The 115,343-nt window shown below is 38.5% G+C and carries 98 protein-coding genes, 2 pseudogenes and 1 riboswitch (1 of these 101 running past the window's edge); of the genes and pseudogenes, 17 read left to right on the forward strand and 83 right to left on the reverse strand.

The window, feature by feature from the left end:
• Positions 1-129: 129 nt before the first annotated feature.
• The 14 genes from JOC49_RS01635 to JOC49_RS01700 form a co-directional block, all read right to left on the reverse strand.
• Positions 130-1,137: a hypothetical protein gene (locus JOC49_RS01635; RefSeq protein WP_204661539.1), complete on the reverse strand. Its 1,008-nt coding sequence runs from the start codon at positions 1,135-1,137 to the stop codon at positions 130-132.
• Between the two features lie 77 nt (positions 1,138-1,214).
• Complete coding sequence (locus JOC49_RS01640; RefSeq protein WP_204661541.1) at positions 1,215-2,963, reverse strand: sigma 54-interacting transcriptional regulator; 1,749 nt, start codon at positions 2,961-2,963, stop codon at positions 1,215-1,217.
• A gap of 73 nt (positions 2,964-3,036) precedes the next feature.
• Positions 3,037-3,591 (reverse strand): hemerythrin domain-containing protein, encoded by a 555-nt coding sequence (locus tag JOC49_RS01645; protein ID WP_204661543.1) that lies wholly within the window; start codon positions 3,589-3,591, stop codon positions 3,037-3,039.
• A complete protein-coding gene (locus tag JOC49_RS01650) occupies positions 3,588-4,211 on the reverse strand; it encodes a hypothetical protein (RefSeq protein WP_204661545.1) in 624 nt (207 codons plus the stop codon). The genes JOC49_RS01645 and JOC49_RS01650 overlap by 4 nt, the downstream gene beginning before the upstream one ends.
• A gap of 9 nt (positions 4,212-4,220) precedes the next feature.
• Complete coding sequence (locus JOC49_RS01655) at positions 4,221-4,415, reverse strand: DUF1858 domain-containing protein (protein WP_204661547.1); 195 nt, start codon at positions 4,413-4,415, stop codon at positions 4,221-4,223.
• 75 nt (positions 4,416-4,490) lie between these two features.
• Positions 4,491-7,064, reverse strand: coding sequence for an HD domain-containing phosphohydrolase (locus JOC49_RS01660; protein ID WP_204661549.1), 2,574 nt, complete (start codon positions 7,062-7,064; stop codon positions 4,491-4,493).
• 121 nt (positions 7,065-7,185) lie between these two features.
• Complete coding sequence (gene lpdA / locus JOC49_RS01665) at positions 7,186-8,574, reverse strand: dihydrolipoyl dehydrogenase (RefSeq protein ID WP_204661551.1); 1,389 nt, start codon at positions 8,572-8,574, stop codon at positions 7,186-7,188.
• A 17-nt stretch (positions 8,575-8,591) separates the two neighbouring features.
• On the reverse strand, positions 8,592-9,860 hold the full coding sequence (locus JOC49_RS01670) for a dihydrolipoamide acetyltransferase family protein (protein ID WP_204661553.1): 1,269 nt from the start codon (positions 9,858-9,860) through the stop codon (positions 8,592-8,594).
• Positions 9,861-9,870: 10 nt separating this feature from the next.
• Complete coding sequence (locus JOC49_RS01675; protein WP_204661555.1) at positions 9,871-10,848, reverse strand: alpha-ketoacid dehydrogenase subunit beta; 978 nt, start codon at positions 10,846-10,848, stop codon at positions 9,871-9,873.
• Positions 10,849-11,934: a pyruvate dehydrogenase (acetyl-transferring) E1 component subunit alpha gene (pdhA, locus tag JOC49_RS01680; protein WP_204661557.1), complete on the reverse strand. Its 1,086-nt coding sequence runs from the start codon at positions 11,932-11,934 to the stop codon at positions 10,849-10,851. It lies immediately after the preceding gene.
• Entirely contained in the window at positions 11,915-12,700 is a 786-nt protein-coding gene (locus JOC49_RS01685; RefSeq protein ID WP_204661559.1) for a lipoate--protein ligase family protein, read from the reverse strand. Before JOC49_RS01685 ends, pdhA begins: the two co-directional genes overlap by 20 nt.
• Before the next feature lie 114 nt (positions 12,701-12,814).
• The gene (locus JOC49_RS01690; RefSeq protein WP_204661561.1) at positions 12,815-15,631 is read right to left on the reverse strand and encodes an S-layer homology domain-containing protein; all 2,817 of its coding nucleotides are present in this window, start codon (positions 15,629-15,631) and stop codon (positions 12,815-12,817) included.
• A 133-nt stretch (positions 15,632-15,764) separates the two neighbouring features.
• Positions 15,765-17,732: a diguanylate cyclase domain-containing protein gene (locus tag JOC49_RS01695; protein ID WP_204661563.1), complete on the reverse strand. Its 1,968-nt coding sequence runs from the start codon at positions 17,730-17,732 to the stop codon at positions 15,765-15,767.
• 63 nt (positions 17,733-17,795) lie between these two features.
• On the reverse strand, positions 17,796-18,089 hold the full coding sequence (locus JOC49_RS01700) for a hypothetical protein (protein WP_204661565.1): 294 nt from the start codon (positions 18,087-18,089) through the stop codon (positions 17,796-17,798).
• Between the two features lie 72 nt (positions 18,090-18,161).
• Between JOC49_RS01700 and JOC49_RS01705 the strand changes: the two genes are divergently transcribed.
• Entirely contained in the window at positions 18,162-18,599 is a 438-nt protein-coding gene (locus JOC49_RS01705) for an XRE family transcriptional regulator (protein ID WP_204661567.1), read from the forward strand.
• Positions 18,600-18,722: 123 nt separating this feature from the next.
• Here JOC49_RS01705 and JOC49_RS01710 read toward each other — a convergent pair whose 3' ends face one another.
• The 11 genes from JOC49_RS01710 to JOC49_RS01760 form a co-directional block, all read right to left on the reverse strand.
• Complete coding sequence (locus JOC49_RS01710) at positions 18,723-20,696, reverse strand: tetratricopeptide repeat-containing diguanylate cyclase (RefSeq protein WP_204661569.1); 1,974 nt, start codon at positions 20,694-20,696, stop codon at positions 18,723-18,725.
• A 31-nt stretch (positions 20,697-20,727) separates the two neighbouring features.
• Positions 20,728-21,828 carry an AI-2E family transporter gene (locus tag JOC49_RS01715; RefSeq protein ID WP_204661571.1) on the reverse strand — a complete coding sequence of 367 codons (1,101 nt, stop codon included), beginning with the start codon at positions 21,826-21,828 and terminating at the stop codon, positions 20,728-20,730.
• A 15-nt stretch (positions 21,829-21,843) separates the two neighbouring features.
• A complete protein-coding gene (gene hisS / locus JOC49_RS01720; protein ID WP_204661573.1) occupies positions 21,844-23,085 on the reverse strand; it encodes a histidine--tRNA ligase in 1,242 nt (413 codons plus the stop codon).
• An 86-nt stretch (positions 23,086-23,171) separates the two neighbouring features.
• Positions 23,172-24,317 carry a glycosyltransferase family 4 protein gene (locus JOC49_RS01725; protein ID WP_204661575.1) on the reverse strand — a complete coding sequence of 382 codons (1,146 nt, stop codon included), beginning with the start codon at positions 24,315-24,317 and terminating at the stop codon, positions 23,172-23,174.
• Positions 24,307-24,801 (reverse strand): VanZ family protein, encoded by a 495-nt coding sequence (locus JOC49_RS01730; protein ID WP_204661577.1) that lies wholly within the window; start codon positions 24,799-24,801, stop codon positions 24,307-24,309. Before JOC49_RS01730 ends, JOC49_RS01725 begins: the two co-directional genes overlap by 11 nt.
• The gene (locus JOC49_RS01735; RefSeq protein ID WP_204661579.1) at positions 24,802-26,685 is read right to left on the reverse strand and encodes a polysaccharide biosynthesis protein; all 1,884 of its coding nucleotides are present in this window, start codon (positions 26,683-26,685) and stop codon (positions 24,802-24,804) included.
• A 68-nt stretch (positions 26,686-26,753) separates the two neighbouring features.
• Complete coding sequence (locus tag JOC49_RS01740; protein ID WP_204661581.1) at positions 26,754-28,955, reverse strand: O-antigen ligase family protein; 2,202 nt, start codon at positions 28,953-28,955, stop codon at positions 26,754-26,756.
• A 25-nt stretch (positions 28,956-28,980) separates the two neighbouring features.
• A complete protein-coding gene (locus tag JOC49_RS01745; protein ID WP_204661582.1) occupies positions 28,981-31,320 on the reverse strand; it encodes an EAL domain-containing protein in 2,340 nt (779 codons plus the stop codon).
• Positions 31,321-31,330: 10 nt separating this feature from the next.
• Entirely contained in the window at positions 31,331-31,816 is a 486-nt protein-coding gene (locus tag JOC49_RS01750) for a COG2426 family protein (protein ID WP_204661584.1), read from the reverse strand.
• Between the two features lie 3 nt (positions 31,817-31,819).
• Complete coding sequence (galU, locus tag JOC49_RS01755; protein ID WP_204661586.1) at positions 31,820-32,704, reverse strand: UTP--glucose-1-phosphate uridylyltransferase GalU; 885 nt, start codon at positions 32,702-32,704, stop codon at positions 31,820-31,822.
• Positions 32,705-32,754: 50 nt separating this feature from the next.
• Positions 32,755-33,846, reverse strand: coding sequence for an alanine racemase (locus JOC49_RS01760; RefSeq protein WP_204661588.1), 1,092 nt, complete (start codon positions 33,844-33,846; stop codon positions 32,755-32,757).
• 129 nt (positions 33,847-33,975) lie between these two features.
• Here JOC49_RS01760 and JOC49_RS01765 point away from each other — a divergent pair, with 129 nt between their 5' ends.
• Positions 33,976-35,319, forward strand: coding sequence for a serine/threonine protein kinase (locus JOC49_RS01765; protein ID WP_204661590.1), 1,344 nt, complete (start codon positions 33,976-33,978; stop codon positions 35,317-35,319).
• A 191-nt stretch (positions 35,320-35,510) separates the two neighbouring features.
• Here the strand turns inward: JOC49_RS01765 and JOC49_RS01770 are convergent, their stop codons facing one another.
• From JOC49_RS01770 to JOC49_RS01825, 12 genes are all read right to left on the reverse strand, one after another.
• On the reverse strand, positions 35,511-36,590 hold the full coding sequence (locus JOC49_RS01770; protein WP_341534640.1) for an Ldh family oxidoreductase: 1,080 nt from the start codon (positions 36,588-36,590) through the stop codon (positions 35,511-35,513).
• 340 nt (positions 36,591-36,930) lie between these two features.
• Positions 36,931-37,539, reverse strand: a complete 609-nt coding sequence (locus tag JOC49_RS01775) for a hypothetical protein (protein WP_204661592.1) — start codon at positions 37,537-37,539, stop codon at positions 36,931-36,933.
• A 31-nt stretch (positions 37,540-37,570) separates the two neighbouring features.
• Entirely contained in the window at positions 37,571-38,050 is a 480-nt protein-coding gene (locus tag JOC49_RS01780) for an ECF transporter S component (protein ID WP_204661594.1), read from the reverse strand.
• Entirely contained in the window at positions 38,047-39,048 is a 1,002-nt protein-coding gene (locus tag JOC49_RS01785; protein ID WP_204661596.1) for a pyridoxal phosphate-dependent aminotransferase, read from the reverse strand. Before JOC49_RS01785 ends, JOC49_RS01780 begins: the two co-directional genes overlap by 4 nt.
• Complete coding sequence (gene cbiB, locus JOC49_RS01790) at positions 39,033-39,962, reverse strand: adenosylcobinamide-phosphate synthase CbiB (protein ID WP_204661598.1); 930 nt, start codon at positions 39,960-39,962, stop codon at positions 39,033-39,035. The genes JOC49_RS01785 and cbiB overlap by 16 nt, the downstream gene beginning before the upstream one ends.
• Positions 39,959-40,315 (reverse strand): bifunctional adenosylcobinamide kinase/adenosylcobinamide-phosphate guanylyltransferase, encoded by a 357-nt coding sequence (locus JOC49_RS01795; RefSeq protein ID WP_204661600.1) that lies wholly within the window; start codon positions 40,313-40,315, stop codon positions 39,959-39,961. Before JOC49_RS01795 ends, cbiB begins: the two co-directional genes overlap by 4 nt.
• Positions 40,312-41,076 carry an adenosylcobinamide-GDP ribazoletransferase gene (gene cobS / locus JOC49_RS01800; protein ID WP_204661602.1) on the reverse strand — a complete coding sequence of 255 codons (765 nt, stop codon included), beginning with the start codon at positions 41,074-41,076 and terminating at the stop codon, positions 40,312-40,314. Before cobS ends, JOC49_RS01795 begins: the two co-directional genes overlap by 4 nt.
• Positions 41,073-42,551 (reverse strand): cobyric acid synthase, encoded by a 1,479-nt coding sequence (locus JOC49_RS01805; RefSeq protein WP_204661604.1) that lies wholly within the window; start codon positions 42,549-42,551, stop codon positions 41,073-41,075. Before JOC49_RS01805 ends, cobS begins: the two co-directional genes overlap by 4 nt.
• Positions 42,548-43,093 (reverse strand): bifunctional adenosylcobinamide kinase/adenosylcobinamide-phosphate guanylyltransferase, encoded by a 546-nt coding sequence (locus JOC49_RS01810; RefSeq protein WP_204661606.1) that lies wholly within the window; start codon positions 43,091-43,093, stop codon positions 42,548-42,550. Before JOC49_RS01810 ends, JOC49_RS01805 begins: the two co-directional genes overlap by 4 nt.
• Positions 43,087-43,839 carry an ABC transporter ATP-binding protein gene (locus JOC49_RS01815; protein WP_204661608.1) on the reverse strand — a complete coding sequence of 251 codons (753 nt, stop codon included), beginning with the start codon at positions 43,837-43,839 and terminating at the stop codon, positions 43,087-43,089. Before JOC49_RS01815 ends, JOC49_RS01810 begins: the two co-directional genes overlap by 7 nt.
• A gap of 1 nt (position 43,840) precedes the next feature.
• Positions 43,841-44,827, reverse strand: a complete 987-nt coding sequence (locus tag JOC49_RS01820; protein WP_243423548.1) for a FecCD family ABC transporter permease — start codon at positions 44,825-44,827, stop codon at positions 43,841-43,843.
• On the reverse strand, positions 44,811-45,698 hold the full coding sequence (locus JOC49_RS01825; RefSeq protein ID WP_204661610.1) for an ABC transporter substrate-binding protein: 888 nt from the start codon (positions 45,696-45,698) through the stop codon (positions 44,811-44,813). The genes JOC49_RS01820 and JOC49_RS01825 overlap by 17 nt, the downstream gene beginning before the upstream one ends.
• Positions 45,699-45,804: 106 nt before the next feature.
• Positions 45,805-45,985: riboswitch (cobalamin riboswitch) on the reverse strand.
• A gap of 259 nt (positions 45,986-46,244) precedes the next feature.
• On the opposite strand from JOC49_RS01825, the gene JOC49_RS01830 reads away from it, so the two are divergent.
• Entirely contained in the window at positions 46,245-47,717 is a 1,473-nt protein-coding gene (locus JOC49_RS01830) for a methyl-accepting chemotaxis protein (RefSeq protein WP_204661612.1), read from the forward strand.
• A 59-nt stretch (positions 47,718-47,776) separates the two neighbouring features.
• On the opposite strand, the gene JOC49_RS01835 is transcribed toward JOC49_RS01830, so the two are convergent.
• Complete coding sequence (locus tag JOC49_RS01835) at positions 47,777-48,598, reverse strand: methyl-accepting chemotaxis protein (protein WP_341534641.1); 822 nt, start codon at positions 48,596-48,598, stop codon at positions 47,777-47,779.
• 395 nt (positions 48,599-48,993) lie between these two features.
• On the opposite strand from JOC49_RS01835, the gene JOC49_RS01840 reads away from it, so the two are divergent.
• Positions 48,994-50,143 (forward strand): IS3 family transposase gene (locus JOC49_RS01840; RefSeq protein ID WP_204661615.1). Its coding sequence is split into 2 segments (ribosomal slippage): positions 48,994-49,265 and positions 49,264-50,143, totalling 1,152 coding nucleotides; the frame shifts between segments, so codons are not numbered across the junction.
• Between the two features lie 98 nt (positions 50,144-50,241).
• Here the strand turns inward: JOC49_RS01840 and JOC49_RS01845 are convergent.
• From JOC49_RS01845 to JOC49_RS01865, 5 genes are all read right to left on the reverse strand, one after another.
• Positions 50,242-50,763 (reverse strand): HAD family hydrolase, encoded by a 522-nt coding sequence (locus JOC49_RS01845; protein ID WP_204661617.1) that lies wholly within the window; start codon positions 50,761-50,763, stop codon positions 50,242-50,244.
• Positions 50,760-51,704, reverse strand: coding sequence for a DNA-processing protein DprA (locus JOC49_RS01850; protein ID WP_204661619.1), 945 nt, complete (start codon positions 51,702-51,704; stop codon positions 50,760-50,762). Before JOC49_RS01850 ends, JOC49_RS01845 begins: the two co-directional genes overlap by 4 nt.
• A complete protein-coding gene (locus tag JOC49_RS01855; protein WP_204661620.1) occupies positions 51,704-52,324 on the reverse strand; it encodes a hypothetical protein in 621 nt (206 codons plus the stop codon). Before JOC49_RS01855 ends, JOC49_RS01850 begins: the two co-directional genes overlap by 1 nt.
• A 157-nt stretch (positions 52,325-52,481) precedes the next feature.
• Positions 52,482-55,541 carry a UvrD-helicase domain-containing protein gene (locus tag JOC49_RS13175; protein ID WP_204661622.1) on the reverse strand — a complete coding sequence of 1,020 codons (3,060 nt, stop codon included), beginning with the start codon at positions 55,539-55,541 and terminating at the stop codon, positions 52,482-52,484.
• A 65-nt stretch (positions 55,542-55,606) separates the two neighbouring features.
• Positions 55,607-55,840 carry a single-stranded DNA-binding protein gene (locus tag JOC49_RS01865; protein ID WP_204661624.1) on the reverse strand — a complete coding sequence of 78 codons (234 nt, stop codon included), beginning with the start codon at positions 55,838-55,840 and terminating at the stop codon, positions 55,607-55,609.
• Between the two features lie 706 nt (positions 55,841-56,546).
• Between JOC49_RS01865 and JOC49_RS01870 the strand changes: the two genes are divergently transcribed.
• The 4 genes from JOC49_RS01870 to JOC49_RS01885 all read left to right on the forward strand — a co-directional run bounded on the left by JOC49_RS01870 (position 56,547) and on the right by JOC49_RS01885 (position 60,536).
• Entirely contained in the window at positions 56,547-57,602 is a 1,056-nt protein-coding gene (locus tag JOC49_RS01870; RefSeq protein ID WP_204661626.1) for an AAA family ATPase, read from the forward strand.
• 438 nt (positions 57,603-58,040) lie between these two features.
• Positions 58,041-58,481 (forward strand): hypothetical protein, encoded by a 441-nt coding sequence (locus JOC49_RS01875; protein WP_204661628.1) that lies wholly within the window; start codon positions 58,041-58,043, stop codon positions 58,479-58,481.
• Positions 58,474-58,764, forward strand: coding sequence for a hypothetical protein (locus JOC49_RS01880; protein WP_204661630.1), 291 nt, complete (start codon positions 58,474-58,476; stop codon positions 58,762-58,764). Before JOC49_RS01875 ends, JOC49_RS01880 begins: the two co-directional genes overlap by 8 nt.
• An 83-nt stretch (positions 58,765-58,847) precedes the next feature.
• The gene (locus JOC49_RS01885; protein WP_204661632.1) at positions 58,848-60,536 is read left to right on the forward strand and encodes a recombinase family protein; all 1,689 of its coding nucleotides are present in this window, start codon (positions 58,848-58,850) and stop codon (positions 60,534-60,536) included.
• A gap of 262 nt (positions 60,537-60,798) precedes the next feature.
• On the opposite strand, the gene JOC49_RS01890 is transcribed toward JOC49_RS01885, so the two are convergent.
• The 6 genes from JOC49_RS01890 to JOC49_RS01915 form a co-directional block, all read right to left on the reverse strand.
• Positions 60,799-65,394, reverse strand: coding sequence for a CehA/McbA family metallohydrolase (locus JOC49_RS01890; RefSeq protein WP_204661634.1), 4,596 nt, complete (start codon positions 65,392-65,394; stop codon positions 60,799-60,801).
• Between the two features lie 25 nt (positions 65,395-65,419).
• On the reverse strand, positions 65,420-66,553 hold the full coding sequence (locus JOC49_RS01895) for a YibE/F family protein (protein WP_204661636.1): 1,134 nt from the start codon (positions 66,551-66,553) through the stop codon (positions 65,420-65,422).
• 473 nt (positions 66,554-67,026) lie between these two features.
• A complete protein-coding gene (locus JOC49_RS01900; RefSeq protein WP_204661638.1) occupies positions 67,027-67,893 on the reverse strand; it encodes a M15 family metallopeptidase in 867 nt (288 codons plus the stop codon).
• Between the two features lie 8 nt (positions 67,894-67,901).
• Complete coding sequence (locus JOC49_RS01905) at positions 67,902-69,083, reverse strand: hypothetical protein (protein WP_204661640.1); 1,182 nt, start codon at positions 69,081-69,083, stop codon at positions 67,902-67,904.
• A gap of 31 nt (positions 69,084-69,114) precedes the next feature.
• Positions 69,115-69,975, reverse strand: a complete 861-nt coding sequence (locus JOC49_RS01910; protein ID WP_204661642.1) for a polysaccharide deacetylase family protein — start codon at positions 69,973-69,975, stop codon at positions 69,115-69,117.
• Positions 69,965-71,527, reverse strand: a complete 1,563-nt coding sequence (locus tag JOC49_RS01915; RefSeq protein ID WP_204661644.1) for a serine/threonine protein kinase — start codon at positions 71,525-71,527, stop codon at positions 69,965-69,967. Before JOC49_RS01915 ends, JOC49_RS01910 begins: the two co-directional genes overlap by 11 nt.
• An 81-nt stretch (positions 71,528-71,608) precedes the next feature.
• Here JOC49_RS01915 and JOC49_RS01920 point away from each other — a divergent pair, with 81 nt between their 5' ends.
• The 6 genes from JOC49_RS01920 to JOC49_RS01945 all read left to right on the forward strand — a co-directional run bounded on the left by JOC49_RS01920 (position 71,609) and on the right by JOC49_RS01945 (position 77,420).
• Positions 71,609-72,034: an XRE family transcriptional regulator gene (locus tag JOC49_RS01920; RefSeq protein WP_204661646.1), complete on the forward strand. Its 426-nt coding sequence runs from the start codon at positions 71,609-71,611 to the stop codon at positions 72,032-72,034.
• 66 nt (positions 72,035-72,100) lie between these two features.
• Positions 72,101-73,000 (forward strand): HD-GYP domain-containing protein, encoded by a 900-nt coding sequence (locus JOC49_RS01925; protein WP_204661648.1) that lies wholly within the window; start codon positions 72,101-72,103, stop codon positions 72,998-73,000.
• An 88-nt stretch (positions 73,001-73,088) separates the two neighbouring features.
• A complete protein-coding gene (locus tag JOC49_RS01930) occupies positions 73,089-73,331 on the forward strand; it encodes an AbrB/MazE/SpoVT family DNA-binding domain-containing protein (protein ID WP_204661650.1) in 243 nt (80 codons plus the stop codon).
• Positions 73,325-73,660 carry a type II toxin-antitoxin system PemK/MazF family toxin gene (locus JOC49_RS01935; protein WP_204661652.1) on the forward strand — a complete coding sequence of 112 codons (336 nt, stop codon included), beginning with the start codon at positions 73,325-73,327 and terminating at the stop codon, positions 73,658-73,660. Before JOC49_RS01930 ends, JOC49_RS01935 begins: the two co-directional genes overlap by 7 nt.
• A gap of 111 nt (positions 73,661-73,771) precedes the next feature.
• Positions 73,772-75,652 carry a hypothetical protein gene (locus JOC49_RS01940; RefSeq protein ID WP_204661654.1) on the forward strand — a complete coding sequence of 627 codons (1,881 nt, stop codon included), beginning with the start codon at positions 73,772-73,774 and terminating at the stop codon, positions 75,650-75,652.
• Positions 75,653-75,800: 148 nt separating this feature from the next.
• Complete coding sequence (locus tag JOC49_RS01945) at positions 75,801-77,420, forward strand: stalk domain-containing protein (protein ID WP_204661656.1); 1,620 nt, start codon at positions 75,801-75,803, stop codon at positions 77,418-77,420.
• 49 nt (positions 77,421-77,469) lie between these two features.
• Here the strand turns inward: JOC49_RS01945 and JOC49_RS01950 are convergent, their stop codons facing one another.
• Positions 77,470-80,892 (reverse strand): 5'-nucleotidase C-terminal domain-containing protein, encoded by a 3,423-nt coding sequence (locus JOC49_RS01950; RefSeq protein WP_204661658.1) that lies wholly within the window; start codon positions 80,890-80,892, stop codon positions 77,470-77,472.
• Between the two features lie 243 nt (positions 80,893-81,135).
• On the reverse strand, positions 81,136-82,053 hold the full coding sequence (locus JOC49_RS01955) for a Fic family protein (RefSeq protein WP_204661660.1): 918 nt from the start codon (positions 82,051-82,053) through the stop codon (positions 81,136-81,138).
• 187 nt (positions 82,054-82,240) lie between these two features.
• On the opposite strand from JOC49_RS01955, the gene JOC49_RS01960 reads away from it, so the two are divergent.
• Entirely contained in the window at positions 82,241-83,443 is a 1,203-nt protein-coding gene (locus tag JOC49_RS01960) for an ATP-binding protein (protein ID WP_204661661.1), read from the forward strand.
• A 126-nt stretch (positions 83,444-83,569) separates the two neighbouring features.
• Here the strand turns inward: JOC49_RS01960 and JOC49_RS01965 are convergent, their stop codons facing one another.
• The 5 genes from JOC49_RS01965 to JOC49_RS01985 form a co-directional block, all read right to left on the reverse strand.
• A complete protein-coding gene (locus JOC49_RS01965) occupies positions 83,570-84,196 on the reverse strand; it encodes an RloB domain-containing protein (protein WP_204661663.1) in 627 nt (208 codons plus the stop codon).
• The gene (locus JOC49_RS01970; protein ID WP_204661665.1) at positions 84,183-85,502 is read right to left on the reverse strand and encodes an AAA family ATPase; all 1,320 of its coding nucleotides are present in this window, start codon (positions 85,500-85,502) and stop codon (positions 84,183-84,185) included. Before JOC49_RS01970 ends, JOC49_RS01965 begins: the two co-directional genes overlap by 14 nt.
• Positions 85,503-85,668: 166 nt before the next feature.
• The gene (locus JOC49_RS13480; protein WP_204661666.1) at positions 85,669-85,914 is read right to left on the reverse strand and encodes an SEC-C metal-binding domain-containing protein; all 246 of its coding nucleotides are present in this window, start codon (positions 85,912-85,914) and stop codon (positions 85,669-85,671) included.
• Positions 85,915-85,964: 50 nt separating this feature from the next.
• Complete coding sequence (locus JOC49_RS01980; protein WP_204661668.1) at positions 85,965-86,390, reverse strand: hypothetical protein; 426 nt, start codon at positions 86,388-86,390, stop codon at positions 85,965-85,967.
• 13 nt (positions 86,391-86,403) lie between these two features.
• Entirely contained in the window at positions 86,404-87,168 is a 765-nt protein-coding gene (locus JOC49_RS01985; RefSeq protein WP_204661670.1) for a hypothetical protein, read from the reverse strand.
• 81 nt (positions 87,169-87,249) lie between these two features.
• Between JOC49_RS01985 and JOC49_RS01990 the strand changes: the two genes are divergently transcribed.
• Positions 87,250-88,674 carry a DDE-type integrase/transposase/recombinase gene (locus tag JOC49_RS01990; protein ID WP_204661672.1) on the forward strand — a complete coding sequence of 475 codons (1,425 nt, stop codon included), beginning with the start codon at positions 87,250-87,252 and terminating at the stop codon, positions 88,672-88,674.
• An 85-nt stretch (positions 88,675-88,759) separates the two neighbouring features.
• Here the strand turns inward: JOC49_RS01990 and murJ are convergent, their stop codons facing one another.
• The 27 genes and pseudogenes from murJ to JOC49_RS02120 all read right to left on the reverse strand — a co-directional run bounded on the left by murJ (position 88,760) and on the right by JOC49_RS02120 (position 114,566).
• Positions 88,760-90,283: a murein biosynthesis integral membrane protein MurJ gene (gene murJ, locus JOC49_RS01995; protein WP_204661674.1), complete on the reverse strand. Its 1,524-nt coding sequence runs from the start codon at positions 90,281-90,283 to the stop codon at positions 88,760-88,762.
• A 57-nt stretch (positions 90,284-90,340) separates the two neighbouring features.
• Entirely contained in the window at positions 90,341-92,287 is a 1,947-nt protein-coding gene (gene asnB, locus JOC49_RS02000; RefSeq protein WP_204661675.1) for an asparagine synthase (glutamine-hydrolyzing), read from the reverse strand.
• 70 nt (positions 92,288-92,357) lie between these two features.
• Complete coding sequence (locus JOC49_RS02005) at positions 92,358-93,617, reverse strand: O-antigen polymerase (protein ID WP_204661677.1); 1,260 nt, start codon at positions 93,615-93,617, stop codon at positions 92,358-92,360.
• A gap of 17 nt (positions 93,618-93,634) precedes the next feature.
• Positions 93,635-94,738, reverse strand: coding sequence for a glycosyltransferase (locus JOC49_RS02010; protein WP_204661679.1), 1,104 nt, complete (start codon positions 94,736-94,738; stop codon positions 93,635-93,637).
• 40 nt (positions 94,739-94,778) lie between these two features.
• Positions 94,779-95,906 (reverse strand): DegT/DnrJ/EryC1/StrS family aminotransferase, encoded by a 1,128-nt coding sequence (locus JOC49_RS02015; protein ID WP_204661681.1) that lies wholly within the window; start codon positions 95,904-95,906, stop codon positions 94,779-94,781.
• A 25-nt stretch (positions 95,907-95,931) separates the two neighbouring features.
• Complete coding sequence (locus JOC49_RS02020; protein WP_204661683.1) at positions 95,932-96,831, reverse strand: UDP-3-O-(3-hydroxymyristoyl)glucosamine N-acyltransferase; 900 nt, start codon at positions 96,829-96,831, stop codon at positions 95,932-95,934.
• A gap of 3 nt (positions 96,832-96,834) precedes the next feature.
• Positions 96,835-97,260 carry a MaoC family dehydratase gene (locus JOC49_RS02025; protein WP_204661685.1) on the reverse strand — a complete coding sequence of 142 codons (426 nt, stop codon included), beginning with the start codon at positions 97,258-97,260 and terminating at the stop codon, positions 96,835-96,837.
• A gap of 16 nt (positions 97,261-97,276) precedes the next feature.
• Entirely contained in the window at positions 97,277-98,368 is a 1,092-nt protein-coding gene (locus JOC49_RS02030) for a Gfo/Idh/MocA family protein (protein WP_204661687.1), read from the reverse strand.
• Positions 98,369-98,379: 11 nt separating this feature from the next.
• Complete coding sequence (locus tag JOC49_RS02035) at positions 98,380-99,687, reverse strand: nucleotide sugar dehydrogenase (protein WP_204661689.1); 1,308 nt, start codon at positions 99,685-99,687, stop codon at positions 98,380-98,382.
• Between the two features lies 1 nt (position 99,688).
• Complete coding sequence (locus JOC49_RS02040; protein ID WP_204661691.1) at positions 99,689-100,954, reverse strand: glycosyltransferase family 4 protein; 1,266 nt, start codon at positions 100,952-100,954, stop codon at positions 99,689-99,691.
• 93 nt (positions 100,955-101,047) lie between these two features.
• Entirely contained in the window at positions 101,048-101,686 is a 639-nt protein-coding gene (locus JOC49_RS02045) for an acetyltransferase (RefSeq protein WP_204661693.1), read from the reverse strand.
• A 14-nt stretch (positions 101,687-101,700) separates the two neighbouring features.
• Positions 101,701-102,366, reverse strand: coding sequence for a PIG-L deacetylase family protein (locus JOC49_RS02050; RefSeq protein WP_204661695.1), 666 nt, complete (start codon positions 102,364-102,366; stop codon positions 101,701-101,703).
• 14 nt (positions 102,367-102,380) lie between these two features.
• Positions 102,381-103,280, reverse strand: coding sequence for a methionyl-tRNA formyltransferase (locus tag JOC49_RS02055; protein ID WP_204661697.1), 900 nt, complete (start codon positions 103,278-103,280; stop codon positions 102,381-102,383).
• Positions 103,277-103,924, reverse strand: a complete 648-nt coding sequence (locus JOC49_RS02060) for a sugar transferase (protein ID WP_204661699.1) — start codon at positions 103,922-103,924, stop codon at positions 103,277-103,279. The genes JOC49_RS02055 and JOC49_RS02060 overlap by 4 nt, the downstream gene beginning before the upstream one ends.
• Positions 103,925-105,052, reverse strand: a complete 1,128-nt coding sequence (locus JOC49_RS02065) for a DegT/DnrJ/EryC1/StrS family aminotransferase (protein ID WP_204661701.1) — start codon at positions 105,050-105,052, stop codon at positions 103,925-103,927.
• A 19-nt stretch (positions 105,053-105,071) separates the two neighbouring features.
• Positions 105,072-105,911, reverse strand: coding sequence for a 3-hydroxyacyl-CoA dehydrogenase NAD-binding domain-containing protein (locus JOC49_RS02070; protein WP_204661703.1), 840 nt, complete (start codon positions 105,909-105,911; stop codon positions 105,072-105,074).
• Positions 105,912-106,599: 688 nt separating this feature from the next.
• Positions 106,600-107,055 (reverse strand): annotated as a pseudogene (locus JOC49_RS13180) (transposase); the annotation flags it as partial.
• Positions 107,056-107,067: 12 nt separating this feature from the next.
• Positions 107,068-107,268 (reverse strand): annotated as a pseudogene (gene rhuM / locus JOC49_RS02075) (RhuM family protein); the annotation flags it as partial.
• A 309-nt stretch (positions 107,269-107,577) separates the two neighbouring features.
• Complete coding sequence (locus JOC49_RS02080; RefSeq protein WP_204661705.1) at positions 107,578-108,174, reverse strand: hypothetical protein; 597 nt, start codon at positions 108,172-108,174, stop codon at positions 107,578-107,580.
• Positions 108,175-108,481: 307 nt separating this feature from the next.
• A complete protein-coding gene (locus tag JOC49_RS13325; protein ID WP_204661707.1) occupies positions 108,482-108,835 on the reverse strand; it encodes a type II secretion system protein in 354 nt (117 codons plus the stop codon).
• Positions 108,836-109,132: 297 nt separating this feature from the next.
• Positions 109,133-109,447 (reverse strand): nucleotidyltransferase domain-containing protein, encoded by a 315-nt coding sequence (locus JOC49_RS02090; protein ID WP_204661709.1) that lies wholly within the window; start codon positions 109,445-109,447, stop codon positions 109,133-109,135.
• Between the two features lie 2 nt (positions 109,448-109,449).
• A complete protein-coding gene (locus JOC49_RS02095; protein WP_204661711.1) occupies positions 109,450-109,851 on the reverse strand; it encodes a nucleotidyltransferase substrate binding protein in 402 nt (133 codons plus the stop codon).
• A gap of 219 nt (positions 109,852-110,070) precedes the next feature.
• Positions 110,071-110,448 (reverse strand): type II secretion system protein, encoded by a 378-nt coding sequence (locus tag JOC49_RS02100; protein ID WP_204661713.1) that lies wholly within the window; start codon positions 110,446-110,448, stop codon positions 110,071-110,073.
• 268 nt (positions 110,449-110,716) lie between these two features.
• Positions 110,717-111,700 (reverse strand): PDDEXK nuclease domain-containing protein, encoded by a 984-nt coding sequence (locus JOC49_RS02105; protein ID WP_204661957.1) that lies wholly within the window; start codon positions 111,698-111,700, stop codon positions 110,717-110,719.
• A 99-nt stretch (positions 111,701-111,799) separates the two neighbouring features.
• Positions 111,800-112,279 carry a winged helix-turn-helix transcriptional regulator gene (locus JOC49_RS02110; protein ID WP_204661715.1) on the reverse strand — a complete coding sequence of 160 codons (480 nt, stop codon included), beginning with the start codon at positions 112,277-112,279 and terminating at the stop codon, positions 111,800-111,802.
• 368 nt (positions 112,280-112,647) lie between these two features.
• Positions 112,648-113,331: an RloB family protein gene (locus JOC49_RS02115; protein WP_204661717.1), complete on the reverse strand. Its 684-nt coding sequence runs from the start codon at positions 113,329-113,331 to the stop codon at positions 112,648-112,650.
• On the reverse strand, positions 113,331-114,566 hold the full coding sequence (locus JOC49_RS02120; protein WP_204661719.1) for an AAA family ATPase: 1,236 nt from the start codon (positions 114,564-114,566) through the stop codon (positions 113,331-113,333). The genes JOC49_RS02115 and JOC49_RS02120 overlap by 1 nt, the downstream gene beginning before the upstream one ends.
• Positions 114,567-114,832: 266 nt before the next feature.
• Between JOC49_RS02120 and JOC49_RS02125 the strand changes: the two genes are divergently transcribed.
• Positions 114,833-115,343, forward strand: the 5' portion of a protein-coding gene (locus tag JOC49_RS02125; RefSeq protein WP_204661721.1) for an O-antigen ligase family protein. It continues 1,271 nt past the right edge of the window; the window shows 511 of its 1,782 coding nt (coding positions 1-511); it begins with the start codon at positions 114,833-114,835; its stop codon lies beyond the right edge, outside the window.

Raw genomic sequence — 115,343 nt, forward strand, 5'->3', positions numbered from 1 at the left:
GGGTCAAAAACAAGCCGATTCATCCCCCACCTGCACTCTCACTCCGTGAGCAAGGTGGCTTAGAGGCGGGGGACTTCTCGGCTATTTTAGTTAAATTAGCAACGCAGTATTTGGGCATTCTCCCCAGTCTCACACTTTGAGATCAATCTCATGGATAACCCCTGCCACACCATTCTCTTTTAAATACGTTCCCGTTTCTCTAATTTTCGCAAGGAGCTCTGAACCCTCTTTAATCTGATATTGAGAGGACACATGGCCAATAAATATTGCACCAACACCAGCTTCTTTAAGCCCAATTAGAGTTTTCACCCCTTGGGGATTCACTTGCCAAATTTTCAGTTCTTTAAAAATTTCATCGGTTTCATCAATCCAATTGTTGCCATCTTCATCATAGGTTGCAAGCTCAGAAAACCCATGTCCTGTTGATGGTCCAAAAAGTTCAGAGCCATCATCAATTGTTCCGTTTCCGTTTGTATCACGTGCCAAAAACCCACTGCCTGACGCCAACGACCTAAAAATCTCTGGGTTACCATCCAGTGTCAAATCCAGCGACAGTGTATCTTCACCAAAGGCAACCCCCTTGCCATCAAGGTTTATAACGAGAGGATCCTGCATCTGCCCACCAATTTGGAGCACCGAATCTCGTTTTTCATAAAATGAACGCTTCATGTTTAAATTTAAATCAAAGGCAATGGTTCTACCATCTTCAGTTTTTACAACACCTTTTGATGTGTACTGCATTTTTTCTTTTTCATGAATTTCATGTGAAGTTGTTATCCTAAGCCCAAACTGGCGCTGATTCGTGTTCTCAGCAGACCCGTTTACAGAAGGGGCTTGATGGTGCTGCTTCCTTTGTTGAAGTTTCACAACTTGGTTGAACTTAAATTCTTTCCCCGTAAGGGCTGAAATCAATTGTTCAAGCAATCTTATTTTTTCAAGATCCTCCTCTGACAGATGGAAGAGTTCTTCCGGTCCCTCAACCCCACCTGCAGCCGCATTCTCCGAAAGAGATAAGGCAACTGGTGGCATTTGATTCTGTGGATTTACCTTAAACACTTCAATTTGCACACGTTTGCTTTCATTTTTTACAAAATGTGATTCTGCTTGATGTACCAATTCATAATTTGAAATCTTCATGTCTTCACCTCCATGTGATTGAAAATTTCACCCGTCTCCATACTATATGAATTTATCGGCACAAGTTGTCAGAAAATTTAGTTTTCTTTGTATTCTTTTAATTTCCGATACAATTTTGCCTTAGAAATACCAAGGGCCTCAGCAGCCCTTATTGCAGCTGCCTTTCCATTTCCAAAATAATTTAAAGCTTCAAGAATAGCCCGTTTTTCTAATGTTTCCAAAGGTTCAATTTCTCTTTTTACATGTGCATGTGTCTTTTCAAAATTTTGGACCATGCGCTTTGGCAAATGGAAGCTCTCAATTACAGGACCTTCTGCCATATTCACCGCATATTCCAAGGTGTTTTCCAGTTCACGCACATTGCCCGGCCATGTATAAGCCATTAACTCTTCCATACAGTCAGAACTCACAGAATTAACGGATTTATAAAGTTTGTCATTACATTTGTTAAGAATATGTTCCGTCAACAGAGGCAGGTCAGCAACCCGCTCTCTTAAGGCAGGAATTTGAATTGGAATCACATTTAACCTATAATACAAATCTTGTCTGAATGCCCCCTCGAGAACCATTTCTTCAAGATTTCGATGGGTTGCTGCAATCAACCTCACATCCACCTCAATCATGCTCTCGCCACCAACAGGCATAACTTTGCTTTCCTGCAAAACCCTAAGAAGTTTGGTCTGAAGGTGCAAAGGCATATCCCCAATTTCATCCAAAAAAAGCGTCCCTTTATGAGCCAACTGAAAACGCCCGGGTTTACCACCTCTTTTAGCACCCGTAAAGGCGCCCTCCTCATATCCAAAAAGTTCACTTTCCAGCAAAGCATCTGGAATGGCCGCACAATTAATGGCTATAAAAGGAGCGTGTGCTCTTGTGCTGGCATTGTGGATTGCCCGTGAAAACAACTCTTTCCCCGTTCCACTTTCTCCCAGAAGCAGTACAGTCGATTTAGATTCAGCCACTTTTTGTGCCGTCTCTTTTGCCTGCCACATTACATCAGTGGTCCCCAGTATATCGGAAAACTGGGTCCTAACAACATCCTGAGTCATCTCATTCAAAACATTAATCACTTCTTGGATTGGTTTCACAGTAATTACATGTCCCTTGACCCGCCCACCAATTAAAATCGGCGCGCTGTCAAAAATCCCGCGATGGCCACGCACATCTACATAATATTCATTTTTAAGCGTCGTCTTTTCAGTTAAAATTCGCACACACTCTTTTTCAGACAATAAATCAGATAAATCTTCTGTTTTATAGCCCTTGAAAATGGTCTTGGCTTTTGCATTCATTCTGCTCACTTTACCGTCTGCATCAAGTGCCACAAAACCTGTGTTCATACTGTCAACCACGACCTCAAGTTCTTTTGCGAGCATTTCAACCGCTTCAGTCCGTTCCTGTTCTTTTAGTTTAGCCGAAATCATCTCTGCCATCCGATTCAAAAAAGACATTAAATTGGTTTGATTTGAAATCAGGGCACTGCGTTGAACTTCTGTAAATGCAATAAGGCCAATAACACCTACAACTTTACCATCCGCAAGAATGGGGCAACACATCTCTGCATGTTCACTGCATTTCTCCCGACACGTACAGCTCAGGCAAGCCTGGTGGGTTCCAGGATTCTCAATCACAAAAGCGACACCTTCAGTTATTGCGTAATGAAAAGCAGATTGCAAGCCAACATGAACACCAATCGAGTCCTTATAACGACCAGTCCCACCAATCCGAACCAAATTTTGGTCTACAATGGTTACATCTATGTTCACAACACTTGCGATGGCTTCACAGATCATTTGAACATTTGAAGCGATTTTCTGTAAATTCACTCTTGGCCTCCTTTTATTTTTATTTCATCTTAACAATAAAAAAACCGAAGGACAAGTCCTCCGGTTAATCGGTTTACAAATATTTCGCTTCTAATCTTTCAAGATCTCTCAAATACTTATCTTGAACACCATTTTCATGTTGCTCAGATTCAAAAACAGCACAAGCTTTATCAATTTCAATTAACGCTGTCTCTGAAAATGATCTTTTTGCAAACGGGTACACAACACCATCTTCTTTATCAATATGCCTGTGTAGCAAGTGTGTATAGCCAACAGCATGTGCAACAACGTCTAACTTCGCCTCTAAATTTCCTTCTTTAACTGCTTCAAGTGCACGCTCTAAATCAGCCATGTAAAGTCTGCCCAAATCGTGTTCAACAAGCATACCGTGCGTCACAAGTTTTTGTGCAGCAGGCCCTAAAGAAGCCACCATCTGATTGAAAAGCATCTTTTCTTCCTTACCATGATGGTGCGCATCGGCATACCCTCTGACAAAAGCAATCATTGTCTTAAAATCTTCATAATCGATTTCAGAACCTTTCATTACGGCATAACATGCCTTTCGCATAACCGCAAGCATCCTTTTAATGGCTTTGTGCTCTTCTACCATAATTTCTATAGCTCTCATGCTGCTCTCCTTGATAATACAAACGTGTTCTCGTCCACAGACTCAAACCTATACGCATCTTCAACAAAGGCATCAATCCATTCCAATCTAAGTGTATTATAAATTTCAATATCCCCGCCAACGGCATTCCAAAAATCCGTGTGAATACACAAACGCTTCACCCATGAAAAAGAATTTTCATCACTAGAAATAGGTTGGTTTACCCGGTCACACGGCATGCCTTCAAGCAAATAATCATAAATCGCCTTAAAAACTTGATCCGGTTGATCCAACGTCTCTGACAAAGCATTTTTTGCCAAACGACCATTTTCTCTATACAAAGTTTTTAAATCTTCAAGCGATAGATAAGCCTGTTTTAACCCTGTTGTAATCGCATAAGCCATCCGATGTTCTAAACTGTGAATCCGATCTTGCAACCACCCATGAATATTAGCAGTGTCAATAACGTCTTCCAAAGCCCCTGTCTCAGGTATACCATACTGAGTTTGAGCATAGTGCCGTAAAGCATCTGGATCATGTCCATTTTTTTGCATCTCTGAATAAATAGCCTCCAAAAGCCCTTCATGCCACAATACTTTTCGATATAGCCAGTGATGTATCGGTCCTAAAAATGCACTCATTTCTACCCCCTACGCCACTTTGTCGTTTAGAGCTTTCATAAGCGCATCAAGACTTAACCCATGTACCATGCAAGCTTCTTCAAGTGTTTCCGCTTGAGCAGATGGGCAACCAACACATCCCATACCAAACACAAACAGTACATCTACAGTTTCCGGATAAGTTCTAACCACATCCCCAATTGTCATATCTTTTGTAATTTTCATTTCAATGCCTCCTATAAAACAGTAAGTTTAATCTCTATGCCCATATGGTATCAAGAATTAAACACCAATTCCGTTTCATAGGTTACCAAATGATTCCTCATTTCCACTTTCAATCATATTCACAAAAACACCAACAATCTGAGGGTCAAACTGTTTTGACGCATTCTGTTTAAGTTCCTCAAGCGCCGCATCAAATGACATGGCCTTTCTATACGTCCGATCGCTGGTCATTGCATCAAAAGCATCTGTTATGCAAATGATTCTGGCCAAATACGGAATTGCTTCTCCCCTTAGCCCTCTTGGATAACCAGTTCCATCCCATCTCTCATGGTGGGCAAAAACATGTTCAGCCATTTCGCCCATTTCATTTACGGCACTAAGGATCCTATATCCAATTTCAGGATGTTTTTTTATTTCAGCATACTCCAAGGCATCAAGCGGACCTTCTTTATTTAAAATCTCTTCTCGAATGGCAATTTTCCCAATATCATGCAAAAGTCCCATGGTCTTAAGGTCATTAATTTCTCTACTGCTGAGTCCTAAAGCTATGCCCAATTTTTCACTAAGGGCACTCACCCGGACACTATGCTGTTCTTCACGGCGGTTTTTTTCATGCAAGGTTCGAATCATGGCATAAATTGCCTTACCCCTGACACTTGGACTCTCCGTTAATTTGTGTTTGTTCATATAATTTTCAGCGGTTTTTACCACCTCTGTCATTTCTTCAAAAGCATGTTCCTTATGGGCCCATCCCACAGAGACACTAACTGGAACGTCGTCAATGGCAATATCTTTAAGACTTGCTTTTAAATCAGAAGTAAAGTCTTCCACCACATTTGGACTCGTTGAGGGCATCAGAACTGCAAACTCATCGCCACCAATTCGCGCAACCACATCATTTGGTCTGAGTTTTCCACGAATTGTATGGGCAATTTTCCGCAACAGGGCATCTCCAGCAGCATTTCCAAACGCATCATTTATCAACTTTAAGCCATTTACATCAAGAATCATAACACCTATTGGTAAAAACTCAGGGGCATCTAATTGGGTCAATTGCTTCTCAAAATAAAAACGATTGTAAAGCTCTGTAAGGTCATCATGAGTACTCACATATTCCAAGTACCGTTCACGATTTTTACGTTCTGTAATATCCGAATAAACAGCATACCCACCTATAAGAACACCCTTGTAAATCATGGGCACACTTCTAATAGCCACTTCCAAAGCTCGGTTTGATTTTCCGTACCGAATCCCTTCCGTTCGAACTGCCTGTCCACTTAAAAGCTTTTCTGTAAGCCTTTCCGCCTCATTTCGATTAGAAGTACTACCGCCAGCAATTACATCATCTAGATTAAGCCCCATAACCTCTGATGCCTCATACCCATAAAGGCGTTCAAAACTCTTATTAATGTTCATAATTCGGTGCTCAGAATCCAGCATGGCAATTGCATCATCAGAATACCTAAAAAGAGCTTCAAAATGAATTTTTTGCTGGGTTGCTTCTTGCTCAGTCAAGGATAAATCTGCTATGGTTTCCTCAAGTGCTTCATTTAAATCCTGGAGCTCAGCCCGGTCATTTTTTACAATCCCCATAAGTTCAGATATCTTCATTAAAACACTATTAATCTTTGTAACCAAAGGGTTTAGGACCCTTGTATGATTCAAATCAATCTGATACTCAGGGTGTCTTTCCACATCAATGGCCTCAACTTTTTGTTCAAGTTCCAAAAGTGGGTCTGCAACGAGTCTTTTTTGAAGCAAAAAGAGTAAGACAAAAAAGAGCATCAACAAGAGACCAACACTATAGGCAATCCATTTGTTCCGGGTGTAATTTTCCATAAACCGTTCTTCAGGTGAAAACGTGTATAAAATCCAATCTGAATTCCCAATTTCATGATGGTGGAAATAACCCCAAGTTGTTCCAAAATAATTTGAATAAGTCTCAAAAGCACCCGATTCAGATTCTTGAAGTTTTTTTGTATGGAGGCCTCTAAACTCTGCAATCGCCTCAGTGCTGTTTTCAATATCTTTTGATGCATAAATCACTGTCCCAGCCCGGCTTAAAAGCAATGTTGTGTCTTGACTGTGTGCAGTGTTCTCATTTAGAAAATCCTGTAGCCGGTCGACAGGGATATCCCCTGCCACAACCCCTAAAAGGGTATTGTCTTGGTATACCGGAATTGCAATGGTAATAATATAGACATCTTGAGAAGCGTTGAGAAATGGCTCCGTCAAAACAATTCCCTTTGCTTCCACAGCGGATTGATACCACAGACGCTTTCTAAAGTCCATATTGGCAGGTGGCACATATCCACTGGCATTAATCATATGATTCTCATCTGTCAAATAATAAAGACTTGCAAAAAGACCATTCATTTCAAGTTCATTTCTCAAGTACTCTAAAAGTTTCGCATCCGACTGTGATGGATTGTGTTCAATAACTATTTTTGCAGATTCCAAAATGTGACTTTGGGCTTCAATTGCTCTGTCAAATTCCAGATGCATCAACTCAAATCCAAGCTCTGCATTGTGGTGAGATTCTGATTCTATAAACGTTTCTGCCGCTTTAAACTGGTACCTGACAATTAACAAAATCAGAACCAGAAACAGACCGCTTAAACCATAAAAAATGCGCATTAATCGACTCATATATTTTGTACATCCTTTTAATTCATTCCGTTTAATTATAATCAATTGCGCTCAAAACCACAACATTAAACGAAAAAACGACCTCAGACCCTATAAAATATAGGACCGAGGCCGTTAAACCCTAAGATTTTTTTATGATATGAATGGGCCTATCAACGGCACCATGAGCCGCTTCCATAACAATTTCGGATAAGGTCGGATGCGGATGTATGGTTTTAGCCATATCATACACCGTCCCCTCAAGCATCATAGATACCGCGGCTTCAGCAATCATGTCTGTCGCATGTGGGGCTACAATGTGAACACCCACAACTTCGCCATATTTTTTATCATGAACTATTTTAACAAAACCCGTCGTTTCGCCTTCAGCCATTGCTTTACCATTGGCACTCAGCGGAAATGTGCTAACGCCCACATCAAATCCAGCCGCTCTTGCTTCTGCCTCAGAATACCCAATAGCACCCACTTCAGGGAAACTGTAGATGCATGATGGCACTTTTCGATAATCAATTGCCGAAGTTTCTCCCATAATAGCCTCCGCTGCAACAAGTCCTTCCGCAGAAGCCACATGGGCCAACATCATTTTCCCACACAAGTCTCCAATGGCATAAACACCAGGGATATTGGTCTGCATTCGCTCATCGACCACAACACCTTTTTCCCCAATTTCAAGGGGTAAGTTTTCAAGACCTTTGAGATTTGGCTTTCTCCCAAGACTGACAAGGATAACATCGCTTTCAACAGATTTTGCCTGGCCTTCTACTTCATAATGGACTGTACTGCCATCAACATGCTTAATAGAGACATTGGTGACAATCTCAACACCTTCCTTTTTCAAATGCCCTTGCATCGTGTCACGAACCGATTCATCTACTCCCTTCAAGATGCCTTCTGAACGTTGTAAAATAGTCACTTTTGTGCCCAAACTCCTATAAAGCGTGGCAAACTCAACAGAAATAACGCCACCCCCTAAGATTGTCATGGATCTGGGCTTCTCACTAAGCGCAATTGCACCTGTAGAATCCACCGCATATCCTGCTTCAACTGATTCTTTAAGTCCCTTAATTTCTGGCATAGAGGGTGAAGAACCTGTGGCTAAAATTAAATTTTTCCCACTTAATCTTTCACCGCCCACATCAACCGTTTGCGCATCAATTACTGTGCCATGTCCTTTATAAACCTCAACACCATTATGTTTTAATAGCAAGGCCACGCCACCCACAATTTTATCCACAACTTGGGTCTTACGGCGCATTAGGTTTGGCCAATTTATCTTTACAGTTTCCGGGTTTTCAATGTCAATCCCATATTGACTGCTTGCCAACAAATCTTGATAGACTTTAGCACTCTTTAAAAGTGTTTTCGTGGGGATACACCCATAATTCAGACACACGCCGCCAACACGATCTTCTTCCACAACAGCCACCTTAGCACCCAGCTGAGCTGCCTTGATTGCAGCAACATAGCCACCTGGGCCGCCCCCTAAAACAATAATGTCATAAGCTGTCATCTTAACCTTCCTTTCATTTAGCTGTTCAGCAAGAGCATTTCTGGATTTGAAACATAGGATTTAACCAGTGCAACAAATCTGCCTGCATCAGCACCATCAATAATTCTATGATCAAAAGACAATGAAAGTGGTAAAATCTCACGAATCACAATCTCTTCTTCTATCACAACAGGCTTTTTAACAATAGCGCCGACACCCAGTATCCCTGCTTCAGGATGTTTGATAATTGGCACACCAAAACTTGCGCCAACAGCACCGTAGTTGGTTATTGTAAACGTGCCATCAGACAGTTCATCCAATTTAAGCGCTTTCTGCCTTGCGCGATTGCTTAAATCTTCAATCGCTTCTGCCACCTCAAAAATGCTAAGGCGGTCTGCATTACGTATAACAGGAACCATCAACCCATCTTCTGTATCCACGGCGATTCCAATGTTGTAAAAACGTTTCAATAGAATTTCATCTTTTTCATCATCAAGGGATGCATTTAAATATGGAAAGGCCTTTAAACCCGCCACAACCGCTTTGACGAAAAACGCCAAATACGTTAACTTCACACCCTTTTCAGCAGCCATTTCTTTAACCCTAGACCTAAACGCAACCAAATCTGTTGCATCTGCCTCATCCATCACCGCTGTATGGGGAATCGTGTATTTAGAGAGCGTCATATTTTTTGAAATGGTTTTCCGAAGCATTGTCATTGGAATCCGGTCTATCGCATGATTCTCTTCATATGGTTCTCTTACATGGTCTTTTTCCAAGGTTTTTGGCTGGCTTGCCTTTTGAATGTCAGACTTCATGACCCGTCCTTGAGGACCTGTCCCATGAATTTTAGTAATGTCTAAACCAAGATCCTTTGCCATTTTTCGGGCCACAGGGGTTGCAAGAACCTTTCCCGTTGTCACGTTTGCTTCAGCCGCCGAATTCCCTTCTGTACTGGCTTCAATCACATCTGAAGAGACCTCAATTTGACCCACAACAGAAGTGCTGCCAGCTTCTTCAACCCGCTCTGTTTGATCAGAGTCATCGGGCATATTGGACCTAACACCAGGCTGACCATCATCCACAACAACAATAACTTGTCCTACCTGAACAGCATCACCAGCCACATAATTATTTTGAGCAAGTTTCCCAGTTACAGGAGAGGGAATCTCAGCATTAACCTTATCGGTTTCCAGCGTAAAAAGCGTATCGCCTTCTGACACAGAATCACCAGGCTCAAAGAAATTTTTTAGGAGAACACCTTCATGAATGCCTTCTCCAATATCTGCAAATTTTACATGAAACATACCCTACCTCCTAAAATTTAAGGACATCTCTTAGTTCACTGACAATTTGGCCCACATCAGGCACATAATACTGTTCGCCCTTTGGAAGCGGCACAATTGTATCGACACTTGCAATACGCTTGGGTGGTGCTTCCAGATATAAAAACGCCCCTTCATTGACAGTGGTAATGAGCTCTGCACCCGGCCCATAAGTTTGAGCCGCTTCATGAACCACACAAAAACGTCCTGTTTTCTGAACAGACTGAATAATCGTTTCCTTGTCAATGGGTGAAATCGTCCTTAAATCAATAAGTTCAATACTGAATCCTTCCTTTTCAAGGTGCTCAATAGCCTTTTGCGTTTCTCTAACCATTGCACCCCAAGCAACGACTGTTAAATCCGTTCCTGATTTCACAATTTTTGCTTTTCCAATTGGAATCGTGTAAGCTTCATCGGGAACATCCTGCTTAAATGCTCTGTAAATACGTTTAGGTTCCATAAAAATGACAGGATCGGGATCTTGAATCGCTGCCATTAAAAGCCCTTTTGCATCGTACGGGGTCGAAGGGATTACAACTTTTAGTCCCGCCGTATGGGCAAAAAGGACTTCAAGCGACTCAGAATGGTGCTCAAGCGCACGTACACCGCCACCATAAGGCATTCGAATTACCATTGGCACTGTGTACCTGCCTCTCGTCCGATTTCGCATTCTGGCTGCGTGGGTTACAATCTGATTGTATCCGGGAAACATAAAGCCTGAAAATTGGATCTCAACCACCGGCTTAAGCCCATTAATGGCCATTCCAATTCCAGATCCCACAATAGAAGATTCAGCCAATATACTGTCGAAACACCGCTCTATACCATATTTCTCTTGAAGGCCTTTAGTGGCTCTAAAAACGCCACCTTCCACGCCAACGTCTTCTCCAAAAACAATTACTTTATCATCTTGTGCCATGGATTGATCCATTGCTTGATTCACAGCTTCAAGTAAGTTCAGTACAGCCATCTACTTTCCCTCCTTCTGAAAATATGCCTTTTTCTTTTGATATTGGGCTTCCAAAATAGGCGTCCTTTTTTCATAGACATAATCAAATATATCTTTAAGGTCAACACCACCTGACTTTTCAACTTTTTCAAATACAGTTTTAACGTAGTCACTGCGTTCTGACACAAATTCAGATTCTTTTTCATCTGACCAATGCCCTTCTCTGATTAAAAATTTTCTAAACCGATCAATGGGGTCTTTTTCTCGCCATGACTCAACTTCTGAATCATCACGGTAAACAGTTGGATCATCCGAAGTTGTATGTGCACCCATTCGATAGGTATAAGCTTCGATTAAAGTTGGCCCTTCACCATTTCGAGCGCGCTCCACCGCCTCTCGTGTTACAGCATACATAGCGAGGACATCATTTCCATCTACAACAATCCCCGGTATCCCGTAACCAATTGCCTTTTGGGCTATGGTCTTGGCTTTTGTTTGCAACTGCCGCCTTGTGGATATGGCAAATTGATTGTTCTGAATGATAAATACATTTGGTAAATCTTGTACCGATGCAAAATTTAATGCCTCATGAAAGTCCCCTTGAGACGTTCCGCCATCACCTACATAGGCAACAGCGATTTCATTTGTGCCCTTGTAACGCGACGCATACGCGAGTCCGGTGGCATGTTGCATCTGGGATGCAATGGGAACTGACACAGGAAGAACCCTTATGTCTTCAGGCATACGCATGCCCATTTCATTTCCAAACCAATACAAAAAGATGTGTTCAAGAGAAGCACCCCTGTTTAGCCAAACACCAAGTTCCCTAAAGGAAGGCGCAACCCAGTCATTTGCACCAAGAGCAGCAGACGACCCCACTTGAGCGGCTTCTTGCCCTAAATTCGGGGCATAAGTCAACATCCGACCTTGTCTTTGATATTGAAGTGTTTTTTCATCAATTATGCGGCTAAATCGCATGGTTTCATATAAGTCTACCAAGGCTTCCGGTCCTAAATCCGGCAGCCATTCAGGATGCACAAGTTCACCATCCTTATTTAAAATTTGAATCATCTCATCCAACAAGGGATTAAACGCTTTGAACAACATGCACAACCTCCTTTTTTTCAACTATGGGTGTTTCACCAAAATTCCATTTAGTCGATTGGTACTTTTGAACAGCTTCTTGCAGTTTCTGGCTTTTAAAATAATCCGCTTCAAGCACCACCACTTGATACGCATGTGCCTTATAGAAAACATCGATTATGGCCTCTATAAGCTTTGGCATAGAAATGCTGGCATTACTTTCAGACATATTGACAACTGGACTTGGTACACTTACAACACTTTTTTGATTTTCAAACTTCTTTACATGCTCAAAATTGGATGCCATCAACAAATCATGTGCCCCATCCAGATTTGCATTTACAAGCAAGGTACCATGGTGCAACCGCCTGTTGCCTTTCATGTAAAATGCATTGCCCGAAATCTTTTTCCCACTTAAAATCAAATCTTTTCTAGAAGTCAGTTCAAGTGAAATGCCAAACTTTGAAACGGCTTCCATAATCCATCTAAAATGCAAGTGTTCATCATAACAACCTTGGTGCTCTATAAAGGAAAAATTGAGGTTTCCTAAATCATGGTACACGGTGCCGCCACCTGATAGTCTTCTAATCATTGGAATATCATTTTTTAAGGCATACGTCACATCAATTTCACGATATGGGTTTTGATTCCGACCAAAAATAACGCTTTTTGAATTGACATATAAAAACAAAATGCGCTCATACGTCTTGGCCTCGTGAAACAAAACCTCTTCAAGTGCCATATTGTATGCTGGATTATGCCTGTGTGATAAAACAACCAGTGCCTTCATGTAGATCACCTCATATTAAGTACTGGTTATTAATTACCCTTTATTGAGAATTATTATCATTAACATTTTGTGAACAAAAAAAAGAGCCGCAAAAGCAGCTCTTCAAATTTTAGATTAATCTATTTTTTGTACACTTAAATCCAATCCTTCAACACCATTATCTGCGTAATCCCTAATCTCAACATTCTGAATAACGGGCGTATAGAGTTGAACCTTGCTTTGATCTTCCTCTTTTACATACAAGCGCACATCACGTCCATTTACGCCTATATTTTCCACTTGAATGTTTAAAATGCTAAACGAGAGTCGCGAAACCGTCTCCGGATCAATGTCTTCTGAAAAACGAATGGTGACAATACCTGTACTTTGAGAATACGTCACATTAGGTACTGTCCTGCCATCGAGGGTTGTTTCAACCACGTATGGTGCCATCTTATCCGCCAAAGGTAGTGGCGGAGCTGTTAAATCAAAAGCTTCACCGTATCGGTTAACCGAATTAGACCGTACCGCTTGAACGGTCACACCAGAAGGATCCCCAACGATTGGGTCATCCAATTTTAAAATCAATTTTGTTCTGTTGTCTTCATAAACACGTTCGGAATCAATAATTCGATAAATTTCGTCAGAATCTTCCACTCTTAAGTCACCAAGATCAAAGGTCACAAGTTCATCCGAAACCACAATTTCTATAAGATTCTGATCAATCTGACTAGCAGAAACAATTGACAAAGTCCCTTCGCTGGACAAGTCCACAACAACTGAGAAATCGTGAATAAAGTTATCATCTAAATCTGCCACACGTCCTATTTCAACATCTGCCGAAACAGAAGTCGACGTATTGTCATCAGCGTAAAAATCAAGGCCACCTCTTACAATCTCACCTGGATAATGGATTTCAAGCGTCCTGTCATCTGCCATGGTCATTCTCAGTAAATCGTCATCCAAAGCTGATAAAAGTTTTCCATTGACCTTGTATTTGTCCGGATCTAAAACTGAATATTTCCCTTCAATTGCCATAGGTTCATCGAATTTAATCCGAACCACTTGATCGTTTTTGCCCGCTTCATAGAGTCGAGCCGTCCATTTTTCAGGATCTGGGGCTGTAAAATCTCTAATCTCAAACGGAAGCCTAGACTCACGAATTACATTGCCCGAATAGTCTTCTAGCCCATTTACAATAAGTGTAAACGTTCCAATAATAGGCTCTAACACTACAATTTCTATTGTATAAACATCGGAATTGTAAATGACATTTACAATCTGTCCGGATATATTTGTGCCATTTCCGTCTAAAAGTTCATAATTGAGCCTGTTTTGAACTTGTCCACTTCTGTTGTTAAGGGGTTCAGACACTTTTAATTTTATACGCTGTTCGCTAATCGGTGTTGCTTCTCCCTCAATATAAGGTGCCACCGTATCTGGTGCGAGTTCAATTTGAGTCCGCGCAACAGTATTACGATTGCCAGAATAATCCTGAATCGCACCACTGTCAACCACCACCCAAGTGGTGCCAGAAGGGATGAAATTTTTTGAAAAGTCAAGTCTAAGTTTATGCCCGTCAATATGCTCTGAAGTAACAGTCGCATCTACTCGGTTTGACACAGAACTGTGATAAAACTCTGTCTGTGCCCCATTTAACACTTTAATATCTTCACTCCACACCAAGGTCACCCCTGTTGATGAAACATTTTCATAACCGATTACTTTTGGTGCAACAGAATCCTTAACCACTGTAATTTCAATTGGGTATGCATTTGGATTTGATAACAAATTAAACGATGCATAATCATCAAAATGTTTTTTAGGAACGATTTCTGTCTTCTCCGGCAAGTCTGTATAAGTTTCTATAATCAGCTCTTTATTGAAATTTTGAAGTTCATAACTTTTTACGATGGTCCTGCCTTCATTTAAGGTAAACCCATATTCAAATTGCTCTTCGTCATTCACAAGATCAGATTCTTCACGTGTCATCATGGGTTCAGAGAACACCAACTTGACAGCTCGGTTGCCCAAAGCTGTTGCGGAAACAATTTCTGGTAGCTTAAAATCCCCTATATTAATGGACCGATAAGCGTCGTTGATCAAAAGTTCACCTTCAAGAGATTTAATGTCTCCTAAAATCAAAGCCACATCGCTTTGCTGGGGAACAGCCTTGTTAAAGATCAGGGTAATCTCACCTTTTTCAACATTGTAACTGGCGTTTACCACCTCTAAATCGTAAACTGCTTCTGACTTAAGAACATAATTCCCTGTTGTTTCAGCCGCCTCAACATCCAGTGGGACGTTGACTTTTAAAACCAATTCTTTCAAACTGTAGATTTCAACACCCGTAATTTCTGGTGTTTCAGGCACTTCTGGTTCAGGAAGTGGCAACATGCCAAATTCTTGTCCCAATGATAATTCCTGGCCAAAACGATTGGTATTAACAGCTTTCCACATGGCTTCAAATGCTTCACCTCTTAAAAGTGCGCCTGGATTTTCAGCCTCTATAGTGATGTCTATTTTTTCTAAATCTGCCACAGCAGTTTCCCACGTGTACGTATACCCCAAAGCTGCAATTAGCATCTTGGCCCATTCCTGACGGGTTACTGCGCTATCAGGCTTAAAGGTTCCACCCGGATAACCAGAAATCCAGCCATTTTTATTGGCGTAAGCCACATAAGGCGCGTACCAATCCGATGAAATCACATCTAAAAATGTCTGTGTATACATGGTTTGCTTGGCCTCATCATCTTTTCCATACATCTGGGCAAGTAACTTTGCTGCCTGAGACCGCGTTAGAGGTTTGTCCTCATCTAGTCCAGTATCAGACCCTTGTATAAAATTAAAATCGTAAAGATTCTGTCCGCCACTTTTAGTGTTGTTGGCCATAGCGGGAACAGAAGTCATCAGCAACAAAACAACCAGAATTAAACTCAATTTTTGCTTCATAATGAATTCGTGCCTCCTTTTCGTTTCTTTGCCAATATTATATCATAACGGCGTTTGTTTAAATATTACCATTTGGTTTCACGTCAGCCCTAAAAAAGCACCCTTGAACTCTATCTCAAGGGTGCACTGTAACTTATCTCAAGTAATGGTATCTTTTTTTCTCTAAATACATTTTAGATTCTGCACCAGCAAAAGTACGTGTAAAATCAGGCATATCCTTTGTGTGAACAGCGTATCCTAACGCAACAGAAAGGGGCACATACTCAAAAGTGAACCGATCACACGCCTCATGAATTTTCTTTGAAAGAACCGCAAGCCCCTCCTCCGTTGCATTTTCAACAAGTACAGCAAATTCATCTCCACCCAGTCTAAAAACAAGGTCTGTTCCGGCACACCGCTTTAGTATGGTGCACACTTCAATTAAATACATGTCACCAACAATATGCCCATATTGATCATTAATCTGCTTCAAATGGTTCATATCTGCAATTAAAATACCAAGATCAGACAGTTTATTTTGATGCCAGGCCTCAATTTTCTCGTTAAAAAACCGCCTGTTATAAACGTCCGTGAGACCATCTCTGTAACTAAAATGTTCCAGTTCCCGCGTTTTTTCAAGGAGTATATTCCGCTTTTGAGCATTTGAAATGGCAATGGCAACATAACCCGCTAAAGTTTTCACCACCTCAAAATCTTTGACATCGTATTCATAAGCATTATAGCTTTGAAGGGTTATAAGGCCGACACACCCTTCTTCTGTGATCAAACGGCAATAGATAATACAGTGGGTTGTTTCTCCATCGTCCATATCGCCAATCCCTACACAGTCATCTTTAGGAATATAAGCATTTCTTTCACGATCAAAATCACGAATGTATAGGTCTTCACTGTTTAAGATACAATATGATGCCAATGACTTGCCATCATGAAGGTCTATTTCCATTAAAGGAAGTTGCTTTCCATTTTCTTCAAAATACTTGTAAATGATTTTCTCACGCGGCGCATCATAAAGTGCTAACCCGAAAACATTTACAGACATTAAACTGTAAATGGATTTTCGCAAATGCCCATAAATTTCATCCATGTCCATCGATGAAGTTAATTTTTGACCAATTTTCGCAATCATGGATACATTTTTAAGGGTCCGCTCAAGTTCAATGGTTTTACTCTTAAGTTCAACATTCCTTAAAACATCAATACGTTCTTCATTGCGTTTCAGTTTTTCTTCAAATTGAACTTTAACAGATTCATAAGCCTCACGTTTGTTATCTTCTATAATATCTTGTTCAATCAGATCAAATTCTCTAAAATGTTCAAATGCCTCTTTATACCGCTTTAATTTTTCGCATACCTGCACCATTAAACGATGACATTCTCTTTTAATGACAAGTACGGGATTGGTCTGTGCTATTTCAAGCGCCCTTGTCAGTGTTTCAAATGCACGCTCATAATCCGCTTTTTTATAATAAATATTTCCGATGTTAAAAAGTGCAATCGACTCATTTAAAAAGGATTCATCTTTGTATACGGTTGAATACACCTTATATGCCTCATGCAAATGTGCTAAAGCTTCATCATAACGTTCTTGTTTCATCAACTCGTGGGCAATATTGTTATAAATATCGCCATGCAAACGGCCAGTTTCTAAATTCGGTAAATAAGATGCCGCTTCATTCAATAAAGTAATTGCTTTTTCTGATTGGTCTAAAACACTGTATGCTGCGGATAAAATCGTAAGCGCTCTAACCGTATAATTATCTTTTCCAATGGATTGACTGAGTTCATAAGCGTCATGTGCAATCTGCAAGGATGCTTCATAGGATTTAAGCTCACGTGTTGCAATGGATATGTTCACCAAACAATGAAACGCGTAAATGGATAAGTTCATTTGTTGAAAGAACTTTAAAGCCCGTTCAATTACAGAGGCTGCTGCCCGATGACGGCCATTGATTACAAGAGCCCTGCCATATAACAAACCTTTCACCGAGTCATCTATACTCTGAAAGGACTCTTTGTGCTCATAGGTTTCATATAAGGCCATAGTCCTGTTAGGCATTTTATCCACTTCATTTAGTTTTTCCAAAATATCTGTCTGCATCATCTGTTTCGCCTCATATAATTAGTAAAATCATTATACCATAATTTCAACGGATGTTACATTTTGTTAATCAATTTTTGCTGTTCTTTTTAAATAATAGACAAATTGATCTGAAGCACCATATTTCACCAAATCACGTTCCAGTACCCGGTCATCACTTTTTGCATGCCTTTTTTTAGGGATGGCGAACAACAAGTAAGGCCAATTGTCGTCAATTGTCTTAACCTTGTAAACTTGGATATAATCTGTCAGTACAACAGAATCTTCTATCATAAATATTGAACTAATTTTTTGTCCCATTCGGCTTGAATACAGGTCGAGTTCAACGCTGTTTTCAAACAATTCTCTATGAGAAATCATAAAAACTACCCCACTTCAAGTTGTGAATCTACAACAACCTTGATATAATATTGATATTGGATGGTGATGCATATGACGAAAAAATCAGCGACAACCGAGGTCCTACAAAACAAATTGTTACAAAGTGAAACCCTTGATGACTTTATTGAACAACACCAAAAGGAAATCAAAGGTGAGTCCTTTAAAGACTACCTCTATGCCCTGATTGAGGATTTGGAAATCAAGACATCAGATCTTTTTCAGTTGGCACATATGAGCGATTCATATGGCTATCAACTTTTAAACGGAAAAAGGCAACCTTCTAGGGATAAAGTCATTCAACTTTCAATTGGACTGAGTCTAACATTGGCGCAAACCAACCGTCTTTTAAAATTATCTGGAAAATCTGAGCTTTATGTCAAAGACGAACGCGACGCCATCTTTATGTTTGCCCTAAATAAAAAATGGTCCCTCTATGATGTTGAAGACCTATTGGCCAGCAGAAACCTTGATTGCCTCACAAAAAGATAACCACTCAATTCCTTTATAGTATACGCTAATATTCTGATAATTCACTATGCAAGTTGCATTATTTTAAAAAAACAACCTAAAAAATGCGTTTTTAAGTTTACATCCACTTAAAAACGCATTTTTTTAAATTGTGTCATCTTTCATTTGTCGTTTATCCAAATACATATTATTTTCAGCATCTGAAAACAATTTTTGCCTTGCTTCTGGTGCATCAGGCGCTTCTAAAAATTCATATCCCAATGCTAGAGAAAGGGGCACACCAACCAAATCTATTGTCTGAGCCTGTTCTTTGATTTTTTCAATTAGCTTTTGGGCCGCTTTGGGTTTTGAACTTGGCATCAAGATTGCAAATTCATCTCCGCCCAGCCTAAACACATATTCGCAATCGGCTAAATCTCGCAAAATTTTTGCAGCTTCTACCAAATATTGGTCCCCCATCAAATGTCCATGTGTGTCATTTATAAGTTTAAGACAATTCATGTCTGCCATAACAAGACCCAGCGGCATATGGTCTAAGTCAAGAAACTTACTCATAACTTCATTGAAATATCGCCTGTTATAAAGGCCCGTTAATGGATCATTGTAGCTGAGGTACTCCAGTTCTTTTGCCTTTTCACTAATCAAACTTTTTTTCTGTGCATTTGAAATGGCAATGGCAAGATAGGATGCCAAAGCTTTAAGCACCTCAAAATCACTTTCAGTATATGCAAATGGTTCATAATGCTGGAGTGTAATCAAACCAATTATACGGTTTTCACTGATTAATCTACAGTAAATTATACAGTTGGCATGCTTCGTACTTGATTCAGTGCCAATGGGATTTATAAGTTCAATATAGGTATGGTACTCCTCAGCAAAATTCTGAATATAAATATCCTGACCATGATAGATGGCATAAGCAGCCAACGAGTTAGTGTCATGCAAAGAAACTTCAATAAGTGGCATGTCCACGCCCCGTTGTTCAAAATACTTGTAAATAATCTTTTCATTTACATCATCGTAAAGGGCAAGTCCAAAAACATCTGCTTCCATAAAATCATAAATGGACTTACGCAAAATCCCATAAATCTCGCCCATGTCCATTGAAGCTGTTAGTTTTTGTCCAATTTCGCCAATTAAAGACAGGCTCTTTAAGGTCTTTTCTAGTTCTCGAGTCTTGTTCTTGAGTTCAACATTTCGAAGCAAATCAATCTCTTGCTCACTTCGAGTTGTCTCTTCAATAAGACGTTCCTTAAGTTTGTCTACTTCTTCTGAAATTTCTACGGATTCTACTTTTTTTCGAGTTTCAGCATAAGACTGATAAGTTTCAAGTGCCAATTTATACTGTCCCTGCTTGGCATAAACTTGGGATAAATTTCTTAAACAATCCACTGCAATAAAGTCAATGTCTTCTGCTAAAGCCTCTTCAAGAACACGCTTCAAGTAGTTTTCTGCTTCATCCAGCTGGTTTAAAAGGAGGTAAGTCTCTCCAATATTCGCCTTCACAATTAAAACATTGATGTGATTCACATTGCCATAATGCGCCTCATAAACCGCCATGGCTTTGTAAAAATACGCTAATGGTTTTTCCAAATCCCCATTTTCAAGAAGAACATAAGCATAATTGTTGTATAAATCGCCTAGAGTTTTTGTGCCCTCAATATAGGCCTTATACTCAAGTGCCTTTTCAAGCATTTCAAGGGCTTTGTTGATTTTATCATAATTGGCGTAGATGGATCCCAAGTTCATTAAGGCTTTAATTAAGTAGGCAAAATCCTCCATTTCATAACTTAAATGGTAGGCTTTTTCAAAACTATCCGTTGCAAGATGGAGTTCACCAATCTCTCTATAGGCAATTCCAAGTGACGAGTAACAGTTAAAGCGACCAAACTTAGAATTGACCCGCTCAAAATAGTCGAGCGCCAAATTAAGCGGGCGAATCGCAGCTTCCTGTTTGCCTGCCAGTAAAATTGCACGACCGTAAAGGTAATAATTAAAAGCTTCATCATAAGCCTTTGCGACCCCTTCTAAATCCAGTTGACTCGAAAGCGTGTCAATGACCACTTTGGGATTGCCCTCTAATTTTTCAATCTTTTCTATTATTTCCAACCGATTCAAACCTGCACCCCCAATACACCTAAAAAACTATCTATAGCTCTATTTTTTTCTGTTTTAATCGCATGTTGACAAAGTCTCGAATCAAACTGTAAATCAGAGAGGCTAATGGAACCCCTGCAAGCATACCGACCACACCATAGGCCGCGCCCCCAATCGTCACAGCAGCTAGTACCCAAATACCGGGTAACCCAATGGAGCTTCCAACTACTTTTGGGTAAATTAAATTGCCTTCCAACTGCTGGAGAACCACAATAAACAAGATAAACCACAAGGCTTTAATGGGGTTTACCATTAAAATTAAGAAGGCCCCAATACCCGTTCCAATAAATGCGCCAAAAACTGGAATTAAGGCTGTAAAACCTACAAGTGCTGAAATTACAAGTGCATATGGCATGGAAAGAATCAACATTCCAACAAAGCATAAGCCACCAATTATAAGCGCCTCTGTAAACTGGCCCGTTACAAAATTTGAGAAAATTGAATGGGCACGGCCACCAACAGCAAGAATTCCAGCCACTGTATCTTCTTTTAAAAACGCATGTAATATCTTTTTAAATTGAAGGCCCAATTGTTCTTTTTGCAGAAGCACATAAATCGCAAAAACAAGACCTAAAAGACCATTAAAAAAAGCACTAAAGATTGATGTTGTAATCCCTATGGTAGACTTAAATACAGCGGAACTTCCTTTCTGAAGCATATCTGTAATGGTGTTAAAAACTTTATTCCAGTCAATTTCAAGGTTAGGTAAATCAATTGGCAAGCGCTTTCCTGCACCATCAATCCAAGTTTCAAATTGCTTAACCGCTTCTGGAACACGTTTCGAGACCATTTCCACTATGTTCACAAATTCTGGGATAACCAGAAGCATTAAAAATGCAATTAAGCCAAACACAATAAAAAGGCTTAAAAGTAGCGAAAGGCCCCTGTTCAGTTTGGTTCTCTTTTCAATCCAATGCATGATGACATTTAAAATCATTGCCATAACGCCACCAATAATAAAAGGTGTAAAAAGACCCAAAACGCTGCCAGCACTCTCCATAACTTGGTTGATATTCAGCGCTGCTGAAAGCAAAAGGGCAGCAAATAGAAGCAGACCCATAAGTTTTCGTAGTGTTTCTCGGTTTAGTTCCATCAAAATACCCCTGTCTTATACGGTCTGATCGAAAAGATTGACTTCAAGTTCGCCATCCATAACAGCCACACCGTCATATCCATATTTTTTAAGTTGCTCAATCTGTTTGCCTAACTTTTTCTTCGCTTTATAGACCGAAACTGCGGAATAAGCTTCTCTGAGATCAGCAGACATTTTCATGACACTTGTAAGTGCATTACCATCTTTGTAAATCAGGGCAATTTTAGTTTGCTTGTGCTTGAGCTTATTTTCTGCCATCAAAAGGTCTACAATTCGCTCAAAACCAATTGAGAAACCAACAGCTGGAACCTCACTGCCAATCATCTTGCCAATCATCTTATCATACCTGCCACCACCAGCGATGGAATAGCCCAAATCTGAGTGCTCAATTTCAAAAATTGTGCTGGTATAATAGCCCATACCACGCACCAAAGTATGATCAAATACAATATCATAAGTTTCCTTTAAAGCTTCAACCACTTCAATAATTTCCTTAAGGTTTTCATAGCCGTCAAGACACATACTTTCAATAGACGCAAGTCCCTTTTCCTTAAGTGCATCTGACGCCGTCATCAATGCTTCTATCCGGGTCTTATCATAGGATTTACCTTCTAGTTCTTTAACAATTCCCTCTTTGCCAATTTTATCAAGTTTATCAAGGGTAATGGCAATGTCCGGAAATTCTGCTTCCGTAAATCCTGCCCCTGTTACAAGTGCTTTAAGGACACGTCTGTCATTAATTTTGATCTTAAAATGGTTTATATCCAGTTGCTTTAAGGCACGTGCAATGGTAAGTATAATTTCAACTTCCGCCAAATTGCTTTCATCCCCAATAATATCTATGTCACATTGAGTAAAAGCTCTAAACCGACCTTTCCCAGGCCGCTCCGCCCTAAATACCGGCCCCATTTGAATTGCCTTAAAAATAGTTGGAAGTTCATTTTTATTATTGGAGTAAAACCGGACCAGTGGCAAAGTCAAGTCAAACCTTAATCCCAAATCTGTCAAATCGTCTTCTTCTTTTGCATCTGACCAGTTGAGTTTCTCACCGCGTTTTAAAATTTTAAAAATTAATTTAGTGTTTTCACCACCATCGCCACCTGTTAGATTTTCTACATTTTCAATATAAGACGTCTCAATTTCTTCAAACCCACTGCTCCTATAGACCCCTCGAATTTCATTCATAACGTATTCGCGTATTTCCTTTTCCCTGGGCAAAAAATCACGCATGCCTTTTGGTGGAAGCGTTGTTTTCATACCATATTCCTCCTCAAAAATTCTTATTACTCCTATTATAACACAACAAAAAAAACAATCCCATAGTTAACCTATGGGACCCAAACTTACAAGCTATCTTTGTAAAACTTTTCTATTTTTGAAATCATCTGATCAATTGTAAAAAATTCTTGAAAACGATTGTAACCACTTTCTGACATTTGACATTTTAGGCCTTCTTCCATTTTAAGCCTATTAATAGCATTTACACCGCTCTGAACTTTCCCAGCTGCATATAAAAATCCATTAACACCTGAAATCACCACTTCATTATTGCCCACTACGTCACTGGCCACAATTGGACAAGATGCACGCATGGCTTCCACAAGCGTATACGGAAGGCCTTCATAATGAGATGTTGATAGAAAGACATCAAAGAGGTTTAGATAAGCATCCACATTTTTTCGGTGACCAACAAAATAAACAGCACTGTATATGCCTGCTTCCCGACACCACGCCTTCATCGCATCCATCATTTCGCCTGTCCCAACCCAAATAAATCGGTAATTTGGATCTTCTTCCAAAAGCAACTTGGCAATTTTAAAAAAATCTTCCGGATTTTTCTGATAAAACAGTCGGGCCACACAGCCCACCACAAAGGCTTCTTCTGGTATGCCCAATTCTTTCTTCAAGGCTTCTGGGTTCGTATGCGTAACATCTCCAGATAAGGCGTTGTAAGCCACCACAAAATGATCTGATTTTTCAACGCCAAGGTCTACAGCAAATTGTTTTTCCCCTTCGGATACATTAAATGTATGTCGTGTTGCAAAATGCGCTAAAGTCTTTTCAATTAACCAGTAAAACCGCCTTTTAGGTGTCCAGTGACTTTGCCCCTGCATGGCATAAGCATGTGGGGTGTAAAAAACCCGTTGAATGCCCAGAGATTTCGCTGCAATCCGGCCTAAAACGCCTGCTTTTGAACTGTGGCAATGTACAATATCAGGTCCAATTGCTTTAAGATGTCCCCTAATTTCTCGGAAAGCCTTTAAATCATTTACAGGATCAATTTCCCGGCATAGGGTATCAACCGGTATAAAGGTAACTTTTCCAGCCCATTTTAGTTTGATTTCAGAAAACCTATAATCCGTTCGATGAATTCCGTGTATAACATAAATCTCAAAAAAACTTTTATCCAAATAGTCAATTAAATCCACAACATGCTTGCCGACGCCATCCATAACTGTTTCCGCAATCAAAACGAGCTTATGCTTCATGCTTTACGCCCTTTCTCACTTTAACAGCCAACCAAATCGAAAACAGTACGCCCAAGGTGACACCAAAGCCATCCAAAAATACGTCCATTAAACTTCCAGTTCTACCTGGGATAAAAAGTTGATGAAGTTCATCCAAATAGCCGTAAAACCAACCGATACCCATAGCAGCTACAGCAGATTTCCGAATGGCAAAATCATAGGATAAAGCATAAAACAAAAGAACACCAAGGGCGAAATACTCCATCACATGTGCCAATTTGCGAAGGTAAACCATTAAGTCTGCAGTTCCGCTTTCGTTGTAACTGGTCATCTTCTCTTCATAGGACGTTTCCGTGTCAACACTACCTGTTTTAATCACAGTTAACAGTTCACCTGTTAGGTACCAAGACTTAACATTGTTTAAATGAGACATCATGAAAATTGCAAACATGCACAAACCCACAAGTGTCCATCTCACCCATTTTCTCTTAAAAAATTGTATCACTTAAGCCTCCTTAAATGCCGTATTAATTTCTTCCGGTGTCTTAAAAGTAGGCACAACTTTTTTCATAGCTGTAACCAAAGCATCTGCGTCTTCAAAGTATTTTGCAAGTTCACCAACTTTCATGGAAAGCTCTTCATAAGGCAAAGTCATGGGCCTTGCAATGAAAATTTTCTCGAATTCTGTTTCGCCAAGTCCTTCTTCTGACATTAAAAGTTCTTCATACAATTTTTCGCCTGGTCTAAGTCCAGTGTATTTTATTTCAATGTCCACACTTGGCTCAAGCCCAGACAGTCGAATTAAATCCCGGGCAAGCGTGTCAATTTTAACAGGTTCCCCCATATCCAAAACAAATATTTCGCCTTTTTGAGCAAGTCCACCCGCTTGAACAACAAGCCTTGCCGCTTCAGGTATGGTCATAAAGTACCTGATAATGTCAGGATGTGTTACAGTGACAGGCCCCCCTGCCTGAATCTGCTTTTTAAACAAAGGGATCACGCTTCCGTTACTGCCAAGGACGTTTCCAAACCGTACGGCCCCATACTCAGTGCCTCGACTAACACTTGCATAACTTTGAACCAACATCTCACAAATCCGCTTGCTGGCACCCATAACATTGGTAGGGTTAACGGCCTTGTCCGTAGAAATCAGGACAAACCGCTTAACACCAAATTGATCAGATACTTCTATAACATTCTGCGTGCCATACACATTATTCTTAATGGCCTCTTCTGGCGACGCCTCCATAAGTGGCACATGCTTGTGTGCCGCTGCATGGAAAACCACATTTGGTTTATGGGTCTGAAAAAGTTTCTCTAGTCTGAGTCGATCTCTAACAGAAGCGATTACAACACTTAAATTGAGGTCTGGGAAATTCCGCTTAAGCTCCATTTGAATGTCATACGCATTGTTTTCATAAATATCTAAAATAACCAATTTTGAGGGTTTATACCTTGCAATCTGACGGCAAAGTTCTGAACCAATCGATCCACCACCGCCAGTAACAAGTACCACTTGGTTTTTCACATACCCGCTAATCATATCGGTGTCGAGTTTAACTTCTTCCCGGCCTAAAAGGTCTTCAATTTCCACCGGTCTAATTTTTGAAACGGCTGAAGCCTCATCAATTAAGTCATACACTTTGGGCAAGATACTCACTTTCGCACCCGTCTCCTTCGCCGCATTGATTACCGCTTTGCGCTCTTGATCAGACGCTGAAGGCATGGCAATGATTATGGCCTCAACCTCCTCCTTTATAGCTGTTTTTATAAGATCTTCTTTCCCACCAAAAATGGATAGCCCATGTAATTTCTGGCCTTTTTTAGACAAATCATCATCCATAAATCCAATTGGACTAAACTCACTATGGCCCTGGGTATTGATTTCCTTTAGAATCATGACACCCGCTTGACCGGCACCATAAATCAATGTTCTTTTCTTAAGTTGGTGGCGTCTTACCTCTTTTGGGCTCACGTGAAAAAACAACCGGTACAAAAATCGGGACCCACCCACAAAAGCCACATCCATCATAAACGCCATTACCAAAATACTCCTTGGCACCAAGATGTGATCAAACTCAGGTTGCCTAGAAATCATAAACAACATCCCCATACTGACAGCTGTTCCTATCCCACAAGCAACAACCACATCTATCAGTTCAGTAATTCCAGCAAACCGCCAAATTTTACTGTACATTTTCAAAACCAGAAGTGTGACAAATTTTAGGCCAACAATTACTGTAATCACTTTAAATAGAGACACTGTCAGTTCGGGCGGAATCGCCTTCATCTGATCGTATTTAATCAAGTAAGCCAACCACATGGCCACATAAAATGACGCAATGTCCAAAAGCATCAATATAATTTTTTTAACCCGTCGTTTATTCATCAAATTCACCTTTGTTTTTCTTTTATCATACACCATTTTCGATTAGAAGATGTCTGCAAGTTGCATACTTAATCCATTTTTGGATAAAGACCTGTCTCAACATTTAGCCAGCCAAGCTGTAAGGCATGGGTTTTACCATCTTCCAAGTAGAGTCGGACCACATCCCCCTCAATTTTAGTATAAAAACCACACGTCAACCTTATTGCCCCCGTCTTATGGGGAATTTCATACTTTAGGGTTCGCGTTTCCCCTTTACGCCACTCAGATGTCACAATAGGCTCTAAAAGACCATAACCCTCTAACCCACTGGGCATCCTATTTTCATGCATCAGATGCAAATTGTCCGGATACCCATAGGCCCAAAATGCATAATCCCGATCAAAATCTTCAAGCACTAAAAAGTCTACGTTTACAACTGGGTAACCACGCTCACTCATGCCAACAGACACAGCTTCAACTTTAAGGGCACTTCCAAATGTCTGTCCAATTGCCTGAGCAAAATCAGTTTGTTCAGTTAATTGGGACTTATCTGCCCACCGCCAAGTGTCAGTTAGCCTTTCAAAGGGTTTAATCTGAAAATAATACCACGATTCCAGTGATTTTCCTCGATCTTCATGCCAAAGGGTTTTGGGCATCACCACAAAACTTTTTAATTGAGGGTCAAGGCGGGTAAACCGCACATAAAAAGAAGCATTTTTTCTCGATGGGTAAAAAGTCCGTTTTATTGTGCCGCTAGCGCCCACATATTCGTATCGGTCAAGAACAACCTCTCTACCTGTATGATCCACTTCATAAATGCTCACCATGAGCCTCGGTTTCTTTTGAGTGTTTTGTCCCAAACTTAAGCCATAACTAAACGCCACTTCATCTCCTGGATTGCTCTCAAAATAAGGGAGTTCATAAGACTGGGATTCTCGCATGACAAGTCGAGGCGCTGGAATTGAAGCATCCTTAAACACCTGGGCACCAAGTACAACCACACTTGCAACGAGAAGTGTATTCACCCACACAAGTCTTTTCTTTACTTGATCAGCAGCAAGGGTCAGGGTTTCACTTTGATCGGTTTCTATATAATAAAGGAGTACGCCCGCAACATACCAAAGAAAACGCCTATTTTCAACATTAAGGACAGACGATTGAACGGCAAGCGCTGTAAGCCCCCCAAAAAACCAAATCCAGAGGACAGACCGTTCTTTAACCCACTTAAGGTTCTTTTTCCGCCGGTCCCAAAGGGCGTAAAGTATCGCCAAGACTGGGGTTAAAAAAAGCATAAGTCCCACCAGACCAACCTCAGCCAAAAGGCCTGTATACGTGTTGTGGGGAATATTGTCTATAAAAGTTTGTCCAATCGCCTCAAAGTACGGCGGCGAATTTAATACATAGTTGCCTCGGCCTACACCAAAAATAAAATGATCCCGTCCCATCATAAATGCCGTTTGACCAAGTCCAGTCCGAATTTCTAGGCCGGCATCAAAATTGACAAACTTATTGATGACTCTTGCTGCAAAGTGTGTTTCAAACCAAGTATAATCCACGATGATCGCGGCAAAAAATAAGAGCAAAACAGTGAGTACAATTGCCAGTGCAAACCGCCAATTTTTATAAAACATGCCCCCAACAAGGACCACCAGACCCAGTGCCATGCCAAGCATACCACCTCTAGACCCAGTAATAAAAAGGGCCATTATGGAAAGGGCCATCGTACCGTAAAATATAGGCTTTAGCCATTTTCTATGGGTCATCCACGCAAAGGCGCCCATTGCAAAAAAACTCAAAGACAAATAACTGGCCGCATGGTTGGGGTCTGTATCCGTTCCCATATAATACACCAAATACTTGCCTTCTTCTCCCATTAAAAAAGTGCCTTGTTTGGCCATTGAAAAAATATAAAACCCACCAAAAATAAAAATGAGTGTTGATACAACCCAAGAGCCTTGCCATAGGTCAAGGCGAATCATTCTAAGCGTGTTGTAACCTAGCCAGAAATAAAAAACCACAATAACGGTTTTTATCAGTTCCTTTGCCAGACCAATCCACCCAGCGTCTTCAATGGAGGGGGTATAAATGGCAAGCGCCCCCGTGGCAACAATCCACAAAAGAAGGCCACCCAAAAATAAGTAGTGCCTAAAGACAGACCCAAACTTGAATTTGCGCAATTTTAGCAACAACAAAAGACCCAATACAGGCACTAAAACATCAGAAAATGCCAGATTAAACCTGGCACTCTCTGTTAAGTTCACAACTCTTGTAATATTTACCGTTAGCATCATTAGTACTATCCATATGGTCTGCATTTTAGTCTTCAAACACTCCTTTTATGTGATCTTTAGAGGTCAATTGTTCCGGAGGTCCAGGCTTACTAATCCAGTAGCCTTGAATACGATCAACCCCCATACTCAAAAGTTTATTATACTGGTCTTTTGTTTCCACACCCTCTGCTGTGGTTTTAATACGCATGGTTTTTGCCATATTGACAATCATAGACACAATGGCCAAGGCATTTTCATCTCGCATCATATCTTCCACAAAGCTCTTGTCTATTTTCAGCGTATCAATGGGAAACTGTGTAAAATAAGACAAGGATGAATAACCTGTTCCAAAGTCATCCACAGCAATTTTTATCCCCAATTCCTTGAGTTCTCGTAATTTAGAAATTTTATCTTCAACATTTAGCATGGCGTTGGTTTCAGTAATTTCAATTTCCAACCGCTCTGGTGGCATACCAGTAACCTTTAAAACTTCCTTTACAGACGCCACAAAATTAAAATCCTCAAATTGAAGGGATGAAACGTTAACAGAAACCAAACCATCATACGTGTGTTGCTGGACCCAATTAAGATTCTGACGACATGCAGCTTCCAGTACAAAACGACCAATTTCCAAAATATCACCTGTTTTTTCAGCCAGCTCAATAATATATGGAATCGCAACTTGTCCATAGGCTGTATTTTGCCATCTCAAAAGCGCTTCATGTGCATACACCTCATGTGTTTTAGCATCTACTATTGGTTGATAAACCACTGTAAATTCGCCACGTTCCACACTGTGGTGTAATGCCTCTTCAATAAATTGCTCTCTCTTCACCATATCGTGAAGGGCTTCGTTATAAATGACAAATCGATTTCCATCTAATTTCTTTGTCATTAACTTTGCAATCTTTGCCCGCTGAATCATGGTGGTTGGGTCTGTTAAATCTGGCGGAATCAAATTCACCCCCGCACTGACATCCAGAGTATACTGAATCCCTTTAATAATCATCTCACCACTGCTAATTTCCAAAAGTCTTTCCACCCGCTTACTCATTTGAAATTCATCTTCATCTGATAAAAGCAAGATCATCTCATCTCCAAAATAGGAGGCAACCACTTCATCAACCCTAATAAACGCAATCAATTTTTCAGCCAAACTTTTAAGTGCTAAACTACCTGTGTCATGCCCACCAATACTGTTAAGTCTTGAAAAATCATCAATAGAGAGAACAACAATATATGACAAAGCCATTCTTTCACGATGTAGATCAAGTCTGTTTTCAATTTCAAACATAAATCTATTAAAATTATAAATCTGGGTGACTGGATCTCTATAAGTCAGGCGTTTTAACTGCTGAATCATGGTGTTAAAACTCTTTCCGGCCATGCCAATCTCATTTTTCACCGTTTCGTCTGCACGCACATTTAAATTGCCTGCTGCTGCTTTTTCAAAAACTGTTTTAAGTTTCATAATTGGGTCTGATAAACTTCTCGAATAAAAGAAGGCAAATCCAGACACCAAAAGGACCATGGCCCCATACATCAAGTTCATGTTCCATTTGATACTGTTTATTTCTGAGTATGCATCTGCTTGGGCCACACTCATAATGAGCTTCCAACCATTTGATGCTTCTATATCTGAATAAATTGCAATTCTTTCAACGCCATCCATGCAGGTGTAGTTTTGAGTACCACTTTTAGACTTTAACAGTTTCGCAACTGCCTCTGGTTCCTTCATAAGATCCGTCAACGGGGTTTCTATAGTTATGTCATAATCCGGATGGGAAACAACCTTCCCTTCTTGATCCACAATCCAAGCAAATCCCGTTTTTCTAAATTCTATACGCCTTACAACTTGGTCCAGAAACTGGGTGGAGACAACTGCATTCACAAGCCCCACTGTTTTGCCTTCATTTTCAACTGCAGATGCAATTGTAACAATAGGAAACGTTTCTTCAATATAAGGGCTCCAAAAAGGATCTGATAGAATTACCGATTCACCACCGAGTATGATCCGCTTATACTGCTCCTGTTTTGAAATGTCTATCTCGCGATCATATGTCGCCCATGCCTTTCCATTCAAATCAGAGACCGTCATGTTTCGAATTTTAGGGGTTAAAACAGCAGATTTCAAATAGGGTTTGATACGGTCCAAATCCATAGACTTTACAACATCTGTTTGCGCAGTCATAAGAACAAGGTCAACAAACCCTTGAAGCTCTTTTGAAAGTTCATCTGCTCTGGCCTGAGCCATTTCACGATACTGGCTTGCCGCGTATTCTGGCAGTTCATTTACCGTTATATTCATCCAAATACCAAAGACAAAAAATACAACCAGAACCCCCAATACAAGATACACAAACATCTGCTTTCGAATGGATTTCATACAATACCCCTTATTGTAAAAGCTCTAAAACCCCACTTGATAGACCCATTATAATCACCGCTGCTATGATATTTCCAATCAAAATCGCTGGAAATGCGTATTTAAAACGCATGTCTAATAATGCAGCTGCCAAACTGCCGCTCCACACACCAGTACCAGGAAGTGGTATCCCAACAAAAAGGATTAAGCCCAATACGCCGTATTTTTGAATGCGTCCACTTCGAGACATGGACCGATGTGTCAGTTTGTGCACCAATTTATGAAACATTTTGGTTTCTTTTAAATAATTAAAAATAGGTCTAATGGTAAACAGAATAAATGGTACGGGAATCATGCTTCCAAAAAGCGAAAGCAATGTTGCGTGAAGCGGGCTCATCCCAAGCGCCACACCCACAGGGATTGCCCCTCTAAGTTCAATCAGTGGCAAAGCCGATGTAAATAGAACGGTCAACTCCACATTTAAAAACTCCAACAATTGCGTTACAAATGTATCCATTGACTAACGTTCTCCCTCATATGTTTTAACAATTTCTTTTAAATAGGCATAGAAATCATCTCTTATATCTTCTCTTCTTAGAGCCGTTTCAACTGTTGCCTCCAGAAACCCTTGCTTGTTGCCAACATCATACCGCCTACCCTCAAAAACATAGGCCACCATATTCTCCTGCTCTGCCAGCTCTTTTAAAGCATCTGTCAATTGGACCTCTCCACCTTTTCCAGGCTTTGTATGCTCAATAATTTTAAAAATTTCAGGATTGATAATGTACCGCCCTAAAATTGCAACTTTTGAGGGGGCTTCATCCACGTTCGGTTTTTCCACAAGACCATTAACGGAATACACCCGGTCTGCAATTGGGCTTCCATCCACAATGCCGTATTTGTTTACATTTTCAGGTGCAACTTCTTGAACCCCCAAAACAGACGTCTGATGCTTGTCATAAATATCAATCATTTGCTTAAGGCAAGGATAGTCCGGATTATGGACCACATCATCTCCCAAAAGCACTGCAAATGGTTCGTTCCCAACAAATGTTCTGGCGCAGTAAATGGCATGTCCCAAACCACTTGGGTTTTTTTGTCGGATGTAATGGATGTCCGCCATATCTGATATCTGATTCACCATTTTCAACAATTCGTCATTTTCTTTTTTCTCCAGTTCCATTTCCAGTTCAATAGAACGGTCAAAATGATCTTCAATAGCCCGCTTACTCCGGCCCGTAATGATCATGATTTCTTCTATGCCAGAAGCAATAGCTTCTTCTATGATATATTGTATCGTAGGCTTGTCGACAATCGGCAGCATCTCTTTGGGCATTGCCTTTGTCGCCGGCAAAAACCGGGTTCCAAGTCCAGCAGCAGGAATCACCGCTTTTTTTACTTTCATTCCATGTCCTCCCTCGATAAAATGTCTTTCAATGCTAATTATACCATAGTTCAAAGGCCACCACCAACCATGGTTTTCGTCACATCTGGACTTTCAGTGAGGTACAACATCGCCGGGTATAAGAGTTCAAATTCAAGGATATCGCCAAGTTTATATTGGTTACGCCACTCTTTGGTTTCAACGATTACATGGTCACTGCTGCTTCCAATGAGTTCTATTTCTGGATCCACTGGTATTAATCGGTCATGACTGCCTATATCTTGCCTGCCCACCGCCAGAATCAGTCTCACTTTAAGACCCCTATCGTCATACGCCGGCTGGTTGCCAAAAGCATCATAGGCTAGAGTACCTATTGGATGTGTGGGTTTTTCTTTAATTTCAACAAGTTCAGCCCTTAAAATCAATGCATTTTTATACTGTCCTTTTATAGGCGCATGGTAAAATTCATCCACTTCACGGGCCGTCAACATGCCTTCCCCAATTCGCAAATGGTTGATGCCCTCTGGCATCTCACCCTTTACCACAAGTGGCAAACTCGATGTTGCCCCACCCGATACAATTTCAAGTTTTCGGCCAATTTTTTCTTCAATCCTAGCAGCTGCGTCCACAAGTTTATGCATAATTTCAGGTGTCGCTTTAACAGACCCATAACACCCAATATTTATGCCAATGCCTGCAAGTACTAGACTTGACAGTTTAAACTCAACTTCAAGAGCTGCCTCTAGCAACTCCGAAACTTTGAAAAAACCTTCTCTTAAATCGCCCACATCATACATTAAAACAACCTGATGCCGAATGCCCTTCTTCATGCTCACGGCGTTTGCCCGCCTTAAAACTGCCAGTTCAGATTGAAGACTTAAGTCACAGGTTTCGACCATTCGCTCAATTTCTGACAGCATTGGAATTCTAAGAAGCATTGTCCGCGCTTTTGGAAACTGATTTTTTATGGCCTCCAGTTGATGTAACCGAGAGCTCCCAATTTGTGTAATCCCTTCTTCTAATTGCATTTTTACAATGTCTAAATTTCCATTGACACCTTTTACAACACCAGTTACCTGAATTCCGGCAGCCTTACACTGCCCAACCACCGCACGCACATTGGCACGTATACGGTCTTTATAGAGCACTAATTCTGGATACATAGGCCTTCTCCTTAATATTTGTTAATTTTTTATAAGTTTTTGGGGTTTTTTTCCGTTAAAGACTAGTCTTTTAGTCCCATTCTTGGTAGAATAATAAGACAATTTGGCAATTTTATAAGCGGAGAAATTATGAATAGGAAATTTGTAGAGTTTGAAAAAAGCATCGAATACGATTTATACAGTTCTGACTACGGCACCAGTTTACTGGAAGACTATTGCATTGTCGATCGCATTTATGAAATGCCACACACCGTGCTTTTTAAATTGATCCATCTAAATTCAGATGCTCTTTTTACGCTCAAAGTAATTGACAAAAGGATTCTTCCATATAATGATTTCAACGCCCTTCAGACTCTAAAACACCCAAACATTGCACCTATACAGGCTTTTGGGGAAAGTGACGCCTATTATTATGTGGTTAAGCCCTATTTCAAGGGTGTTTCTTTATACCAGTACATCCGCCTCCATGGACCAATTAGCGAAAAACGCGTTCATGTCTATGCAGATCAAATTGCTTCTGTACTGGATTATTTGCACAAACAAACACCGTCATTTATTTACAGAGATCTTAAGCCCTCAAATATCATTCTCACAACAGAGGGAAAACTGGTCCTCATTGATGTAGAATCCATACGTCAAGTCCATGATGGTCAGCTCACAGATCCTTTTCCAGTGGCAACACATGGGTATGCATCTCCGGAGCAATATGGCTATATGCCTTCATCCACTAGGTCTGACGTCTATGGTCTTGGAGCAACTCTTTATTTTTTGCTCACCGGCGTTGAACCTTTAGACCGACAGTTTTCATATACCCATTTTACCCAGTTTAACAATACCGTTTCACACAAAATGATTCACATCATTGAAACGTGTATGAAATTTAATCCAGATGAACGCTACCCCGACATGGATGCTTTTAAAAAAGCGCTTTTTTCAAGGGTAACACCAAAGTTGAAACGCCTACTCCGTGGACTCGTTACGTCACTTATCATTTTTGTTTTAATTGTCATAGGTGGTTTTATCAACCACTCCATCACAAATTCACTTTTGAGGACAGACCCTCACCACGAAAGAAGTATTTCTGCCAAGGGCTATGGATCTGTAAAAGAGATTCGTCTGTCTACAGTTTCTGAAGTAAGTGACAGTTTTGGTCTAGAACCAACCACAGTTAACACCGAAAAGCGTATTATAATCAACCGAGAGTCCCTCTGCCCCGTGGCAGAAACTTTTGTTTATATCAGCCTATTTGAAGTGGATGATACCTTTCGAGAAACCACCGTTGAAGAAATTATCTATGGCGTATCCCAGCTGGGCTACGGCCTTAACTTATACCTTGATGAATTCGGCTATCCCTTCAAAATGGAAAATCAGGAAAGTCGATACCTTGTCCTCCTTTTTAACGAAGACATCCACTGCGTCGGGTATGGCTTTGTTAAGGGTACCGTTATTGGTGGCGCATCAGGGGACAGGTAGACAAAAAAAGCCACTCCTCGAACCAATTGATACCACAGGGCTACACATACATTCCAAATATGGAATTATACGCCCGTAACAATTTAACGGCTTTTTTTGACCACATCTACAACAAAAGGAGGTATTGCACATCTGTGCAATACCTCCTTTTTAATTACGCGCCACCAATAACGGCACCCTTAACATCTCGCCTAAACGGACAAACCATACCACTGGCGAATCGTTTCTATGTCCTTTTCAAGGGCTGCATTTATAGGAACGCCCATTTCAAGCCGTTCCACAAAAGCATCATGTTCTTTCTCACCCGCTGTATAAATACGATCATGCCCAGGTGCTTTCTTGGAATTACGCAACTCCCGCAAAATATCACCTGAAATTTTCTCGAATTCCTTTAATTCTGTAAAGGCTTCAACATCAATGGCAATGAAAAAATGTCCCAGCCGGTAGGGTACTTTTTCACCATTTTGAAGACCAGATAATGCTTTGAGGAAGGCACCCCCCTGTAAAGCAGCAGACAAAATTTCCACCACAGTTGCATAGCCATAGCCTTTATAACCACCAAGGTCTTCGCCAATTCCACCCAAGGGTGCAAGCGCAGCCCCACCTGTCAATAGATCTTTGAGAACTTGTTCGGTATCCGTTCTTGCCTGACCATCTTCTCCAATCACCCATCCCGAAGGCAACTCTTTTCCTTCCCGCTGGTACACTTCAATCTTACCCCGCTGGGAGATAGAAGTGGCACAGTCGAGTACAAATGGAAAAGCTTCATCCGTTGGCAGGCCTATGGTCAGCGGATTGGTCCCAAGCATATTTTCAATCCCAAATGTTGGTGCAATAGATGGCCTTGCATTGGTACCCGTAATTCCAATCATACCCGCTTTTGTAGCCATGGTCGCATAATATCCAGCAATTCCATAATGATTCGAATTTCTGACAGCCACCATTCCCATACCATAGGTCTTTGCCTTCTCAATGGCCATTTCCATAGCCATTTTAGACACCACTTGCCCCATACCATTGTTGCCGTCCAAAACCGCAGTGGAAAGTCCATTTTTTACCACATCTACCTTGGTAATAGGATTAATAATCCCCGCACGAATCCGATCAATATAAATAGGCTTCAATCGACCTATCCCATGCGAATCAATCCCCCGCTTATCCGATTCAATTAAAACATCCGCACATACCGCTGCATCCGATTCTGGCAAACCAACCGCCACAAACGTCTTTCTCATAAAATCTTCTAGATCATCAAATGCTACTCGTCTCACTTAAATCCCTCCTTTATAGTTACATTATACCACTTTTGTGTACCGTTATTGGTGGCTCAACCGGGGACAGGTTGGATAAAATTTAGAGTTCCCAAACTCAAACTGATTCGCATCACAGGGATTTAGAGGATTAGGTGTATCCAAAATTAGTCTATGTAACATTTGAGTGGCGCCATATGCTTCTACTTGAGTTACAAAAAAATCCCCCGGCCACTGCCGGAGGATTACTTTTAAATAGAGTGCAACAAAACCACTCAATTGTTACATAAGACATTTCCCATATTTGGGACACGCCTCTATCCCTGTGATGCGAAAGGATATACACTTCAAATATAAACGCCTACCTGTCCCCACCTGAGCCACCAATAACGGTACACAAAAAACAGGTCGCTGGACCAGCAGACTTGTGAATATCTATATCGCGTGGCCAGTGGTTTAGTTGCTCTATTGCTCGGTCTCCAAAATAGTCGGCTTCATGGCGGATTCCCTTTGAGCCTACTGGTAGAATGGCTAAAACATCCGGCCGCTGGATGAGGGTTTGAATCTGGGCAAGTTCAGGCAAATCATTAACCAGTACCTCCTTACCTACATAGGGACGACCTATGAGCCTCAGTTCAAAATTTCCTTGAGGCAAAAGTTTTTTTAGACCTGACTTGCCAATAGCCGTCACCCCAATAGCTGTCTCATGTGGTTTGAAATTGGTTTCACTGGACACCACAAAGTTAAGATTACAGGACAGCCTGCGTTCATAAGTCTCGACCAACTTGCAAATCACAGAATAGCCCCTGTCCCCCATACTGTTTGTGAAAGTCAAGGCTTCAACCGTACCACCAATGCAAATTATTTCAGCAACAGCCGTTCGAATCGCCATATCCACCGCCATCTCGTAAGAAGTCGAGACAGCATCAAACTTAAGTGGTCCAACAGACTGAGAAAAATCCGTTGCCACACAAGTTTCCCCCTCTAAAAACATCAAATCCCTAGGCATGGTTCTGCTTTAATACCCACTGGCGCCCGTGAATTAACACGTAAGCCAAGCCAAGATTTAGGCCAGTTGCAACCATTAGAGGTACCACCATGGCAGTAAAAAAGCCATATCCTAAGAAAGGCACAAAACTTAGGGGACTCAAGATGCCATTCATCACAAACGCCACAAAGAAAGCCCCCCATTTATGCCATTGATGCAATCTTCCAAATACCAAAACCACTATTCCCATTTCAAACGCCACAAGTAAATGTAACGGTCCAAGCGGAAAACCCGCAGTCAAAGCAGTGGCCAGATGACCAAGAACACCGGTTATAGCACCATACCAAGGGCCAAGAAAAACTGCTGCAAAAAATGCAGGCAAACTGTCAAGGGCTGGTGTTCCCGTAATAGCAGGCACCTTAATCATTGCACCCACAACACTAAGTGCAATCATGACCCCAGTTTGTGTCACCCTTTGAACATTGAAATTCATAATATTTCCCCTTTCTTATCTTTTAAAGCCTTAAGCGCACGCAGAAAAGCACGGTTCTCAAAGTGGGTCCCAACAGCCACACGGAGAACATTTGCCTCAAGCCCTTCAAAATCATTTAAACAACGGGTTAAAATCCCATACGCCAACAATCCATCATAGACAGCTGACGCATCTTTCACCTTAAGCAAGTAGAAGTTTGCAGCCCCTTCTATGTACTCGATACCCAGCGCATCCAAACCCTTTAAAACAAATGCCTTCTCTTCGAGATAAGCCTGCAGCAGGGCATCAGACTCAGCCAAGCGTTTTTCTAAAAATTCAGGTGTAACCGTTACGGACCAAGGCACTTGAAAACGTCTAAGTTTTTCAATTTGACGCTTATGACCATAAATCACACCCAAACGCACACCTGCCATTCCATAAAACTTTGTCATAGACTCCACAACAAGCACATGGTCCATTTCACCAGCCGCCTGCCTTAAAGAAAACACCTCATCTGTAAACTGAATAAAAGACTCATCTATAATAAAAAGCACCTGCGGATGGGCTTCAATCCAAGCCCGCATGTTTGCATATGACCCTGTCGGATTATTGGGATTCCCCACAATAACCACATCCACCGAATCTGGAATGCTCTGATTCACCACAGCGTAATTAACATCCAAAACACACGTTCTCACCTTGTGGCCATAGGCCGTAAACGCCTCACAATAGCCCGTATAAGTCGGCGTGTAAATCAAAACCTCAACCTTGCGTCTAAATGCTGAAGCCAACATATAAAATGCTGCCGTAGCACCTGGCATCGCAATAATCGACTGTTTTTCCACCCCCTTATAAGCCGCTAAAATCGACTCAACCCTTAAAGGCCTTCTCTCAGGATAGGACATTAATTCTGATGTTAAAGGTTGGGCCTTATGTATATTGTGGGAAAGAATCGCAACACCTTGCTGCCCATTTAATGCAGATAAATTATCCCCATGCTGGTTTAAACCCCTAGCCATAAAGCACCTCCCATCAAAATACCAATGCAATAAATCAAAATTTCCATCTTTTTCAGCATCCAAATCTCACCCGAGCCACCACCTAGGCCAATAATAGGGTTTTCCTTCACAATGCCAAAATACCGCACCGGTCCACCAAACCATGTCCCGAGTCCACCTGAAATCAAACTCTCTGAGTAGCCACTGTTCACAGACGTTGATTTCTTTCGGTCCCGTCGCCAAGTCGTGAGTGCCCCTGCAAGATTGAGTCCCAAAACTGGAAACACTACACATGCAAACAAGACGAACAATCGAGCTGGGAGAAACATCACAACGTCATCCATCCGGGCCGCTACTTTTCCAAAGCGTTCATACCGGTCTGTTCGATAGCCAATCATGGAATCCAATGTAGAAACCATCTTAAAAGCAGCCAAAAATGCAACTGGAATACCTAAAAAACAACCCATGATCATAAAGAAGATCGGTGCAAGTACACCATCCACAATATTTTCGCTCCCACTTTCAAGCGTTGTTCGAATGACTTCATCAGATGACATTTCCGAAGTATCCCGCGTTACAATTCGGCTAAGACCAGCCCTTGCACCAGTCAAATCCCTGTTTTCCAAAGGAACTCTAACGTCAGAAATTGCCTTGGCCATAGACCGGGTAGATAGGCCCCAAAAAAGAATACCTGCCAAAGCCACAGGCGACCGGACCCAATAATCAACCAAAAGGCCAACCCCGAAAGCAATTCCCACACAAGCCAGAGCCATTAGCCCCCCTCTTAAAACACTATTTTTGTAAATCTTTTTTTCCATCCACTGAATGCTTTTGCCCATAAGGACAATTGGATGAAAAGAGACCGCTGGATCCCCCAACAAAAGATCTATGAAAATAGCCAAAAGACCCGCTTGCAAGTGAAAGTCCAGTGTCATTTAAGCACCTCTGAAATGCCCATACTCACTCGAACCACACGGTCTGAAACACTTGATATCAGTTGATAACACCGGCCCACATGGTCGCGGTAGGCTCTTTCTTCTGGGTCTATTGGCACCACACCTGCACCAATGTCACGTCCGACAATAACCAAATCTCCTTTATTTGAAGCCAAAATTTCACCCAACTTATCCAAAGGCAAGTCTTTAGCCAAAACTTCTGCAGGGAAAATAAGACCTCTTTCACCAACTTTCAATGACCGCACAGTTTCAAGTCTTGGATATGGCTTGTAAAGGGTTTCCATATATTCTTCCTGTCCCTGATAGAGACCGCCAAAAACAAACGTAATCATATAACGCCTCCAATCACCCAAACGCCCAAGGCTGTTAATTCACAAAGTTCTAAAAACCCACCCAGCAAGTCCCCTGTGATCCCGCCAAAATTTTGGATAGCCCACTTTTTATAAATCAGTAAAAAAAGAAAGAGCACTAGGCCAACCCACATAAGGTGAATCTGCATAAACCCAGCTAAAACAAGGATTGAAAGGTAAATCAATAAGGCCCCTATATCCCACGTTTCATTATACCCACCATACATTTTTCCAAGACCTTCATCTTTAGCATACGGTGCTTTTTTAAGCAAGAGTCTTAATAAAATTCTTGAATAGACTGGAATAAAAAACCATCCCCAAATTGAAACCTCTTGAATAAAAAGTTCCATAACCAGGCCAACTTTTACCAGCATAAGAAGTGTAAACCCCATAACTGCAAATGCACCAACCCTTGAATCTTTCATTATTTCGAGACGTCTTGGGAGGTCTCTCCTTGAAAAATGGCCATCACAGGTATCCATAAGACCATCCATGTGAAACCCGCCTGTCATGAAAAGAAAGCTAGCCGTTAGCAGGACAGCTTTTAAAAACGAAGAAACCGGTAACACCTCAAGTCCCATATATATAAGACCCGCAAATAGGCCAATACCAAGCCCTACAAATGGTAAGTAATCTGGCAATCGTTTCATGGCATCTGGTTCCCATTTAAGGTCACGGCCTACAGGGAAGGTTGTAAAAAGACTCAGGGCCATTCTAAATTCTAAAAAATATGACTTCCTCATCTGATCATCTCCATAATTGCATCCATATCCACATGTTTCTCAAAGGCTCTAGCCAAATCCTCAAAAGCATCTTCATAGCGGTTCGCGGAAATCTCAGGTTCCTTTGATAGCAATCCCTTCATCATTCGAATCTCATTTAACCACTCATTTCGGTAGACATCATTGTGAAAAATATGGTGGACATAGGTCCCTTTAACGTTTCCCAGGTCCACACCATCTGGTGCATCTCCTATCCTTAATAAGGGCTGGGCTGGTTCTAGAATTTCTGTACGCCCTAGATGAATTTCAAACCCTTCAATTGGCGTGCCCGATTTAATCGTAACGGCTGAACACTTTGTCACACGTTTATCAGATACAAAAGTTGTAACCCCTTTAAAGAGCCCAAACCCTTTCATTTCACCAATGCCATCAGAATCCATACCCTGAGGGTCCACTAAGATTTCACCCATCATTTGATAGCCGCCACAAATCCCAAAAACAGGCTTTTCCTTGGCATACGCCTGTAAATCTGCGTCAAAACCAAGTTCCATAAACCGCATCAAATCTTCTTGTGTGGATTTTGTTCCAGGAATAATCAAGGCATCACACTGCCATAAATCAGACCTGTTTCTAACCTTTTGAATTGCCACATCTGGTTCCACTTCAAAAACCTCAAGGTCTGTTGCATTGGAGATAAAAGGAAGGTCCAAAACGCCAATTACAAGATCAGCTTCAGGTCGAGTTTTAAATTCAAGTGACAAACGGTCTTCATTTTCCACAGGTATATCCAGATAGGGTAAAACACCAAGAACAGGTATACCTGTATAGGTTTCAAGCCACCGCTTGCCATCTTCAAAAAGGTCAATGTCCCCTCTAAATTTATTTATGATGATCCCACCTACCCGTTTGCGATCTTCAGGTTCAAGCAATTCCAAAGTTCCCACAATTTGAGCAAATACCCCACCGCGATCTATATCTGCCACAAGAATCACAGGCACATCAAAGGCTCTGGCAACATACATATTCACAATTTCCCTGTCATTGAGATTAATCTCAACAGGTGACCCAGCCCCCTCTATAACAACTGCCTCATAATGATGTGTAAGCCATTCTTTTGCCTTATCAATGGCTTGCGCGCCTTCACACCGTAAAAAATCCCTAAACAAGGCTTTTGATGTGGCATCTCTTAGTGGATGGCCAAATAGAACAATTTCACTAAGCGCGTTATTTTTGGGTTTTAACAGAATGGGATTCATGTAAACAGAAGGTTCCACGCGTGCAGCCAGTGCCTGAGCCCCTTGAGCCCTCCCAATTTCTTCGCCGTACAAGGTAACATAAGAATTGTTGGACATGTTTTGAGATTTAAAAGGTGCCACATTTATGCCTCGGTTTGAAAGCACACGGCACAAGGCCGTTGCCACATAACTTTTACCAGCATCTGAACTGGTGCCCTGCATCATAATTCCCTTAAGCTTCGCATTTTTATGTTGCGTCATTTTAGCCGCCTTTCCAGCCCATACATTACCTCATAAACCCTATCCGCGCGTTTAGCAATGCGTTTCATAACCTCTGCTAAGACTTTAAGATACATCAGCGTTTCTGGACTATAGGATTGATATGTAGATCTAAAAACATCATTTGTGACGATTGTTAAAGTGTGTACCGATTTTGACAACTCAAAAAGTGTCTCGACAATTTGAGAAATAAGCCCCTCTAAACTTGAATCTGTATAATTTTCAAGATTCTCTGAGAAAAGAACGTTTGCCACATAGAAGGTGAGGCATTCAAACAAAACGGTATCCGACTCATCTATGACCTGTTCAACATCTGCCATTTTAAAATAAGGGACTTCGCATGTGGCAAAGGCTTCACCCCGATCTGCCTGATGTTTTAAAATTCGTTTTTCCATTTCCACGTCTGTGACTTGGCCAGTTGCAAAGTAATAAGCCTTGCCGTTTTTGGGGGTCATTGACCGTGTTAGTTTTTCTGCCAATTGAGATTTTCCCGACCGAACACCGCCAGATATGAGAATCAACATTGCCAAACCGCCAAAGATTGCTTCATGTAAGTTGGAATGTCATAATCATAGGTATGCGCCAGGTGGTTTTCTTCAAGTAAGGTTGGGGCACTCCCTTTTATAATTTGTCGTCCAGACTTCATCAGTAGGACTTCATCCGCGAAGTTCAAGGCCAAATTCAAATCGTGCAAGACTGCAAGAACTATAATGCCCCGTTCTATGGCGACTTTTTTCACAAGTCCAAGTAATTCCAACTGATATTTTAGGTCCAAGTGATTTGTGGGCTCATCCAGCAGTAGAACTTTGGGTTCTTGAACAAGGGCTCTGGCAAGTAATACTCTTTGCTTCTGTCCACCACTCAATTCACTAAAATACTTGTCTTTCATGGCGTAGAGGTCAAAGTCGTTAAGGGTTTCTAAAACAATCTCAGAGGACCGAATGTCTTTGGACGCCCCCACTGAATGTGGATATCTTCCCATGTAAAGCATTTCTTCCACAGTAAAGTCAAAGTTATGGGCTTCAAATTGGGATAAATATGCTACCCGACGGGCCATTTGAATTCTTGGGATTTTCAGCAAATTTTCAGAATACAGACTTACAGTGCCCCGAACTGAAAGCAGGTTGCCAATGCCTTTAAGTAGAGTTGTTTTTCCAGCACCATTGGGTCCAACAATTGCGGTAATTCGCCCTGAGTGAAATTCTCCTGAAAACCCCGAAACCACTTCTTCCTGGCCATAACTGCAGCACAAATTCGTTACTGTTAACATGTTAACGCCTCCTTTTATTGAAAAAAACCCACATGAAAAACGGCGCCCCAATAAGGGCTGTAATCGCACCTACAGGCAATTCTCTCGGTGAAAGTACTGTTCTGGCAAACAAATCTGTCAGCACCAAAAAACTCCCGCCAAATAAAAAGCTAAAGGGCAACAAAAACCTATGATTTGAGCCCACAAGTTTGCGAATCACATGAACCACAACCAAATCAATAAACCCAATGGCACCTGTAAACGCTACCGCGCTTCCTGTAAGTAGCGATGCATACACAAGGACCCGCCTCTTAACTTTAGGGACATCTACCCCCATGGAAAGGGCCTGTTCATCTCCCATGGCCATGACATCAAGTTCCTTAGAACGTCTTAAAATTCCCACTGTCCCCACGATTAAAAAAGGGATAAACACACGGAGTTCGCTAAAACCATTGGCTCCCAAAGAGCCCATTTGCCAATGAACTGTTTTTTCTAAAGTTTCTTTGGACAAGGCCAATATAACGGTTAGAACGCCATTTACAAACAAGGAAAAAACCATCCCTGCAAGAATTACAGTCTGATTTTGCATGAAAGGATCAACCCTTTTTGCAAAAGCCATTACAAACAGGACCGTTCCCATTCCAAACAAAAATCCAACCGCCGGTATGCCCACTGAAAAAAAGTTGAACCCCGTCAAAAAGTAAAGGCTAACACCCAGTGAAGCACCCGCACTAACCCCCATTGTGTAAGGACTTGCCAATGGGTTGTTTAAAGAAGATTGAACAGCAGCACCGCTGATCCCGAGGGCACCACCCACTAAGAATCCCATTAAAACACGGGGCAAACGAATATACCTTAGTATCAGTGCTTCTTTTCCCAGTTCCGTATCAAAAAGGTGCCAGATGGGAACCCTGACACTACCTGCCAAAATTCCCAACACCAAACTGAATACGACACCTACTGACAACAGCACCAGAACTTGCCACCGCCGTTTACTCATTGAAGACATCTGGATACACCAATTTTCCAAGTGCCCAAAGTGCTTCAACGACAGTTGGCGCAGGCTGTGATGTTAAATCGCCATCAATAAGCACCACCTCAAAGTCACCAAATCCATCTCTTGATAAGATTTCCTCAACTGAGTTTTCCATATAAGTAACATTTGTTACAATAATATCCGGTTCACGGTCCAAAATATCCTCTACGCTTGGCGAAAACCACCCAGTTTCAGACGCAAAAATATTCTCTGCGCCAATCAGCTCTATTAACTCATGTTGGAACGTTCCATTTCCTGTCGTAAAGATACTTGGCATTGGCGAAATTTCAAAATAAACTTGCTTCTTGTCAGACACTTCAGCTGCCTTCGCCTTCACAGCATCAATCCCATCTTCCATCTCACCCACAATGCGCTCAGCTTCATCTTTTAAATCCACCACATCCCCAATGAAGCGAATGCTCTCATAAATCCCATTTATGGAATCCGCAGACGGAATATAAACCACTGCAATCCCAGCGTCTTTCAAAAGTTTAAATGGGTCTTCATCCCCTGTTCGGTTATGCCCTGACGCAATAATCACATCCGGCTCAAGCGCAACAATAGACTCAATATCTGGATTTTTAAAATCGATTTTCAAAAATTCGCCTTCTAAACTGTCATAGTTGGAAATGCCAACAATTTTCTCTTTGAGTCCAAGTTCTACCAATATTTGTGTGTTCGAAGGCGCCGTTGAAACAATTCGCTCAACTTTGCCATTAAGTACGACTTCATTGCCTTCTAAATCCACAATTGTTCTGCCCGCATCGGCGCAGCCCCCCAGTGACACCATTAGCACCACTAACAGTACCACCCCAATCCAATGTTTCTTAAATCCTTTCTTCATAAAAAAACCTCCTTTTAATATAAAAACACCCACTCCCTAACAGGAAATGAGCGTCTAATTACACCAAAAAAAGGTTTATCGTCCGCTTTATCTCATTACCCAGGAGACAGCAAGTCATCATTTGGCAGGTCTACTGGCTCGTACATCACTCTACTTTCCTGTCCTTCCCGTTATAAACAGTGGATTCTTCAGGATTTCGTCCGTACTTACAGTTGCTGGGACAGCTAAAGTTTTACACTTTATTCCCTATTAAGCCCGTCAAGGGCACCAACAATGAAATCTTAAGTTGTGGATGTTTCTCTGACAAGTATAATCCACTTCCCCCCAAAAATCAAGGGTACCGCTTTAAGTGGTTCAAGTGGGACAGTTAACATAACTTATTGAAAAGTCACACTCACTCTGTTTACAGGGATAGACCCCTGTTCCATATTTGGTAATTTTCTGATGTAACAATTTACTGGTTTGATTGAATATAAAGTGGCTATTAGTGTATAGTATATATATAACAATTATTCCTTATTTACATTTCGAAAGAGAGGCTGCTTTATGGTAACAAATGACCAAAAAAGCCACTTTAAAAAAGCAAATCGATTCATCGTCATTTTAATCCTTGTTATTTCTGTTATTTTTACGCTCCAAGGACTTCTTTTGGAAGGCATTTCTTATGCCCGCCTTGTCCTAGCTGCTACAGGTTCAGCATTTGCACTTTCTGCATTGGTATTTTTCATTAAAATACCGGATACCATAAAAAACAACATAATCTTAATCTTTCCCTTGATAGCAGCTACATCGCTCTCACATATCAGAGGTGGCGACTCAAGAATGTTTATTGTGTACGCACTTGCCATTGTGCTTTCCACCTTATATTTCAATAAAAAAGTTCTAATCATAAATGTAGGCATCTTATTTTCCACCCTGATTTTCCTATTTGTTGTAACGCCAGAAAGTCTTTTAGGTCAAAACTATGAACTCAGAGACTTTATTATTCGATTGGGAATGCTCTTAACCATTGCCATTTCCAGTTATTTTGTTACAAAGTGGGGCAACGATTACATTCAGGAAGCAAAGGAAAGCCAAAACCTCTCTGACAAAGCATTTTCAAAATTAGAAGCTTCAATGGATAACATACAAAAAGCAATTCACGTACTGGACTATGAAACAAATAAGACAAAGTCTGATATCGAACAAGTGGTTTCAAACAGCAACGCTCTAAGTCATGCAATTACTGAAATTTCAAGTGGGATTGATGAACAATCAACACGTACGGATACCGTTTCCAATCAAATCGAAAAGGCAAGCCACCTCTTAGATAAAATGGTGAAAATAGAAACATCGATGACTGAATTAACACAAAAAAATCTAGAAAATTTGAATCAAAATCAAGTCAATCTAGACGCCTTTTCAGAACAAATGACCCTCATAGCAGAGGTGGTCGCCTCCAGTGCAGAAACCGTTATGCTTTTAAACACCCATATCAAGAAAATTACTGAGGCAATCCAATCCATTGAACAAATCTCACAACAGACAAACATGCTTGCACTTAACGCCTCTATTGAAGCTGCTCGAGCAGGTGAGTCTGGACGTGGTTTCTCAGTCGTCGCAACAGAGGTTGGAAAACTAGCAGAAGAAACAAATCGCAGTTCTCAATACATCCAGACCATATTAGATGACCTAACCCTTTCCAGTAATGAAGCCCTTGAAAAAATTAACTCTGGAAATGATGCTGTTCAAACAGGAAACACTTTAATAAAAACGCTGAATTCTGATTTTGATCACATGCAAAGCACATTTGACAATCTTCAGGGCAATATCAAAGACCTTTCAAAAGGAATGGGGTATTTCAATTCTGATTTCAAGATTGTCCAAAACGAGCTTTCTGAAATGAACAAAATTGCCAGTTCACACGTTGCAAGCATTGAAGAAATTCTATCAAATACAGAAACTCAAGAAAATAGCCTCCTTAAAATCAAGGAATCCACAGATACAATCGCAAAATTGAGCACCAATTTAAACAATTAGGCACTCAAAAACCTCCAGAAATTTCTCCGGAGGTTTTTAAATGCACACGATACATCCTATTAAAGTTTAAACCGATCAATCTTCTCATTTAGTACCTTTATAACACTGTTCAAACCTTCTATGGATTCTACAACATGGTTGATAGACTCTGCTTGCTGGTATACTGTAGACGAAATTTCTTCTGTCCCAGCAGCAGATTCTTCAGACACATTGGATATATTTTCAATAGATTGTAAAACAAGGTCTTTATCCGAATCAATCTCCATTACAGAAACGTTGGTCTTTTCAATGTTTTCAATCACCTTAGAGACGACATTTCGAATTAATTCATAAGATTCAACAGTCGCCTCAAGAGACGTATTGGTCTCTTCAAGCACATGGTTGGTATCCTTCATAGAAGACTCTGTCGTCCCAATAACGGCAATAATCTCACCTATTATGTTTCGAATCTCTTCAGCCGCATTGCCACTTTGTTCAGCCAACTTTCGAACCTCATCCGCAACCACAGCAAATCCTTTTCCATGCTCACCAGCACGCGCCGCTTCAATGGCTGCATTCAGTGCCAGCAAATTCGTTTGTTCGGCTATTGAATTGATGGTGTCAACAATCTCGCCAATGCTATGAGACTTAAGTGTCAGATCATTAATTCGCATGGCCAACTCCCTGGTATGGCCCAAACTTTTACTGGCATCATTAACTTGAGACGTTGCACCTTGGGCAATTTCCTCAACCGCTTTTGCAATTTCTTCAGAAGACAAATTCACCCGATCTACCGTCTCAGTAATAACCTCACTCGACCCTCTAATTTCGTGTTTGAACTTAACAGGGTACCGTTTTAGGTGGCTCAATGGGGGACAGTTAACATAACATATTTCGATCACGTCCCCCTTCTCCCCACTGGCCAAGAGCATCCTCCCAAATATGGAGATTAACCAGTGTAACAATTTACTGGTTCAATTAAGCCACCTAAAACGGTACCCTGTTAAGGTTTTTCATCTCACTAACTCACAAAAAAACTCCCACGACCAAAATGCAAGTGGTCATAAGGACAACTTGTGAACTGAGGGTCAAAGGTAAACTGAATACGGTAAAAGTAAGAGAGGCGCTATCACGACAGTGGATAGCGCCTCTCTTACTATAATAATCAAGTGATTATTGTGGCTTAAAACCATAATTAAGATACCATTTGATTAATATATTTTGTCAATAATATACAATTTTATAATGCTCCCATAGGGTGAGACACAAAGTCCGAAAAATAAGTTATACTGAGAGCATGGAAAAGCGAAATCATTACTCACCCGAATTTAAAAGCCAGGTCGTTCTGGAGGTTCTCCGGGAGGAGGCCACGGTAAACGAAATAGCCACCAAATACGGCGTTCATCCCGTCATGGTCAGCCGCTGGAAGCAGGAGTTTGTCGAGCGAGCTTCAGAAGTCTTTAAGAAAGGCCCTTCCGAAGCCGAAAAGAAACTCGAAGCCGAGCAGAAGCATGTCGCGGATCTTGAGCGCAAAGTGGGCCAGTTGACCTATGAGGTGGACTGGCTGAAAAAAAAATCTGACGAACTGCTCGGACCTGGATGGAAGAAAAAAATGCGTTGATCCCAGTGATGGACATATCAGCATCAGCCGGCAAGCGGATTTGTTGGAAGTCAACCGCAGCAGTCTTTACCGAAGACCCAAGCTCCGTCTTGTATCCGACGAGGAGCTTCATCTTATGCGTCTGATTGACGAAATCCACACAGATGAGCCGACCTATGGCTACCGGACGATCACGACGATTCTGAATCGGAATCCCAATATCCATATCAACAAGAAGCGTGTCCGGCGGATCATGAAGGACATGGGCATCTATGCCATCTATCCAAAGCCCAATCTCAGCAAGCGGTATCATCAACAGTATGTTCGGCCGTATCTGTTGAGAAAGCTTCCCATTACCCGCCCGAACCAGGTTTGGGGCGTGGATATTACCTATATCCGACTGAACAAGGGATTTTTATACCTGTTTGTCATCATTGACTGGTACAGCCGATACATTGTGGATTATGAGCTATCCAGCACCCTGGACAAGTCTTTTGTGCTGGCCTGTTTAAAGAGGGCTATCTCAAACGGCAAACCCGAAATCATCAACAGCGACCAAGGCGGTCATTTTACGAATCCGGATTACATCAATCTATTGGAATCCAATGAAATCAAGGTTTCGATGGATGGCAAAGGGCAGTGTCTGGACAATGTGAGAACGGAACGATTTTTCCGGACTTTGAAATATGACCGAATTTATATAAATGAGTACGAAACTCCAAGGGAAATCCGAGCAATGCTCAATGAATACATTCTTAAATACAACGACTATCGGCCACATTCCTCTTTGGGAGGAAACACCCCTTCGGACTTCTATCTGCCGAAATGCAGAGTTCAAGTCGCATAGATCAAACACGAAAGGAGCTTAACTTATTTCTAAAAATTCGTGTCTTGACAGAGGGGAGCATTATATTTGGGCAACTCATAGGATTGGTGTTGTCCACATTATACAGATATTACATTCAGGTTTAACTGATGCAAATCTTGAATTACTCTCTGATTATCTTCGTAAAAAATCAGGTGTTCAAATCCGCATTCAAGTATTTCGCAAATTTTCTCGATATCCTTAACCACTTCAAGTTTACTGCTGAATAACACTTTCTTAAATCGATTGTAAATTTTGTAGTGCTCTAGAATTGCAAATACTCTAGTCTCATCAGCACTTGTCCATAGAATACAGAGTTCAACATTTTGATCTTCCAAAACTTGAATTACAGATGTATTTGGCGACGTATTCTTCAAGTTATTCAAGAAGTACTTTTGCTTCAATTCAATGATTTTATTTTTTTGAAAGTTATTAAGTTCCGGATATCTGCTTAAAATAACATCTCGAGTTATCCTTTTACAATCACTAATTGTTGCAAACCCTAGTTTTTTCAAAGCGTAATTGTAAGAATCATTGTTTAATAAATCTGTATATACCAGTGTATTATCAAGATCAAATATATATCTCTTCGTTATTCTCATAGTAGTGTCAACTGTTCAAAAATATATGGTTCCGCATCAGACAATAAATTTGGATTTACTAACGATTTGATTTGCTCAATCGAACTCGGTATCAGAATCTTTACTTGATCCGCACCTTTGCTATTTACAAAATCTTTGTTTAGAGCAAACTTTTTATTGTCTTCATCAGTCTTGCTATTATACATTGCATAACGGTCTACTTCATACTTCCTTGCAGCATCCATTGCATGACGTGAACCACTATCTCCTTCACCTTTTCTATAGCTCGCTATCAAAATAATGGCTTTTGAAAACATTGCTTGTAGTCTATCTCTTTCAATAAATCGATTTATAGCTTCATGTTTTGATGAAGCCTCTTTATAGTATTCTGAAATTAACAGCCCTCCTTTTTTAACAATCGATTCTGCGAAATCCCTATTTTCAGCGGGGTACACTTTACTTAACTGGGAGGGCAGAATCGCAATTGTCTTTCCATTTGTCTCCACGCTAGTCTTATGGGCAATTGTATCACAACCGATTGCTAATCCACTAACTATTATAAGATCATTTTTGACCAGTCTTCTTACAATGTCAGTCTCTCTTTTAATAATGTCCTCATCAGGATCTGTCAGGCCAATAACAGCAACATTCTTATTTAAATCACATAGCAATGTTAAATCGCCTTTATAAAATAACAAATATGGTTTGTCTCCATTATTTTTAACCTTTCGGTTAATAAATGGAAACTCATCGTCGTAAGCACAAACGATTCCTTCTTCACTATCTATTGAATCAAGTTCACTTGACATTTTTTTGGATGCCTTAATAACTCTTTCATCACTCAATACTTCCTTATTAAACTGTTCTCTATCTGCATAGTTCGCCCAAAATTGTGCATTTGTTTTCACTATCCCACACTCTTTTGCGGCAAGTACCCTTAATGCAATATCTGAATACTTCATTAGATCCTCCTCGTGTACCCAATTGAATAAAATATTACTTTATTCGCACCATTATCAAGTAATGCTTGGATACAATCTTCATCTATATTAACATTTCTCGTATAAATGTCATCGATAAGAATAATGTTCTGATTCATTATTCTACTTTTGTCTATTTGACAAGTATCAACCGTGATGCCTGGATATGGTTCATCACCATCATTTGGAATTCCAGTTGCAGTACGCAGATGGGTTGTACGAGTATTTACTACTCGTTTAATACAATCCGTTCCATCAATTACGCCATGAATATTATTAGCAGCAATTCTTATTGCTTCTCTTAACATTAGCTGTGAATTCAAGTATGATTTCAAAGACTTAGCTCTTGGCACTCCAACAAGCATGCAATTTGACCAACAACTGTCTGTTAAAATTTCCGGAATATCCTCTATCAAGATTCCTATAACCTTGTCCCTTGCTTCAACTAAATTTCTATGTGGCTCTGAATCGAAGGTGTTTTTCAAGGTGTTCAGAAAATCGGGGTTACCCGGTTGCCTAAATCCCGTATAGAGCTGATGATAATATCCAGTAGTATTTCTTTTTAAATAATAATTCCTTTCAATTATGAATTCGTTACTCATGATATCCCCCTTAAATCAAATATTGCTATGTTTGAATAGATTTATTTGAGTTCCCGCTCACTAATCATACGAAACAGGAAACACCACCATTTGTTTTTGTGATCCTTTAACACAAATTATGCTTCAATAGATGTCCAATAAACGTCTCTGTGATTTTTTATTCAATAGCAACTACATACAATTCGTTTAATGCTCTCGTATACGCTACATATTTTTCGTTTTGAGTCATCTGATGTGGCAATGCATAAACTGTTTCAAATTCTAGTCCTTTAGCTAGGTTTATTGGGATGACATTTAAGAATCCTCTTCTTACTTCACACTCGTCATCACTAATCACATTAACTTTTTCATTGTCATCAAGAAGATATTTTGATTCTATACTCTCATACAATGCAATGTCTTTGATGATAAACGCGATTCTGTCAGTGCCGTTAAGCTTAATCTCAGAACTTAACTTACTTATATCGCAGTGTTTTACAGAACCATCAATTCCAATTGGCATCATATCAATGGAAAATTCTGAGTTTATAAACTCTGTTATCTGATGTGCGTTTCGGTAATTTTCATTAATACCAAAAGTCACCCAATGGTTGTCCACAATTTGCTTAACTTGATCTTCATTCATTCCCTTTGGATTGATACTTTGCTTTATGTCACCAAATAGATCGAATATTGCACTAGGAAACACCTGCTTATATAGTGATATTTCAGTATATGCATAGTCCTGAAACTCATCAACAAATAGTTGTGTACGTTTATCATGTAGGCTATTGAAAATTGCATTGCATCCAACCAAATGCAGAAACACTTCAAATTCATAAGTCAAGTTGCAATCGATTTGATTATCTTTCTTTATCTCAACAATCATTTGCTGGATAACTTCAGGTAGGTAATCATTGCTGCGCCTATTAACAAACCTTTCAAATCGGTTTATTTTCTCTACAACTTCTTTATACTTGTTCAATAATTGCAGTGCAGTGCCATAACGAATGCCAAGATGTGGGAATCTGTTTAAGATGTCTTGATTTCTGTCGTTGTGGTAAAAAGCTCTAAATACATCACTAAATATATTATCCGCGATAGATACTTCATCTGTATTAATCCCATTTTTTTGTTTATAGACTGTTTTTTCAGATAATGTCCAGTTTTTAATCAAATGTTCTAGTATGTCTTTTTTGCCTTTCAATGTTTTGTCATTTGCATTTGCTTTTAGAGAATCATTAATGCTTTGCAATTTTTTCGTAGCATTGTTCATAGGTAAATTTGCAACTGTCTTTTTTACATCCTCATATATACTATTCAATAATGCGTTCTTCTCATATGCATCCGAAATACTACCTAACACTACACCGTCTTCACAAACTGACCTATATTCATCTAGCAATCTCGCCTCTTCTAGTTCCAAGAACTTCTCTCGTTTTTCACTACTAGATAATACAATTGCAGTGATGTCTCTCTTAAACGTTTTTATGAAACTGTCACTGTAAACAAGTTTAATTAAATCAGCATTAACAAATGTGTTCGATGTGATTTTTCGGAAATCTAAATCAGTACAGACATCGTTTTGATTGTAGTACTGTCTTATCAAACTAGCATTGAATAACCCAATTGCCAGCCTATTCGCTGAATTAATCTTTAACGCACGCGACAGCTCATCGTTTTCCAAGTTCAACAACCTTGTCGGAGAAATTATATAGATGCTCTTAATATCAAGATCTTGATTATTAAACACCATATACGAAAGGCGATGCAGCATGATCATTGTCTTTCCAGAACCAGCGCACCCCAAAACAAGCATACTTTTCAACTCGTTGTAGGTAATTATTTCATACTGATTTCTTTGTATTGTTTGAATAATATCGTGGGTCTTCTTATCTCCTCTGTTAGCACTAATGACTTTTAACAGGAATTCATCAGAAATCACGTTATCTTCAATATCTCTATTGCCATAGTTTCCTTTTTTAGAGTATTTATCAACGAATCCACAATAAATACCTGAAACAATCTCAAAATCCCGTACTAGCGAAAGGTTTCGCTCTTCATTCCCAATATAGATATTATACTGATAATACAGATTGCAGATTTTGTCTCTCCAATCTACAACCAGGTTATCAATTGCATTCTTACCAATATAAAACTTCAAATTCTGGCCGTGATCAACCCTAGCAAAATACGGATTATTTCTAATCTCTCGCCATAAATCTAACTCTCTCATTGCAACTTGATGCTGCTGATAAATCGATGAATCATAGCTATCGGAAAAATCATTGAATCCATACTTTATGAGTTGCTCTTCATCTTTTGCACTTTTCAGATTCTTATCAGCGATTTCACTTACTCTAACAAAATACTGTTGTTCTTCAATATCCTCGTGTGCATTGTTGGGATTTCTTAAGAACTCTTCTCGCTTTAAAAGTTTGTCCGTTTTTTGTATAAACAGATGTTTGCCAATCGCATCTGGATATGCGAAGACAGTAGTCTTTGCTTCGCTATTAAAACTTACATGTATATAGTTCTTAGATGAATCAAACTCAACAAATACACCTTCCCCGTATATGTCATGATAGAGAGGTGTCTCGTTCTTTTTAAATCCCCCGGATATTTCAATCTCCTTGATTTTTTCAAACCGTAGTTTTTCTTGTTTCTGCTGCTCTTCTTCTCGCTTTTTTTCTAATTCAATTTTTTCCTGTAATCTACGCTCTGCTTCCTTTTTTCTTTGGATTTCTATCTGCTGTTGCCGCTTTCTATCCTCTTCTTGTTTCCTTTGAAGCTCCAATCGCTCTTGTTGCTTACGTTCCTCTTCTTGTTTCCTTTGGATTACTATTTGTTCTTGCCGTTTACGCTCGGCTTCTTGTTTCCTCTCAAACTCGATTTGTTCTAGCCGTATACGCTCAATATCTTGTTGCTGTTTTAGTTGCATCTGTTCTTGACGATTTTGTTCCTCTATTTGTGTCTGCTGTTGTACAGCCTTGTTTTCTAATGGATTTGAAACAAACAAGGTTTTGCCGAGGACAGACTTATCACGTTCATGCTTCTTAAATTTATATTCAACAATTATTGTCTTTTCCTTAATCGCGCAGACTGTCACCATCTCTCCATTTTGAGCAAATAACTTCTGTCCGGTTCTAATTCCTGTCTCTATATCATATGTGGTATCAGCTTCATTTTTTGCTTCTACCACAGCCTTTTTTCTCTTAAAAAAATCGAAAAAACCCACATCGACACCCCTTTTTCTCAAGTATGATGAGTCTGTTTTGCATTGATAAAAGTATTGACTTTAAATCAAACGCAAACATATCTCTGCTGCCCCGATGAAGTCTTTTCAATCGGAACAACCCCTATATCATCTGTCTTTATATAGTTGAGAAATAAGGTGCCAAGGAGTAAACGATCACTTCTTGAAATCCGGTTCCATTCATACCCTTTGAACAGATCCCTTAATAGGAATACTTCACCAGATAACAGATTTGATACTTCAGCCTTTGCTTTATCTAATAATTCATTCACAGTTGGCATTTTCTTACCTCCCAAAGGAATAACAACATCAACAACATTGTTATATCAATTTTACTCCTGTGAGAGGTTTTTAACAAGAAGATTCAACAATAACTGGAAATTTTCTGTTTGAAGTATCGATTATAGCGATACAATTTATTGAAATAAACCGTAGAGAAACCAACCCAAATCAGAAAACGGAATATAATAAAGGTAGTGAAGTATGATCTTTTATAGACATGGGTGATTAATTTTTTAACTGAAAATAATATTTATGAGGTGTACAGATGCCCTTCTCAACGTGGAAGTATATGAGGGTATCTTTTTTTTGCATTTTTTCCGCTCAACATTGCTTCCCATCGTGGAAATAAGTGAGGGCATAAATTTTCTGGTTCACAATACTACGATTTGTCATGGAAAATGATGAATATTTTTTGTAGGACATCCATTTCATCGTGGAAGTAAGTGAGAGGAAAATTCATTCCGTACAACATACCTTCTCATCGTGGAAGTATATGAGAAGAAAATTTTTGTATGGTAGCCGAATTTTTGCCTTTAGTAGTGAGGGGCAAAATTATTTTTTATCCAACCACACATTTCGTCGTGGAAATAAGTAGAGATACTTTTTCTAGTCTGGTTGTCAAAATGTCTTTCTTACTGCCTATACAGTAAGAGCTTCTCTCAACTTCAGAAAAAACAAATCAAAAATCAAGGAGGAATTACCAAAATGAAAAAACGATTCAATACCATCGATGGTCAAACGTTAATGACCATGCCACTTCAGCCATTAGATTTTATCATTGAAAATCTTTTATCAAAAGGTCTTCACATTCTTGCAGGCTCACCAAAGGTGGGAAAAAGTTGGTTAGCCCTATGGCTTGCTGTTGTCGTCTCTAAAGGTGAAGACATTTGGGGCAATAAAGTAAAACAAGGTGACACTCTCTATCTTTGCTTTGAGGACAGTCAAATCCGAATTCAAAATCGTCTGTTTGAAATAACAGATGAAGCATCTGCTGCGGTTAACTTCTGTACAGAGCAAGCAACATTAGGCGGTGAATTAGAAGAACGGATCAGAACTTTTGTGGAAGAGCATCCAAACTGTGTTTTGATTATCATCGATACCCTTCAAATGATTCGTGGATCTTCTACTGATAACAGCTATGCCAGTGACTACAGTGAATTATCTGTTCTAAAAAACATCGCAGATGAACTTGAAATCGCCATACTGCTCATTCATCATCTGAGAAAAGAAAATGACATCGATCCGTTCAATCGAATCTCTGGTACGACTGGGATTCAAGGTGCAGTAGATTCTAATTTTATTCTTTCTGAAGATGTTCGCGGTAGTGGTCAGGCGAAGCTGTATTGCGTGGGTAGAGATATTGAGTACAGAGAAATTTGTCTGAAACGAAATGAAGAAAACATTTGGGAAGTGGTATCTGACAGCTTTAAAAATAAAGATATGCTGCTCCATGGCATTGTCCTTCTCATTTCTGATTTTATGAAAGACAAAGAAAGCTATACGGGATCGCCAACAGAGTTATCGACCCTGCTATCTGTTCAAAGCAGTGATCAAATTTCTTCAAGGCTTTTGTCAAAACACATCAGACTGAACCTTGAAGAACTTCGCAAACGCTGTATCTATGCGGATTTCAAAAAGAGTAATGGCAAACGCATTATCTCGCTCTCTATCATTAGGGACGATAGTGTCGATAATCAGGGGACTTCGATAGGTGCTCCCGATAATGACCCTTATGACCCTGTGGAAGTGAGTAGTAGCTAATCCTATTCAGAGAAAAAAATCATAACAACGATTATTTGCCCCTGTGTGGAATATTTCTAGAGCCGTTGGCATCACAATGCCTGATGCCGATTATAATCGAAATTCGGGGCATTTGTGAGCCGGAAAAACGGCAGAAATGAGAAATGGCACAATGGCGTTATTTGAAACTGCCAACTCACCACCACTAAAAATGAGTATTAAAAATTAGCAGGATAAAGCATGGTGCTGTAAACGCCCCTTGCGATCACATCGGACGGCAATGCCGACCGATGAAAACCCCACCAATTGGAGCTTCTAAGAGAAAACCCAGTAATATCAAAATAGTGCTGTAAATAAGCATTTTGGACGTTGTCAGTGCTGTAACTAGACTCAAAACCCACAGATACGCCATTTACTAGGTGCTGTGCAAGGTGACGTTAATAAAAAGGAGAGATTTATATGAGTACACAGAAATATGAAAACAAAGAGCGTGTGAACGCATGGCTACCGCCATCTATGATTAAAAACATGGAACTACTTTGTGATCCAAACAACATGAAAAACAAATCTGAATTTATTTATAAGGCGGTTGATTTTTATATTGGCTATTTAGCCAGTCAAAATAGCACCACTTATCTTTCTAAAATTCTACTGGATGCCATTGATGGAACGCTTAAGATGACTGAGAATCGGCAATCTGCTAACCTCTTTCGTCTGTCTGTTGAAATGAGTATGATGATGAATATTCTTGCTGCAGGGCTTGAAATTAGTGATGAAGATTTACGAAAACTTCGAGGTAGATGCGTTTCAGAAGTCAAAAGAAACCGTGGAAAAATCAATATGGAAGATGCCGTCAAATACCAAATGGGACTGGATTTGGAGGAGGAATCGAATGAATAAAAGAACTGAAGCACAGCACTATCTAGAAACTAAAATCCTCGGAGCATATGAAACAGCTGAAGTTGTTTGGAAGAATGACACCGAAGGAACATACCATAGAACCTTTGACGATACAGCTATTTTAAACGATGGAAGTCAGCATGTTGTAGAGAGATATATGGATATTGAAGGTCGAACTTTTAGAGTTTGTTCTGTTTTTCCTACGGTGAAGCAGTCCACGCCTACAGAAAAATTATTAACCCTAATTGATAATACCCTTGAAGAATCATTAAAAAAGGCTTGATTTCAATAGCTTTGTGGCAACGTTTGCGGTATCATATGTGGTACCGTATTCAGTTTGCCATAAGAGAAAAGGAGGATTTACAAATGGCAGACAAAGAAAAATACACCATACTTTATGGAAGGCTGAGTCAAGAGGATGAGCGTGAGGGGGAATCCAACAGCATTCAAAATCAGCGATTAATACTAACCGCATATGCAGAAGATAAAGCATTTGAGAATTTAAAATTCCTATACGATGACGGTTATTCAGGAACAAACTTTAACAGACCCGCTTGGAATGAAATTATGTCTCTTATTGAAAATGGACAAGTTGAAACCCTTATTGTAAAGGATATGAGCAGACTTGGGCGTGATTATCTTCAAACAGGGCAGCTCATGGAGATTGTGTTTCCAAACTATAAAGTACGATTTATCGCTATTAACGATGCTGTTGATACCCTGTATGGAGACAATGATTTTGCGCCCTTTCGCAATCTGTTCAACGATTTCTATGCGAAAGATTGCAGTAAGAAAATCCGAGCTGTTAAGAAAGCACAAGCAGAACGTGGTGAAAGAGTTGCAACAAAGCCACCTTATGGTTATGTAAAAAGTCCTGACAATCCCAAACTGATTGTTCAAGATTTTGAAAGTGCTGAAGTGGTTCGCTACATTTTCAAGCTGTGTTCTGAGGGTAGAGGTCCAAAGCAAATTGCAAGGAAACTGAAAGAGGATCAGATTTTAACCCCTTCAAACTATTACTACAAGCATAATGGAGTTGCCCTGACAAACCTTGATACCACAAGACCGTATAATTGGAGTGGCAACACCATTGCCAATATTTTAGAAGATATCACCTACATTGGTCATACCGTTAATATGAAGCACACGACTGTTTCTTACAAAAACAAAAGACAAATTGTAAGACCTGAATCTGAATGGCTAGTTTTTAAGAATACCCATGAACCGTTAATCACTCAAGAACTGTGGGATATCGTTCAAAGTATTCGAAAGCATAAAAAACGTCCACCAAAGAAAATGGATACGCCAAATATGTTTTCTGGACTGGTATTTTGCGAAGATTGCGGTGGTACTTTAGTGCTACATCGAGCTCATACGATGGAATCTACTAAAAACAATTTCATGTGCTCCACCTATAAAAAGCGTGGCAAAGAAGAATGTACTTCGCATTATATTAGGGAAAGTCAGCTAACTGCAATCATCTTGGATGATTTGAAACGAGTGACTCATTTTGCAAGACAACAAGAAAAGCTGTTTGCAGAACATATCAATCAAAGAAATTCTTTCGAAACACGGAAGGAGCTTACAAGACTTCAGCGTGACCTTGACAATATGAAGCGGAGAGACACAGAGCTTACAATCCTATTCAAACGACTTTATGAGGATAATGTCCTTAGAAGAATCCCAGATGAACACTTCCGAATGTTGTCTTCAGAGTATACAGATGAGCAAAAAATTCTGAGAAACAACATACCAAAAACAGAAGAAAAAATGGAAAAGCTGAAAAATTCACTCACGAATGTCGAATTGTTTATTGAGAAAGCAAAACGATATATAGACATCACAGAATTGACTGCAGAGTTATTACACCTCTTTATAGGTAAAATTGTAGTGGGTGAAAAGGCTGAAAGGTATTCAAGAACAGCTGAGCAATGCGTCTGGATTTACTATCGTGATATTGGAATACTCGATGATGTCACTAAGGAAAATGATATTTCAGAACCTGATTATGAATTTATTGCCGATGGGAATGGTGAGCTAAGGCTTGTAATTTAGGCAAAACAAAAGCGGACAGCCGTAACTGTCCGCTCAATGCCACCATTTATTCGGTAGGTTCAGAAAGTATCCTTATGAACACTACCATAAATCGCAGGAGATTTTTTAAAAAGAACCACTAAGTTATATAATTCATGTTTTACCAGAATTGTAAGCCCTCTAAAACACTCTAATTTAAATCCTTATAGCGTTTAACAATCTTCTGTTAACTGTCCCTGGAAAAACCACTTAAAGCGGTACGCTTAGTGCATTAGGGGTACGCTTAGTGCATTAGGTTATAAAGTGCTTGTAGCGTTTCTGCATGTGTTATGTTGCGGTTTGGCGCAAGTTCTGTTTCTGACACACCATTGAACGTGCCTGTGTTTAAAACAGTTGAAACCGCGTCGACAGCATCAGCAGGGATGAGGTCTTTATCAGAATAAGTGTCCAGGCGATTGTCATAATCAACTGGTCTTTTATTGACTTCAAGGAAATCTGCAAACACAAGCATTGCCTCTAGACGTGTAAGTGTCTGATTGTAAACAGACTCGGACCAGTCAATCCCAGTGTAGTCTCTGAAGAATTCCACATAAGCCTTGAAATCACCTTTTGTAACTGCAGCGTCTGGATCCATAGTATCCATATTAACCAAATCGCCGAAATCACTCATAAAACGAATGGTATGCTCACTCCAATGACCAATAACCAATGACTCAGGCTCAGAAATCACAACATCGGCCCGGTCTCTCACTCGAATTCTTGGTCTAACAGCATCAATTGACGATAGACCAACAGCCGTAATCGGTGCATCTATCACAAGATTTTCAATCTCTTTGTCTTTGGTAATGTAGCCATCAATAAAGACACGGCAAGTTTCGCCAGAAGCATCTGTAACATAAATACTTTCCACCACGCCATTTACCAAGTCAATTTTTGATACACGACCTGAAACCTCAACCAAACTGCCAAGATAGGTTGCTAACTCAATAGCTTCAGCAGTGGCTTTAATTGGTTCAGGAAGGGCCTTAACCGCTTGATCTACAATCGTAATCTTTTCAACATTCAGTTGACGCTCGCCATTATAAGAACTTGTTGTTCCTGTAATACGAACAGTTTGACCCGCCTGTAAATCTCCTGCTACAGGGAAAACATTAATTCCTGCACTTGCATCCTGAACATAAATCGTATCGAAGAACGCAGTCTCTTTATCATAACCAGAAGCATTTGAAGTGGCAATTCCCTCAATCGTGAACTTTTCGCCTTCTTCAGCAGCATGAACAGCCTTAATATCAGTAACAACAACTGGATTAACAGAAGCAACCACATTTTCTAAAATCGTAAAGTTGCTATAAGCTGGTGTTGAATAGCTGTCCAAAGCAACTTGAATCTCAAAGTTACTCATAAACGCAGCACCTGCAGCAATAATCGTTGCTGATGTTTCCCCATAGGATACCGTCTCTGACGCAGCTACCATATGCTTGTTATCGTATTTAGGAACTTCAACGCCTTCAATACCAGTAGTGCCATCACCATCACTATCAGACGACTCACTGGTTTCAAACCCATAAACCATTGGATTTACAGTTGCAGCAAGCGTTTTTGTTGGCATGCCTTCACCATCTACAGCATAAATAGATGCCCCGCCATAATTGGAATAAACCTGCTCTCCAGGAAGAACACCTTCCAAGAAAGGATTGTCTAAATTGTATTCTTCAAGGTAAAGACGCTGAGGTTGTCCACCATTATTCACATCATCCTTAATCTGATCATCTGCAATTCTAAGGCTTGATCCAAGCGCCTTAAGCAAACGGTTTTGCTGAGCAGACATTTGATCTTCCGCTGGAAGCGCGTAAGGTGTTCCATCCGTATAAGCTTCATAATTCTCGTAATAATCACTCCACCCTGTTACAATTACAGTTTTTCCAGATTCCGCAAATGCTTTAATCGCTTCAATCTCTTCATCTGAATAATTGCTGTAACCCACAAGGAAATCACGACCATCCCGGCGTGTAGGCGGTGTAAATATCAACATCTCATACTTATCATTTTGAGTTGCCGCAAGAAGGGCTTCACGCGTCTCGAGCTCAACAACGCGAACATCGAAATCGACCGCCATAGTGGCAAAATTGCCCATGGAATCCTTATAGTTCCCACGTACATACTCATTGTTATGACTTGCATCAATACCAATATAAATCAATTTTTCACTGTCTCTAACATTAAGTGTGGCTGTCTGTGTAAACTGACGTGACTCACCATTTACTTCAATAGTAGCCGTAAGCACAACTGTCTCAACGCGTGCCTCACTTGGTGTATAGTCTAAACTGTATTTGTAAACGCTTGCAGAATCAATTGGTTGATTCAGCGTTTCAGTCTCAACCACATCACCATTGACAGAATAAGACATCTCTTTTACAACAGCCGCTTCAAACTCATTGTTAAAAAGCGTCGCTTCCAGTGTTAGCGCTTCATTTGTAACAGGCATTTTAGTTGTCGTATCAAAAGAACTAACGCCCACTAACGGTGCTTGACCAATCCATACAGGAGCCGTTACAGCTATATGCTTATCCGCTTGTGTCACACGCACATAATAATATCCTTGGTCTGGTTCAAGTTCAAAGTCCCATTCTACTGAATTGTCTTCAAATGATTTGCTGGCAGCAATTCGACCGCCATTTGTAATAATATCAATTTTAGAAATAACATCTGCATCATCTGGATCACTTACATTTACAGAAAACTTCAACGCCTCAGTTGGCACTTCTGCAATAATAGAACCCAGCATTTGGTCATTTACAGTATATGTGATGTTTAAATTATGATCTTCAGTTGCATAAACGGACATATTCTTGAGCCCTTTCAACAGGCCATCTTCACTAAGTGTATCCGTTATAATAACTGTACGTGCAGTATTTGAATTTCCCCACTTACCTTTATGGTTGTCTTGGTTGTTGGTAGGGGCAACATGCCAGCCTTTATCAAGGGCTTTCGTATATTCTGCATAACTTGCAAAATAGCCACCTGAATCAATGGCACCTTCACCATTACCCACCTCAACAGCTACCATTTTGTTGTCATAAGATGGTGACCAGTAGGCAAAATCAGAAAATGTTCCAAAAGTTGTTCCAGGATGGTTAAATTGAGATAAGTTTGCCATCGGGTCTGTATCTTGAATCAGCATGTCATAGTAGGCCTGCATGCCTGCATCATTTGACTTGCTATTAAGATCATTATTATTTCGGCTTACAAGACCATCTGAATTAAACGTGTTGATGTGTCCCGGGCCACCAGACCATGTCATTTCAAAGCCAGGAAGCGTAATGGCTTTTCCGAAATTATCTTCATTGAAGTCACGCATGGTTTGAACGTATGTGTTCCACTTTTCTAAACTTTCAGGTGTCATCAACGTCTTGTCGTTAAGTGCTTCTGCTGGATTTGCCGCTGAAGTTGTATCAAAATAGTTGGAGTGATCGGTAATCGAAATAAAATCTACACGATCTGATGCAGAAATTGACTTCAGGTAGGTGAGTGCATCTGAAAGTGTACCCGAACCATCTGAATACTCTGCTGTATGGGCGTGAAGTTGTCCAAAGAAAGGACGAGCTTCAGGCGTTCCAACAATAAAGTTCCAACTTTCCACAGATGATTTCCCATCCGCTCTGGTTACAACAACCGTTGCCTTATATTGTCCCGCTTCTAAATCTGAAGTTGCATACGCATACAAGCCTTCTTCAGAACCAGAAGCCATCTCAACAGCACTAAGGACTTCAACATCATCTTTTGTAAGTGTAAGTGTTACCTCTGGTGCAGTGCCTTGGTTTATAAGCTCTACAGAAATTATTGGCGCATAATCATCTTCTGTAATGGCATTGCGTTCAGGCGAAAGCGCTACAAATTGCGGGGTGCTGTCAACTTCAACTGAAACCTTATCAGAAACTGTTTCAAGTTCTGCAGCATCCACTGCCTTTATGGTAAATTCAAGTGATTCTCCAGTTGCCGGGATTTCCGTTCCTGGAATTGTCAGTTCATAAACACGATCTGCTTCATCGAACGTCATCAATTGATCTTCTTGACCCACGTTCCCCACAGCATAAGATGCGTAAACACTTTCGATACCCTTATTATCAGCTGCTTTAACTGTAATCGTATAAGGAAGATTTGGTTTAGCCGCAGGATAAAAGTCATTGAGTTCTACAACAGGTGCCTTTGTATCTGTCACCACATCATATACATGGTAACCATTGGTATCACTTGGACCTGTATAAAGTTGAAGTGATGTCTTATAGGTTGCAATCATTGCATAAACATCCACAACATCGCCTTCTTCCACCAAAACAGGATATGGAATTGCTTTATAGATGTTGATGCTGCCAGTAGCATCCGTAATTTGCGTGTTGCCACCACCATCATATTCACCCAGTGTCACATCCTTGATTTTAACAAGTCTGCCTAAATGATTTAGACCATTTTCCATAATTTCAGCAACGGTCATTTCAGCTGCCGGAATCACTTCAGAAGGCCCAATAATCTTTGAAGATTTAATGCTGCCAATCTGTGGCAATCCATTGTAATATTGGAATGTTCCAGTCAGTTCAATCTCATCCCCAATTTTCGCGCCATCTGGTGCCGATCCATACACATAAAGGGCATAGACTTCACCGTCAATTTCCGCGTGAATCACTGGATTGGAGTAAGAAGTTGCAAAGTAAGCCAACGTCCCCCTAATTGTCACGTTCTCTGTGCCGTCTTCAAGAGCAAGTGCCTCTTTAATGGTATAGACCGCACCTGATTCTTCCGCATACACTGGTAGACCCATTGAGGTTACAGTGAGCATTAGAACCATCAGCATACTTAATACTTGTTTTAACCGATTGTTCATTGCAGATCTCCTTTCGCCTATAACTCTATTTTTTTGACCCGTACACACTAGCCCCCAAGGCTGCCACAAGCGGAACCGTTAGTACGATTCCAATGGACCCTGCTAGACCCTGCATGATTTCAATTGTCATTAAATCACTATTGAAAATCTGCCTGTACGGATAATCAAACACTCTAAAGAGCAGAAGCATATTCAATGATGCGCCTGCAAAAGCCAAAATCAATGTGTTGGCCATTGTACCCATTGCGTCTTTTCCTATATTAATGCCCGATGCAAAAAGGGCCTTTGTTTTAATCTTTGGATGAATTTTTTTCATTTCTTCTATTGCCGATGATATGGTAAGCGCCACATCCATCACTGCCCCCAGTGAGGCAATCAAAACACCACTTACCAAAAGGCCACTTATCAACAACCCATCATCTGCCGCCCTAAGAACCAACTCTTCTGCCTCAGACATATTGAAACCATTGATTGGCGTCATAATTCCCGCCACAAGCGCCACTAGCCCTGCTATCGTAACCCCACCAACACACCCTGCTATGGCCACATAAGTCTTCTTTGAAAATCCATTGAGGGCCACCAATGACACAAAAGTCGTTATGGCAATGAGCACAATTGATGCTGGAATCGGATGTACCCCCCGTTGAACCAGCGGCATCAAGAAAAACCAAATGCTGATAATTGTAAACGCCAATCCTACAATAGCAGAAAGCCCTTTTCGACCACCAATACCAATGAGGAGTGCCGAAAATAAAATCACCATACCAATCAACATGCCGCTTCTGTCATGCCCATTAATGGTAACAATAAAAGGGGTCCCCTGATCGTCAACATCCATGCGGACAATAATCCTACTGCCTTCCTTGAGATCAACATTTCCATAAGCACTGAGATAATTTACAGCATACAGTTCAGTCCCTCTAAACGCACCGCTGTCAATTGTCACTAAGATTTCCTGCATCCCCAGCCTAAGCCCCTCAGTCCATGTATCTTCACTGGCCTTATCTGAAATCACCTGGGTCACATGTGCCTTCTCAAAAGTATACTGACTCGCTGCAGTGGGCACATCGCCTTCTTTGGGTTGATTCAGCCAGACCATAAATCCTATATATAAAAGTATCCCGATACTCAACAAAATCCACTTGTTGCGATTTTTCATATATCCTCCGTTGTTCGATTTATCATATAGTTAGAATTGTTTGAATTGTTACACCCATTGTAAAATTTTTATGAACACCCGTCAATGTAAAACGCACGTATTTGTAGAGACTCCCTAAATGGGTACCGTTTTAGGTGGCTCAAGGAGGGACAGTTAACATAACATATTTCAATCACGTCCCCTTTCTCCCCACTGGCCAAGAGCATCCTCCCAAATATGGGTATTCCGCCATGTAACATTTTATTGGCTCAACTGACTTCCACACACATCGAAAGTCAACTCTCGAGCCACCTAAAACGGCACCCATAAAAGCCCTTACATTCCCCACACACGCAAAAACCACCCACAATCACAGAAATTGCAGGCGGTTTTATATAAAAAAACCACTTGGTCTCAAAATATACAATTTACCAGAAATGGAAAACGGCTACAAGCCACTGATTTAAACGATCACAGTCAACTAATATCTTATGTTAACTGTCCCCCCTTGAACCACCTAAAGCGGTACCAAAAAATTCTTCAAGGGTCAACCCAGCTTCATATAAATATGTGGCCAGGTCGATACCAACGTATCTGAGGTGCCAAGGTTCATACTTATACTGGGTGATTTCTGTTTTATCTTCAGGGTAGCGGATGATAAACCCGTAGGTGTGGGCATTGTCTGCCACCCAGATGCCTTCTGGCGTCTCACCAAAAGCTTCCTTAAGGTCATATCCTACACTTGCACTGGTGACATCCATAGCCAGACCAGTTTGATGCTCACTGTGGCCAGGTCTAGCACTAAACGTATCTGCAGCCTCTTGACCCCTACTGGCAACAAAGCCCTCATAGATCCATTTTTGAGTCGCATAAGACCGATAACCAGAAAGAGCAAAAAGAGTATGGCCATCTTCCTTGGCGCCCTCAAACAAAAGGGCCAAAGCATCCGCCGCCTCTTGTCGCATCTTACGTTTGGGATTGTCCTCATCAAAAGAAAACCTAACATCCGGTTCCACCAAATCTTCTGGCACATAATCCTCTGGTAGCTGATTAAGCTTATTGGCCAAAACATAAATCGATGCTGGATCCTCAATCGCCCCAATCACATCGGGGTCATAATTAAACTGGTCAGGTCGAATCAACTCAGCCCATAAATCAAGTTCGCTCTTAACCTCCGTCGCCTCAGTTTCATCGGTTGGTTCAGAACTCGGCTCTGTCACAGGTGGCAGAGAAGGCCTAATCGTCGTTGGCACAACCACCCAACTCTCCTCACCCAGATTCTCTTGACCACAACCCGCTACAAACCCTAAAACGCCAAGGACTAAAACAAGTCCCATTACACTGTATCTTCTCAAACCCATCTCCTAAATCAATAATAGAAAAACTCACTTAAAATCATCTCAAAAAATTCATCAATTCCTTCAAAACCAAACCAATAGGCCATTTCCTGATAATACTCAGTCCCCTCAATAGCCTCTACCAGTTTGTCATTCGCCTGAACCTTCTCAGAAAAATTCCCAAGCACCTCGCCTGCCACCTCATAAAGGTCCGACTCGCCAGACATGAAAGGCTCAAAATCTAGGCCAGACGCCTTATCATAAGTGTTAAAGTCATAAGCACTCTCATTCTTATAACGCATTTCAAGCGTCAAATCACCTTCAACCTCAAACGTCATTTCCATCGCTTCAATGGTATTTAACCAGTCCAAATCAAAAACCATTACCATATTGAACCCCGGCTCAACAGCCCTATCCCGTTCACGCTCAAGATCAGACAAAAGTGCTGAAACGCCCTCATTAAACTCAGCTTCAAAGGTCTCATAATCCTCAATTTCAGACAAGAGCTCCTGCCAATCTTCTGGACCAGCCCCCCCAAATTCGAACCCATCTTCAATCATAAGGGACAAAAGGCCCACAAGCTCCCTGTGCAAAACAGGCACAAACGCATCATCTGCCGCAACCACCTGTAAAACCGCCTCAGTCAAATCCAGCATGGCCACTTCATCGAGCTCCAAATAAACCCGGCCATCAGACTTATAAAGATTGTCCCCTAAAGCCTCTTCCACCGCCTCAACATACGCTTTAAAATCTATCCCCTTAAAAGAAACACCCATCATATACTCACGAAGGGCATAGGACTGGGTCATATACGCCTCGAAATCCCCATCGTCATAATAAAAATAAGACCCATATAAATCTAAAAGATCCACATACAGCACATCCTCTTGAACAGCCATAACACCTTCAAGAAGAACCGCATCATCCAAATGGATTTGAACATTTGAAAACCCTGACATCCCAGTATTTTCATAATTCATCACCAGCTTAAACAAATCAAAAATAGGGGCCATCGAAGGCTCTTCAGTCGTTGCCCACAGCTCCATGTGACCCTCTTGTGATTCACTTGCCGCCATCTTATAAAAACCTGACATCACCTGAGCACCCGCACTCTTTGCAAAAAGAATTTGACTGCCTGCAAAAACAAAAACCACAAGCAAAAGCGCCAAACCAAGTATTTTCAATACCTTACCATTCATCTGAAATTTACTCAAAACAACCTCCAATCCAAATACGCATCCAAAACTAATCCTCAAAACCATCAACCGATTCCAAAAGCTTAAGCACAGGCACCTCCCCAGTCACATTAAGCCTTGGAATCGCCCTTAAATCCGCCACAGTCCCAAAAGACCGAATCTCTGGAACCGTTGAAAACGTGCATACAACACCAAACGCTTCAAGCACCTGCTCAGTCGCCTCAGAAAAAGCCCCATAAGGATAAGCAACCGAAACCGGCACTCGCCCCGTTTTAGACTCAATTAGGGCAGTCATCTTGCCAGTATCCTCTAAAATTCGCGTAGCATAATCCGCATCGGACTCCTCGGCCATCTGAGACATCCCGTATCCCACAGGCATGCCACCGTCATATGAAAGCCCTTCTGGCGAATGCAGATCATACGTGTGATTTTCAATCTCCACCAGCCCACTTTCCACCATTTCCCGCGCAGCTTCCCAAGTAAAATGCGGAATAATTGGGTCCTCAGTCAAAACAAACCGATCAAGGCCTACAGACCAACCAATTACATTAATCACAGCCTTCATCTTAAGTGACTTTAAAATTGGGAAAGCATACACATAATTCGACGCATACCCATCGTCAAAAGTCACCAAAATTGGCTTTTCAGGCAAAACGCCAGTCCCTTCCACATAAGCAATCAAATCGGCCAAAGCAATGGTCTCAAACCCCGCCTTTTTAAGTTGCCACATATCATCAAAAAACTTAAACACGTCCACCACCGCATCACCCGTCACATCATCCGAAATATGATGATACATTAAAACGGGCACAGATACAGGCGTCACATCCGCAAACCCAATTCCACCAGTGCCAACACTTAAACACAAACACACACTCAAAATTACCCCTAAACGCCATTTACCGCGCATAAGCCATCACCCGCTCCACTATTTCTCCTGACTCTGAAATCAAATACACAAGCCAGTACGTATTTAAAAAATAATCTCGAGGCCCAAACCCCGTAAAAACCCGGTTTTCTAGCGAAACAAAACCCTCCTTATCCTCAAACGTCGCCTCGATTTCCGCAAAATCAGCCTCTCCAAAAGGCCCATCCGAACTCCAAATACACGCATACTGCGCCTCTGGATAAACCGACGCATCCACAATTAACTTGGCATATTCTGTATAATACTCAAAACCAAGCCCCTCAGTCATCTCAAAATACCCCAGTGCCAGCTCAACCCCACCTTCAGAAAAATCCAGTCCAGCCCTAATATCATCCGTATTATAGTAGCCAATCACCTCAAGGTCTTCATCATACAAAAGGAGCATCAAACAATCTCGAGAATCAATCCCCGAAATATAAGCAGAATCCGATCTAAAAGACGTCAGCCCATTTCCGCTGGAAACTGCATCTGCCGCAAGCACCGGAATATCCGCTTCATAAAAAGGCGCATGGTCTGTGGCAACCGACATATAGGCATAATCCGAAAACACCTCAGGAAGCTGGGACTCATCGAGCGTAATCTTCACAGACCGTTCATCAAAAGCCTCAATCACAAGCCCCGACTCTATCAGAAAAGGTCCCTCTGGTGGCCGCAGTGCCCACGCCCATGTAAACGCTATCAAAACAAACGCCAAACCCGCAAGGCCAAAAACAGCCTTAAGTTTTCTAAGTTTCGCCCGTTTGCCATTGAGTTCCGACTTCAGCTGAGTAACAGACCCAAAACGATTTTTAGGGTTGAAGGCCGTCGCCTTTAAAATCAACCGCTTTGCCTTATGGCTCAACTTAACATCTTTTCTCAAACACGTCACCATATCTTCAATAGACGCCGGCTGTATACCCGTCAACATGAAAAAAAGAGTGGCACCTGTGCTATACACATCAGAACGCTCAGTCGTTTGCATATACCCATATGCCTCCGGAGCCGTATAACCCTTTGACCCAATCAAATATGTGTCTTGAGTCCTGTTTACCTTAACTTCCCGTATCGTTACAACATCTATAAGAACAACGTCACCCTCTGGTGTCACCATAATATTAGAAGGCTTTAAATCCCTAAAAACAAATTTGCCCGAATGGTTTCGATGCAACCTTTCAAGAATTTCAGAAATCTTAAAAAGCAACTCAAAAGCATGCGCCTCCTCTAGTTTACCACGACTAAGAACATAATGCTCCAAATTGACACCCGGAACGTACTCAACCACCCAGTACAAAAAAAGATCTGACTGAAAAACAGCTACAACCCGGTTAACCCCCTGAACATCAAGGCGCTTTACAAGATCCAGCTCAAACTGAATCTCAGGCCGAATCCGCATGGCTTTAAGCACAAAAACAGCCCGGTCCTCATATCGCTCAACCCGTGTCACAACAGACTCCTTAGACCTATAAATTTCTTCGCCCAAATCATAAACCGCTTGAATTGCCTTACCTGCAGCAGACTGGTGGATATCATACTCAAAACTCTGACTAAACTCCAAAATGCCTTGCCTCCTTATTTTACTCCTCTAATTATATTTGATATAATTAGGCTTGGCAACCAAAGAAACAGGAGGACCCACATGGCTGAACTTAAAACAGAAATCTTAAACGAAAAACTCATGAAATCTGAAAACTTTGATGCATTCTTTGAAACCCATGGCAAGCACATCCGGCTGGACAGTTTTCACAACTGTCTATATGACATGATCTCAGACAGTGGTCTAAAAAACTCAGATATTTTCCTTGCCGCCGATCTCAGTGAAAGTTATGGGTATCAACTTTTAAGTGGCAAAAGACAGCCTTCGCGTGATAAAATTCTCAAACTGGCTTTTGCCCTAAAACTCACACTTGAAAAAACCAATTTGCTGTTAAAATTGGGGCAAAAAAACAGCCTCTATGTAAAAAATAAACGGGATGCCATTCTTATGTTTGCACTCAACACAAAAAAATCCCTTATAGATACAAATGCCCTCTTGGAGTCTGAAAATTGCGACCTATTATTATAAATAAGGGAATCGCACAAACATAAAATATATGTTAAACTATAAGTATCTTAAAAAATGAGGTGTGTTATGCCCAGTTATAAAGTCTATAAACAAAGTGCCATTTCAAAGACATCAACACTGACCAATGCGAAAAATATAATTGAAAAAATCCATAAAAACAACCATCTAACCATAGGCAAATACCATTTAAGAGAAAATTCCATCTTTTATATAGACATTAACGATTCACCCGATGCCGTTAAAACGTATACCGTTCTTTCTGGCAAACTGGTGAACCTAAAAACACATGAAGTCTATGCCGCTGGTGACTTCATACTCATTGGCCAAATTGATGAAATCGTTTCCCTGCATTGCCTAGAAGACAGCATCGTTCTTGTGCATGCCCAAGGGAATACCAGCGTTGAAAAGTTTGAAGACAGCAACGCCAAACTTAACGCCCTTATGAATGACCTTCAGGCAAAGGACCACTACACCAAACTGCACTCAGACCGGGTCTTCCAATTGGTCAAGCAAATGGCCCTTAAACTTGGCTATCATTCCAGCGCCCTTCACAACATCAACAAGGCAGCCCGATTTCATGACATTGGCAAACTCTTTATAGAAGATGAAATCTTAAACAAACCTGCAAAACTTACAGCAGATGAATTTAACCGCATCAAAGAGCATACTTTTTTAGGTGAAGATTTGATTCTTAAAACCTATGGTGAAACCGTTTATGCCATCATTACACAACACCACGAACGATTAGACGGATCTGGCTATCCAAAAGGCCTAAGAGGCTCTGAGATTCTTGAAGAAGCTAAAATTCTCGCTGTTTGTGATGTCTACGACGCCATGACCAGCAACCGGGTCTACAGCCAGGCCAAAACCCCTGATGAAGCCATAAAAGAACTGGAATCTCTCGCCGGCACCCTCTATGATGAGAAACTCATCCAAGTCCTGAAAATAATTGTTAATAACCAATAATAAGTCAAATAGACGTAAAAGATAATCAAAGTGGTTGACAATAGTGAACGAGCGGGATATACTTTGTATATACAAAGGAGGTGTTGTCATGGTAACATCAATTAAGAAGTGGGGTAATAGCCAAGGTTTAAGGTTTTCAAAGGAAATGCTAGATGCTATAGGTATCTCAGTCGATGATGAAGTTTTGATAGAAGTAATAGACCATAAAATTATTATCAGTAAGGCTAAAGATAATAAGGTGAATTTGAAAAAATTATTTAAATCATATGAAGGTGTCTATAAAGAAACTGAGATGAATTGGGGAGAACCAAAAGGTGAAGAAGTATGGTAATTAATCAAGGCGATATAATTAAGTTTGACTTTAATCCAACTGTTGGTCATGAGCAAGCAGGGTTTCGACCTGCACTGGTTATTAGCAATCAAACATTCAATAAGTTTACTAATTTATTAATTGTACTGCCGATCACGAGTACCGTTAGTAACTTTCCCTTGCATATTCCATTAGATGATAGAACTGAGACTCAAGGGAATATATTGTGTGAGCATATTAAATCAATTGATAAGACTGCAAGAAAGATCAAGAAGATAGAAAAGGTGCCAAAAGATATACTTGAATATGTAATCGCCATGATATATGGCGAACTAGAAATAGAAGCTTAATGTCTATGGGTTAAGGGTTGTGGAAATTTGTAATCAATAATATTGGAAAAATTTATCTGAAATTATCTGAAAAAGGAGAAAACGATGTTGTATGTATATAACAGATATATAATGAAAGAAATTGCACACACCCTCTTAAGCGAACAAATAAATCAGGCAGAATTAAATGCTGCAATTGGGAAATATTTTTATAATTTACTTGAATTTGATGGAATAAAATTGACTAATAGCGCTATTTATAAAACTGAAAGCCAAATACTCAAGGACATAAAAAGTGGTGTTAACTTAGAAAATATTGTAATTAACAAGGGTGAAATTGTAGGGATTAAAAGTGTCATTGACGATATTACATATCAAGGGTATCCTTTTTTAATACTGGAAAAATTAACTGATAGTAAGGGAGAAGTCGTGGGATTTACAATTTGGGACAACAGATATGCAAGAACTATTCCCAAAAGCAAGTTAATAAATTATATGAACGAGATAGGAGAAAAGTATCCCGAACATATTATAAACGGCACATACCCAACAAAAAAAATAACCCATCTATTAAAAATTCGAATGGGCGAAATGCATATGGGGCCTTTAGGTGTTAACCATGGCATAAATGTGAGTGAAGTACTCACAGGCACAAAAAAGACCGCCTACAATTGTGATCCAATAGAATTAAGAATGCATGTTGATCAAAAAATCGTTATAATCGATAAAGTACAATATGTATTGAGGGGATTGAATCAAGTATATACAAATATACAAGGTATAAAAACTCTAAATGAGAATGAAATTCAAGCTGGTGTTAATGCTATTAAATGGATAGCAACACTAAAATATGATCTTGATATAGTTGAGGCAGCTTTTAAAGATCTAAAGGAAAATATTGAACCTGAATACTTGGAACAAATATTAAATGCAGACAAGTTTAATAGCATTATAAACGCCATGCTTAAGAATAGTATCCATTATAATGAGGATTTAAAAGATCAGTTTGGTATAGAAATTGAGAACAATTATAATGGAAAACATACATGGGAAGGAAGCAGTAATTCAAAGAAATTTCTTATGTATAAAGATAAAGCTAAATCTTTAAAGGTAGATTGTGATGTTTCCCCAAAAGCGATTGTCCATTATACTTGTGGGGCATATTCATGGTTAGATAAGCGTGATGTGGTTGTGCAAAATGAAAACAGTAAAATTCTAGACAAAAAAACCAATGAGGCGTATAGAGGAGATACAATGACAAGTGCATGGAATTTCTTTAGATATGCGATTCAATTAGCAGATAATTACCAAAAAGTTATTATAGATGATCTTAAAATTGAAGGCAGTTTAAGTAATCATTTTGATAAACTGATTAGTATAATTGATAATTTAAAGTGGGATAAGGATGACGCTCTTACTGGCTTAAAAGATCAACTTGATATATTTGCCAGAAATTGTCACACATTTGGGAATATGATCCCAGTACCTCTTTATTTTAATAATGAAAGAAGTGGTCATTTTGCCAATAGAGATTGTTGGGATATTACGATGGTGGCATTATATGGATGGTACCAAGATAATGAAACTTTATCAGATGTTAATTTTGATTTAGTTGCCCTTGATAAGGACAGATGGCTATTGGGACTTTTTTCTGGTTCTGGAAATGAGGCAAAAGTATTCAGTGTTATTAACTGTAAAAAATGGCTATGTAAAATGGGAAGTTGGTCAAATTTTATAGCTATGAATAAGCTTGAATCATTTACAGGGGAATATGATACGAAGAAAGTTCCCAAAACGATAATAAATAATATGCCTTTATCATTTGATATTCTTGATAGGTCACCCGATGAATTTTTTAAAAAAACATGGGAAAAGTTTAAACCAGGAAACGGAAAACACGTAACTAATTGGGAGGCAAGAGATAAGAAAAATCTAGTGAACTATTTAAGGAACTTAAATATAAGTATTGCAGAAAGAAATGATGCATTAAATCATTCTAGGAAAGAACTGTAATATGTATTATTTAATTGGAAGAAGATTATAATGTAAGCGTAAAGCCACCTTTCTGTACCTTTAGTGACCCATGAAGCCCATGGTTACACCTTGGACAGTTTTGTTCATCAGCAGGGAGTGTGTAAAAAAATTCTTCTTCCTCCAAATAATGGATTTAAAAATAATGAAAGAGAGAAATGAGATGAAAAAATTAATATCGGTTATGATCATTCTAACCCTAATGACCACCATCGCCTTTGCAGAACAAGGTGAAAACTGGATTAGCGCCCTTAAAAACACCATTCAGGTCACGCTTAATGGCGAAGCCGTTGCTGCAGACAACCTTTTATACGAAGGCCGAACCTATGTACAGTTGCGCGAAATTTCAAACATGATTGGTGCCGATCTCTCGTGGGATGAAATCACTCAGACAGCTGACTTGAAACTGGAACAGACACAAGCACCAGTCAATGCTGACACGGGTACATTTAAAAAGATTATCTTGAACACCTACATTGACCCTTTAATTTCATATGCCGAATTAGGCACAACTCAGCAGGCACTGTACGGTGTGGCTTTTGAAGGGGCGAGCAAGGACATGCGTTATGCGTTGACATCAGAAGGCCTTCAAATTTATGGGTCTTTCTCGATTGGAACAGAAGTGGACATGATCCTCGTTCAAAAAGATTATGGCCTGATCAAACGGACTTTGGTTGGTGATGACCTGCCAAAAGTACAAAGAGAAAGTGACTATCAAGTTATTTTTGTGCCGGCTGACCCATCAAAAGGCTTTAACTTTCCGTACATGATTCGGATTCCAAGCGAAAACATGGTCAAATACAGAACAGAAAAAGACTACTTAATGGTAGACATGCTCAACAATGGCAATGGACACAGCCTTGCACAGTGTATTGAAGACGCTAAAGAACAACTGTCTGAAATGTGGTACCTTTCCATGCAGCGGTCCCAGGAATTTGGCTTTCCAATTATGATGCCAATCGTCCCTAGAACAGGCGTCCCTGTAGATGAAACTGACTTTGGTCAATCCAGACTTTATGAACATGCACTGGACCGAGCTTCCGTTTATGTAAGAGAATTGACTCAATCAGGAAAATTTGCTTCACGTAACATGGCAAACTATGACTATTATGAAGTAGACCCAACCTTATACTACGATTTTGATGACCAAATTAAAGCCATGATCACACATGCCCTTGACTATCTCAACACCAACAATTTTGGACTGGAAGACAAGGTCATTATGGATGGTTACTCTGCTTCCGGAACATTTACAGACAGGTTTACAAACCTACATCCTGAAATCGTAAAAATGGTAATTTCAGGTGCAACCCTAGATGATATGATGCTTCCAACCGACACATACAAGGGCGAAACCCTAAATTTCCCAGTGGGAACAGCTGACTTTAAAGCCATTACTGGCAAAGCCTTCGACATGGAAGCCCACAACAAAGTAGCCCGTTTAATTTATATGGGTAAAAATGATACAAACAACACAGTTGATTTTCTAGACTGCTATTTCGAAGGCACACAGTCGCAAATCAATAAATTGTTTGGCAACCCAGTTCTGCCAAGAGCACTTGAAAACATTGAACTCTACGGGAAAAGTGGCGGACATGGACTCTTTATACTGGACCAAGGCATTGAACACGGAACTTCATATGAAATGAATCAGTACATCAACACCTTTATTTTGGCAAATCTTAAATCAGATACACCTGTCTATCCACCTGTAAACTATACGAACTTAGAAGCCACAGTGTTTGAATAAAACCATAAAAAAGAGGACACCTCGGTGTCCTCTTTTAGTGTGCTTAACTTTATGCAGCGATTAAAAACTCAAGTGCACTGACTTCGTCAGAAACGTCTTCAATTCTGCCGTCTTCAATAGCTTTGTCAAAACCTTTTTCGTTCATGTAGTCGATTAAAACTTCATCCATTGCGCCAAACTCTGCAACAACAGGTTTACCAACGAACATGGAATAACCATCTCCACCAGCTACGATAAAGTCATTTGTCGCCAAAACATACGTCTTCGTAAGGTCCACAAGCTCACCACCAACCTTAAGTTCAACCACTCTTTCACCCGCAGGTAAAGTTGAATCGAACTTAACAGTCATGCCAGCGATGTGTGGGAAAGCGCCTTTTGCTTCTGGATACATGTCAATGCCATTTTCAATAGCAGCAACAATATCTGCACCAGTCACTTCAATAACTCTAACTGTATTTCCATAAGGAAGTACTGTTAAAACTTCGCCTTTTGTAACAGGACCCGCATCGATAGATGAACGGATACCGCCACCATTTGTAAGGGCAACATCTGCGCCACTAATATCTAGTAGTGCTGCAGTCAGTAAGTTTCCTAGATTTGTTTCACCTGCACGAACAAATGCTTTTTCACCGTTGAGAACAACAGGCGCAGTTGCAACAACTTCTTCAGTAATAACTTCATTTTCAGCTACAATTTCTTCAATTAGTGCTGTCATTTCTGCATCGTCTTCTACATTTGCAGACATTTCTTTTGTAAAGAGAGAAGCGCCAAGTGACACCAATTCACCCTCTTTGAATGCAAAATCAACAACGCCGATATTTTTTGTTTTCTCGCCTGCTGAAACAATGAGGGTATCTTCCACCATCTCACCATTTGCATACGTAGAATGCGAGTGACCATCAATTATAAGGTCAATACCGTCTACTGCTAAAACAAGGCTTTCACTTGTATAGTCGCCTTCATCACCTAAGTGAACCAAGCCTACGATTACATCTACATCCATAGACTCAAGAAGTGCTACCATTTCTTCACTTGTTTCATAAATGTCTTCAAAAGTAATGCCTTTTGTATTGTCTGGATGTGACTTGTAGAGGGTTTCAGGTGTTGCGATTCCAAAGACACCAATTTCCAAGCCATCTACTTCAAAGATTTCATAATCATCCACTAACAAAGAACCATCTTCTTTTTTTACATTGGCTGCAAGCATTGGGAATTCAAGCATACCAGCTAACTTTTCAGTTTGAGCTGAGCCATAGTCAAACTCATGGTTACCAAGTGTCATCACATCATAACCAAGTGCGTTAAGGACTCTAGTGCCCACTTCACCATCTGAAAGTGTTACGAGGTTATGCCCTTGTAAAGCATCTCCAGCGTCCATAATCAAAAGGTTGTCGTTCATGTCAGCCATCATTTTATAAACAGTTGCCATTTTGGCTGCGCCCATACCATCATAAGCACCTTCGATAAAGAACCCATGCATATCATTTGTATGCAAAATTGTCAAAGGCTTGTAGTCTGGGAATACACCTTCTTTAATAAGGTCATAAACGTTTACAGCTTTTACATTTGGCGTTCTGCCATCTGCAGAAGTTGGGATCTCAAGCTCGCCATCAATAATCATTTGATAGATTTCATCTTTAAGTTCATGGTCTAAATCTGCGCCAACAATTTCCCAGTTGTTGTCTACAGATGGAGATGCAATCCCATCTTTTTCAGATGCAAGATAAGTTGCAATCAGTTCTCTGATTCTGCCCGCATCTTGGAACTCGATGTAAGAATCATAATAAACATCATCAGATGTAGCAAGACCAAGACTCATAAGGGTACCAAATCTGTAGTTGTTTACAGCAAGTTTATAAATTTGATCGTCTACAATTGGGGCACCATTAAAGGTAAGGTTTTTAATTCTTTCGCCTGGCGCTTCAGAAATATCAATTTCGTAGTCTACACCAGCAAACATGTCATAATTATAGCCTCTAATGTTCTCATTAAAGGAAATTGTCACATCGCCTGGCTTGTAAGTGTTGTAGTAACTTGCAGACCATTCCATGTATTCTTTTAAGTTTTCACCTGTAATGTTAAGACCCATTAAGGTGTTTGTGTACTTGTAAATATCTGCCGCATTTTTCTTTTTGAAATCGCCTTCAAGAAGGTTCATATCATTTTTAAAGGCTGCAGCAGAACTAATTTGAGCGTCTGTGTAATAAAGTTGTACATCATTGATTAAATCAATAAGCGCTGAATCTTCAAGTTGAATGGTTGGCATTGTTGTTACTTTTGAGTCGCCAGTGATATAATCAACTCTTTCAACAAAATCAGCTTCAACTTGTCCAACAACTGTGTTGGCATCTGCAATTGATTTTTCATGTACAAAAGCATACTTTTCTAGAATTTCTGGATCTTCTTCTACATTAGCTGTTTCAATGTTTTCAGCAGTTATAGAAACCACATCGTAACCATCTTCTGTTTTTTCAACTTCGATAACTGCTTTTGATACTGCCCAACCGTAAGCGCCTGGCTCAATAAGCTTAACGCCATTGATTTCTGTATTGTATTTAGAATGGGCATGTCCACCAAAGATAATGTCAAATTCAGGGAACTTTTCAGCAACTGAATTGATGCCTATAAAATCATGATCATCTTCTGGACCTATGTGGTAAGCGCCCACTAAAACATCATACTTGCCTTCAAGCTCAGCAACGACTTTTGCAGTCTCTTCTTCAATATCTGTAAATTTAAGACCTGCAAAGTTGTTCGGTGAACTGGCTTCCCAAATTGGTACATGCGGTGGAATCATACCAACGACTGCTACTCTAACACCATCTATCTCAAAAATTTCATAGCCTTTTACATATCTTTCGCCAGTCGCTTCTACATATGTGTTTGCAGAAAGCGCAGCACCTTCAAATGCGGCTGAATTTTTGTCAATAAACGACTTGTCAAAATTAAATTCATGGTTTCCAATTGTCCAAGTGTCATATCCAATATCATTCATCACTTGAATCATTGGATGAACAGGCATATCATTGAAAAGATCTGCGCTGTTGTCTTGTAACGTATCGCCCATATCCATAAGCAATAAGTTTGGATCAAGTTCTCTTTCTTGCTTAACAATTGTAGAAACTTTTGCAAAACCTGCGTCTGCATCGACATCGTCTATTGCATACTCGTAGGCATAAATCCTACCGTGCAAGTCACTTGTGCCCAAAATTGTAATTTCCTTTGAGCCATCTGCTGTTTCTCCGTCATCTTCACCCGGGATTTCAATCTTATCGCCAACATAGATCTTGTTTGGATCTGCGATGTTGTTGTAATCCGCAAGCGTCATGTAATCTGTGCCATAACTTTCTGCAATTTTCCATAGCACATCGCCTGATTTTACAGTGTAAGTCTCGGCGAATCCACCCATGGAAAATGATGAAATAATCATCACTGCAACGAGAAGTAAACTTAACTTCCTTAAGTTCCTCATAACTACTTTTCCTCCTTTTAATTTGGGATAGCAATTGAAGTCTTTACTAATAGTAAAGACTGTTTTAATTATACCATTTAATATATGCATATAAACAAAATAATATATAAGTTGTAGAAATCTTACAAAGCTGTCATATTTAAATATCTATCCGCCCAAGGTAAGCGTAAATTCAATTACACGTGCCAATCGTAACCAGATACATATTGGAAACACTGTATTTTTGTGGCTCCTAGGGTTATGCTATAGCAATGACAACCACAACTGTTCAGATTCAATCACCAATTTAGCGACAAACTCAAGAAATGGATGATAATCCATCGTAGTATGTGCGTGATCCAGCACTTCATAATATTGTGCTCGGTTTTCTTTTTTTATTATAATAGGTGTATATCCGTTTTTCATCAGTTCGAAGTTCAGCAGCAGTCTTGAAGTCCTTCCATTTCCATCAATAAAAGGATGAATTTTTACAAACTCTCCATGAAGTAAAGTGGCTCTCACTACAGGATGAAAGGATTGCCACACTTCTTTGTATTCCATAATTAATTTTTGCATCAAAAAGTCAATTTCATAGTGTTTTGGCGGGATATGAGTAGCGCCGCCAATGACTACATTTTCAATTCTGTATTTACCTGCATTCTGGTTATCAATCTCCTTTAATATAAGCCCATGAATGTTTTTTATATTCCATTCCGATAAGGACTCATTATTCCCAATCAATTCTTCAAGGAATACTATTGCGTCCCGGTGATTAATCGCTTCCAAATGTTCAACAACACTTTTCCCGCCAATTGTTATTCCTTCTAAAACAACTTTAGTTTCTGATAAGGTCAACGTATTCCCTTCGATGGCATTACTGTTATAAGTCCATTCAATAACTAATTTTTCATGTAAAGAGTCTGCTAACCTCTTTGAAAACGGTCTATATTCATCAATCTTTTTTTTCATTTCATCAATTTTGCTAAAATCATATGCAACGCCCTTATATGATTTCTTAAGATTTATTCTCGCATCAGTCGGCTTGACCGCTTCATATGGAATTGACCAATTTCGACCGAACTTCACAGCGCCTTCAATTCGTCCTTCTGAACATAGGACGCGTATTCTTCGATCGCTAATCTGCCATTTCTTACTTGCTTCAGTTATGCTCATGTATCTCATGAAAATCACCTTCCTCATAAGTATAATATACCGATATCGGAATAATGTAAAGCGAGCGTAAGCGTAAATTGATTTTTTCACCTCATCATCCGGTTAAAACCGATTATGAAAACTTTTTCGAGTATAGTCGTAAAAATATTGATTATATGTATTTTTTCAGTTATACTTCTGTTTAAGGGGTGATGTTATGAAAAATAGAGATCTTTATCTTAATCAGCTCATTCAGTTTAGAGATAAAAAATTAATTAAGGTCATCACGGGTTTAAGACGTTCGGGTAAATCAACCCTACTTTCACTTTTCGAAAATCATCTGATCGCCAGCGGTGTTGATAGAAAACATATTATCCGGATGAACTTTGAGTCATTTGAATTCGATGAAATTATCAGTTACAAAGAACTCCATGCACACATTAAAGAGCGTATTAATGACACAAATAAAAGACATTATATTCTGCTTGATGAAGTTCAGCAAGTAGCGTCATGGGAAAGAGTGGTTAATTCTCTCCTCGTCGATGCCAATGTGGACATCTATATAACCGGGTCAAACGCATATCTTTTGTCTTCAGAACTTTCCACATTGCTGTCGGGCCGGTACGTTGAAATTAAAATGCAGCCTTTATCCTTTAAAGAGTATTTAGATTTCCTAGAATCAGACAAGGAAATGAGTCTCCCAGAGAAATTTAATCAATACCTGGAATACGGTGGACTTCCCACAGTCGTTGAACTATTAGATAATCCAGATACCATCGGTCCTTTCCTGGAAGGCATCTACAACACTGTGCTTATGAAGGATGTTATTGAACGTAATGGCGTCAGAGATGCCGCCCTTCTTGAACGTATTTTGAAATTTATTGCTGCCAATATCGGCAGTATCGTCTCCACTAAAAAAATAAGCGACTATCTAACCAGTAGTGGTCGGAAAACAACCAGCGATACGATTGACAATTATCTAAAGATGCTTGAAAATGCATTTATCATCTACAGGGCAAACCGCTATGACTTAAAAGGGAAGATGTTTCTAAAAACCCTTGAAAAGTATTACATCGTGGATATAGGTATCCGCAATAAGCTTACCGGCCTACGTAACACAGATTATGGTCATGTTTTAGAAAACATTGTTTACCTGGAACTATTAAGACGCGGCTATAAAGTGACTATTGGAAAAATCGGTTCGTTAGAAGTGGACTTCGTCGCCTCAAAAACGAATGAAAAAATCTACTATCAAGTTTCAGCGACACTCATGGATGAAAAAACGAGAGCGCGCGAGCTTAGACCTCTAGAAGCCATTTCTGATAACTACCCAAAATATATTTTGACCATGGATCAAACTGTCTTCAACGACTACTCCGGGATTAGGGTTAAAAATATCATAGACTTTTTGCTTGAATAGTTAGCTTTGGTTGTAAGCGTAAATTCCAGTGCACATAGACGGCAAAAAGCAAACTCTGAATACTGACAGCAAATAGTTTCAGATCAAGTTCAGAATCAGATGTCGATGAAAATAATAATTTACCTTTTATAAATCTCCGCTATCCGCCAAAACCGCTCTGAGAAATTCATGAATGGAGAAGTCGGGATTTGAATAAATTGTCGTGTTTCCAATCTTTGTACTATCAGCTTTCACTTTATTCTTCCGAATCGTCTCCGCTCTTCGAATTGCTGATTTTACATCATCCAATGTTATCTGGCTAAGTATCTTATTAATGACTTCTTCATTCTTGATATTATCCGTTTGATTCAAATCAAAGATTCTGCGAATATCTGAAATATAAGCATCATTTTTTGTAACACTCTTGTTGTAATCCTCTTTATGAAGAATCAACCACAGATCAAAGTTCACGCTGCTATACGCATGATAGATGTGTCTACCTTCTTTTCTTTTTAAAGGTTTAAGCTTTTTATTCAGTGAATCGCATATTTCGATATTTTTCTTGAATTCCACTTCATTATTATCAAAATCGAATACTGCAGCACTATCATAAGCTTCATACCTTTTTTCAAGACGATATGGCGAATCCTCAAAGGTATTAAACTTTACGACTTTATGTGGGAAATCTTTAATCAACTTAGCTACATGGTTCAGATACATTGTTTCTTGCTGTCCATCGCAGATACATAAATATGTTTTTCTATACTTCCCCATCTTCATCCTCCTTGCTACCATTTTGATTTAATAGCTTTGAAAAATCGATGAAAGGAAGCGCACCGTAATTCCCTTTGAAGTAGTTGATTAAATAATTATGATCATTTCTCACTTCCTCAGCGCCAAAATCTGCGAGAGAATAAATGACACTTTCATATGATTCTGTATCCTTCTCAACAAAGCGAATCTGATCTCTTCTAAATATTTTATTGTTTAGATAAATCGGATTATGTGTTGTGAAAATCAGTTGTGCGTGAGTTTTATTTAGATCAGAATCATTAAAAAGAGCCAATATCCCTTTGATCAGTTCAGGGTGAATCGCAGCGTCAAACTCATCAAGAACGAATACGCCACCCGACTTGAAAAGCTTCTCAAATGGGATAGCAAAATCAACAAGTTTCAGTGTTCCCCTTGATTCCATAAGTTCTGCAGGGATCACAATATTTTCATCATGATATTTATAGATAGAGACAAGCTCCATACTGGATGATTCTTTATCTTCTGATTTATTTGATTTAAAGACGATCCCTTGAGGCCCAAAATCAGCATTCTTAACAAACCCATCAAGGATCTTATTCCATGCAAAAAAATCCTTCTTTGGGCTATCTTCCAATGAAAATGTTAAGTTCGTTTTCTTTAGCGTAAAGTCACTTACCACTACAAGCTTTTCTTTAAAGAAGTCCAGTACCATATCCGCTAGCTCATTGCTAATTGTACTTTTAAATGCTCTAGATAAGAACAATTCTGTCTCATCAATGTTTTCATTGATTTTTTTCTCAAACTGTTTGAGTAGCTTCTCATCAAATTCAATTATATTCAGCGCTTTTTTGTCTTTGTTGATCTGAATCTTATCTTTTTCTCTCTTGTATATGTTTGTCTTTTGGTCAGACTTATCAATATAGGTTAAAAATTCAGATACAATACGTCTGGTTTCTTTTTTGAAGGTACTCACCTCAACTTCAAAACCAAACTCTAGCCGCCTTCCTCCATAAATAAAATCAATTTCAAAGTTCATGGGCTTCTGAGATTCCTGGTAGGCAAATGGGTAAAATTCGAGGTTCTTTAAGTTCGATATATTTGCCTCAAGAGACCCTGAAAGAACAATGTCTTTCATTACCGCCAGGGACATAATTATGTTAGATTTTCCACTGGCGTTAGCTCCATAAATTACCGCTGAAGGTACAACCCTCAAATCATATTCTCTAATGAGATTATCATTAAGTGTGGTTTGTCTGCCTGCTATCATTGCAAGACTGGTCATCTCTTTAAATGACCTGAAATTTGAAAATCTATAATCAATTAACATTGTAAGACCTCCTCTATTAGGGTTTCGTTAATATCCTTATTATACCCCAACAAGAAGACTTTTACAAACAAACTTGAGTTTTTTTCTCATATTTGATTTGTTTTTGGCGTTATAACTCTTTCATTTCTCCTTTTATATCAATTAAAGACAGGATATTATCCTGCGCCTAATTATACATATCTTTTCCAAGACAACACTTCTTGTATTTCTTTCCCGAACCACATGGACATGGATCGTTTCTGCCAACTTTTTCTTTTTTCACATCATTCTGTTCGTCGCTCTTATACACAAACGGCTGATCCGGAAGCGGCTTTAACCTAGGCTTTTCAAATTTTTCAAAGATTTCACTTGGTGTATGTCCGTTGTTTTCCCATATTCTGATAGAATTCGCCATCTCCATGACCAATTTCATAGTTTCAGTGACCTGATCCAAATCCTTGAAATTGACATTAAAGTAATCCACTATACCTTAAAATCCATATTAAGACCGTACTCACTTTCAAGCCTATCAATCAGTTCAAAAGGAAAGATCTCAGCACATCCATCGGAAATTTCTTTCAGTATTGCTACAACCTCACGAATCAAGTCCGTTCCCTGTACACTATGCTTCTTCCCTGGAGGCACCGTCCTTGCAAACCATACTTGATCATAGATTTCAATCTGTGCAACAATAGCCTCTATCTCCAGTAAAAAAGAAAGTTCATTCTCCTCGTTCGCTTCACCATACTTCGTAATGATCATCTTAATTCGCCTTAAAACTGCTTCACGATTGATGTCTAACGGGATAAATACACGGATATTATCATCCTCTTTTTCATCCTTAATACTAGATACATCATCTTGTATTGATTGATCAATCGGCCAAAGATCTAAACTATGACGCGTCATCTCAACACTCTCCTTAGATATTTGTATTTGTCAACAAGGGACTTATCAATTTCCATTTCTCATTATAAACACCCGATTCTTCTGTACAATGGCAAAGAACAAGTTTTGTTTTCGATATGTGACGGATGCAGTATGCCATTAAGGCACTGGGATCATCCACCTTTAAAAGACCGACATCCACAAGCCAACCGACTTTTTTGTTTAGATTTCGATTATCAACGCCCTTTAAAATCGTTAAAACACGGTGACACGCAAGCGGACCGGTATTCCTTAGAAAAACTAAAAAGGCCTCCCACGTCATACATTTGGGAAAGGCGTTAATAAGGTCCATAATCGTCTGCGTATAAGAAGAATACCTTGCCAAGCCTGAAACTGCGCACGCCTCTTGCTCAGAATAGCGTTTGTACTTTATTGTCCATCCTTCATAAACCACTTCACGAAATCTTTTATTTGACGCAAGATAAATGCAATTGTCTTCAGGTACAATTAACCCATGAAATCTTGCCGCAGACAACTCACATAAATATGCGTTTTCCTCCAATTGACAAACAGCCTCATGCAAATTCATCTTTGGTTTAGCTGTAGCTGGATTAACTGGACTGTACAAATTAAAAGGATATCGTATGACCCGACCTTCTTCAACCCATCGTTTCAAATACAAATACCCCATACGTTCACTACCCGTTACATCTATGATATCCGTGCCTTTAAAGGATGAATAACGTAAAATCTCATCAAAGGCCTTTTCTTCTTTTGAATCATTAATTTTTTTGTACATAATTTACACCACTGCTTTTTTATGTTATAGTTGGATGGTTGATTTTTATAAATTTAAATACATTTTATAAATAGGAGTCTTATGGCACATACAGCAGAAACTTATCGGAGAATCTATCATTTAATTTCACAAGACCTATCATATCGCCAAATTGCACAAGATTTGAAAGTAAGCAAGAATACAGTTCAATCTGTCAATGATCGGTTTAATGAAACCGGATCCATCTACCCATCAAACATAATCGTCAATATTTACGATCCATATTTCCAAACACTTTACAATAGAATTGAATACTTTAGTTCTCTCACCAAACCAAGTTATAAAAAGTTTCACCGGCTTCCTCTTGGAAGAGAAGAAATCTTAGACCATATCAGAAAAGAGTTCCCAACACTCAGCACTTCAAATTTCAATTATCTTTATAGACTTGTAAAAAATAAAAATCGAGAAAGTTACTTGACAATTCACTACAATCCAGCGGATATTGTCCAATTCGATTGGGGCTACTTAACAATGAATCTAAATGACCACAACCGAAAAATTTATTTTGCCGTGTTTGTTCATCCCTATAGTTTAATGCAATTTGGATTTGTAGCACATAAAGAAACTGCAGAACACTTTAACATCGCTTACCATAAATACTTGCTAAAAGCTAAAAAAGTTGCCCATCAGCTCCTTATCGACAACATGAAAATCGCTAAAAGGACTCATGATCCAACCGTAACCGATCGGAATCTAACGCATTTTTTTGAAGCGTTATCAAATCATTATAAATTTCAAATACGATTTTGTGCCCCTAATCAGCCCAATCAGAAAGGGGCTGTTGAACTGGGCGTAAAGGCAGCTAAAAAAATTATCATAGACAGCGGAGAAACTGAATTTAAATCCTTGGAACATATTCAACGCATATTGGATGAAGGTTTTAAAGCATTAAATGAGAAAAAACACCCACATAAAAACAACTCTAGACTTGATTTGTTTAAAGAGGAACACTCTTTAATGAAACCCTTGCCTATAAAACCATTTACATTTTTCTTCTATGACACAAGAAGGGTTATAAAAAAGACTTCTATGGTTTCACTTCACGCTACGCGCTATGAAGTTCCCGAGTACTATCGTGGCGAAACCGTTACAATTAAGCATAACCGTCAAAATGTTTACATCCTAGACATCCACCATAAAATAATTGCAAAATATAAATATTCAACTAAGAAAAACAACATCATGCGCCGAATTTGGTATACACCAGATAAACTTCGCACAAAACACCGTGGTTTTGAAGACAGCTATGAATATCATTCTATGCCAAATTATCTCAAAAATATCTACCACCATGTCTACAAACAAAATCCAATCGAATTTGCAGCATTTTTAAATTTAGCCAAAAATAGACCAAAAGATTTTCTGAAGAAGGCCTTAAGACGAAATACGGTTAGCATACATGATTTAACTGAAAATCAACTTCTAACTGAACTTAATCGTAACACGATTCGCTACAAAATAAAATGAGGTCAAAAGTTGCTCTTTTTTTTAACAATCTGTCCCAGCATGTCCCAACTTTTCAGCGATTTTCGGCGTTGACTAGTTGGGATTTTTACACCGCTCCTCTGCCAAACTTTTTCTTAATCGCACCAACAATTACGTCAACATCTTCAATCTTCATAAAATAGATAATAACAAAATATGATACCGCTCCAACACCAATTGCTAATAAAAGTGAAAGGTTTTGTGATAAAGTAGCCGTTAAGTAATTAAAGCTAAGTTTGGAGAGGAGACCCATAACCAATGAAGCAAATAGGATTTTTAGGAATGAAATGCTGATTTGCTTCATGCCAAATGGGCCTATTTTTTTGCGTAGGCTGATAAATAATAAAACTGTAGTAAATATCGCTGAAATTGATGTAGCAAGGGCTAAACCACCAATACCTAAATATTTTGAAAAGACTATATTCAAAATAACATTTAAAATCATACCTATAGAGGCATTAATCATTGGCGTCTTTGTATCTTGAAGAGAATAAAATGCTCTCGATAAGACCTCGCGCAAACCAAATCCAATCATTCCTATAGAGTAAAAAGCTAAAGCTGTCGAAGTCATCAAAATAGCTTCGTAGGTAAATGCTCCCCTACCAAATAGCAATGTAATAACTTGCTCGGAAAAAACTATAGCTCCAATTGTTGCCGGAACAACAAGTAAGCTAATACCCCCAATAGCTTCTGATAAAGTTCTCCTTAAACCTTTCATATCTCCATTAGCGACCATTTTAGAAATCATAGGATACATAACAGTAGTAATGGACAGTACAAAAATCCCTTGAACAAAAAAATTCAATCTATTGGCATAGTTTAGAGCAGATATACCACCTTCTACGATTTGAGATGCCAATGTCCTGTCCACTACAATGTTAAATTGATTGACAGATATACCTATCATCATTGGAAAGGCTAATCTAAAAAGTTGTTTGATATCATCATCTTTAAAATCAAGCGTAAATTTGAACCTAAATCCCTCTTTATAAGAGAACGGAATAAGAATACATAGTTGCGAAGCAATTGCAAATAGGCTACCCACTGCTAGAATTATATTACTAGTCCAAAAGCTAATCGCAATTGATAAGATTATAATTACATTCAAAGGATACCCTGTAAGTGTAGGTGTTATAAATTTATTCTTAACTTGCAAAAATCCTCTAAAAACATATCCTAAAGTTACAAAATAAATACCAAATATACTTATTCTAGTAAAACTCACTGCTAATTCTAAAGTTTCACCTTCAAAGCCCATCGCAAATATTTTAACAATATTTTCTGTCAGTACTAGTCCTAACAAAACTAAGACTGTACTTATTAGCAATACCAAATTAATTATCTTATTGGTAAATAAATTACTCTTCTGTGTTCCGTACTTGTTTTCAATTGTATTATAGATTGGAATATATCCTGCCAGCAGCCCTAAACCTACAAATTCTAAAAGGCTCATAGGAATTAACTGAGATACTAAATAAGCATCACTAATATTTGAAGCCCCGTAAAAATAAGATAATGTTATATCCCTAAAAAACCCAAAAAACTTTGAGCCAATAGTTAAAATCATAATAATTATAGCTGTTTTTTTCAAGTTAATACCACCAACCAATCTTTTAGCAATGCACTTTTGCTATATTAACTATTCCAATCAACCCTTTACATCAAACACCCTCATCCAAGTTTCTACTACGATAAATTTAAATCTAAAATCATGGTTAGTCTTTTTGTCAAATATCTCACGTACATAATCTATATTGAAATACTTAGTACTTCGTGGATTATCTAGTAAAGTTTCTTTAAAGTAATCATTAAGTTCGTCAAGCCATTTTTTTTGAGGAACACTAAACCCTAATTTATTTTTTCTATATGTCACTTCTTTAGGCATCTTATCTTCCATGTACTTTCTTAAAACAGCTTTCGTCCACCCATCCTTTAGTTTGTACTTATTTGGAATAGAAGCTGCTGTTTCAACAAAAGTATGGTCTAAAAAAGGAACTCTGGCTTCTATAGAGTGCGCCATAGAATTACGATCTTCATAACGAAGTAAATGACCAATTGCTCTTGCTAACTCATTTTTTTGAACTTCTTCAATGGATTTAAATTCAAGCATATCATCTACAATATTTTGAGTTTTGTACTGAGCACTAAAATTAGAATTTAAGAACTTAGATGTTTTATAGGTGAGGCGTTTCTTTCGAATATTTTTATTATTAAAGTAGATAAAGTAACCAAATAAGTCTTTAAGCGTTAACCTTGAATTCTTTGAAGATAAAGCAAACTCCTTAGCGAATCTCTTAAATTCAAACTTGGATAGCATCGTTTTTAGATGATAAGCATAAAATCTTTCATACCCTAATAAAGTCTCATCTCCACCTTGGCCATCAAGTAGTACTTTAACATTATTGGTTTTTACTCGTTCCATGACACACCATCCAGCAAAGATGCTTAAGCTTCCAAAAGGTTCTTCTTGATGCCAAACAAGTTTTTCAAAGTCCTCTTTGAGCTTTTTCTCACTCGGTTTAACTTTAAAATTACTACAACCCGATTCTTTTACTATCATATCACTATAATATCTTTCATCAACTTCTTTTGAATCATCGTAACATGCTGTAAATGTATTGAAATTACTCACATTATAACCTTGTTTTTTTAATTGATTAGTGGCTATAGACACAACACTTGAAGAATCCAGTCCACCGCTTAGACAACTGCCAACTTCAACATCACTTCTAAGTCTCAATGAGATGCTTTTTTCTAATTGATTCCCAATAGATTCAGCAGATCTCTCAAAACTTGTTGTTATATTATTAATTCGATTATCTAGATCCCAATACTTATATTTATTAATGCTTAGCGTGCTAGTATTTTCTTCTAATTGAATTATCATATTATAGCCGCCTTGCAAAGTAAACACATTTTCAAAAAAGGTCTCATCAGAATGATCATGTATTCCATAAAATAAAAATGTGAATAGTGTTTTTTCGTTTACCCTAGGCTCTAGTCCATATTCAAATAATTGTTTAATTTCAGATCCAAAGACTATCTTTTCATTATCCTTGTAATAATAAAAAGGCTTTTCACCTAATCTATCTCTGGAACAAAATAGTAGTTTTTTTGCCTTATCCCATATTGCAAAAGACCACATCCCATTAAATTGCTTTACGCATTCTTCACCCCAATGAAGATATGCATTAATTAATACTTCTGTATCTCCTTCAGTTTTAAAATAGTACCCTTCTCTTTTTAACTCTTCTCGAATTTCAATATAATTATAAATTTCACCATTGTATGTTATCACTATGTTTGAACTACACATAGGTTGATGCCCTTTGGAAGAAGTATCTATAATACTTAAACGCCTATGTGCTAATGCCAAATTGTAATTAGAATCTACAATATTATCAATCGAGTAACCTAATTCCTCTTTTATTTCTGCTAGAGTATCGTTTCCAAAAGCAAATATTTCTTGATCTTCATTATAAAAATAAAATCCTTCATCATCAGGTCCTCTATGTTTAATAACATCCGACATTTTCTTAAATCTGTTAATATATAAAGATTTATCTAAATTTAAAACTCCAGCAATTCCACACATTTTATCACCTCATAAATTTATTAAACTTAATCTTTTATTTTAGTTCTAGTAAATAAGCAAACACATATAATTAATCACCCATATTATTTGAGTACAAAAACAATATCACTATCAAAAATAATAGTCCTCCCGTAAGTAATGTAGTTAAAAAAGCTCCATCATTTAATGCCAATATTGAGAACAGTGATAATCCTACTACTAACTCTTTTCCTACTTTAACACTTAAAGAATCTATTGTTTTTAGAACAAAAACAAATAATATAGATATAATAAACATTCCAAAATAGCCCATGTTAGCATATGCATCTGCTAAGTAACCTGTATTAGTCCACATATCTGGGCTGTTATAGTAAACCTCCCCTATCAAATTCGCAATATTTACATCATACGGATAAGTTATCCCAAATATATTTCCAAGGATACCTAAAGAAAAATACATATAAGGGTTGCTCGAAAAAAAATCATAATAAGAAAATTTTATATGTGCAGGAACAAGAAGAAAGCGCCGTATAAATATAGAAGGTATTAGTAATGATTTGGATACAAAATAGTGTATTAGTATAATAAAAGAAACACTTGATGCTAATGCAGTAGATAATTTGAAAAAATCTACTTTTTTCAAAAGCCAACAAACAATTATTATAGCTACTGGTATAAATAAGAATGCCTTGTGCGCTGTAATCATATATATAACAATTTGTAAAGCAATTGAAACTGCTAAAAATTTTTTTGATCCTTTTAAATAAGCTATCGTAATTAAAAAAGGATTAATTACTTTTGCTTGCCAAGGCACTAAATAGTTCATTAAAAATGGGTAAGTTACAACACTTCTAACATCATAAACATTGAGGATGTTCATTGTGCTTAAGGACGGTAATCCATTTGCACGAAACATTGAAGTATATACAAATATAGTAATGCTAACTATTATTAAATATAGTAACCTTTTGGAATTTTTTATTCTAACAATTTTAATATTGGGAATTAATTTTATTAAAATGCATTGCAATAAAAGAGCAAGTACATTTGCTAACATAAATCCGTTTGGTTTATTCATAAATGCATATATAGTAAGCATAGGAATAAACATTATAATTAAGTGTAGCTGCAAAAATATTGAAGAGGGTTTATTTTGATCTTTAGGAATAAATACAAATAAAATCACAAAAATAAATAGACTCGATAAATACTTATATGCATTATAATCTAAACTAAAACCCATATACTCGTAGTACTTATGAATAAAAAAAACATAAAAAATATCTATTATTATTTTATAAATAAGCAAGGAAAAAAAAGCTACAATACTTCTCTTCTTTATAATTAACATATTTCTTCACCATATTTCTATAAAGTATCATTATATATATTTTCTAAATTTTTAACAACTTCTTCCCAACTATAGCTAAATTGAATTTTTTCTATGTTTTTAATTTTTTCTCTAAGAACTTGTCTATTAGCATTTATATATGATACTAAGTCTTTAATTTCTTCTACACTCTCGCCATCAACTGCAAAACCTATATCATGTTCACTAATGAAACCTTCTAATACCGATCCTTTAGTTACAATTACAGGAGTTTTGGTAATAATTGCTTCAAAAAATTTAACCGGGTAACCAATCATATGCTGTGGATTATCCTTAGAGTAAACTATATAACTTATATCAGTATCGCTATATAGCCTTGAAGATTCTTTAGGATTATATCGTCCTGTAATCTTTGTATTAACATAATTTTCTTTTATTGAGTTTAATTTATTAAAGGCTCGGCCATCACCATGGATTGAGATAAATACATTTTCTAAACTATTACAAGCTTCCATAAGATTCTTAAGTTCATCAAATTGTCTAACCACACCAATATATGAAATGTTTAAAGTTGAATTTTTACTCTTTTTAACGCCTAAATAATCAGTTGTATTCGGATAATTAGGTAAGTATATCGATTTTGACTTTAATTTATCATTCAAATGTCTAATCTGCACTTCATTAACATAAATTATTGCATCTGATTTGTTTTGAAGATAATTAACAATAATTCTAATTATTTCTTTGTACTTAAGCTTTTCTTTTTGCATTTCATAAAATTCATGCATATCAAAAATTAGTCTAGATTTTTTTGATTTTACAGAATAGCCTGCTATCGCACCATCTAAATCATGACAATGAAGATAGTTAAACTCAATTTTGCTTAAATATTTTTTTATTTCTAGTATAAACTTAAAATATGATCTTATTTGACGTATCCCCGTTCCACACTTTGCATATGGGAAAAACCTTCTTACTTTTACACCATCTATCTTATCAGTCGGGCTATTAATATAATCATTTTCCCTATCCCAACATAAAACTTCAACATCAAATCCTCTATCAACCAAATATTTAGCCTCTTTATGGACTCTTATATCTGGATCATATCTATTAGTAACAATCATTATTACTTTTTTCATTCAGCACCATCCTAAAAATATACTCATTACTGCTTCAGTGTCAATTCAGTATTTTCAAAATCGAGTTGCACACCCTAACAATATCCTCTTTACTCAAATATGGATGCATAGGCAAAGAAAGAACCGTATCACAAAGTTCATTAGTTACTTCAAAATCACTATCATCATATTCATACTGAGCAAAAGCCCCTTGCTTATGCATAGGCTTTAGATAATAAACCATACTAGGTATACCTTCTTCTAGTAATTTGGCTTGTAAATTGTCTCTTTCTTCCTTATTTTTCAATTTAATCGTATACTGAGCAAAACTAGCCAAATAACCTTCCGGAATAATTGGTGTTTCTACAATACCTTTTAGTTTTTCTGTATATAATTGATATATTCTATTAACATCTTCAAGTTCATGCTCAATAAAGGCAGTCAACTTCACATTAAGCACTGCAGCCTGAATAGAATCAAGTCTTGAGTTAACTCCTATTCTTACGTTATCATACTTATTATCACCTTTACCGTGAACTTTTAATGAGTTAAGAAGTTCAGCTAATTGATCATCATTGGTGAAAATAGCTCCACCATCCCCATAGCAACCAAGTGGTTTTGCTGGAAAAAATGATGTTGTAGCGGCATCACCAAAACTACATGCTTTCTTTCCTTTTATACTTCCTCCAAATCCTTGAGCGGCATCTTCCAAAACTTTTAAATTATATTTTTTTGCTATCTTTTCTATCTCTATATGATTTGCAGGTAGTCCAAATAAATCAACTGGTATAATTACTTTAGGTGTTAACTTTCCTTCACGTAAAACCTTAATAATCGAACCTTCAAGTTTTTCTGTATCAATATTAAACGTATCTCTATCTACGTCTACAAATACTGGTGTAGCCCCTCTAAAGGAAACAATTTCACCAGTTGAAAAGAATGTAAAGTCTGGAACGAAAACAGCATCGCCTTCTTTTATCCCCCACGCCATAATAAGGAGAGTCATTGCCTCAGTGCCGTTTGCGCATGTAATACAGTGCCTAACGTTGACATAATCAGCTAGTCTTTGCTCCAGCATGTTTACTTCTTTGCCCCCAATAAAATTAGTGTTATTTATAACTTCCTGGATAGCTGCATCAATTTCATTCTTATATTTATCATATTGAGCCTTTAAGTCTCTAAATTGCATTGCTAACACTCACCTTTCATCTCTACTATCTTATTGATTTAATAAAATCAATAAATCTAGAATGCTCAATAGCAAAATTTCCACTCACAGTTGAATTGTCAGGAACACTCCTTGTTACAACAGCACCTAACGTTATTTTGCAATTATTACCAATTGTAATTCCATTAGAGATTGTAGCATTAACTCCAATCCAGCAATCTTCTCCAATAGTGACTCTACCTGCCAACTTAACTCCTGCAGTTATAAATGTTCTTTCTCCGATGATGTCATCGTGCGCAACATGAATAAAATTATCTAATTTTACATATTTGGATAAAATTGTGTCTCCGCCTAATACTCCTCTGTCAACACAACAGTTGTGCTGAATTTCAACGTTATCTTTAATTACAGCTCTACCACCCGTTTTTACTGAAATAACTTTTGTTCCATCATTTAAGAATTGAAATCCATTTGTGCCAATTTTGCATCCAGATCTAATAATCACATTATCACCAATTATTGAACCTGAATGTATTACTACCCCTGCCTCTATGACTGAGTTCTCTCCAATTACAATGCTATGGTCTTCAATATATGCTCCATCTGATATTACCGCTGTATCTGCTATTTTATTTTCAAATTTAGCCCAGTAGAATTCATTTTCTACAAGTTTATTATGAATCTCATAAAACTGTAGTTTTGGATCATCAGATATAATCAAGCCATATTCATCTGGAATAATTTTTTTGTCGTAAATCTGTTTAGTTGTGATAAGAGCAACAATATTCTTGTTATCTAGTATAGCTTCTAAATACTTTTCATCTGAGAAAAAAGCTAATACTCTTTCGTTATTGAATTTTGTAGTTGCCATCCCCAGCGCATTGAATTCAGAATCATTCATAACTTCTAAATTAGCCATTACTTCCTTAAGTTCAATTATTCTCATATATTATCCCTTCTTTCGTGGCATAACAGTTGCGACACCTGTTATTACTTCTTCATTATTTTGATTTATACATTTTGTCTTGAGCTTAAGAATATTCTTTTCTTCATTTTTTTCAATAACTTCTACAATCGCATTGATTGTATCTCCAAACTTTACAGGCTTTAAAAATCTTAAATCCTGACCTAGATAAATAGTTCCAGGTCCAGGCAATTGAACTCCTAAAACTGCTGATATTAACCCAGCACTTAACAATCCATGTACAATTCTTTCCCCGAATATTGTTTTCCTTGCTTCTACATCATTTAAATGTGCTGGATTATAGTCACCAGTTATACCCGCAAACAAATAGACATCCGTTTCTGATATAGTTTTTTGAAATGAGGCACTATCTCCAATATTGATTTGATCTATTGTCTTCCCTTTAACCATCTCAACGCCTCCTCTTTTATATAGATTGCTTATCAAACCTTCCTTTAAAATCTAAGGTGCTACATTTATCAAGTGGGAGTTTGACACTCTTTCCTTCAGTTGCTGACTTGTAAATTGCAAGAACTAGTTCAAGGGCATTTCTACCGTCAACAGCAGTTACATAAGGATCTCTATCGCTTTTAATTGCATCAATAACATCTGCATAAAGTGGATTATGCCCGAAGCCATAAACATTTGGTGGATTCTCATGGTATTTTTCTTTTACTTCTTCTGGATCATCTAAATTATCTGCAAACTGCCACTCTTCAATTAGATTTACAGACTTACCGCCGGCTTTAACCGTTCCTTTTTCTCCAAAGATATATAAAGTTTCTTCAAGGTTTTTAGGAAAAATATTAGTAGTACCTTCAATAATGCCATAGCTTCCGTTTGAAAACTTTACTAATGCCATTCCTAAATCTTCAGCATCAATAAACCCATGGATTAAATTATCTGTCATACCTACAACTTCAGTAATTTCATCTCCCATCATCCATCTTAAAAGATCAATGTTATGGATACACTGATTCATGAGAGCCCCACCATCTTGCTCCCATGTACCTCTCCAAGGTGCCTGAGTATAATAGTCTTCGCCTCTGTTCCATCTAACATGGGCTGTACCGTGCATTAGTTTTCCAAACCTATTAGCTTCAACAGCTTCTCTTATTTTCAGAACAGATTTATTGAATCGATTTTGATGACATGCACTTACTTTGATATTTTTTTCATTGGCTTTTTCGATAATCATATCTGCCTCTTCTAAAGAAAGAGCAATAGGCTTTTCTATAATAAGATTAGCTCCAGCTTCAATACAATCTAATGCAATTTGTCCATGTTTTCCACTTTCCGTACATATTGCTACTAGTTCAGGTTTCTCATTACTAAGCATTTCTTTATAATCTACATATTTCTTTGTTTCATTTGGCAGATTGAAATCTTGAACAGTAGTATTCATTTTTGATTCGTCTATATCACATAACGCTACAATACCTAGCTTGTTTTCAAGTGCAGCTGCTATATGATTTGGTGAAATTCTTCCACATCCTATAATCGCATATTTTAAACTCATCCTAGTCCTCCTTATAGTAACTCGATATTTTCACGTGATTCTACTTGCTTCATTGCATTCTTAGTATCAAAGATCGCCTTAGCATGTTTCTGAACAAAATTATAATCAACATTTGTGTGAGCAGTAGTTACAATTACAAGGTCTGCACTTTCTATAAGTTCTAAAGTAAGTTCAGGTTCGCCTTTCTTAACTACATCGTGTTCACGGTATTCAGAGACAAATGGGTCATAATAAACAACTTCTGCGCCTTCTTTTTCAAGTTCTTCTATCACCCTTATAGCAGGACTTTCTCTGTAATCATCAATATCTTGCTTATATGCTACACCAAGAACTAAGATTCTAGCACCATTCATAGCTTTCTTAAATCTATTAAGAATCTTGCTTGATCTCTCTGCGCAGTATTCAGGCATCCTATCGTTTACCATCATTGAAGACTCAATCATAGATGTATGGAATCCATATTCTCTTGCCTTCCATGATAAATAATATGGGTCTAACGGAATACAATGACCTCCCAGACCAGGTCCGGGATAGAATGCTTGGAACCCGTAAGGTTTTGATTTTGCTGCATCTACAACTTCCCAAAAGTTGATGCCCATTTTATTACTTAAAATTGCCAACTCATTAACGAGTCCAATATTTACATTTCTATAAGTATTTTCTAGGATTTTTTCCATCTCAGCTACAGCAGGCGATGATACTCTGTGAATAGGTGCCTCAAGAATGGCCTCATACATTGCTGCAGCGACATCAGTACATTCAGGCGTGATTCCTCCCACTACTTTTGGAGTATTTTTCGTTTTATAAATAAGATTACCTGGATCTACTCTTTCTGGTGAAAAAGCAAGATGGAAGTCCACTCCACATATCAATCCTGATTTTTCGAGGATAGGCTTCAACAGTTCTTCTGTAGTTCCAGGATATGTAGTTGATTCAAGAACAATTAACATATCTTTATGCATGTATGGCACAATACTCTCAGCCGAAGCTTTCACATAGCTGATATCTGGTTGCTGGTATGCATCAAGTGGCGTAGGCACTGCAATACAAACACAATCAGCAGATGCTACTTGAGCAAAATCCGTTGTAGCAGATAAAAATCCCGACTTAACTATTTCTTCTAGATCCTCATTAACAACATCACCAATGTAATTCTTTCCTGCATTGACCATTTCAACTTTTGATTCTTGAACGTCAAATCCAATAGTCTTAAATCCCGCCTTAGCTTTTTCTACCGCTAAAGGAAGACCTACATAGCCTAATCCTACTACGCCGAGAGTTGCTGTTTTATTCAATATTTTTTCTTTTAAAATACTCATATTAATTATCTCCTTCAATAATATTTATTAACTTACCTGTTAATTCTTTAAAATCATAGTCTTTAGCAGCTTTCAATGCGTTATCACACATTGAATTATAGTCATCTATGGAAAGTTCTCTAATTTTAATAATTTCTTCAGCTAACTCTTCTGGGCTAGCATTATCTACTATAACACCGCAATCATATCTTTCGACTAAATCATAACCGAATTGACAATCTGAAAGTATTGGCTTACCACTAGCAAAGTATTCAAATAATTTATTTAGACTTGCTCCATATTTTTTTAGATTATTTTGGTCAAAATGCATTATGTTCAAATCAGATTTACTTAGAATGTAAGGAATTTTTTTCTTTTCAACAAAACCTTTAAATACAACATTATCAATTCTATTATCAGTACAATAAGCTTCAAGGCTTTGCCTGTCACTGCCATCTCCAAATATTATGAATTTCACATCTTTGATACCTATTTTTTGAATTCCCGAAGCGGCCTCAACAATACTTCTTACATTATTCACCTGTCGTATTGATCCAGCATAGATTACTTTAAAGTTATTTGGATTGTCTAAATCATCATCTTCTAGTTGAAAATGTTCTTTATTATAGTTGAATACTTTTAAATCAACACCGTTATTAATATGATAAACTTTTCTAATATCAATAGGTCCACCTTGGTCCTTATCCCAACCGTGGTCAATAATATAATCTTTGCCGCCCTCCATAGTAAAAATTAGCTTGTCAGCTGACTTATATATCCACTTCTCTCCCGCATAAAGAGCTTTAGTTATCAAATTATTTTTATCAAGTTTGCCATATGCTATTAATGTTTCTGGCCACAAGTCTCTTACTTCACAGATACAGGAAATTCCAAACTTCTTTGCAATCTTTATTCCCGCTATTAAAGTAAGAGGATGAACACTCGAAGCTAAAATCACATCTGGTTTTCCGTTTAATTCTGCATATTGCTTGGCAGTCTTGAAAAGCCCTCTATAAAACATAATCATATTAAAAATTCTTTTTTTTCCGTTTCCTTTATACTCAGGTGTTTTAATAAATACATAAGGTATATTGTTCAAAGAATCTGTAGAATAATTAGCTCCGTTTGTATCAATTATTTCATTTGAGTTATGAATTGTTGATGCACAAAATATTGTTGGGTTATAATCTTCTCCTATAAGATTATCTGCAAACCAATAATGTCGTCCAGCTTGATCTTTAAAAGTATTGGTTGCATAATGATTTAATATCCAGACATTTCTCTTCATTTATTAATTCTCCTCACTAGGATCACACCCCTGCCTATTTCAATACTATCTTTACACATAACCTAAATGTGGTTCTCTGCACTACACATAAATCTACTCATGAAACTTAATAGGCTTAGCCGGCGATCCAACAGCTGTGCAATTTGCTGGTAAATCTTTTACAACTACCGCCCCTGCACCAACAACTGTGTTTTTCCCAATGCTTACACCTTGAATAATCGCTGATCCAGTTCCAACGCTTACACATTCTTTAGTTTTAACAAAACCCGATATATTAACGCTCGGAAGAACTGTTGAATAATCACCAATATTAGCATCATGACCGATTGTACAATCTAGATTTATAATGACATGTTTGCCAATTTGAATATTTACAGTAATAATATTTCCTGCGCAAATGATTGATCCTTCACCAAAAATAACACTTTCTGAGTAAATTACACTTGGGTGGATTAATATAGGATATTGATTTTTACTCCCATCTAATTTTTCTATAATTTTCTTTTTAGTAACGGGGTCACCAATCGCATTAACTACATACAACTCTTGCTCTTTCAACCAATTGATATTTCCAACGACTTTATATCCATTAATCTCAGATCCTTGAATTTTTTCATTATCATCAACAAAACCTACAAGGTTCCATTCTTTATTTTTTTTGTTAATATCTTCAATTAGCCAAGCTACTTCTCTCCCAAAACCACCAGCACCAATAATAACTATATCTTTCATTTAACTAATCCTCCTCATAGAACGATTTTTCTTATTAAACAAAATGCTTCTGCTGCTTTTACACCTATGGTAGAACCTCTAAGTTTTGCAAGGGATACAATTGCCTCAATTGATCTCGGGTGTGGAAATTCTGTTAATTGGGTTGTGAAATGCTCCATGGCTGTTTTCTTCTTATCTAAATAACCAGTTATATCAATGTATGTGTTTGGCATAAACACATTAGTAACATGTGGAATATTCCACTCTGTTTCAGATAGGGTTTCATAAGAATAAACCTCTAAAATCCTATGGTTTTTAATTGGCCTAACACCTACCATAGCCGCTTGAGACACTATGTAGTGATCCAGATGCATATCTCCAAAATGAGGTATAAAAACTACGTCCGGTTGAACTTCATCGATTACTCCATTAATTTTTTTGTTTACTTCATGCTTTGGTACTTCACTTAACATCACGGCAGGAAGGTCCAAGAAATAGGTTTGATTAATACCTAGAAATTTATGTGCTTCTATTGCTTCGTTTCGCAATTTATCTAATACTTCCTGAGGAAACATAGAAGGGTGACCAGTTGTCATTACACAAACATAAACCTCGTGGCCTTCATCAACATATTTAGCTATGGTTCCTCCCACGCCTAACACTTCATCGTCTGCATGAGGTGCAACGACTAAAACCTTCATCTTAACACCGCCTGTTATTTAAATTTATGACCTACGATAAATCTGTTTCCGGTATTTTCTATTTCATATTCTTCAATGATAAGTATTTCGTCAATTGTTATGACGCCTATCTCGTTATTTACAAAAGCTATTTGTCCAGGAATTCCAATATACTTTGTATTACTCTCGACTCTCGCTTTCCAAATGATTACTTGTTTATCTTTATAAATTCCAAACGCTCCAGGGTATGGTCTACTGGTCGCTCTAATAAGTTTCTCTATTTCAAGCGCCGGTTTTTCCCAATCAATATGACCATCGTCCGGTCTTCTTACCAAAAGATATGTGGCATCTTCATGGTTCTGCTTAACGAAATCAACTTCATCGATATACATTCTTGGTAAACACTCATTCAGTGCTCTAATCATCGCATCACAAACTTTGTTATAGACATCAAATGCATAATCTGTCTTTTTAATCCTATACGGATGCTGAGCAATAATATCGCCTGAATCCATTCCTTCATCAAGCTTAAACAAAGTGACTTTTGACTCTTCTACACCTAAGATAATCTGCCACGGTATTGCAGCCCTCCCCCTATACTTAGGTAGTGGCGTAGGGTGAAATCCTATAGAATAGTCATTTGCCATTTCTAAGATTTCTTGTGGAATAAGCTGTGATAAGCCAATAACAAATATAAAGTCTGGATTAATATCTTTTATTTTTTCTTTAACTTCACTAGAGTCTATCTTTTTGAACTTCAAGTATGGTAGTTTGTTCTCTTTTGCAATTTCATGAATTGGAAAATAGTCAGATACATTTATTGATACTTCCTCATCTAATGAGCAAACTAAATCTACTTTTATATCATTTTTTATTAATGTCTCTAAAGCAACTTTACTAGAGAGCACGGATCCTATAAAAACAGTCTTTTTCATTTATCCGAATTCTCCTCTCTTATTTTTGAATCAGTTTTATTTACAAATTTGTCTTCACCTAAGAAGACAATAGCTACAGTCTTTAAAATAATTTTTATATCATTGATAAAACTAATATTTTCAACATATTTCACATCATATGCACTTTTTTCTTGCCTATCCAAGTAAATATTTCCGTTAATTTGAGCAAGTCCAGTAAGTCCTGGTCTCACATCAAATCGTTTAAGTTCCCACTCTTCATACTGTTCAATATACTCTGGTAGCGTAGGTCTAGGGCCAACTATGGACATATCTCCCTTTAAAATATTAATAAGTTGAGCAAGTTCATCAATCTTGAATCGTCTCAAAAATTTCCCGAATGGAGTTATTCTAATGTCACTTCCAGTGACTTCAACACCAACCTTTTGCTGCTTCACCGCATCTTTAACCATTGTCCTGAATTTATAGACTTTGAATATCTTTTGGTTTTTACCAGGTCTTTCTTGTCTAAAGAAAATTGGTCCTTCTGAACCCATTCTTATCAAAATAGCTACTACTATAAGAAGTGGTGAAAGAACGAGAATCGCGATTAGGGAGAGTACAAAATCTAATATTCTCTTGAAATATTTACTATATATTGATTGTTCTATCTTCGCTGATTCCATTTACCACAGCCCCTTTATAATTAAACATATTCTCTTAAGATCCTCATCTGTCATCTTCGTATCAGATGGCATGCACACACCATTCTCAAACAGCTTCTCGCTCACATCTGAACCAACATAATCATACTCAGCGAAGAATGGCTGCATATGCATTGGCTTCCAGACAGGCCTTGACTCAATGTTCTCTTTCTCCAAAGCTTCCATAACATCTAAGGGTCTTACATCACCCTTCAATGTCATAACACTTAACCAGTAATTAGGTTCATTCCAGTCATTGATTGGCATAAATTCAACACCTTCTAACTGACCAAGCTCTCTCTTATAAAACTCAAAGATATATTTCTTCTTGGCTACTCTCTGATCTAGTACTTTAAGCTGCCCTCTCCCAATCCCAGCAACGACATTGCTCATACGGTAATTGAATCCTAATTCGCTATGCTGGTAGTGCCTTGCTGCATCTCTAGACTGAGTGGACCAAAACCTAACTTTCTTGATTTTTTCTTCATCATCAGAAACAAGCATGCCCCCACCAGAAGTAGTGATGATTTTGTTTCCATTAAACGAGAACACCCCAAACTCACCAAATGTTCCAGTATGCTTTCCTTTATAATAAGCCCCTAAAGACTCAGCTGCATCTTCAATGACAGTTACCTCATACCTATTACAAATCTCCATAATCTTGTCCATATCAGCAGATAAGCCATATAAGTGCACAACCAAAACAGCCTTCACCTTATCTCCATACTTCTCGAAAGCTGCCTCTAATGCTTTAGGATCCATATTCCATGTTTCATAATCACTGTCGATAAAGACAGGTGTAGCATTCTGATAGATGATCGGATTGGCAGTTGCAGAAAAAGTAAGGGTTGGGCAGAAGACTATATCTCCTTCACCAACGCCAGCAGCTTTAAGAGCTAAGTGAATGGCTCCTGTACCAGATGTCATAGCTGCTGCATGTTTTGATCCTACTTTTGTAGCCAACTCTTTCTCAAATTCATTTACATTCGGTCCAAGTGGTGCTACCCAGTTTGTATCAAAAGCTTCTTGTACGTATTGCATTTCATATCCTTCATCACTCATGTGTGGTGAAGCTAGCCATATCTTTTTATTAGATGTATTCTCAGCCATTTCCAGTCATCCCTTTCTGTTAATACTTATAGAAACCTTCTTTTGTTTTTCTTCCTAATTTGTTTGCTCTTACCATTTTTCTAAGTAAAGGATGCGCAGTATACTTATCTAATCCGAATTCAGTATGAAGAATATCCATTATGTTCAAACAAACATCTAAACCAATTAAATCTGCTAGTGCCAATGGTCCAATTGGATGGTTTGCACCACTTTTCATTGCTGTGTCAATATCTTCAATTGTTGCAACACCTTCACTGTAAATTGAGACCGCTTCATTTATCATTGGTATAAGCATTCTATTTACGATAAACCCTGGTGCTTCTTCAACCAAGACAGGATTTTTGCCAAGTTCTTTAGAAAGGTTCTGTGCAAATTCAATTGTTTCAGTAGATGTAGTCATGCCTTTAATTAACTCAACTAACTCCATTATTGGTGCAGGGTTGAAGAAGTGCATTCCAACAACTTTATCTGGACGTTTCGTTACCAAAGCCAATTCTGTAATAGACAATGAAGATGTATTAGTTGCTAAGATTGCTTTGCTATTGATAAACTGATCCATTTCAATGAATTTTGCTTTCTTAATTTCCATGTTCTCAGAAACAGCTTCTATTGCTAAATCAACATCAATTGCTTTCTGTAATGAATCGATAATTTCGATGTTATTTAAGAAGTTGTTTTTATCTTCATTAGATAATTTTCCTTTAGTAACTAACTTGTCGAATCCATTTTCTAAGTTTACTAATGCACGTTTAGAACTCTCTAAATTGGGATTATATAAAAATACTTTATGATTATTCTGTGCAAAGATTTGACTAATCCCTCTTCCCATTGTTCCCGTTCCATAAATTAAAACTCTCATATGATATCCTCCCAATAATATGTATTTATTTCATGTGCCCTTTTAGGCATCATAATTCATTAATTTAAATCATGTCTATATGTAGTGTTTAGTACTGTTTTTGTTACTATATCTTGCATAATTCCGTCTCGTGATTGGATGCATAGACGTGTAATGCTTCTGTAACATTAGTACATTTCCGAGTCATGCTGAAACCCTTGATATTACTTGCTTACAGCCTCTTTATCCTTTCACCATACTCACGTCGAATCGGCGCTAAATACATAAAAGTTTGCGATTTCTCAGACTACATAGACTACAATAATACAGTAACCATTGATTTTACTGGCTTTGAGCCTGTAGTCTGACTTTTTTATAGACTACAAAACCACATTTCGTCAAACTACATGTTGTGGTCCGATATTTTTGAGCTACTATATCTTGTAATCCTAAGACCATACTCACGTCGAAAATTTTGGCTGGTAATTATTACCATTTATGCAGGATGTTGTGGTTGAAATTTCTTGACATACTACATCTTGTGGTTTTGGTCCTTTCAACATACTCACGTCGAAATTATACGAAAAGGATAAATAGGATTTATGCAGCATATTGTATTCTAAAAATCACTACATACTACATATTGTGATTTTGGTCCTATCACCATACCGGTGTTTGTCAACATAGTTGTCAGTAAATCCTATAAAATTTATGATGATATTTCTTCAATGAATTCAATAGATTCTTCATTCTCTGGGTTTAGCCAAACTCTCTCTTCCAGATCCCAGTTACGGATATTTCGAGACCATCTATTAGGATTTTTTAGCTTTGCTGCTTCATAAACAGCTTTACGATTCGCTAATACAGCTTTTCCTTGTCCACTGTGTCTTTGTTCCGGGGTCAGGAAATTAAGCCCACTGTGATGATGCTCCTTGTTGTACCAGCGTGCAAATTTGAGTACCCAAGTTCTTGCATCTTCTATACTTGCAAGACCCTTACGTGGGTAACCTGGACGATATTTAAGTGTTTTAAATATTGCTTCTGCGTATGCGTTGTCATTACTCACTCGAGGTCTACTGTTTGATGGCATAACGCCTAGCATAATCAAGGTTTCAAGTAATGTCGCGCCTTTCATCGGACTGAAATTATCACTGTGGAGAACAAGTGGTTTCATATCTATAGAACGAACTCTTTCAAGAAGCTCTTTGAAATAATCCTTATTGAAAACTTTCTCGCCTTGTTTTAATCTTTCATCATCTAAGACAAATCCTTTAATCATATATTCTTTTAATACTTTTGTTGCCCATATTCTAAATTGAGTAGCTCGCTTAGAATTAACTCTGTATCCAACGGCAATAATGACATCCAAGTTATAAAAAATAACATCTCTCGAAACTACCTTCTTCTTGAACTACTCGAAATTTTCGAGTAGTTGCTCAGATCTACATCTCGCATAACAAACTAAATCTTTGACATCTCTTATGCTACATCTTGTGGTCTTGGTCCTTTCACCCTACTCACGTCGAAAACCCGGCTCCCATTTATTGGAAATTATGCAGGATCTAGCAGAAGCATTTTTCCCCTCTGCAACATCTTGTGTTTTGCATTTTTCACTCATCCTTACCTCATACTCATATTCAACATTAGTATGCGGAAAGGATAAATACTATATATTGCGTAACATTATTTATAAGTCTTGTAGAACTTCTTCCCATCCAATTGTGTTATTTCTATCAATTGTTTTAATTAGTCCTATTAAAGTGTCTACCTTGATCACAATTCTAGCTGTTACATTATGAGTATCATCATCTTGCATAATCATCATATGTTGATCAATTGAATTATTCACAACTAAATATTTCCCGTGTGCAAAACAATTTCGAATATGTCTTAACAATTTTAGTAAGTTATTTGATCCTGGAGTTTTTCCGATAACAAATCTTTCGGCAATAATATCTTCCAACATATTATCCATCAGCTTATTCTCTTCAAATCTATCTAATAAATCATCCTCATCAGTAAAAATGTAATTACCCGAATTGAAATCAATTATTGCATCAAGCCTTTTTTGTAAGCCATATTTCGAGTTATACTTTTCTTTCCAGCCATATTCCTTCAGAGATATAGCTCTTCTAGATGTAGTCTCGCAAGGTGTATTTACAACAAAAAACTTTAGTAGTAAATACTCAACTTTCCTATCTAATACTACCTCAGGTCGACTATCAATTAAAATTGATTTGTTCTTAATGTATTTATATGTTTGGTGCTGTTTGCTTTTCGACATATATACATCACCTCTTATAACAATAAACTGATGAGAAAATTTTCGTAACACACATACTAATTTATTCTATTGTAATACTACATCTTGCATAACTAATTTGATTCTTTTCAATTTTTATGCTACATCTTGTGGTTTTGGTCCTTTCACCATACTCAAGTCGATAAATACATACAATCAAAAAGTTTACGATTTCTCAGACTACATAGACTACAAAACTCTGAAACCTTTGATTTCACTAACTTTAATTTGTAGTCTGACTTTGTAGTGCGACTACATTTCACTTCTTAGTCATCCTTACATATTAACATCACAACCAAGGCACTTCCTCCCCCGGTTCTTCCCCTCCTTCACTCTCACTACCATGTCCATTACATTTGACTTTGCCATCCAAAAAACCAATCACACCACCAGCTGGACATACCTCATGAAAATTCTTAATAATAAATTGATCAAATAGAGCATCCTCATGATCAATATCATTTTCTACCAGATAAGCCATGTACATTCTTTCTACAGTTTCCCGATTTGCAGTACAAACTCTTTCTTCTGCAACAACTCTAAATCCCGTTAATCTTGGAGCAGCTATTACAGCAAGAATTCCCAGGATCGCAATCACAACAATCAATTCTATTAAAGTAAACCCACCAGATTTTTTATCCATTATTATCACTTTGAGTGGTTAGAGATAAGAAATAAGAAGTTTGTTACCGTCTAGCATTTCTATTCGTGATATCTTAATCTCAGCATGCCTCAACTATTCGGAAAATCCTAATAGTTGCTTCTTCTTCAAGTTAATGGCCAAAAAAATCTTTATACCTCATTCCAATGTGCTCGAATTCGATTACCTTAATACTCTCACTTGTTGCAATTATGCAACAACTAAAGTAGCTTTATCCCTAAATTAGTTTAGGCAAATTTTACCCATACTGAAAGAATCAACTTGTCACGCAGTGCGTGACTATTCCTTAGAATTTCTTTTATAAATCGACTTCCCTACACTATCAATATGTTTTTTTAATTCTTCATTTGAAATGTCATTATAGTTTAAAACATCGAAAAAATATGGTAATGGATATTCTTCATTTAAGTCGTCACTCATTCTTCTTAATATCTTTCTATCTATGTGTTCTCCTATTATAGCTAAATCAACATCTGACCCTTTTTTATAATTGCCCATGGCTCTGCTACCGAATAGGACAACTTCTTCAATTTGTTGATACTTATTAGCAGCTTCTGAGATAAGCTTTAAATCTCTATCTAACAATCCATACATTTCTATAACTCCTTAACTACCTTATCATATAGTTTTTTAAGCTCTGGAAAATAAAGTTTTATAATATCATTAACCATTTTCTTCGCCATATCTTCATCATACGTATGAACTGTTAAGTTTCTATCTGAAAGACCGTCAATCCAAACGTGCCCATCATCAATCAAACCAATTTGATATGCCTGCTTGATTGTTTCTCTTGGGCTTTTCACACTAATCTCTTGAGCTTCAAGATAGTCCTTCATCAACTTCCAAGAAAGTTCAAAAGAAATTTCAAAGAACTGAATAATACCTGCTCTTTCGAGTTCTGTTTCAATGGGTTGGTTAATATATTGATTCAATAGCTTGTAAGATTTTTCAAAGTTGACAAATCTTTGTTTCCACCTTATATCCTTCAACTCATCCATATAAATACTCCTTCCAAACTGTATTATATATTGTCACCTTTATTTATCATCTCGTGCGACCTAATGATACAATCAATATCTTGCATAACAACTTATTATACTAGACCTACTTATGCTATATCTTGTGGTTTTGGTCCTTTCGCCATACTCACGTCGTTCTCCCAATCCAATCACAACAATAATCCTTAACTTTTCGTGGCTACTTGCAGATTATAACCATCAAATATAAGGTGTTCCACCACCTGGTGGCGTAATAATCTCATCATCCGACGGATCAGAACTCTCCTGATAGTGAATCGGGCAATAGATACCAGTTTCATCATTATATTCAACAGCCGCTCCACTAGGACAAGCATTCCCTATTACCCCAGACTCCAAAATAAACTTTGAAAATCCAGCGGCATTATTTAATTCTGGATTATCCATCACATAGAGTGAGAATTCCCTCTCCAACTGCCTAATATTATAAGCACAAACCCGACTCTCCACCAATTCCCGATACCCACCAATCCGCGGAACCGCAATCGCAGCCAAAATGCCTAAAATAGCAATAACAACAATCAATTCAATTAAGGTAAATGCGTAATTTTTTCTCATAACAATCACCTGAATAAAACAAAGTCCATTTTACAACATGTAATTGTGTTCCTATGCAGATTTAACCTTAAAAAAAATGTTGGTTAGGGGTTAGTTGGTTAGGAAAGTCAAATCCCATTCTCTTACCAACAACATCCAGTTACCATCTATTCTATTCCAACCATTAGAAAATTCCTAATAGTTCAGAGTAAAAGCATCCTTGAACTATCAAGAAACCCTTAATAGTTCATTCCAAAGTACTCGAATTCGATGGATTAAGAATCAGATTCTACTCTTGCAATGATTTCTCAATCTCTATCAAATTCCTCTCCCGCTTCAATTCCTTCTTTAATTCTTCCTCTGTAGGTAAATACGGAAGGTATTTAGCAGAAAATAGTTGCTTGCTTTCCTCTAACACAGAATATTTCACAACCGTTTCATTTCTTTCTGACGATAAAATGATACCTATTGTCGGATTGTCAGACTCGGACTTGATCTCTTTCTCAAAATACCTCACATAAAAATCCATTTGACCAATATCCTGATGACTCAATTTGCCAACCTTTAGATCAATAAGAATGAAGCACTTTAAGATATAATTGTAAAAAACTAAATCGATATAAAAATGGTCTCCCTCAGCGGTTATTCTTTTTTGTCTTGCAACGAACGAAAATCCTTTTCCGAGTTCTAAAAGAAATTTTTGCAGATTGTCCATCAAAGCTTTTTCAACTTCAATTTCTGTAAAGTCTCTATGATCGGTCAACCCCATAAACTCAAGTACAAACGGGTCTTTAATGATGTCTTCTGCTTGGATGCCTTTTTCCAATTTGTTAATTTCATTTCGTACAATCTGTTTGTTCTGGCTTGCAAGAATCCTTTGATAATAGAACGAGTTAATTTGTCGCTCTAGTTGACGAGTGCTCCAATTTCCTTCGATACACTCTTCTATATAAAAATTTCTGATTTCTTCATTTTCTATCTTCATTAATAACCGATAATGTGTCCAGCTCAATTCGTCACGCAGTGCGTGATGTTTTTGAAACACAATATAAAACTGGCGCATATAGCTTAAATTTGTAATAGTAAAGCCTTTACCAAATTCTTTAGTAAGTTCTTTTGATAGATTCTTAAGTAAATATTCTCCGTATTCAGCACGTTCACTTCCGTCTTGTGCTTCAACTATTCGGAATTTCCTAATAGTTGCATACGCTTCCAGTCTACATCTTGTGGTCTTTTTAGGGGTTAGATGTAAGGGGGTAAGAAAATAATTTATCCTTCCACATGACGTAGTCGCACTTAACGGGGCTTTAGCCCCACTTCCCGATGCTTTAGCATCAACTCGACAGCAGCTCTGCTGCTAATCCCCTAACCCCTATCCCGTCAACTTCAGTATAAAAATCCCATCCGCACCGGCATCTTGCCACTGGACGTATTTCAAATGTTTTTCCGGGCTTTCAATCCACATATAATCGTACCCATGTGTTTTAAGAAGGTCTTCCAGCAACTGACCAATCTCATCGTGCTTGCCGTAGATAAAAATCATCTCATCTGGCTTAAAATGGGCCTGAATCACCGAAAGCATATGGTTTTGAATCTTCAGAACCGCCTTATAAGACCTAGCAATATAGTCCACCGTCTTTTTAGACAAGTAACTGAAACCCGATGGCGTCAGCATGTACTTCACCTTATTGCCACTGAGTTTTTCAGCCTTAATAAGCCCAGTCTTGGCAAATTTCTTTAAAAGCAAATTCACCATACCCAGGGAAATCCCCACTTCACTTGAGATCTCCCGCTGCGATATATAATCATGTTTTTGAATCACTTCAAGCATACTGATTTCATAAAGTTCCATTGCTACCCCTTTTTAACGTTCAATGATTGAACACCCACTAGTATGATAACATGAGGCTGTTTGAAATTCAATGTTTTTCGGAGGAAATGGGGGTTGGAAGATAGGGGATGGGAAAACAATTTATTCTTCCACACGATGTAGTCGCACTTAACGGGCTTTACCCCTCTCCGCTGCTAATCCCTAATCACTATCCCCTAACCAACTAACCTCCAACCAACTATCCCCTAACCCCTAACCAACTATCCAACTATCCCCCAGCCAACCATCCCCTAAAAAAAACACTCTATGAAAATTTAAGGTGTCAACCCTAAAATCACAAAGTGCTTTTATTTTTCACCGTGCCACAGGTACATGTCCACTTGATGTAGTTATAAGTACTCAAATAATTCTTCTACCAACTGATACACCATTGTAGATGGGTTTCTATTTGCCGACGTATCCTCATCATTATACATTTTAGTCAATTTGCGTGCATTCTTAATCGCATTATCTAAACTGCCAAATTTTACAAGATTTTTGTAAATGTCAGGGATGTTTTTTTCATATTTTCCTTGATTGATATTGTACAGTTCAAAATATCGATTTAGTTTTTCAACATATTGTTCTCTTGATATTCCAGTATTTAAATACTCAAAATGTAAAAGAAACCATAATTCTATAGATTCATTTGACCAAGCTGCACCAATGTTATTACTCTTACAACACACAATAGCATTATTAAACTGCTGATCCGTAAACGAGTCTCTATCAAAAACACACCATACATGACCATAGGGAATCTCTGCATCCCTTCTTTTTCGGATAGCATATTTGACTAGATCTTCTGTGTTCCGACCTGTGCCATCAATTTCAATACGTTCTGCATTTATTTTTGAAACCCTAACTTTACGCCCATATTTTTTATGAATTTGCTCTCTAATTCCTTCAAAATAATTCGGTTCAGTTTTGCTACCTTCACATACGATTAAATATCTATAAGGTTGTATCTGACGCGTAGCTTCTTTTCGCTTCCGTTTTTCTCCCTGCCTCTTTTTGAATATTTGGTCAGCCATTACTCACCAACTTTCATATCTATATTTGGAATTGCACCGTATCTCCCACCTAAATAATCTTTATTATAAGAAGCATCCTTTCGCACTTTTTTATCATCGATTTTATATTCGGCTAATGAAAAAAGCTCAGAAACACCTCTTTTATCTTTTTCGACAAACCAGATTTGATCACGTCTAAACAACTCATTGCTCAAAGTATTTGTGTCATGAGTTGTAAAAATAAGTTGAGCTCCTTTTGGGTTACTGTCAGAGTTTTGAAATAAATTTATTATATATCTTGTTAATAGAGGATGAAGTTTTGCATCCATTTCATCCACCAGTAATGTTTTTCCTTTTTGCAACGCATCTAAAATAAACCTATAGAGTCCAATCATTTTAATAGTTCCGCTAGACTCTTCGCTTAATGGTATCTCTTCAAGTTTTCCAGTATCCATATTCAAATGTTTAGTGTAAATCCTATATTTCTCAAATGCACCATTGTCAGTGTGTCCATTCAAAGAAGTCTTTTCTTTTCTGATACCTTTAATACCTATATCAATGTTTTCTAAAAATTCAGTAAAACGATTACTCTCTTTTTCATTGTCAAAATCCACTTTAGGCAGAGATTTAGAAATGATATATTCAAAAGTAACATTTCCAAAATTAATGACTTCAGTTTCTACAAACCAATCAAAAACATTTTTTATATCTTCCACTTCAAAACTTGAAAGAAGTGTTATAAGCAATGTTTTTTCATTCATAATTTCAATAATATCATTCGCTTTTTGCAAATCTTTATTTAAGTTATATTTCTGTCCTTCTCTTTCAAATACGAGTTCGTATTTTTTTTTAAATCTAAAATTACGCTTATAGAGCCATTCTGATAGAATTTTCTTCTCATTTAAATTAAACCCATACTGATACTCTTTTCCTTTGTGCATAAAAAACACCTCAAAAAGAGCCGGTGTTTTTTTCCCCACCTCACTAAACTGAAATCTCTTAAGATACATTTTATTGGACTTGTTACTTTCTTCTAAAGATTTTATCACTAGCCTTTTCATATGTTCAAAAGCTTCCAAAATGTTGGATTTTCCACTAGCGTTTGCTCCATAAATTGATACAACTTTCATATACATCTCTTTTTTCTTACCTTCAATTAAATTATCTTTTAATTCTGTGTATGACGTTGCAGTTAAATCTAAACTAACTTCATCTAAATAGGACTTATAATTCTCAAAATTGAATTGAATTAACATATTATCACCTCTTAATAAAAGTGTACATTATTAAATGAACAAAATCAATATAAATGAGCATTTTTCTCAAAAATTATTAAAATCCAACCAGAACAACTACCCAAAAGAGATTTATTATATTATTTTTCTCAAAATGCACCCCCTATCCTCTAACCAACTATCCCCTAATTACTATCCCCTATCCCCTACCCACCAAAAAGTTGCATTCCCCCATGCCTTTAGGGTATGATTGTATCAAGAAAAATTTAAACAGGAGATTGAAATCTATGTCTAAGAAAAAACATACATCGACTTTAGGAAAACCGTCATTTTTAGAATTGTACGATTTTATACCCCTACTGATTGCACTTGCTGTTGTCCCACTTTTGATACGGATTACGCCAGTGTCATACAACACTGAATCCATCTTTTGGCACGCCCATCTAGATACTTTTTACGATTTTTTTTCTTATTTTAAAAGTCAAGTCATTGTCTTTTTAGGAGCCCTCTCTTTGATTCCTCTAGTGCGGTTGTTTCTCACGAACAGGGATGGCTTTTTAAAGGACAAAATCGTCTGGATTACCGGCGCAGCTATGGTCCTCGTTATTCTATCCAGTATACTTGCCAAGTCGCCTTATGTGGCCTACAAGGGCTACGTCGAGCGGTATGAAGGTGTTTTCGTGATCTTATCCTATTGGCTCTTTTTCCTACTGGCCTATAAGCTCACTTGGACCGACCGTAAGATCAAATGGCTTTTTGGGGCCTTTTGGGTCAGCAACATTGGCCTTTCCCTACTTG

The sequence above is a fragment of the Fusibacter tunisiensis genome (assembly GCF_016908355.1).
Lineage (GTDB): Bacteria > Bacillota > Clostridia > Peptostreptococcales > Acidaminobacteraceae > Fusibacter_D > Fusibacter_D tunisiensis.

Coding starts and splice junctions, on each gene's coding strand:
- JOC49_RS01635 (WP_204661539.1), bottom strand. CDS start 1,137: ATGAAGATTTCAAATTATGAATTGGTACATCAAGCAGAATCACATTTT.
- JOC49_RS01645 (WP_204661543.1), bottom strand. CDS start 3,591: ATGAGAGCTATAGAAATTATGGTAGAAGAGCACAAAGCCATTAAAAGG.
- JOC49_RS01650 (WP_204661545.1), bottom strand. CDS start 4,211: ATGAGTGCATTTTTAGGACCGATACATCACTGGCTATATCGAAAAGTA.
- JOC49_RS01655 (WP_204661547.1), bottom strand. CDS start 4,415: ATGAAAATTACAAAAGATATGACAATTGGGGATGTGGTTAGAACTTAT.
- JOC49_RS01660 (WP_204661549.1), bottom strand. CDS start 7,064: ATGAGTCGATTAATGCGCATTTTTTATGGTTTAAGCGGTCTGTTTCTG.
- lpdA (WP_204661551.1), bottom strand. CDS start 8,574: ATGACAGCTTATGACATTATTGTTTTAGGGGGCGGCCCAGGTGGCTAT.
- JOC49_RS01670 (WP_204661553.1), bottom strand. CDS start 9,860: ATGTTTCATGTAAAATTTGCAGATATTGGAGAAGGCATTCATGAAGGT.
- JOC49_RS01675 (WP_204661555.1), bottom strand. CDS start 10,848: ATGGCTGTACTGAACTTACTTGAAGCTGTGAATCAAGCAATGGATCAA.
- pdhA (WP_204661557.1), bottom strand. CDS start 11,934: ATGTTGTTCAAAGCGTTTAATCCCTTGTTGGATGAGATGATTCAAATT.
- JOC49_RS01685 (WP_204661559.1), bottom strand. CDS start 12,700: ATGAAGGCACTGGTTGTTTTATCACACAGGCATAATCCAGCATACAAT.
- JOC49_RS01690 (WP_204661561.1), bottom strand. CDS start 15,631: ATGAAGCAAAAATTGAGTTTAATTCTGGTTGTTTTGTTGCTGATGACT.
- JOC49_RS01695 (WP_204661563.1), bottom strand. CDS start 17,732: ATGATGCAGACAGATATTTTGGAAAAACTAAATGAAGTGGATAAAATG.
- JOC49_RS01700 (WP_204661565.1), bottom strand. CDS start 18,089: ATGATTTCTCATAGAGAATTGTTTGAAAACAGCGTTGAACTCGACCTG.
- JOC49_RS01705 (WP_204661567.1), top strand. CDS start 18,162: ATGACGAAAAAATCAGCGACAACCGAGGTCCTACAAAACAAATTGTTA.
- JOC49_RS01715 (WP_204661571.1), bottom strand. CDS start 21,828: ATGGAACTAAACCGAGAAACACTACGAAAACTTATGGGTCTGCTTCTA.
- hisS (WP_204661573.1), bottom strand. CDS start 23,085: ATGAAAACAACGCTTCCACCAAAAGGCATGCGTGATTTTTTGCCCAGG.
- JOC49_RS01725 (WP_204661575.1), bottom strand. CDS start 24,317: ATGAAGCATAAGCTCGTTTTGATTGCGGAAACAGTTATGGATGGCGTC.
- JOC49_RS01735 (WP_204661579.1), bottom strand. CDS start 26,685: ATGAATAAACGACGGGTTAAAAAAATTATATTGATGCTTTTGGACATT.
- JOC49_RS01740 (WP_204661581.1), bottom strand. CDS start 28,955: ATGATGCTAACGGTAAATATTACAAGAGTTGTGAACTTAACAGAGAGT.
- JOC49_RS01745 (WP_204661582.1), bottom strand. CDS start 31,320: ATGAAATCCATTCGAAAGCAGATGTTTGTGTATCTTGTATTGGGGGTT.
- JOC49_RS01750 (WP_204661584.1), bottom strand. CDS start 31,816: ATGGATACATTTGTAACGCAATTGTTGGAGTTTTTAAATGTGGAGTTG.
- galU (WP_204661586.1), bottom strand. CDS start 32,704: ATGAAAGTAAAAAAAGCGGTGATTCCTGCTGCTGGACTTGGAACCCGG.
- JOC49_RS01760 (WP_204661588.1), bottom strand. CDS start 33,846: ATGTATCCAGAATTAGTGCTCTATAAAGACCGTATACGTGCCAATGTG.
- JOC49_RS01765 (WP_204661590.1), top strand. CDS start 33,976: ATGAATAGGAAATTTGTAGAGTTTGAAAAAAGCATCGAATACGATTTA.
- JOC49_RS01780 (WP_204661594.1), bottom strand. CDS start 38,050: ATGAATTTCAATGTTCAAAGGGTGACACAAACTGGGGTCATGATTGCA.
- JOC49_RS01785 (WP_204661596.1), bottom strand. CDS start 39,048: ATGGCTAGGGGTTTAAACCAGCATGGGGATAATTTATCTGCATTAAAT.
- cbiB (WP_204661598.1), bottom strand. CDS start 39,962: ATGACACTGGACTTTCACTTGCAAGCGGGTCTTTTGGCTATTTTCATA.
- JOC49_RS01795 (WP_204661600.1), bottom strand. CDS start 40,315: ATGATTACGTTTGTTTTTGGCGGTCTCTATCAGGGACAGGAAGAATAT.
- cobS (WP_204661602.1), bottom strand. CDS start 41,076: ATGAGGAAGTCATATTTTTTAGAATTTAGAATGGCCCTGAGTCTTTTT.
- JOC49_RS01805 (WP_204661604.1), bottom strand. CDS start 42,551: ATGACGCAACATAAAAATGCGAAGCTTAAGGGAATTATGATGCAGGGC.
- JOC49_RS01810 (WP_204661606.1), bottom strand. CDS start 43,093: ATGTTGATTCTCATATCTGGCGGTGTTCGGTCGGGAAAATCTCAATTG.
- JOC49_RS01815 (WP_204661608.1), bottom strand. CDS start 43,839: ATGTTAACAGTAACGAATTTGTGCTGCAGTTATGGCCAGGAAGAAGTG.
- JOC49_RS01820 (WP_243423548.1), bottom strand. CDS start 44,827: ATGTCTTCAATGAGTAAACGGCGGTGGCAAGTTCTGGTGCTGTTGTCA.
- JOC49_RS01825 (WP_204661610.1), bottom strand. CDS start 45,698: ATGAAGAAAGGATTTAAGAAACATTGGATTGGGGTGGTACTGTTAGTG.
- JOC49_RS01830 (WP_204661612.1), top strand. CDS start 46,245: ATGGTAACAAATGACCAAAAAAGCCACTTTAAAAAAGCAAATCGATTC.
- JOC49_RS01845 (WP_204661617.1), bottom strand. CDS start 50,763: ATGAGAATAACGAAGAGATATATATTTGATCTTGATAATACACTGGTA.
- JOC49_RS01850 (WP_204661619.1), bottom strand. CDS start 51,704: ATGAAGTATTCAGATATTGCATTAAGGGTACTTGCCGCAAAAGAGTGT.
- JOC49_RS01855 (WP_204661620.1), bottom strand. CDS start 52,324: ATGAGTAACGAATTCATAATTGAAAGGAATTATTATTTAAAAAGAAAT.
- JOC49_RS01865 (WP_204661624.1), bottom strand. CDS start 55,840: ATGCCAACTGTGAATGAATTATTAGATAAAGCAAAGGCTGAAGTATCA.
- JOC49_RS01870 (WP_204661626.1), top strand. CDS start 56,547: ATGAAAAAACGATTCAATACCATCGATGGTCAAACGTTAATGACCATG.
- JOC49_RS01875 (WP_204661628.1), top strand. CDS start 58,041: ATGAGTACACAGAAATATGAAAACAAAGAGCGTGTGAACGCATGGCTA.
- JOC49_RS01880 (WP_204661630.1), top strand. CDS start 58,474: ATGAATAAAAGAACTGAAGCACAGCACTATCTAGAAACTAAAATCCTC.
- JOC49_RS01885 (WP_204661632.1), top strand. CDS start 58,848: ATGGCAGACAAAGAAAAATACACCATACTTTATGGAAGGCTGAGTCAA.
- JOC49_RS01890 (WP_204661634.1), bottom strand. CDS start 65,394: ATGAACAATCGGTTAAAACAAGTATTAAGTATGCTGATGGTTCTAATG.
- JOC49_RS01895 (WP_204661636.1), bottom strand. CDS start 66,553: ATGAAAAATCGCAACAAGTGGATTTTGTTGAGTATCGGGATACTTTTA.
- JOC49_RS01900 (WP_204661638.1), bottom strand. CDS start 67,893: ATGGGTTTGAGAAGATACAGTGTAATGGGACTTGTTTTAGTCCTTGGC.
- JOC49_RS01910 (WP_204661642.1), bottom strand. CDS start 69,975: ATGCGCGGTAAATGGCGTTTAGGGGTAATTTTGAGTGTGTGTTTGTGT.
- JOC49_RS01920 (WP_204661646.1), top strand. CDS start 71,609: ATGGCTGAACTTAAAACAGAAATCTTAAACGAAAAACTCATGAAATCT.
- JOC49_RS01925 (WP_204661648.1), top strand. CDS start 72,101: ATGCCCAGTTATAAAGTCTATAAACAAAGTGCCATTTCAAAGACATCA.
- JOC49_RS01930 (WP_204661650.1), top strand. CDS start 73,089: ATGGTAACATCAATTAAGAAGTGGGGTAATAGCCAAGGTTTAAGGTTT.
- JOC49_RS01935 (WP_204661652.1), top strand. CDS start 73,325: ATGGTAATTAATCAAGGCGATATAATTAAGTTTGACTTTAATCCAACT.
- JOC49_RS01940 (WP_204661654.1), top strand. CDS start 73,772: ATGAAAGAAATTGCACACACCCTCTTAAGCGAACAAATAAATCAGGCA.
- JOC49_RS01945 (WP_204661656.1), top strand. CDS start 75,801: ATGGATTTAAAAATAATGAAAGAGAGAAATGAGATGAAAAAATTAATA.
- JOC49_RS01950 (WP_204661658.1), bottom strand. CDS start 80,892: ATGAGGAACTTAAGGAAGTTAAGTTTACTTCTCGTTGCAGTGATGATT.
- JOC49_RS01955 (WP_204661660.1), bottom strand. CDS start 82,053: ATGAGATACATGAGCATAACTGAAGCAAGTAAGAAATGGCAGATTAGC.
- JOC49_RS01960 (WP_204661661.1), top strand. CDS start 82,241: ATGAAAAATAGAGATCTTTATCTTAATCAGCTCATTCAGTTTAGAGAT.
- JOC49_RS01965 (WP_204661663.1), bottom strand. CDS start 84,196: ATGGGGAAGTATAGAAAAACATATTTATGTATCTGCGATGGACAGCAA.
- JOC49_RS01970 (WP_204661665.1), bottom strand. CDS start 85,502: ATGTTAATTGATTATAGATTTTCAAATTTCAGGTCATTTAAAGAGATG.
- JOC49_RS13480 (WP_204661666.1), bottom strand. CDS start 85,914: ATGAAATTGGTCATGGAGATGGCGAATTCTATCAGAATATGGGAAAAC.
- JOC49_RS01980 (WP_204661668.1), bottom strand. CDS start 86,390: ATGACGCGTCATAGTTTAGATCTTTGGCCGATTGATCAATCAATACAA.
- JOC49_RS01985 (WP_204661670.1), bottom strand. CDS start 87,168: ATGTACAAAAAAATTAATGATTCAAAAGAAGAAAAGGCCTTTGATGAG.
- JOC49_RS01990 (WP_204661672.1), top strand. CDS start 87,250: ATGGCACATACAGCAGAAACTTATCGGAGAATCTATCATTTAATTTCA.
- asnB (WP_204661675.1), bottom strand. CDS start 92,287: ATGTGTGGAATTGCTGGAGTTTTAAATTTAGATAAATCTTTATATATT.
- JOC49_RS02005 (WP_204661677.1), bottom strand. CDS start 93,617: ATGTTAATTATAAAGAAGAGAAGTATTGTAGCTTTTTTTTCCTTGCTT.
- JOC49_RS02010 (WP_204661679.1), bottom strand. CDS start 94,738: ATGAAAAAAGTAATAATGATTGTTACTAATAGATATGATCCAGATATA.
- JOC49_RS02015 (WP_204661681.1), bottom strand. CDS start 95,906: ATGCAATTTAGAGACTTAAAGGCTCAATATGATAAATATAAGAATGAA.
- JOC49_RS02020 (WP_204661683.1), bottom strand. CDS start 96,831: ATGAGAATAATTGAACTTAAGGAAGTAATGGCTAATTTAGAAGTTATG.
- JOC49_RS02025 (WP_204661685.1), bottom strand. CDS start 97,260: ATGGTTAAAGGGAAGACAATAGATCAAATCAATATTGGAGATAGTGCC.
- JOC49_RS02030 (WP_204661687.1), bottom strand. CDS start 98,368: ATGAGTTTAAAATATGCGATTATAGGATGTGGAAGAATTTCACCAAAT.
- JOC49_RS02035 (WP_204661689.1), bottom strand. CDS start 99,687: ATGAGTATTTTAAAAGAAAAAATATTGAATAAAACAGCAACTCTCGGC.
- JOC49_RS02040 (WP_204661691.1), bottom strand. CDS start 100,954: ATGAAGAGAAATGTCTGGATATTAAATCATTATGCAACCAATACTTTT.
- JOC49_RS02045 (WP_204661693.1), bottom strand. CDS start 101,686: ATGAAAGATATAGTTATTATTGGTGCTGGTGGTTTTGGGAGAGAAGTA.
- JOC49_RS02050 (WP_204661695.1), bottom strand. CDS start 102,366: ATGAAGGTTTTAGTCGTTGCACCTCATGCAGACGATGAAGTGTTAGGC.
- JOC49_RS02055 (WP_204661697.1), bottom strand. CDS start 103,280: ATGAAAAAGACTGTTTTTATAGGATCCGTGCTCTCTAGTAAAGTTGCT.
- JOC49_RS02060 (WP_204661699.1), bottom strand. CDS start 103,924: ATGGAATCAGCGAAGATAGAACAATCAATATATAGTAAATATTTCAAG.
- JOC49_RS02065 (WP_204661701.1), bottom strand. CDS start 105,052: ATGGCTGAGAATACATCTAATAAAAAGATATGGCTAGCTTCACCACAC.
- JOC49_RS02070 (WP_204661703.1), bottom strand. CDS start 105,911: ATGAGAGTTTTAATTTATGGAACGGGAACAATGGGAAGAGGGATTAGT.
- JOC49_RS02080 (WP_204661705.1), bottom strand. CDS start 108,174: ATGTCGAAAAGCAAACAGCACCAAACATATAAATACATTAAGAACAAA.
- JOC49_RS13325 (WP_204661707.1), bottom strand. CDS start 108,835: ATGGATAAAAAATCTGGTGGGTTTACTTTAATAGAATTGATTGTTGTG.
- JOC49_RS02090 (WP_204661709.1), bottom strand. CDS start 109,447: ATGTATGGATTGTTAGATAGAGATTTAAAGCTTATCTCAGAAGCTGCT.
- JOC49_RS02095 (WP_204661711.1), bottom strand. CDS start 109,851: ATGGATGAGTTGAAGGATATAAGGTGGAAACAAAGATTTGTCAACTTT.
- JOC49_RS02100 (WP_204661713.1), bottom strand. CDS start 110,448: ATGAGAAAAAATTACGCATTTACCTTAATTGAATTGATTGTTGTTATT.
- JOC49_RS02110 (WP_204661715.1), bottom strand. CDS start 112,279: ATGGAACTTTATGAAATCAGTATGCTTGAAGTGATTCAAAAACATGAT.
- JOC49_RS02115 (WP_204661717.1), bottom strand. CDS start 113,331: ATGGCTGACCAAATATTCAAAAAGAGGCAGGGAGAAAAACGGAAGCGA.
- JOC49_RS02120 (WP_204661719.1), bottom strand. CDS start 114,566: ATGTTAATTCAATTCAATTTTGAGAATTATAAGTCCTATTTAGATGAA.